The organism is Mesorhizobium sp. SEMIA396, assembly GCF_024518615.1.
GTDB lineage: Bacteria > Pseudomonadota > Alphaproteobacteria > Rhizobiales > Rhizobiaceae > Mesorhizobium.
The window spans coordinates 54523-163751 of sequence record NZ_JANIFC010000011.1 but is presented as its reverse complement, the minus strand read 5'-3'; the positions used below and the strand labels follow the sequence as shown (position 1 = coordinate 163751).

General features: G+C 62.8%; 118 protein-coding genes and 1 pseudogene (2 of these 119 only partly in view). 49 read left to right on the top strand and 70 right to left on the bottom strand.

The genetic code is table 11. The annotated features are described in order from the left end of the window. The 3 genes in view from NP503_RS24930 to NP503_RS24920 are tightly spaced (each overlapping or abutting the next) and all read right to left on the bottom strand, a layout consistent with a single transcriptional unit that may run on beyond the window. Positions 1–44, bottom strand: the start of a protein-coding gene (locus NP503_RS24930) for a DUF4159 domain-containing protein (protein ID WP_127271984.1). Its footprint begins 2779 nt before the window's first position; the window shows 44 of its 2823 coding nt (coding positions 1–44); its start codon is at positions 42–44; the stop codon falls past the left edge of the window. Beyond that, positions 41–1006: a DUF58 domain-containing protein gene (locus NP503_RS24925; protein ID WP_127271779.1), complete on the bottom strand. Its 966-nt coding sequence runs from the start codon at positions 1004–1006 to the stop codon at positions 41–43. Before NP503_RS24925 ends, NP503_RS24930 begins: the two co-directional genes overlap by 4 nt. Next, positions 1006–2010, bottom strand: a complete 1005-nt coding sequence (locus tag NP503_RS24920; RefSeq protein ID WP_127271985.1) for a MoxR family ATPase — start codon at positions 2008–2010, stop codon at positions 1006–1008. The genes NP503_RS24925 and NP503_RS24920 overlap by 1 nt, the downstream gene beginning before the upstream one ends. A gap of 154 nt (positions 2011–2164) precedes the next feature. Here NP503_RS24920 and NP503_RS24915 point away from each other — a divergent pair, with 154 nt between their 5' ends. From NP503_RS24915 to NP503_RS24905, 3 genes are read left to right on the top strand one after another with little or no spacing between them, the layout of a single operon-like run. Next, positions 2165–2794, top strand: coding sequence for a DUF1285 domain-containing protein (locus NP503_RS24915; protein ID WP_127271874.1), 630 nt, complete (start codon positions 2165–2167; stop codon positions 2792–2794). Next, positions 2794–3426, top strand: a complete 633-nt coding sequence (locus NP503_RS24910) for a CoA pyrophosphatase (RefSeq protein WP_127269430.1) — start codon at positions 2794–2796, stop codon at positions 3424–3426. Before NP503_RS24915 ends, NP503_RS24910 begins: the two co-directional genes overlap by 1 nt. Next, the gene (locus NP503_RS24905) at positions 3423–4688 is read left to right on the top strand and encodes a CCA tRNA nucleotidyltransferase (RefSeq protein WP_127269429.1); all 1266 of its coding nucleotides are present in this window, start codon (positions 3423–3425) and stop codon (positions 4686–4688) included. Before NP503_RS24910 ends, NP503_RS24905 begins: the two co-directional genes overlap by 4 nt. Before the next feature lies 1 nt (position 4689). On the opposite strand, the gene NP503_RS24900 is transcribed toward NP503_RS24905, so the two are convergent. The 3 genes from NP503_RS24900 to hemF all read right to left on the bottom strand — a co-directional run bounded on the left by NP503_RS24900 (position 4690) and on the right by hemF (position 6593). Then, on the bottom strand, positions 4690–4875 hold the full coding sequence (locus tag NP503_RS24900; RefSeq protein WP_127269428.1) for a DUF1059 domain-containing protein: 186 nt from the start codon (positions 4873–4875) through the stop codon (positions 4690–4692). 234 nt (positions 4876–5109) lie between these two features. Further along, a complete protein-coding gene (locus NP503_RS24895; RefSeq protein WP_127269427.1) occupies positions 5110–5370 on the bottom strand; it encodes a DUF1344 domain-containing protein in 261 nt (86 codons plus the stop codon). Between the two features lie 308 nt (positions 5371–5678). Continuing rightward, entirely contained in the window at positions 5679–6593 is a 915-nt protein-coding gene (gene hemF, locus NP503_RS24890; protein ID WP_127269426.1) for an oxygen-dependent coproporphyrinogen oxidase, read from the bottom strand. A 166-nt stretch (positions 6594–6759) separates the two neighbouring features. Between hemF and NP503_RS24885 the strand changes: the two genes are divergently transcribed. After that, entirely contained in the window at positions 6760–7017 is a 258-nt protein-coding gene (locus NP503_RS24885) for a hypothetical protein (RefSeq protein WP_127269425.1), read from the top strand. On the opposite strand, the gene soxR is transcribed toward NP503_RS24885, so the two are convergent. Next, positions 7014–7475 (bottom strand): redox-sensitive transcriptional activator SoxR, encoded by a 462-nt coding sequence (gene soxR / locus NP503_RS24880; protein ID WP_127269424.1) that lies wholly within the window; start codon positions 7473–7475, stop codon positions 7014–7016. The genes NP503_RS24885 and soxR overlap by 4 nt on opposite strands. 132 nt (positions 7476–7607) lie before the next feature. Then, positions 7608–8061 (bottom strand): annotated as a pseudogene (locus NP503_RS24875) (tRNA (cytidine(34)-2'-O)-methyltransferase). A gap of 443 nt (positions 8062–8504) precedes the next feature. On the opposite strand from NP503_RS24875, the gene NP503_RS24870 reads away from it, so the two are divergent. The 5 genes from NP503_RS24870 to NP503_RS24850 are packed head-to-tail and all read left to right on the top strand — an operon-like array spanning position 8505 to position 13507. Beyond that, positions 8505–8900 carry a hypothetical protein gene (locus NP503_RS24870; protein WP_127271716.1) on the top strand — a complete coding sequence of 132 codons (396 nt, stop codon included), beginning with the start codon at positions 8505–8507 and terminating at the stop codon, positions 8898–8900. 29 nt (positions 8901–8929) lie between these two features. Then, a complete protein-coding gene (locus tag NP503_RS24865; protein ID WP_127271989.1) occupies positions 8930–10816 on the top strand; it encodes an ABC transporter ATP-binding protein in 1887 nt (628 codons plus the stop codon). A 10-nt stretch (positions 10817–10826) separates the two neighbouring features. Then, positions 10827–12710: an ABC transporter ATP-binding protein gene (locus tag NP503_RS24860; RefSeq protein WP_127271991.1), complete on the top strand. Its 1884-nt coding sequence runs from the start codon at positions 10827–10829 to the stop codon at positions 12708–12710. A 4-nt stretch (positions 12711–12714) separates the two neighbouring features. Continuing rightward, positions 12715–13194 (top strand): GNAT family N-acetyltransferase, encoded by a 480-nt coding sequence (locus NP503_RS24855; protein ID WP_127270964.1) that lies wholly within the window; start codon positions 12715–12717, stop codon positions 13192–13194. Position 13195: 1 nt separating this feature from the next. Further along, positions 13196–13507: a DUF6665 family protein gene (locus NP503_RS24850; RefSeq protein ID WP_127270963.1), complete on the top strand. Its 312-nt coding sequence runs from the start codon at positions 13196–13198 to the stop codon at positions 13505–13507. Positions 13508–13510: 3 nt separating this feature from the next. Here the strand turns inward: NP503_RS24850 and NP503_RS24845 are convergent, their stop codons facing one another. Then, entirely contained in the window at positions 13511–13855 is a 345-nt protein-coding gene (locus tag NP503_RS24845) for a cupin domain-containing protein (protein ID WP_127270961.1), read from the bottom strand. A gap of 312 nt (positions 13856–14167) precedes the next feature. On the opposite strand from NP503_RS24845, the gene petA reads away from it, so the two are divergent. From petA to NP503_RS24815, 6 genes are all read left to right on the top strand, one after another. Continuing rightward, complete coding sequence (gene petA, locus NP503_RS24840; RefSeq protein ID WP_127270959.1) at positions 14168–14728, top strand: ubiquinol-cytochrome c reductase iron-sulfur subunit; 561 nt, start codon at positions 14168–14170, stop codon at positions 14726–14728. A gap of 16 nt (positions 14729–14744) precedes the next feature. Further along, positions 14745–16046, top strand: a complete 1302-nt coding sequence (locus tag NP503_RS24835; protein ID WP_013529985.1) for a cytochrome b N-terminal domain-containing protein — start codon at positions 14745–14747, stop codon at positions 16044–16046. A gap of 28 nt (positions 16047–16074) precedes the next feature. Continuing rightward, positions 16075–16947 (top strand): cytochrome c1, encoded by an 873-nt coding sequence (locus NP503_RS24830; RefSeq protein ID WP_127270560.1) that lies wholly within the window; start codon positions 16075–16077, stop codon positions 16945–16947. Positions 16948–17074: 127 nt separating this feature from the next. After that, complete coding sequence (locus NP503_RS24825; RefSeq protein ID WP_127269623.1) at positions 17075–17770, top strand: phosphatase PAP2 family protein; 696 nt, start codon at positions 17075–17077, stop codon at positions 17768–17770. Positions 17771–17945: 175 nt separating this feature from the next. Next, entirely contained in the window at positions 17946–19091 is a 1146-nt protein-coding gene (locus NP503_RS24820; protein WP_127269626.1) for an alpha-hydroxy acid oxidase, read from the top strand. Positions 19092–19100: 9 nt separating this feature from the next. Next, positions 19101–19646 (top strand): adenine phosphoribosyltransferase, encoded by a 546-nt coding sequence (locus NP503_RS24815; RefSeq protein WP_013529989.1) that lies wholly within the window; start codon positions 19101–19103, stop codon positions 19644–19646. A gap of 164 nt (positions 19647–19810) precedes the next feature. Here the strand turns inward: NP503_RS24815 and NP503_RS24810 are convergent, their stop codons facing one another. From NP503_RS24810 to NP503_RS24780, 7 genes are all read right to left on the bottom strand, one after another. Continuing rightward, complete coding sequence (locus NP503_RS24810; protein ID WP_127269624.1) at positions 19811–20281, bottom strand: MaoC family dehydratase; 471 nt, start codon at positions 20279–20281, stop codon at positions 19811–19813. Then, positions 20278–20754, bottom strand: coding sequence for a MaoC family dehydratase (locus NP503_RS24805; protein WP_127269625.1), 477 nt, complete (start codon positions 20752–20754; stop codon positions 20278–20280). Before NP503_RS24805 ends, NP503_RS24810 begins: the two co-directional genes overlap by 4 nt. A gap of 123 nt (positions 20755–20877) precedes the next feature. Next, entirely contained in the window at positions 20878–21852 is a 975-nt protein-coding gene (corA, locus tag NP503_RS24800; RefSeq protein WP_127270555.1) for a magnesium/cobalt transporter CorA, read from the bottom strand. Positions 21853–22071: 219 nt separating this feature from the next. Beyond that, positions 22072–23175 carry a redox-regulated ATPase YchF gene (gene ychF, locus NP503_RS24795; RefSeq protein WP_127270552.1) on the bottom strand — a complete coding sequence of 368 codons (1104 nt, stop codon included), beginning with the start codon at positions 23173–23175 and terminating at the stop codon, positions 22072–22074. Positions 23176–23266: 91 nt separating this feature from the next. Next, positions 23267–23992, bottom strand: coding sequence for an aminoacyl-tRNA hydrolase (gene pth, locus NP503_RS24790; RefSeq protein WP_127270550.1), 726 nt, complete (start codon positions 23990–23992; stop codon positions 23267–23269). 23 nt (positions 23993–24015) lie between these two features. Then, a complete protein-coding gene (locus NP503_RS24785; RefSeq protein WP_127270548.1) occupies positions 24016–24657 on the bottom strand; it encodes a 50S ribosomal protein L25/general stress protein Ctc in 642 nt (213 codons plus the stop codon). Between the two features lie 247 nt (positions 24658–24904). After that, positions 24905–25939, bottom strand: coding sequence for a class I SAM-dependent methyltransferase (locus NP503_RS24780; RefSeq protein WP_127267866.1), 1035 nt, complete (start codon positions 25937–25939; stop codon positions 24905–24907). A 293-nt stretch (positions 25940–26232) separates the two neighbouring features. On the opposite strand from NP503_RS24780, the gene NP503_RS24775 reads away from it, so the two are divergent. Then, entirely contained in the window at positions 26233–28239 is a 2007-nt protein-coding gene (locus NP503_RS24775; protein WP_127267870.1) for a bifunctional diguanylate cyclase/phosphodiesterase, read from the top strand. Between the two features lie 92 nt (positions 28240–28331). Here the strand turns inward: NP503_RS24775 and NP503_RS24770 are convergent, their stop codons facing one another. Continuing rightward, the gene (locus tag NP503_RS24770) at positions 28332–28760 is read right to left on the bottom strand and encodes a MarR family winged helix-turn-helix transcriptional regulator (protein WP_127267865.1); all 429 of its coding nucleotides are present in this window, start codon (positions 28758–28760) and stop codon (positions 28332–28334) included. Positions 28761–28911: 151 nt separating this feature from the next. Here NP503_RS24770 and NP503_RS24765 point away from each other — a divergent pair, with 151 nt between their 5' ends. Then, on the top strand, positions 28912–29769 hold the full coding sequence (locus NP503_RS24765) for an alpha/beta fold hydrolase (protein WP_127267864.1): 858 nt from the start codon (positions 28912–28914) through the stop codon (positions 29767–29769). Positions 29770–29840: 71 nt separating this feature from the next. On the opposite strand, the gene NP503_RS24760 is transcribed toward NP503_RS24765, so the two are convergent. Next, the gene (locus NP503_RS24760; RefSeq protein WP_128361821.1) at positions 29841–31082 is read right to left on the bottom strand and encodes an MFS transporter; all 1242 of its coding nucleotides are present in this window, start codon (positions 31080–31082) and stop codon (positions 29841–29843) included. Positions 31083–31255: 173 nt separating this feature from the next. On the opposite strand from NP503_RS24760, the gene NP503_RS24755 reads away from it, so the two are divergent. Beyond that, a complete protein-coding gene (locus NP503_RS24755) occupies positions 31256–32140 on the top strand; it encodes a helix-turn-helix domain-containing protein (protein ID WP_127270546.1) in 885 nt (294 codons plus the stop codon). A gap of 140 nt (positions 32141–32280) precedes the next feature. Here the strand turns inward: NP503_RS24755 and NP503_RS24750 are convergent, their stop codons facing one another. From NP503_RS24750 to lgt, 6 genes are all read right to left on the bottom strand, one after another. After that, positions 32281–33216, bottom strand: coding sequence for a ribose-phosphate pyrophosphokinase (locus tag NP503_RS24750; protein WP_013530002.1), 936 nt, complete (start codon positions 33214–33216; stop codon positions 32281–32283). 237 nt (positions 33217–33453) lie between these two features. Beyond that, positions 33454–34041 carry a hypothetical protein gene (locus tag NP503_RS24745; protein ID WP_127321245.1) on the bottom strand — a complete coding sequence of 196 codons (588 nt, stop codon included), beginning with the start codon at positions 34039–34041 and terminating at the stop codon, positions 33454–33456. A 43-nt stretch (positions 34042–34084) separates the two neighbouring features. Then, on the bottom strand, positions 34085–35236 hold the full coding sequence (locus NP503_RS24740) for a Xaa-Pro peptidase family protein (RefSeq protein WP_127270541.1): 1152 nt from the start codon (positions 35234–35236) through the stop codon (positions 34085–34087). Next, a complete protein-coding gene (gene pgeF / locus NP503_RS24735; protein ID WP_127270538.1) occupies positions 35236–36030 on the bottom strand; it encodes a peptidoglycan editing factor PgeF in 795 nt (264 codons plus the stop codon). The genes NP503_RS24740 and pgeF overlap by 1 nt, the downstream gene beginning before the upstream one ends. A 107-nt stretch (positions 36031–36137) precedes the next feature. Further along, positions 36138–37226, bottom strand: a complete 1089-nt coding sequence (locus NP503_RS24730) for a class I SAM-dependent methyltransferase (protein WP_127270536.1) — start codon at positions 37224–37226, stop codon at positions 36138–36140. After that, positions 37223–38077, bottom strand: coding sequence for a prolipoprotein diacylglyceryl transferase (lgt, locus tag NP503_RS24725; RefSeq protein ID WP_127270533.1), 855 nt, complete (start codon positions 38075–38077; stop codon positions 37223–37225). Before lgt ends, NP503_RS24730 begins: the two co-directional genes overlap by 4 nt. A 168-nt stretch (positions 38078–38245) precedes the next feature. Between lgt and NP503_RS24720 the strand changes: the two genes are divergently transcribed. The 3 genes from NP503_RS24720 to NP503_RS24710 all read left to right on the top strand — a co-directional run bounded on the left by NP503_RS24720 (position 38246) and on the right by NP503_RS24710 (position 39781). Further along, positions 38246–38554 (top strand): accessory factor UbiK family protein, encoded by a 309-nt coding sequence (locus NP503_RS24720; RefSeq protein ID WP_127270531.1) that lies wholly within the window; start codon positions 38246–38248, stop codon positions 38552–38554. Positions 38555–38893: 339 nt separating this feature from the next. Continuing rightward, on the top strand, positions 38894–39394 hold the full coding sequence (locus NP503_RS24715; RefSeq protein WP_013893499.1) for a YbjN domain-containing protein: 501 nt from the start codon (positions 38894–38896) through the stop codon (positions 39392–39394). A 27-nt stretch (positions 39395–39421) separates the two neighbouring features. Further along, positions 39422–39781 (top strand): tRNA-binding protein, encoded by a 360-nt coding sequence (locus tag NP503_RS24710; protein WP_127261686.1) that lies wholly within the window; start codon positions 39422–39424, stop codon positions 39779–39781. Here NP503_RS24710 and NP503_RS24705 read toward each other — a convergent pair. The 4 genes from NP503_RS24705 to NP503_RS24690 form a co-directional block, all read right to left on the bottom strand. Continuing rightward, entirely contained in the window at positions 39778–40800 is a 1023-nt protein-coding gene (locus tag NP503_RS24705) for a glycosyltransferase family 1 protein (protein ID WP_127270529.1), read from the bottom strand. The two genes, NP503_RS24710 and NP503_RS24705, sit on opposite strands and share 4 nt — an antisense overlap. A gap of 219 nt (positions 40801–41019) precedes the next feature. After that, the gene (locus NP503_RS24700; protein ID WP_127268417.1) at positions 41020–42435 is read right to left on the bottom strand and encodes an ATP-binding protein; all 1416 of its coding nucleotides are present in this window, start codon (positions 42433–42435) and stop codon (positions 41020–41022) included. Positions 42436–42484: 49 nt separating this feature from the next. Then, positions 42485–43204 carry a response regulator gene (locus NP503_RS24695; protein ID WP_013530014.1) on the bottom strand — a complete coding sequence of 240 codons (720 nt, stop codon included), beginning with the start codon at positions 43202–43204 and terminating at the stop codon, positions 42485–42487. Continuing rightward, complete coding sequence (locus NP503_RS24690) at positions 43191–43724, bottom strand: MarR family winged helix-turn-helix transcriptional regulator (RefSeq protein ID WP_027039379.1); 534 nt, start codon at positions 43722–43724, stop codon at positions 43191–43193. The genes NP503_RS24695 and NP503_RS24690 overlap by 14 nt, the downstream gene beginning before the upstream one ends. Positions 43725–43970: 246 nt before the next feature. Here NP503_RS24690 and NP503_RS24685 point away from each other — a divergent pair, with 246 nt between their 5' ends. From NP503_RS24685 to NP503_RS24675, 3 genes are all read left to right on the top strand, one after another. After that, complete coding sequence (locus tag NP503_RS24685; protein WP_127268418.1) at positions 43971–44864, top strand: branched-chain amino acid aminotransferase; 894 nt, start codon at positions 43971–43973, stop codon at positions 44862–44864. Between the two features lie 145 nt (positions 44865–45009). Next, positions 45010–45327, top strand: a complete 318-nt coding sequence (locus NP503_RS24680; protein WP_023809804.1) for a hypothetical protein — start codon at positions 45010–45012, stop codon at positions 45325–45327. Between the two features lie 137 nt (positions 45328–45464). Further along, positions 45465–46103, top strand: coding sequence for an MBL fold metallo-hydrolase (locus NP503_RS24675; RefSeq protein WP_127268419.1), 639 nt, complete (start codon positions 45465–45467; stop codon positions 46101–46103). A 226-nt stretch (positions 46104–46329) separates the two neighbouring features. Here the strand turns inward: NP503_RS24675 and NP503_RS24670 are convergent, their stop codons facing one another. The 3 genes from NP503_RS24670 to NP503_RS24660 all read right to left on the bottom strand — a co-directional run bounded on the left by NP503_RS24670 (position 46330) and on the right by NP503_RS24660 (position 47682). After that, positions 46330–46761, bottom strand: a complete 432-nt coding sequence (locus tag NP503_RS24670; RefSeq protein ID WP_127268420.1) for a BA14K family protein — start codon at positions 46759–46761, stop codon at positions 46330–46332. Positions 46762–46937: 176 nt separating this feature from the next. After that, on the bottom strand, positions 46938–47150 hold the full coding sequence (locus tag NP503_RS24665) for a cold-shock protein (protein WP_013530020.1): 213 nt from the start codon (positions 47148–47150) through the stop codon (positions 46938–46940). Between the two features lie 319 nt (positions 47151–47469). Then, positions 47470–47682 (bottom strand): cold-shock protein, encoded by a 213-nt coding sequence (locus NP503_RS24660; protein ID WP_006202520.1) that lies wholly within the window; start codon positions 47680–47682, stop codon positions 47470–47472. Between the two features lie 225 nt (positions 47683–47907). Here NP503_RS24660 and NP503_RS24655 point away from each other — a divergent pair, with 225 nt between their 5' ends. Both NP503_RS24655 and NP503_RS24650 read left to right on the top strand, forming a co-directional pair. Continuing rightward, positions 47908–48063: a hypothetical protein gene (locus NP503_RS24655; RefSeq protein WP_164748816.1), complete on the top strand. Its 156-nt coding sequence runs from the start codon at positions 47908–47910 to the stop codon at positions 48061–48063. 110 nt (positions 48064–48173) lie between these two features. Continuing rightward, on the top strand, positions 48174–48584 hold the full coding sequence (locus NP503_RS24650; protein WP_127270527.1) for a Kazal-type serine protease inhibitor domain-containing protein: 411 nt from the start codon (positions 48174–48176) through the stop codon (positions 48582–48584). A gap of 31 nt (positions 48585–48615) precedes the next feature. Here NP503_RS24650 and NP503_RS24645 read toward each other — a convergent pair whose 3' ends face one another. The 7 genes from NP503_RS24645 to NP503_RS24615 form a co-directional block, all read right to left on the bottom strand. Further along, positions 48616–50169 (bottom strand): EAL domain-containing protein, encoded by a 1554-nt coding sequence (locus NP503_RS24645; protein WP_127270524.1) that lies wholly within the window; start codon positions 50167–50169, stop codon positions 48616–48618. A 149-nt stretch (positions 50170–50318) separates the two neighbouring features. Beyond that, positions 50319–50537, bottom strand: a complete 219-nt coding sequence (locus tag NP503_RS24640) for a hypothetical protein (RefSeq protein WP_127270522.1) — start codon at positions 50535–50537, stop codon at positions 50319–50321. A 99-nt stretch (positions 50538–50636) separates the two neighbouring features. Further along, positions 50637–50774 carry a hypothetical protein gene (locus NP503_RS24635; RefSeq protein ID WP_164482279.1) on the bottom strand — a complete coding sequence of 46 codons (138 nt, stop codon included), beginning with the start codon at positions 50772–50774 and terminating at the stop codon, positions 50637–50639. A 39-nt stretch (positions 50775–50813) separates the two neighbouring features. Next, positions 50814–51095: a hypothetical protein gene (locus tag NP503_RS24630; protein ID WP_127270520.1), complete on the bottom strand. Its 282-nt coding sequence runs from the start codon at positions 51093–51095 to the stop codon at positions 50814–50816. Next, complete coding sequence (locus NP503_RS24625; RefSeq protein WP_023809798.1) at positions 51092–51361, bottom strand: hypothetical protein; 270 nt, start codon at positions 51359–51361, stop codon at positions 51092–51094. Before NP503_RS24625 ends, NP503_RS24630 begins: the two co-directional genes overlap by 4 nt. 144 nt (positions 51362–51505) lie before the next feature. Further along, positions 51506–51706, bottom strand: coding sequence for a cold-shock protein (locus NP503_RS24620; RefSeq protein WP_127270517.1), 201 nt, complete (start codon positions 51704–51706; stop codon positions 51506–51508). A 191-nt stretch (positions 51707–51897) separates the two neighbouring features. After that, positions 51898–52290, bottom strand: coding sequence for a hypothetical protein (locus tag NP503_RS24615; RefSeq protein ID WP_164748817.1), 393 nt, complete (start codon positions 52288–52290; stop codon positions 51898–51900). Positions 52291–52429: 139 nt separating this feature from the next. Here NP503_RS24615 and NP503_RS24610 point away from each other — a divergent pair, with 139 nt between their 5' ends. Beyond that, positions 52430–54052: a tetratricopeptide repeat-containing sulfotransferase family protein gene (locus NP503_RS24610; protein WP_236382892.1), complete on the top strand. Its 1623-nt coding sequence runs from the start codon at positions 52430–52432 to the stop codon at positions 54050–54052. Positions 54053–54193: 141 nt separating this feature from the next. Here NP503_RS24610 and NP503_RS24605 read toward each other — a convergent pair whose 3' ends face one another. Together NP503_RS24605 and NP503_RS24600 are read right to left on the bottom strand one after the other, a co-directional pair. Continuing rightward, on the bottom strand, positions 54194–54547 hold the full coding sequence (locus NP503_RS24605) for a DUF1428 domain-containing protein (RefSeq protein ID WP_127268660.1): 354 nt from the start codon (positions 54545–54547) through the stop codon (positions 54194–54196). Positions 54548–54622: 75 nt separating this feature from the next. Next, positions 54623–55051, bottom strand: coding sequence for a glyoxalase/bleomycin resistance/extradiol dioxygenase family protein (locus NP503_RS24600; RefSeq protein ID WP_127268665.1), 429 nt, complete (start codon positions 55049–55051; stop codon positions 54623–54625). A 238-nt stretch (positions 55052–55289) separates the two neighbouring features. Between NP503_RS24600 and NP503_RS24595 the strand changes: the two genes are divergently transcribed. Then, positions 55290–55904, top strand: coding sequence for a glutathione S-transferase family protein (locus tag NP503_RS24595; protein WP_127268661.1), 615 nt, complete (start codon positions 55290–55292; stop codon positions 55902–55904). 16 nt (positions 55905–55920) lie between these two features. On the opposite strand, the gene NP503_RS24590 is transcribed toward NP503_RS24595, so the two are convergent. The 7 genes from NP503_RS24590 to NP503_RS24560 all read right to left on the bottom strand — a co-directional run bounded on the left by NP503_RS24590 (position 55921) and on the right by NP503_RS24560 (position 65476). After that, a complete protein-coding gene (locus NP503_RS24590; protein ID WP_127268662.1) occupies positions 55921–56079 on the bottom strand; it encodes a hypothetical protein in 159 nt (52 codons plus the stop codon). 135 nt (positions 56080–56214) lie between these two features. Then, positions 56215–56523 carry a HigA family addiction module antitoxin gene (locus tag NP503_RS24585; protein ID WP_127268663.1) on the bottom strand — a complete coding sequence of 103 codons (309 nt, stop codon included), beginning with the start codon at positions 56521–56523 and terminating at the stop codon, positions 56215–56217. 27 nt (positions 56524–56550) lie between these two features. Then, complete coding sequence (locus NP503_RS24580; RefSeq protein WP_023809788.1) at positions 56551–56829, bottom strand: type II toxin-antitoxin system RelE/ParE family toxin; 279 nt, start codon at positions 56827–56829, stop codon at positions 56551–56553. A gap of 78 nt (positions 56830–56907) precedes the next feature. Next, entirely contained in the window at positions 56908–58434 is a 1527-nt protein-coding gene (locus NP503_RS24575) for an ABC-F family ATP-binding cassette domain-containing protein (RefSeq protein ID WP_127270511.1), read from the bottom strand. Positions 58435–58846: 412 nt separating this feature from the next. Further along, on the bottom strand, positions 58847–62023 hold the full coding sequence (uvrB, locus tag NP503_RS24570; protein ID WP_127328348.1) for an excinuclease ABC subunit UvrB: 3177 nt from the start codon (positions 62021–62023) through the stop codon (positions 58847–58849). A 128-nt stretch (positions 62024–62151) separates the two neighbouring features. Then, on the bottom strand, positions 62152–63774 hold the full coding sequence (locus NP503_RS24565; RefSeq protein ID WP_127269381.1) for a DUF2778 domain-containing protein: 1623 nt from the start codon (positions 63772–63774) through the stop codon (positions 62152–62154). 436 nt (positions 63775–64210) lie between these two features. Beyond that, positions 64211–65476: a hypothetical protein gene (locus NP503_RS24560; RefSeq protein ID WP_127269327.1), complete on the bottom strand. Its 1266-nt coding sequence runs from the start codon at positions 65474–65476 to the stop codon at positions 64211–64213. A gap of 107 nt (positions 65477–65583) precedes the next feature. Between NP503_RS24560 and NP503_RS24555 the strand changes: the two genes are divergently transcribed. The 6 genes from NP503_RS24555 to NP503_RS24530 all read left to right on the top strand — a co-directional run bounded on the left by NP503_RS24555 (position 65584) and on the right by NP503_RS24530 (position 71673). Continuing rightward, entirely contained in the window at positions 65584–66612 is a 1029-nt protein-coding gene (locus NP503_RS24555) for a CapA family protein (RefSeq protein ID WP_127269328.1), read from the top strand. 352 nt (positions 66613–66964) lie between these two features. Further along, the gene (locus NP503_RS24550) at positions 66965–67915 is read left to right on the top strand and encodes a hypothetical protein (protein ID WP_236382890.1); all 951 of its coding nucleotides are present in this window, start codon (positions 66965–66967) and stop codon (positions 67913–67915) included. 385 nt (positions 67916–68300) lie between these two features. Further along, the gene (locus NP503_RS24545) at positions 68301–68543 is read left to right on the top strand and encodes a DUF1344 domain-containing protein (protein ID WP_013530037.1); all 243 of its coding nucleotides are present in this window, start codon (positions 68301–68303) and stop codon (positions 68541–68543) included. A 232-nt stretch (positions 68544–68775) separates the two neighbouring features. Continuing rightward, positions 68776–70398: an FAD-binding protein gene (locus NP503_RS24540; RefSeq protein WP_127272514.1), complete on the top strand. Its 1623-nt coding sequence runs from the start codon at positions 68776–68778 to the stop codon at positions 70396–70398. A 15-nt stretch (positions 70399–70413) separates the two neighbouring features. After that, positions 70414–71046, top strand: coding sequence for a hypothetical protein (locus tag NP503_RS24535; protein WP_127268288.1), 633 nt, complete (start codon positions 70414–70416; stop codon positions 71044–71046). A 96-nt stretch (positions 71047–71142) separates the two neighbouring features. Then, positions 71143–71673, top strand: a complete 531-nt coding sequence (locus tag NP503_RS24530; protein ID WP_127268289.1) for a dihydrofolate reductase family protein — start codon at positions 71143–71145, stop codon at positions 71671–71673. Between the two features lie 27 nt (positions 71674–71700). On the opposite strand, the gene NP503_RS24525 is transcribed toward NP503_RS24530, so the two are convergent. From NP503_RS24525 to NP503_RS24515, 3 genes are all read right to left on the bottom strand, one after another. Next, positions 71701–72222 (bottom strand): hypothetical protein, encoded by a 522-nt coding sequence (locus NP503_RS24525; protein WP_127268290.1) that lies wholly within the window; start codon positions 72220–72222, stop codon positions 71701–71703. A 149-nt stretch (positions 72223–72371) separates the two neighbouring features. Further along, positions 72372–73502, bottom strand: coding sequence for a hypothetical protein (locus NP503_RS24520; RefSeq protein ID WP_127268291.1), 1131 nt, complete (start codon positions 73500–73502; stop codon positions 72372–72374). A 6-nt stretch (positions 73503–73508) separates the two neighbouring features. After that, a complete protein-coding gene (locus NP503_RS24515; RefSeq protein WP_127268292.1) occupies positions 73509–73943 on the bottom strand; it encodes a DUF4383 domain-containing protein in 435 nt (144 codons plus the stop codon). A 713-nt stretch (positions 73944–74656) separates the two neighbouring features. On the opposite strand from NP503_RS24515, the gene NP503_RS24510 reads away from it, so the two are divergent. Continuing rightward, positions 74657–75595: a diacylglycerol kinase family protein gene (locus NP503_RS24510; protein ID WP_127268294.1), complete on the top strand. Its 939-nt coding sequence runs from the start codon at positions 74657–74659 to the stop codon at positions 75593–75595. 79 nt (positions 75596–75674) lie between these two features. Here the strand turns inward: NP503_RS24510 and NP503_RS24505 are convergent, their stop codons facing one another. From NP503_RS24505 to NP503_RS24495, 3 genes are read right to left on the bottom strand one after another with little or no spacing between them, the layout of a single operon-like run. Next, positions 75675–76592 carry an NAD(P)-dependent oxidoreductase gene (locus tag NP503_RS24505; protein ID WP_127268293.1) on the bottom strand — a complete coding sequence of 306 codons (918 nt, stop codon included), beginning with the start codon at positions 76590–76592 and terminating at the stop codon, positions 75675–75677. Further along, complete coding sequence (locus tag NP503_RS24500; RefSeq protein ID WP_127272520.1) at positions 76589–77800, bottom strand: mandelate racemase/muconate lactonizing enzyme family protein; 1212 nt, start codon at positions 77798–77800, stop codon at positions 76589–76591. The genes NP503_RS24505 and NP503_RS24500 overlap by 4 nt, the downstream gene beginning before the upstream one ends. Continuing rightward, positions 77797–79413, bottom strand: a complete 1617-nt coding sequence (locus NP503_RS24495; protein WP_127272519.1) for a GMC family oxidoreductase — start codon at positions 79411–79413, stop codon at positions 77797–77799. Before NP503_RS24495 ends, NP503_RS24500 begins: the two co-directional genes overlap by 4 nt. A gap of 204 nt (positions 79414–79617) precedes the next feature. Between NP503_RS24495 and NP503_RS24490 the strand changes: the two genes are divergently transcribed. Further along, entirely contained in the window at positions 79618–80559 is a 942-nt protein-coding gene (locus NP503_RS24490) for a phosphoribosylaminoimidazolesuccinocarboxamide synthase (RefSeq protein ID WP_127271176.1), read from the top strand. 312 nt (positions 80560–80871) lie between these two features. Further along, positions 80872–81267, top strand: a complete 396-nt coding sequence (locus NP503_RS24485; protein WP_013530049.1) for an acyl-CoA thioesterase — start codon at positions 80872–80874, stop codon at positions 81265–81267. 14 nt (positions 81268–81281) lie between these two features. Here NP503_RS24485 and NP503_RS24480 read toward each other — a convergent pair whose 3' ends face one another. The 3 genes from NP503_RS24480 to NP503_RS24470 all read right to left on the bottom strand — a co-directional run bounded on the left by NP503_RS24480 (position 81282) and on the right by NP503_RS24470 (position 87965). Next, positions 81282–85304 (bottom strand): autotransporter domain-containing protein, encoded by a 4023-nt coding sequence (locus NP503_RS24480; RefSeq protein ID WP_256755000.1) that lies wholly within the window; start codon positions 85302–85304, stop codon positions 81282–81284. A gap of 118 nt (positions 85305–85422) precedes the next feature. Then, positions 85423–87213, bottom strand: coding sequence for a 7TM diverse intracellular signaling domain-containing protein (locus NP503_RS24475; protein WP_164748985.1), 1791 nt, complete (start codon positions 87211–87213; stop codon positions 85423–85425). 14 nt (positions 87214–87227) lie between these two features. Then, positions 87228–87965, bottom strand: a complete 738-nt coding sequence (locus NP503_RS24470) for a response regulator transcription factor (protein ID WP_127272777.1) — start codon at positions 87963–87965, stop codon at positions 87228–87230. Positions 87966–88472: 507 nt separating this feature from the next. Between NP503_RS24470 and NP503_RS24465 the strand changes: the two genes are divergently transcribed. Beyond that, positions 88473–88676, top strand: coding sequence for a hypothetical protein (locus tag NP503_RS24465; RefSeq protein ID WP_127271958.1), 204 nt, complete (start codon positions 88473–88475; stop codon positions 88674–88676). 150 nt (positions 88677–88826) lie between these two features. On the opposite strand, the gene NP503_RS24460 is transcribed toward NP503_RS24465, so the two are convergent. Continuing rightward, positions 88827–89195, bottom strand: a complete 369-nt coding sequence (locus tag NP503_RS24460) for a helix-turn-helix domain-containing protein (RefSeq protein ID WP_164748987.1) — start codon at positions 89193–89195, stop codon at positions 88827–88829. 89 nt (positions 89196–89284) lie between these two features. Between NP503_RS24460 and NP503_RS24455 the strand changes: the two genes are divergently transcribed. Continuing rightward, positions 89285–89890, top strand: coding sequence for an NADPH-dependent FMN reductase (locus tag NP503_RS24455; protein ID WP_127271924.1), 606 nt, complete (start codon positions 89285–89287; stop codon positions 89888–89890). Positions 89891–89950: 60 nt separating this feature from the next. On the opposite strand, the gene NP503_RS24450 is transcribed toward NP503_RS24455, so the two are convergent. Beyond that, on the bottom strand, positions 89951–90673 hold the full coding sequence (locus NP503_RS24450) for an MBL fold metallo-hydrolase (RefSeq protein WP_236382913.1): 723 nt from the start codon (positions 90671–90673) through the stop codon (positions 89951–89953). A 370-nt stretch (positions 90674–91043) separates the two neighbouring features. Here NP503_RS24450 and NP503_RS24445 point away from each other — a divergent pair, with 370 nt between their 5' ends. After that, the gene (locus tag NP503_RS24445) at positions 91044–91970 is read left to right on the top strand and encodes a DMT family transporter (RefSeq protein WP_127271654.1); all 927 of its coding nucleotides are present in this window, start codon (positions 91044–91046) and stop codon (positions 91968–91970) included. Positions 91971–91980: 10 nt separating this feature from the next. Here the strand turns inward: NP503_RS24445 and NP503_RS24440 are convergent, their stop codons facing one another. Next, complete coding sequence (locus tag NP503_RS24440) at positions 91981–92889, bottom strand: alpha/beta fold hydrolase (protein WP_127272166.1); 909 nt, start codon at positions 92887–92889, stop codon at positions 91981–91983. A 117-nt stretch (positions 92890–93006) separates the two neighbouring features. Between NP503_RS24440 and NP503_RS24435 the strand changes: the two genes are divergently transcribed. Continuing rightward, entirely contained in the window at positions 93007–93603 is a 597-nt protein-coding gene (locus NP503_RS24435) for a CGNR zinc finger domain-containing protein (RefSeq protein ID WP_127272169.1), read from the top strand. A gap of 54 nt (positions 93604–93657) precedes the next feature. Here the strand turns inward: NP503_RS24435 and NP503_RS24430 are convergent, their stop codons facing one another. Next, positions 93658–95166, bottom strand: a complete 1509-nt coding sequence (locus NP503_RS24430; RefSeq protein ID WP_127272172.1) for a winged helix-turn-helix domain-containing tetratricopeptide repeat protein — start codon at positions 95164–95166, stop codon at positions 93658–93660. A gap of 230 nt (positions 95167–95396) precedes the next feature. On the opposite strand from NP503_RS24430, the gene NP503_RS24425 reads away from it, so the two are divergent. Next, positions 95397–95651, top strand: a complete 255-nt coding sequence (locus tag NP503_RS24425) for a DUF1127 domain-containing protein (protein ID WP_127270483.1) — start codon at positions 95397–95399, stop codon at positions 95649–95651. Positions 95652–95733: 82 nt separating this feature from the next. On the opposite strand, the gene NP503_RS24420 is transcribed toward NP503_RS24425, so the two are convergent. Then, entirely contained in the window at positions 95734–96087 is a 354-nt protein-coding gene (locus NP503_RS24420) for a helix-turn-helix domain-containing protein (protein ID WP_127270482.1), read from the bottom strand. 129 nt (positions 96088–96216) lie between these two features. Here NP503_RS24420 and NP503_RS24415 point away from each other — a divergent pair, with 129 nt between their 5' ends. Together NP503_RS24415 and NP503_RS24410 are read left to right on the top strand one after the other, a co-directional pair. Then, positions 96217–97101 (top strand): NAD(P)-dependent oxidoreductase, encoded by an 885-nt coding sequence (locus NP503_RS24415; RefSeq protein WP_127270480.1) that lies wholly within the window; start codon positions 96217–96219, stop codon positions 97099–97101. Between the two features lies 1 nt (position 97102). Beyond that, on the top strand, positions 97103–97495 hold the full coding sequence (locus NP503_RS24410; RefSeq protein WP_164748986.1) for a nuclear transport factor 2 family protein: 393 nt from the start codon (positions 97103–97105) through the stop codon (positions 97493–97495). A 27-nt stretch (positions 97496–97522) separates the two neighbouring features. Here the strand turns inward: NP503_RS24410 and NP503_RS24405 are convergent, their stop codons facing one another. Beyond that, positions 97523–98833, bottom strand: coding sequence for a hemolysin family protein (locus NP503_RS24405; protein ID WP_127272177.1), 1311 nt, complete (start codon positions 98831–98833; stop codon positions 97523–97525). A 75-nt stretch (positions 98834–98908) separates the two neighbouring features. Then, positions 98909–99823: a LysR family transcriptional regulator gene (locus NP503_RS24400; RefSeq protein ID WP_127270041.1), complete on the bottom strand. Its 915-nt coding sequence runs from the start codon at positions 99821–99823 to the stop codon at positions 98909–98911. Positions 99824–99950: 127 nt separating this feature from the next. On the opposite strand from NP503_RS24400, the gene NP503_RS24395 reads away from it, so the two are divergent. Next, positions 99951–100973 (top strand): NAD(P)-dependent alcohol dehydrogenase, encoded by a 1023-nt coding sequence (locus NP503_RS24395; protein WP_127270043.1) that lies wholly within the window; start codon positions 99951–99953, stop codon positions 100971–100973. A 12-nt stretch (positions 100974–100985) separates the two neighbouring features. Here the strand turns inward: NP503_RS24395 and NP503_RS24390 are convergent, their stop codons facing one another. Further along, the gene (locus NP503_RS24390) at positions 100986–101693 is read right to left on the bottom strand and encodes an LssY C-terminal domain-containing protein (protein WP_127273164.1); all 708 of its coding nucleotides are present in this window, start codon (positions 101691–101693) and stop codon (positions 100986–100988) included. 109 nt (positions 101694–101802) lie between these two features. On the opposite strand from NP503_RS24390, the gene NP503_RS24385 reads away from it, so the two are divergent. Continuing rightward, on the top strand, positions 101803–102516 hold the full coding sequence (locus NP503_RS24385) for a gamma-glutamylcyclotransferase (RefSeq protein WP_127270448.1): 714 nt from the start codon (positions 101803–101805) through the stop codon (positions 102514–102516). A 12-nt stretch (positions 102517–102528) separates the two neighbouring features. On the opposite strand, the gene NP503_RS24380 is transcribed toward NP503_RS24385, so the two are convergent. Then, complete coding sequence (locus NP503_RS24380; protein WP_127270418.1) at positions 102529–103335, bottom strand: extensin family protein; 807 nt, start codon at positions 103333–103335, stop codon at positions 102529–102531. A gap of 172 nt (positions 103336–103507) precedes the next feature. Here NP503_RS24380 and NP503_RS24375 point away from each other — a divergent pair, with 172 nt between their 5' ends. Continuing rightward, positions 103508–103777, top strand: coding sequence for a hypothetical protein (locus tag NP503_RS24375; RefSeq protein ID WP_127270419.1), 270 nt, complete (start codon positions 103508–103510; stop codon positions 103775–103777). 30 nt (positions 103778–103807) lie between these two features. Here the strand turns inward: NP503_RS24375 and NP503_RS24370 are convergent, their stop codons facing one another. Together NP503_RS24370 and NP503_RS24365 are read right to left on the bottom strand one after the other, a co-directional pair. Then, positions 103808–104890 carry an extensin family protein gene (locus NP503_RS24370; RefSeq protein ID WP_164749430.1) on the bottom strand — a complete coding sequence of 361 codons (1083 nt, stop codon included), beginning with the start codon at positions 104888–104890 and terminating at the stop codon, positions 103808–103810. 186 nt (positions 104891–105076) lie between these two features. Further along, positions 105077–105502 carry a DUF3775 domain-containing protein gene (locus tag NP503_RS24365; protein ID WP_013530064.1) on the bottom strand — a complete coding sequence of 142 codons (426 nt, stop codon included), beginning with the start codon at positions 105500–105502 and terminating at the stop codon, positions 105077–105079. 141 nt (positions 105503–105643) lie between these two features. Between NP503_RS24365 and NP503_RS24360 the strand changes: the two genes are divergently transcribed. Together NP503_RS24360 and greA are read left to right on the top strand one after the other, a co-directional pair. Next, complete coding sequence (locus NP503_RS24360; RefSeq protein WP_127270421.1) at positions 105644–106183, top strand: tetratricopeptide repeat protein; 540 nt, start codon at positions 105644–105646, stop codon at positions 106181–106183. A 271-nt stretch (positions 106184–106454) separates the two neighbouring features. Next, the gene (gene greA, locus NP503_RS24355) at positions 106455–106928 is read left to right on the top strand and encodes a transcription elongation factor GreA (protein WP_013530066.1); all 474 of its coding nucleotides are present in this window, start codon (positions 106455–106457) and stop codon (positions 106926–106928) included. Positions 106929–107170: 242 nt separating this feature from the next. Here the strand turns inward: greA and waaC are convergent, their stop codons facing one another. The 3 genes in view from waaC to rfaD are tightly spaced (each overlapping or abutting the next) and all read right to left on the bottom strand, a layout consistent with a single transcriptional unit that may run on beyond the window. Further along, a complete protein-coding gene (gene waaC / locus NP503_RS24350) occupies positions 107171–108160 on the bottom strand; it encodes a lipopolysaccharide heptosyltransferase I (RefSeq protein ID WP_127270422.1) in 990 nt (329 codons plus the stop codon). Next, on the bottom strand, positions 108157–109164 hold the full coding sequence (gene waaF / locus NP503_RS24345) for a lipopolysaccharide heptosyltransferase II (RefSeq protein WP_127269896.1): 1008 nt from the start codon (positions 109162–109164) through the stop codon (positions 108157–108159). Before waaF ends, waaC begins: the two co-directional genes overlap by 4 nt. Continuing rightward, positions 109137–109229, bottom strand: the 3' portion of a protein-coding gene (gene rfaD, locus NP503_RS24340) for an ADP-glyceromanno-heptose 6-epimerase (RefSeq protein ID WP_127269898.1). The gene runs 876 nt beyond the window's last position; only the last 93 of its 969 coding nucleotides appear in the window; its start codon lies off the right edge, out of view — the gene reads right to left on this strand; it ends in the stop codon at positions 109137–109139. Before rfaD ends, waaF begins: the two co-directional genes overlap by 28 nt.

Genomic DNA, 109229 nt, shown 5'->3' with positions numbered 1-109229 from the left:
CACAGCACCATGGGGGCGCCAAAGGAAAGCGGCAGCCAACTCATGCGACAGCCTTTCCTGGCCGATCGCCGCCGGCGATCATGCCGGCACGACCGCCGGCGGTCGGCCTGGCCGAGGAGCCATCAGTGGTCATCGCCATGTGCAGCCGCACCAGCGCGTCGGAGGCGAGCCGATCGGTGTGGTTGACGGTAAAGCTCCAGCCAAGACGTTTGCACCAGGCCGCCAGTTCGTGGCGCCGGGCGGCGTAGAGCAGGCGATACTCATCGCCGAGCATTTCGGCGCGGCCGGCGGTCAGCTTGTCGCCGGTCTCGGGATCGGTGAATTCGGTGCGGCCGGCATAGGGGAAGGTCTCCTCGGCCGGGTCGGCGACCTCGATCAGGTGGGCACGCACGCCGTGGCGGGCCAGCACGTCGAGCCAGGCCATCGTCTCTTCGACCGGATCGAGGAAGTCGCTGACGATGACGATGTCGCAGAAGCGCCTGATGTCGGACAGGTCGGGTTTTGCCGGCAAATCGCCGGCATGCATCAACTGGGCGGCGATGCGTTCGGCGCCGTTGCGGGCGGTGAACGGGTCGGTGAGGCCCGGCCAGGCGATGCGCTCGCCGCTGCGCGACAACAGTTCGGCCATGGCCAGCGCCAGCACCAGCGCGCGCGATTGCTTGGAAACGCTGGCGCCGGTCGATTTGTAGAGCATCGACGGCGAGGGGTCGGCCCACAGCCAGACCGTATGGGCGGCTTCCCATTCGCGGTCGCGCACATAGGTGTGGTCGTCGCGGGCCGAGCGGCGCCAGTCGATGCGCGAGGAATCTCCCTCGACATAGGGCCGGAACTGCCAGAAATTTTCACCGATGCCGCGCTTGCGGCGGCCATGCCAGCCGGCGATCACGGTGTTGACGATGCGGCGCGCCTCGACCAGCAGGTCTGGCACAAGCGAGGCTCGCAACCGGCCACGGGCGAGCGCGTCGCGCGTCGCTGCCGGAGCCTGGACCTCGCCGATGCGCGGCATCAAATTCCTTTCACGAGTTTCGCCACCACGTCACGCACGCCGGTGCCTTCGGCGCGGGCGGCGAAGGTCAGCGCCATACGATGCTGCAGCACCGGCTCGGCCAGCGCACGGACGTCGTCAACCGAGGGCGCCAGCCGTCCGTCGTAAAGCGCGCGCGCCCTTGTGCACAGCATCAGCGCCTGGCTGGCGCGCGGGCCGGGACCCCAGGCGACGTTCTTGTCGGTCTCGGCATTGCCTTGGCCGGGACGCGCCGAGCGCACCAGCGTCAGGATCGCCTCGACGACGCTTTCAGGCACCGGCATGCGGCGGATCAGCGTCTGGATCTCCTTCAGCCGCACCGGCTGCAGCACGTTTTGCGCTTTCGCGTCCTCGATGCCGGTGGTTTCCAGAAGGATGCGGCGCTCTGCCTCGATCTCGGGATAGAGGATATCCACCTGCATCAGGAAGCGGTCAAGCTGGGCCTCGGGCAACGGATAGGTGCCTTCCTGCTCCAGCGGGTTTTGGGTTGCCAGCACGTGGAAGGGCGCCGGCAGGTCATGGCGGGCGCCGGCAATGGTGACGTGGTATTCCTGCATGGCCTGCAGCAGCGCCGACTGGGTACGCGGCGACGCGCGGTTGATCTCGTCGGCCATCAGCAACTGGGCGAAGATCGGCCCGGAGATGAAGCGGAAGGAGCGTTTGCCGGTTTCGTCCTGCTCCATCACTTCGGAGCCGAGGATATCGGACGGCATCAGGTCCGGCGTGAACTGGATGCGACGCGAATCGAGGCCGAGCACGATGCCAAGTGTTTCGACCAGCTTGGTCTTGGCGAGGCCCGGCACGCCGACCAAAAGCGCATGGCCACCGGCCAGCAGAGCCACCAGAGTACGCTCGACGACGCTTTCCTGTCCGAAGATGACCCGGCCGACCCCGTCGCGGATCCGGGAGATGTCGGCAAGCGCCTTTTCGGCCTCGGCGATCATGTCCTTTTCGCTGATCGGGCTTTCCTTGACCATCACGCTCATGCCGCATCGATCCTTGTGGTTGGAATACCATGGCTGGAACAACGGCTGCACCATACCATAAGTTGCCGCGATTCGGCCTCGCGTGGCGCCTATGTCGAAACTTAAATCACAGACTTAGGCTGACAAGCGCAACAACAGTGACTATTTCGTGACCATGACGGGACCCTTGGGACATCGTGAAGAAAGCCTGACGGATGCCACCGAGGCGCGTGGCCTCGAGGCGCTCATCTCGCGCGCCGCCCGTGCCGGCAAGGGGGCGGCACCCGTCGAACGCTGGAATCCCGACTTCTGCGGCGATCTGGACATGGAGATCAAGTCCGACGGCACCTGGTTCTATCTGGGCACGCCGATCGGGCGCATGCCGCTGGTGCAGCTTTTCTCCTCGGTGCTGCGCAAGGACGCCGATGGCAGGACCTATCTGGTGACACCGGTGGAAAAGGTCGGCATCCGCGTTGCCGATGCGCCGTTCATCGCGGTCGAAATGGACGTTTCGGGTAGCGGCGAAGCGCAGACCATCACCTTCCGCACCAATGTCGGCGATGTCGTCGAGGCCGGGCCGGAACGGCCGCTGCGCTTCGTCGACGAGAACGAGACCGGCGGATTGAAGCCCTATGTGCTGGTGCGGGGCCGTCTGGAGGCGCTGGTGGCGCGGCCGGTTATGTATGAGCTGGTCGGGCATGGCGAGGAGGTCGAGATCGGCGGCGAGACGATGTTCGCGGTGCGCTCCAAGGGCGCCGTGTTCCCGATCATGCCGGCGGACCAGTTGAAGCGGCTGAGCGCGTGATGGACCAGGTGACGCCGGCGCCGTTTTCATCCGCGGATTTTCGCGCGCGTTTTGCCGTGCAGCCGGATGCGCATGCCGGCGACGATTATGGCGATCATCGCTTCAACCCCGGCCATCCGCGCCTCAACCAGGGCAAGGCGCTGCGCAATGCCGCGGTGCTGATCCCGGTGGTCGATCATGAGGGCGATGCGACGGTTCTCCTGACCAAACGGGCCGAAAAGCTGCGCAGCCATTCGGGGCAGGTGGCATTTCCCGGCGGCACCATCGATCCGACCGATCCGAGCCCTGAGGCGGCGGCGCTGCGCGAGACTTTCGAGGAGATCGGGCTTGGCCGAGACCGCATCGAGATCATTGGCCGCATGCCCGACTATGTCGCCGGCAGCGGCTACCGCATCGCGCCGGTGCTGGGCATCGTGCGGCCCGGTTTCCAACTGACGCTCAACGCCGACGAGGTCGACGCCGCTTTCGAAGTGCCGCTGCGCTTCCTGATGGACCCGGCCAACCACAAGCGCGACAGCCGCATGTGGAACGATCTCGAATGGTTCTTCTACGACATGCCTTACGGCGAACGGCGCATCTGGGGCGTCACCGCCGGCATCATCCGTACCCTCTATGAAAGGCTTTATGCGTGAGTGTCTCGATCGCGGACAGGGCCGACTGGCTCGGCGACAAGCATCTGCAGCGCCTGCTGTTCGCACTGGCCGAAGGCGGTGAAGAGGCGCGAGTCGCCGGCGGCGCGGTGCGCAACACGCTGATGGGCCAGCCCGTCGCCGACATCGACATCGCCACCACCTGCCTGCCGCAGCAAACCCTCCGCCGCGCCGAAGCGGAAGGGTTCAAGGCGGTGCCAACCGGCATCGAACATGGGACAATCACCGTGGTTGCCGGCGGAAAACCTTATGAAATCACCACCTTGCGCGCCGATATCGAGACCGACGGGCGACGCGCGAAAGTGTCGTTCGGGCGCGACTGGAAGCTTGACGCCGAGCGGCGCGACTTCACCATCAATGCGCTCTATGCCGAGGCCGACGGCAGGGTTGTCGACCTGGTCGGCGGCATTGCCGACATCGAGGCACGCCGGCTGCGCTTCATCGGCGACCCGGAAGCGCGTATCCGCGAGGATTATCTGCGCATCCTGCGCTTCTTCCGCTTCTTCGCCTGGTACGGCGATGGACGGCCGGACGCCGAAGGGCTGAAAGCCTGCGCCCGGCTTAAGGAAGGGCTGGCCCAGCTTTCGGCCGAGCGCATCTGGTCGGAACTGAAGAAGCTCTTGTCGGCGCCCGATCCGTCACGGGCGCTGCTCTGGATGCGGCAGGCAGGCGTCTTGACCGCAGCGCTGCCGGAAAGCGAGAAATGGGGCATCGATGCCATCCATGGGTTGGCCAAGGCCGGGAAGGATCTGGGCTGGGCACCCGACCCGCTGCTCAGACTGGAAGCGATCGTGCCGCCCGATGCCGCTCGCATGAAGACGCTCGCCGAGCGGCTCAAACTCTCGACCGCCGAAGCGGATCGCCTGCGCCACTGGGCGCTTGCCACCGCCGTCGAGCCGAAGACGACCGAGGGCGAACTGGCGAAAAGGCTCTATCGCGGCGACCGGCAGGGGTTTGTCGACCGGCTGCGGCTGTCGCTTGCGGCAGCCAGAGTGCGCGCCGTCGAGGACAATGAGGCGCTGCTCGAAGCCGGTGGCTTTTCGCGCCAGCTTGCCTTCGCCACCAAATGGGAAAAGCCGTTGTTTCCGCTGAAAGGTGCCGATCTCACAGCGCTCGGCGCAACTCCAGGACCGAAACTCGGCGAAATCCTCAGGAATCTCGAGGCGGAATGGGTCGAAGCCGGGTTTACCCCTGATCGCGACGCGCTCCTCAAGCGCGCCGCCGAAGCTTTGAACGCCGGGTAGATCAGGCCGCGTCGCGGCTCTTTTCGATGCGCGAGCGGATCGCCTCGATCATCGTCTCGCGGATGACCGTCTCACCATGCGTCTCGCGCATGTGCTCGACGGCACGGCGCATGACCTCGGCCTCCTCGTCGGCACGCGTGTGCCAGTCACAGCCGGGCACGAGCGACCCGCAGTGAAATTCCTTCATGAGATTTCTCCTTTTCCTCCGTGAAGCCTGGTCGAGGCTCCGGTACTTTTTTTGGCTCATGGTCCGGTTCCAGGGTTTAATCCGCGGACCGCGAGCGGGTGAGAAGCATAACACAGATGGGGCGGCATTGGTTGCGGTCAACGGCAAACAGGCGGAGCAGCGCTGCTCCACCCTCTTAACACTATCCCGAAACAGGACCGGACATCGTCTCATCCTGCTCTGGCGGGCAAGCCATCATTTTGCGGCCTTGACGGCCTCGGCGACCTTGTTCTTGCCCTTCATATCCCATGAGACACGGACTTTTTCACCGACCTGCAGGCCAGGATCCTTGAAGGTCTTGGGAAGCGTAAAAGACGATCCATCGTCGAGGACCAGACTCATGGCCGTTGCGTCAAAGGTCTTGATCGTTCCGGTGGTGTGCTTGACGGCGGCGAATGCCACCGAACCGGAAGCGAGAAGGGCAGCGGCGGCCGCCGAAACAATGATCTTGCGCATTGCGAAGTACTCCTGGAAGTAGGGCATCCCTCTCAATGAGGTGCCCCGCGTCGTCTGGGCCGTCCGGTCGCGTCGGGTCGCGGCTCGCTTTGTCTGACGCAATTCCGGTCGGAAAGCCGTTTCGCACTTTCCTGGAATTGCGCGCAGGCGAACCGCCGGCGCTTCCCGACCCGGCCCCACAAATAGGCCAGTCTTTTCAACGGCCTATTAGACGAAAAAGAAATTTTGCGCCGCACCGTGTGCCACATTCCATGCCCATTTCGAGCGAATGGGACATCAATGCGACTCACGCCGCGCTCACCATTTTGTTACGGCCAGCGAACCTCGGGCGGCAGGCTGGAGAGAATGGACGCGACATTGCCGCCGGTCTTCAGTCCGAAGATGGTGCCGCGATCGTGAAGCAGATTGAATTCGACATAGCGGCCGCGGCGGATGAGCTGTTCGTCACGGTCGCCATCGGTCCAGTTCTCGTTGAAGTTGGCGCGCACGAGGTGACCGTAGACGACGAGAAAGGAGCGGCCGACATCCTGGACGAAGTTGAAATCGGCATTCCAGCCGCCTTTGTCCTCGCCCGAATGCAGCCAGTCGAAAAAGATGCCGCCGGTGCCGCGCGGCTCGTTGCGGTGCGACAGATAGAAGTACTCGTCGCACCAGGCCTTGAATTTCGGGTAATCGGCGACCGCGGCATTCTTCTCGCAAGCGAATTGCATGGCGCGATGGAAGGCGAGAGTATCAGGGTCGTCCTGGGTGCGGCGGCGATCGAGCACCGGTGTCAGATCGGCGCCGCCGCCGAACCATTGGCGCGATGTTACCACCATGCGCGTGTTCATGTGCACGGCCGGAACGTTGGGATTCCACGGGTGCGCGATCAGCGAAATGCCGGATGCCCAGAAGCGCGGGTCTTCCTCGGCGCCGGGCATCTGCTTCCTGAATTCGGGCGAGAACTCGCCATGGACGGTCGAAGTGTGGACGCCGACCTTTTCGAAGACGCGGCCGTGCATCATCGACATGGTACCGCCGCCGCCACGGCCCTCGTCGCGTTCCCACGGCGTCTTTTCGAAACGGCCCGGTGACCACGAGGCCAGCGGCCCGCCAAGGTCCTGCTCGATCTGCTCGAAAGTGGCGCAGATGCGTTCGCGCAGCGCCTCGAACCACAGCCGTGCCTTCATCTTCTTCTGTTCGATGTCGGCGGGCAGGCCTGTCGGTATTTCTGGTCGTTCCAAGTGCCGTCTCCGGTTGGGGCGGCGAGTCCCACAAATGACTCGTCTTTTGCCGGCGCGATCCCTAATCTCTTAAGGGCAAGGGTCAAGTCACTTTGGTTTTGCGCATGATCCTTTCCGAAACTCGATTCCGATTTCGGGTCATGCGCCAGGTGCAAGGAGCTGTTTCGTGCGCACCCCGGCAAGACCGCCGCTGGATGGCCTGAAGAGAAGGCTCGACCAAAGCCGTGCCGAGCGCGTGCGTATGCCGCGCGATGGTTTCCTGCGAGAGACCTTCGTGCTGCCGCGCTCCGATGCGCGGCTCAAGGCCAAGGAATGGTTCGAGCGCTTTCCCAAGCAGGCCTACTGGACCGAGATCGAAAGCTGGTTCGAGCGGCCGGGCGACCTGATCGAGTTCACCATCAGGCGGTTGCCAGCGGCTGACTAGGATGTCCTTGAGAGAGGCGGAGCAACCAGCCTTCTTGCCCCTGTCCCCTCGCGCGCCAGCCGGTCGCCCTTGTTGCGCAACGGGCATTTGTCGATGGACATGCAGCCGCAGCCGATGCAGTCGGTCAGCCCGTCGCGCAGTTTCTTCAACTGGGCGATCTTGTGGTCGAGCCCGTCGCGCCAGGCGGTCGACAAAAGGTTCCAGTCGTCGCGCGTCGGCGTGCGGCCTTCGGGCAGTGATTCAAGTGCGGCACCGATTTCGGCCAGCGAGATGCCGACCTCCTGTGCAACCTTGATGATCGCCACGCGCCGCAGCACATCGCGGCCGTAGCGGCGCTGGTTGCCCGACGTGCGATGGCTGCGGATCAGGCCGCGGGCCTCGTAGAAATGCAGCGCCGACACCGCCACCCCGCTGCGCATGGCCACCTGGCCGACCGTCAATTCCGTTATAGGCGCCATGTCTGATTTTCCGCCCCGATTTTTCCGCTTGACCTAAAGTTAAGTTGAGCTTGTAGCGAAGAAACCCTGGATGTGCAAACGAAGGAGAAGGCGATGTGCGCCTGGGTCAAGATGACGGGAGACGGACTGCCATTATCCGAGTTGCCGGACGGCTTCGCCCGCCACCATGGCGACGGAGAGCGCGACGTTGATGCTGCGCGCCGTACCCTGCATCGGGATGGTCAGCCGCGTATCAGCCGCCTGATGGACAGGATCCGGCACGCCTGCGGATTCCCGGCCAAACAGGAGTATGTCGCCTTCGGCGAAGATGAAGCTGGTGTAGGCCGTCGTGGCTTTGGTCGACAGCAGCACCAGCCGGCGCGAACCAGCCTTGCGCCATTCCTCGAAGGCATGCCAGTCGACATGCCGGGGCAGCCATTTCGAGGTAGTCCATGCCGGCTCGCTTGAGCGCTTTGTCGGAGAGCGGAAATCCGGCCGGTTCGATGATGTCGACGCCAAGTCCGAGGCACGCGGCGAAGCGCAGGATTGTCCCGGTGTTGCCGGCAATGTCAGGCTGGTAGAGCGCGATGCGGAGACGACAGTTCATTTCCGCGTCCTTCTAATAAGTGGCGGATCGGCCACAGCGGCTTGGCGGTTTTGGAAATTGCTGGACCTGCGGGTGGCCATTTTCTGCGAGGTCGGGTATACAGCCAGGATTGTCAACCCGAACCGATGGAGGGGTAATTCATGATGATCATGCACATCCAGCGCCCCTCTCGTGGGCTTACCTGCCTGCCGGCGGTTTCGGTACGACGATTCTCCTGACTCTCTAAGACTTGATCGCACCGATTCCCGCCGAAACGATTTTTCGGCTCTCGAAGGAATCCTGCGATGTTTTTCAAAAAGTCAAAAGGGCTGAACACCCCAGCTGAACCTGTCCGGACCGATGCTTGTCATGTCCAGACCGACGCAAAGCATGCCTCCGGCCGAATGCCGGCGGACGATATTGCTTCGCCTTTTTATCTCGATTTTCACACGGAGGACGGACCGATGTTCGATCCCTATAGAATACCTGGCTCGAGGAGCCTGCATATCCATCGACTGCCGACCTGGGCGCTGCTGATCGGCGACACCTATTCGTCGGCGGTGCACGCCGAGGTTCGCCGCCGGCCGCATCGCGGCATGCTGCCGGATGTCGATTTTTCGCGCGCGGTTCCCGATCTGAGCCGGCCTTCGCTGGTGCGCCGGATCATCCGGCTGATCCGGCCGGGCGCGAAAAACCGGGCTGGCGGCACCGTGTCGTCAGGATCGTCTGGCGCAGCTGTCGGCGAAAAGCCCGCGAGCCCCTATATTGCGCGAAGCAGGGCCGACGGTCCGGGTGATTCCAGACCGTCGGCCCTTGACGCCATGGGTTCCGCGGATTTCGTACGCTCACGTGCCGCGTAAGCGGCACACACATTTCACAGGCATAACCTATGTTGTTGTTTAGCTGGTTTGAAAAAAGGCTCGATCCGTTCCCCGCAGCGGAACCGGTCGAGCCGCCCAAGACGCTGGTTGCCTTCTGCCTGCATTATACGCGCGGCGCATGGCCATATATCCTTTTCGACGCGGTGCTGGTGACGGCCATCGCGATCGCGGAAGTATGGATGTTCGGCTTTCTCGGCCGCATCGTCGACTGGCTGTCGGGGCAGAATCGCGAAACCTTCCTGCAGACGGAAGCCTGGAAGCTCGCCGGCATGGCCTTCATCGTGCTGTTCGCGCTGCCGGGCACGGTATGGCTGCATTCGTTTCTCAACCAGCAGACGCTGATGGGCAATTATCCCATGCGCATCCGCTGGCAGGTGCACCGCTATCTGCTCAAGCAGTCGATGAGTTTCTACCAGGACGAGTTCGCCGGCCGCATCGCGACAAAGCTGATGCAGACGGCTCTCGCCGTGCGCGAATGCGTCATCAAGGTGATCGACGTCCTGAACTACGTTATCGTCTATTTCCTCGGCATGCTGCTCATCGTCGGCTCGGCCGACTGGCGGCTGGCCGCGCCGCTCGGCGTCTGGCTGGTCGGCTATATCCTTTTGCTGCGCTACTTCATCCCGCGGTTGGGCAAGGTCGGCGAGGAGCAGGCCAATGCGCGCTCGATCATGACCGGCCGGGTCGTCGATAGCTACTCCAACATCCAGACGGTCAAGCTGTTCAGCCATGCACGCCGCGAAGCGTCATTCGCCAAAGACGGCATGTCCGGCTTTCTCGAAACGGTCTACCGGTCGATGCGGCTGGTGACAGTGCTTTTTGGCTCGCTTTACATCCTGAATGCATTGCTCTTGTTCTCCGTCACCGCGATGGCGTTGTGGCTGTGGCTGGGGCAAGCAGTGACGATCGGCGCGGTCGCCGTGGTCATCGGCCTTGTGCTCAGGATGTGGGGCATGTCGCAATGGATCATGTGGGAAATGTCGGGCCTGTTCGAGAACATCGGCACGGTGCAGGACGGCATCGCCTCGATCTCGCTGCCGCGTCTTGTCGAGGACAGGCCGGACGCGAAGGAGATCAGCGTTTCCAGGGGTGAAATCCGCTTCGAGGACATCCGCTTCCACTACGGCAAGCAGAAGGGTGTGATCGAAGGCTTGTCGCTGGCGGTGAAGCCGGGCGAAAAGGTCGGCATCGTAGGCCGCTCCGGCGCCGGCAAGTCGACGCTGGTCAACCTGTTGCTGCGCTTCTACGACCTCGAAGCCGGGCAGATATTGATCGACGGCCAGGAGATCGCCGGTGTGAAGCAGGATTCGCTGCGTGCGCAGATCGGCATGGTCACGCAGGACACCTCGCTGCTGCATCGTTCGGTGCGCGAGAACATCCTCTATGGCCGGCCCGATGCCACCGACGAGATGCTTGTCGAGGCGGCGCGGCGCGCCGAGGCGCTGGACTTCATATCAGGGCTTTCGGATGCCGGTGGCCGGAAGGGCTTCGATGCCCATGTCGGCGACCGCGGCGTCAAATTGTCCGGCGGCCAGCGTCAACGCATCGCCATTGCTCGCGTTATGTTGAAGGATGCGCCAATACTTATCCTTGACGAAGCGACCTCGGCGCTTGATTCCGAAGCCGAGGCGGCGATCCAGGAGAACCTCTACAAGCTCATGCAAGGTAAGACCGTCATCGCCATCGCGCACCGACTGTCGACCATCGCGGCGATGGACAGGCTGGTGGTGATGGACAAAGGCCGTGTCATCGAGGAAGGTTCGCACGAGGAACTCGTCGCCCGCGGCGGGCTCTACGCGCAGCTCTGGCAGCGCCAGTCGGGCGGGTTCCTGCTTGAGGGCGGTCCCGCCGACCCCGCCAACGATGCACTTGCAAAGGGGCAAGCCGCAGAATGATGGCCGCCGCATGATGACAGCCGTCTATCGCTGGTTCGAGAACTGGGTCTATCCGTTCAGGGAGCCAGCGAATCTTCGGCCACCGACCAGCGTCGGCGGTTTCCTCTGGCACTATGTCGGCCAGGCGAAGTTCGCCTTCTTCGCCATGCTGGTCATCGGCGGCATCGCGCCGCTGGTCGAGGCCGGCCTGTTCTACTTCGTCGGGCGGCTCGTCGATATTCTCGACCAGCTTCCCGCCGAGCGCAGCTGGCACGCACTGTGGGCCGCCGCCGGTCCTGAACTGGTTTTCATGGTCGTGGTGGTGCTGGTCATCCGCACCGTCGTCGTCGGCCTGTCGGCGCTGGTCGATGAACAGACCATCACGCCGGGCTTCTACAATCTGGTGCGCTGGCAGGCACACCGGCATGTCTCGCGCCAGTCCTACGCCTTTTTCCAGAACGATTTCGCCGGCCGCATCGCGACAAAGGTCTGGCAGGCGGGGCAAGCCACCGGCGACCTGATGGAAAGCTTCATCGAGGTCGTCTGGTTCATGATCGTCTACACGGTGACGACGCTGGCGCTGGTCGCAGGCCTCGATCTCAGGCTGGCGGTGCTGGTGGTGATCTGGATTTCCGCTTTCGCTTGGCTGGCCAAGCTCTACTTGCCGGCAATCCGCAAGCATGCCGAGGAAACCGCCGAGGCCGGCTCGATGATCACCGGTCGCATCGTCGATTCCTATTCCAACGTGCAGACGCTGAAACTGTTCTCGGCCGACGGCGACGACCGCTACATCAGGAACGGTTTCGACATCTACCTCGACGCATTGCGCCCGTTCACCCGCCGGCTGACCGGCGTGCGCATGGCGTTGACGACGCTGTCGGGCATTATGATCACGGCGATCGGCTGCTTTGCCGTTTATCTCTGGGTCGAGGGCTCGATCACCGTCGGCGCGGTCGCCTTCACGCTGTCGCTGGTGCTGCGGCTCAACATGCTGCTCGGCCGGCTGATGATGCAGCTCAACAGCATCTTGCGAAACCTCGGCGTGCTGGAGAACTCCAAGGCGCTGATTTCGCAGCCCCTCGGCCTCATCGATGCGCCCGACGCCAAGGAACTCGTGGTGGCAGGCGGTCGTATCGAGGTGAACAACGTCGAGTTCCATTACGGCAAAGGTTTCGGCGTGCTGAACGGCATCGACCTTGTCGTCAAGCCGGGCGAGAAGGTCGGGCTGGTCGGACCGTCTGGCGCCGGCAAGACGACGCTCGCGAACCTGATCCTGCGCCTCTACGATCTGGAGAGCGGGTCGATCACCATCGATGGCCAGGATGTCGCCAAAGTCACGCAGAATTCGCTGCGCGCCAATATCGGCGTCGTCAGCCAGGACACGGCGCTGTTCCACCGTTCGCTGCGCGACAACATCAAGCTCGGCATGCCTGACGCGACCGATGCGGAGGTGATCGCGGCGGCGAAAAAGGCCGAGGCGCACGAGTTCATCCTGACCTTGCGCGACAACAGGGACCGCGCCGGCTACGAAGCCTTTGTCGGCGAGCGCGGCGTCAAACTGTCAGGCGGCCAGCGCCAGCGCGTGGCTATCGCCCGTGTCTTCCTCAAGGACGCGCCGATCCTGATCCTCGACGAAGCGACCTCGGCGCTCGATTCCGACATCGAGGCGGCGATCCAGGAGAATCTGACGCGGCTGATGGAAAACAAGACGGTCATCGCCATCGCCCACCGGCTGTCGACGATCGCGGCACTCGACCGGCTGGTGGTGCTCGACGGTGGCCGCATCGTCGAGCAAGGCACGCATGACGAGTTGGTAGCACTCGAGGGGCTCTATGCGCGGCTGTGGAAGCGGCAGTCCGGCGGTTTTCTCTATCACGAGGACAGCGTGCTCGAAGAGACACGCCCGGCGGAGTAGCTCCATGGGTGGATCAACAGGCGCCATCTCAGAGGTCGGCTACGTTCTCAAGCGGCTCCGGCCGACCATGCCGGCTTTCGACACGCTGAAGGAAGAGAGCCGGCAGGAAGGCTACTGGATGCTGGTGCGCCTGGCGGATGGCTGGGCAAGTGGCCGCAACAAGTTCCTGAAACGGGGCGAGGCGCTGTACGGAGCCTGGGATGGAAGGGAACTCGCCGGCGTGTGCGGGTTGAACATCGATCCCTATTTCGAGGCCAGGGACCACGGCCGGGTCCGGCACCTGTTCGTCAGTGCGCGTCACCGTCGCGCCGGCCTTGGCCGGATGCTGATCGAAACCGTTATCGACAGGGCACGTCACCATTTCGCCGCGCTGAACACCCGCGCGCCGCAAGAGGCTTTTGGTTTTTACGCACGGCTTGGATTTACGCACGTGGAAGGCGAAGAATTCGTCACTCACCGCATGGTTTTCGCGAAAGGAGACTGAAATGTCCTTGCGTCCGCCATCTCATCTTGCCGGCGGCTCGGCCGCCGAAGCCGCCTTCGACGCGCTCGGCCATGAAATATTGGCGGAAAAGGCGGCAGCACTCGGCCGCGCCGGCCAGCGGGTAGAGGAAACGCTGGCCAGGCTGCGCGACAATGCCGACGAGCAACTGCGCCCCCGGCTGCTCAAGGATGCCGCCGAGGCGGTGCATGGCTATTTCATCCAGCGCGAGCTGTGCGGCTTGCGCAAGCACGATGCCGTCATTCGTGAATACAACATCCCGAGAGCGGTGCTGGCCAGGCTCGGCGCGAAATAGGGGTCACTCCAGCCATTCGGTGATGAAGCTGCCGTTTTCATGGATGTCGGTCGTTTCCAGCGGGCCTGGGCCGAGATTGGTGAATTTGTGCGGCGTGTTGGGCGGCACGATCAGGATCTGGCCGGCGGATGCCTCGATCTCCTGGTCGCCGACAGTGAACAGGCCGGTGCCCTGGCGGATGATGAAGATCTCCGCGTAGGGATGCGTGTGCAGGCGGGGGCCGCCGCCGACGCCAGGCAAATAGTTGAAGATCAGGCAGGAGTTGGAGCCGTAGGCGCCACATTGCAATTCGCCCTTCCAATGGTCGGAGCGAACAGACCAGGTGTCGCGGTCTATGACGTGTGCCATGATACAAGGATAGACCCGGCTGGCGCCTTGTGTCGAGCCGAACAGGGGCGTCGGATTTGCGGTTGTTTCCCGGTTGTTTAGCGATGTTTGGCGGCTATCCGGCGTCGCGTTGAGCGGTGGCGGATTTTGTCCCCGCGACAATCTGCCCTTGTGCCTTCACCCGTCTGGACAAAAACGGGCTTCACGCATAAACCGAAGTCCAAATGCCGGAGGAATTCGCAAGCCTGTTCGCCATGCGCTGTCGGGTTGGCGTAATTGAGCGGGGAACAAGGCTCAGCCACCGGCACGGAAAGGCGAAAGGATCAGGCACCCGTGAGCGCAACCGACACCCAGGATCCCAACCGTCGTGATTTTCTCTACGTCGCCACCGGCATGGCCGCAGTGGTCGGCGCGGGTGCCTTCGCGTGGCCGTTCATCGACCAGATGCGCCCCGATGCCTCGACGCTGGCGCTCGCTTCCGTCGAAGTCGACGTCGCCTCGCTGACGCCGGGCATGTCGCTGATCGTCAAATGGCGCGGCAAGCCGGTCGTGGTCCGCAACCGCACCGAACAGGAAATGAAGGACGGCGAGGCCGTCAAGCTGGCCGATCTCAAGGACCCGATCGCCCGCAACGCCAATCTGCCGGCCGATGCACCGGCGACCGACGCCAATCGCACCACGCCCGGCAAGGAAGCCTGGATGGTGATGGTTCAGGTCTGTACCCATCTCGGCTGCATTCCGCTCGGCCAGGAAGGCGATTTCGGCGGCTGGTTCTGCCCTTGCCACGGCTCGGTCTACGACACGGCCGGACGCATCCGCCAAGGCCCGGCGCCTGAGAACATGGCGGTGCCGGTATTCAAGTTCATTTCCGATACCAAGATCCTTATCGGTTGAGGCAGGGGACATTTCGATGAGCGAGGGACACTCGACCTATACGCCCAAAACCGGTCTCGGACGCTGGTTTGACGCCCGCATGCCGCTGCCGCGGCTGGTCTATGACAGCTTCGTCGCCTATCCGGTGCCGCGCAACCTCAACTACGCTTGGACGTTTGGCGGCATCCTGTCGATCATGCTGGTGGCGCAGATCCTGACCGGCATCGTGCTGGCCATGCACTACACGGCCGACACCAATCTCGCCTTCGGCTCGGTCGAGAAGATCATGCGCGACGTGAATTCGGGCTGGCTGCTGCGCTACATGCATTCGAACGGCGCCTCGTTCTTCTTCGTCGCCGTCTACATCCACATCTTCCGTGGCCTATATTACGGCTCCTACAAGGCGCCGCGCGAGCTGCTGTGGATCCTCGGCTGCATCATCTATCTCCTGATGATGGCGACCGGCTTCATGGGCTACGTGCTGCCATGGGGCCAGATGAGCTTCTGGGGTGCCACCGTCATCACGGGTTTCTTCAGCGCCATTCCGCTGGTCGGCGACTGGATCCAGCAGCTGCTGCTCGGCGGCTTTGCCGTCGACAACCCGACGCTGAACCGCTTCTTTGCGCTGCACTATCTGTTGCCGTTCATGATTGCCGGCGTCGTCGTTTTGCACATCTGGGCGCTGCATGTCGTGGGCCAGTCGAACCCGACGGGTATCGAGGTCAAGTCGAAGACCGACACTGTCGCCTTCACCCCCTACGCGACCATCAAGGACGCGTTCGGCATGATCGTGTTCCTGTTCTTCTTCGCCTATTTCGTCTTCTACCTGCCGAACTATCTCGGCCATCCCGACAACTACATCGTCGCCAACCCGCTGAAGACGCCGGCCCACATCGTGCCCGAATGGTACTTCCTGCCGTTCTACGCGATCCTGCGCGCCATCACCTTCAATGTCGGGCCGATCAACTCCAAGCTCGGCGGCGTGCTGTGCATGTTCGGCGCCATCGTCATGTTGTTCCTGGTGCCGTGGCTCGACACTTCGAAGGTACGCTCGGCCGTTTACCGGCCCTGGTACAAGCTGTTCTTCTGGCTGTTCGTGGCCGATGCCATCCTGCTTGGCTGGCTGGGCTCGCAGCCGGCCGAAGGCAGCTATGTGTTCATGGCGCAGATGGCGACATTGTTCTACTTCGCCTTCTTCCTGATCGCGCTGCCGGTGCTCGGCCTGATCGAGACGCCGCGACGGCTGCCGAACTCGATCACCGAGGCGGTCCTCGAGAAGAACAAGGGCGGCAGCGGACATCCGGCGGGCGCTACGGCGGCGCCGGAAACCAAAGGCTGAGCGGGTAGAGAATCTAAGGGGATTTGGCATGAAAAAGATTCTCACCTCGCTGGCGCTGGTCGGCCTCGTGGCCGTCGGCATCGGGTCGGCAGGCACTTGGGCGATCGCCGCCGAAGAGGCGCACAACGCCGCCGCGCCGACGCATTTCCCGATCCACGAGCCGAAGGAAATGGACTGGAGCTTCACCGGCCCGTTTGGCACCTATGACAAGGCGCAGCTGCAGCGAGGCCTCAAGGTCTACAAGGAAGTCTGCGCGGCCTGCCATTCGATGAACATGGTGGCGTTCCGCACGCTGTCGGACCTCGGCTATTCCGATGCGCAGATCAAGACGCTGTCGGCCGAGTACACGATCCATGACGGTCCCAACGATGCCGGCGACATGTTCGACCGTCCCGGCAAGCCGTCCGACCACTTCCCGCCACCGTTCGCAAACGACGAAGCGGCCGCCGCTTCCAATGGTGGTGCTGCTCCGCCCGACATGTCGCTGCTGGCCAAGGCGCGCGGCGTCGAGCGCGGCTTTCCGCAATTCGTCTTCGACATCTTCACCCAGTATGACGCGGGCGGCCCCGACTATATCCACTCGTTGCTGACAGGCTACGACGAGACACCGCCTGCCGGCATGGTCATCCCGGAAGGCACCCACTACAACCCCTATTTCATGTCGGGCGTGTCGCTGAAGATGCCCAACCCGCTGTCCGACGGCCAGGTGACCTATGATGACGGCGCGCCGCAGACAGTCGACCAGTACTCCCGCGACGTTTCCGCCTTCCTGATGTGGGCGGCCGAGCCGCATATGGAAGACCGCAAGAAGACCGGTTTTCGCGTGCTAGTGTTCCTGCTTCTGTTCGGCGCTCTGGTCTATCTCACCAAGCGCAAGGTGTGGGAAGGCGTGGCGCATTGAGCCACACAATCAAGTGATCGCGAAGGGCGCCGAGAGGCGCCCTTTTGCATTTCCGGAGGCTGGTCATGTCACATGGCCGTCACCGCATCCGGCGATCCTGTGCTGCTCTCATCAAAGGATCGCATTCATGAAAAGATACGCATCGATCGCGGCAGGCCTGTTGCTGCTCATCATCGGCTCGGCCGCGCAAGCGGAAGACGCCCAGCCCTTCGTCACCAACAAGGATGTCGACTTGACGATGATCCTGCCGCCGCCGCCGGCAAACGATTCGGCACAGACCAAGGCCGAACTCGGCGAGGTGCTGACGCTGCAGGTGACGCGCACACCGGAGATGGTCGCCAGCGCGGTGGCCGATGCCGAGGAGAATGTCTGGCGCTTTGCCGACGTCATGGGGCCGAAATTCAACAAGGAAACGCTGCCGAAATTCAGCGCCTTCTTCGATCGCGTGGTGGCTACCGAAGGCGCTGTCGTCGATCCGGCCAAGGATGTCTGGAAGCGCCCGCGCCCGCATCAGCTCAGCGATCTCGTCAAGCCTGCGGTCAAGCTGTCGAACTCCGGTTCCTGGCCTTCCGGACACGCCACCGTCGGCACGATGATGGGCATCATTCTGTCCGACATGGTTCCGGAAAAGCGCGCCGAGATCATGGCACGTGCGAGCGAATACGCCCACAACCGCGTGGTTGGCGGCATCCATTTTGCGTCCGATGTCGAGATGGGCAGGATTTCCGGCAGCGTCATTGCCGCGGTCCTGCTCAACCGGGACGACTTCAAGGCTGAATATGAAGTGGCCAGAGCCGAGCTTCGTTCCGATCTCGGCATGTAATCTTTGTCGGCCGGATCAGACGGGAAGGGGCGCTTCAGGCGCTCCTTTTCCGTCTGCGCCAGTGCTGAGGCGGAAGTTCGGCAATTAGTCCGTTGGCATAGCAGCATCAGGTTGATATTCGACGCATCGAACGGTGGCGAGAAGCTCGTCCCGCCATGGCCTTTGGAACTCGATGATGCGGCTCAGCGACTGTCACAACTTTTCCGATTTCCGGCGGATGGCGCAGCGGCGACTGCCGGGGCCGATTTTCAATTACATCGACGGCGCGGCGGACGACGAGGTCACCTACCGCCGCAACACCGAAAGCTTTGAGACCTGCGATCTGGTTCCCAACGTGCTGCGCGGGGTGAGCGAGGTCGACATGTCGGTGACGGTCATGGGCCAGAAGCTGGCGATGCCGTTCTATTGCTCGCCGACCGCCTTGCAGCGCCTGTTCCACCATCAGGGCGAGCGCGCGGTCGCCAAGGCCGCGGCCAAGTATGGCACCATGTTCGGCGTCTCGTCGCTTGGCACCGTCAGCCTCGAGGAGGCGCGCAGCATCAGCAGCAGCCCGCAGGTCTACCAGTTCTATTTCCATCGGGATCGCGGTCTCAACCGGGCGATGATGCAGCGCGCCAAGGCGGTCGGCGTCGAGGTGATGATGCTGACCGTCGACAGCATCACCGGAGGAAATCGCGAGCGCGACAAACGCACCGGCTTTGCCATTCCCTTCAAGCTCAACCTTGCCGGAATGGCGCAGTTCGCGCTCAAGCCGGCCTGGGCGATCAATTATTTCACGCATGAGGGGTTCAAGCTGCCGCAGCTCGACGAGCATGTCGACATGGGCGGCGGCACGATGTCGATCAGCCGCTACTTCACCGAGATGCTAGACCCGTCGATGACGTGGGACGATGTCGCCGAGATGGTCAAGCTTTGGTCGGGTCCGTTCTGTCTCAAGGGCGTTATGTCGGTGGAGGACGCAAGACGCGCCGTCGACATCGGCTGCAGCGGCATCGTGCTGTCGAACCATGGCGGGCGGCAGCTGGATGGCTCGCGGGCGGCGTTCGACCAGCTTGCCGAGATCGTCGATGCCGTTGGCGACAGGATCGACGTCATCATGGATGGCGGCGTGCAGCGCGGCACGCATGTGCTGAAGGCGCTGTCGCTCGGTGCCAAGGCCGTCGGTGTCGGACGCTACTATCTGTTCCCGCTCGCGGCGGCGGGCCAGCCCGGCGTCGAACGGGCCCTTGAGCAGATGCGGGTCGAGATCGAACGTGGCATGAAGCTGATGGGCTGCAGTTCGATCGAACAATTGTCGCGCAAGAACCTCCGTTTCAGGTAATCTCGACCCATGAAATCCTCCCTCGAAGACACATTGCTCGCCGCGATCCGTACCATTCCGGACTATCCCAAGCCAGGCATCCTGTTTCGCGACATCACCACCCTGCTCGGCAATGCGCGCGCCTTCCGCCGCGCCATCGACGAACTGGTGCATCCCTATGCCGGCCAGAAGATCGACAAGATCGCCGGCATCGAGGCACGTGGATTCATCCTTGGCGGCGCCGTCGCCCATCAGCTCTCGGCCGGCTTCGTGCCGATCCGCAAGAAAGGCAAGCTGCCCTACGAGACGGTGCGCGTCGCCTATAGCCTGGAATATGGCCTGGACGAGATGGAGATGCACAAGGACGGCGTTGCTCCGGGCGAGAAGGTGATCCTTGTCGACGATCTGATCGCCACCGGCGGCACCGCGGAAGCGGCGGTCAAGCTGCTGCGCCAGATCGGCGCCGACATCCTCGCCGCCTGTTTCGTCATCGACCTGCCGGACCTCGGCGGCCGCGCCAAGCTGGAGGCGCTCGGCGTGCCGGTCAGAACGCTGATAGGGTTCGAAGGGCATTAGGTTTCTCCCTCGCCCCGTTTACGGGGAGAGGGAAGCGAAGCGAGCAACGCGAGCGGAGCAGGGTGAGGGTAAGTACGACCGTCGAGTTTAAGACACCAACGCTGGCGCCGCCCCTCATCCGCCCTTCGGGCACCTTCTCCCCGTAAACGGGGCGAAGGAAAAAGCTACTCCACCTTCACCAGAACGGCGCTTTCGAACTCGAGCACCTTGTCGCCGGTGGGATTGAAAGCTTCCGAACGCAGCGCGAGAAGCCGCCAGCCGGGGCGTGAGGCGATCGGGCGGTGCGACAGCGCGGTGCGCGTGAAGGTGATGGTTTGCCCGGCATAGACCGGCTTCAGCCATTTCAGGTTCTTGAAGCCGGGCGAGGGGCCGAATTCCGGCACCGGACCGGGACCGCTCCACGCAGCGATCTCGGCGTCCATGCGGTTTTCCAGATTGAGTTTCATCCAGGTCGCGGCCGTGTGCCAGCCAGACGCGCAGAGGCCGCCGAGCACGCTTTTTTTCGCGGCCTCCTCGTCGATATGGAAGATTTGCGGGTCGTACTTGCGGGCGAAGGCTTTGATCGCCTCGGGCTCGAATGTGTGCGAGCCGAGCGTGACGGTGGTGCCGATACGGAAGAACTCGTCCAGTGTCATGCTTGGCTCCCCGCGGCATCGCGGGTGAGGAACATGACCGAGTTCTCGAGCTCGAAGACGCTTTCGCCACGCTGGTTGAACAGCTCGCTGCGCATGGTGACGAAGCCGAGTTGCGGCTTCGATTTCGACAGGCGCTTGGCAACAACCATCAGGGTGCCGGTCAGTTGGTCGCCGGCCAGGACCGGTTTCTTCCATTTGACCTGATCGACGCCGGGCGCGCCCTGGCAGGTCGAGTCCAGCAGGAACGCGTCGCAGAGCATGCGCATGAACATGGCGCAGGTGTGCCAGCCCGACGCTGCCAGCCCGCCGAGGATGCTGGCCTTGCCGGCTTCCTCGTCGAGATGCATCGGCTGCGGGTCAAATTCTCCGGCAAATTCGACGATCTCGGCGGCACTCACGAGCTTCGAGCCGAGGTCGATCGATGCGCCCTCGATGAAGTCCTCATAGGCCCATGTTTTTATCTCTGCAGTCATGGTCTGGAATCCGGCTTGTCGACCCACGATCCCCAGGATCGGGGTTTCCGGATGCAGGCCGGCGTTCATTTGGTCAAGCGATTTCTACTGCGCCAGCCTGTGGCCGCCGATCGACAAGGCCACTCAGAGCCAGCCGCGGCGGCGGAAGTACCAGAAGGGCAGGATCGCCGACAGCACCATCATGGCGATGGCGAAGGGATAGCCAAGTTGCCATTTCAACTCGGGGATGATGTCGAAATTCATGCCGTAGATCGAGGCGACCAAAGTCGGCGGCAGGAAGATGACGGCGGCGACCGAGAAGATCTTGATGATGGCGTTCTGCTCGATCGAGATCATGCCGAGCGTGGCGTCTAGCAGGAAGGAGATCTTCTGCGACAGGAAGGTGGCGTGGTCGGCGAGCGACAGCACGTCGCGAGACAGCGTCTTGATGCGCGCCTTGGTGTCCTTGCTCATCTTGGTGCGGGTCGAGGCATGGGCGAAGAAGCCTGCCAGGCGCTGCAGCGAGATCAGGCTGTCGCGGATCGAGGAGGCAATGTCCTCCTTGCGGCCGATGGCTTTCAGCAACTCCTGGAAATCACGGTTGCGCTTGGAAACCTTGGTCGACCGCGCCTCGAAGATATCGCGCGAGATCGCCTCGATGTCGCGGCCGGCGCGTTCCAGAATGTCGGCGAGACGGTCGACGATCGCCTCCAGCAAGCCGATCAGGATGGTGTCGCCGCTGGTGCAGCCGGTCGCCACCTTTTCGGCGCGCTGCGGAAAGGTCTTGAAAGCTTTCGGTTCGTGGTAGCGCACCGTGATCAGCCTTGTGCCGGCGAGCACGAAGGTAACCGGCGACATCAAGGGATCGTCGATTTCGGTCTGGGCGGGCAGGGTGGCGGTCATGAAATAGGCGCCGTCCTCGACATAGAGGCGGCTCGAAATCTCGATCTCCTCCATCTCCTCGCGCGTCGGAATGGCAACGCCGAGCCAGCTCTCGATCGTCGCTTCCTCTTCCTTTGTCGGGTTGAACAGGTCCGCCCAGACGATGGTCTCGCTGTTTGCCAGGAGATCGTCGACGACGCGCAGGCGGTCATTGTCCACGACGAAGGCCTTGATCATCGCCTGATATCCCTTGCTGGGGGTGCGTTCGGATTGACGCGTCGTGTTGGATTGCACGGTTCTCGACGTCAGCGCCGACCGTGCGTCTGCCGCTTAGACCTGTGACGTGACAAAATCAAGACAAGCGGCTGTCGGGCGGATGGCCGCCGTCGCCTTGGAAGCATGTATCGAGGAACTTCGCCGACAGCTTGCCGGGATGTTCTCGACCGCTTCAGGGCATCAAGTGTTGAACTTGAACAACAGCACGTCGCCGTCCTGGACGACATATTCCTTGCCTTCGTCGCGCGCCTTGCCGGCTTCCTTGGCCGCGACTTCGCCGCCCAGTGTGACGAAGTCGTTGTAGGAAATGGTCTGGGCGCGGATGAAGCCGCGCTCGAAATCGGTGTGGATGACACCGGCGGCCTGAGGCGCCTTGTCGCCTTTATGGATCGTCCAGGCGCGCGTCTCCTTCGGCCCGGCGGTGAAATAGGTGATGAGGTGCAACAGGTCGTAGCCGGCGCGGATGACCTTGTTGAGGCCGGGCTCGTCGAGGCCGAGCGAGGACAGGAATTCCATCTCTTCCTCGTCCGAGAGTTGCGCGACTTCGGCTTCGATCGCCGCCGAGATCACCACGGTGCCGGCGCCTTGCGCGGTGGCCATCTTTTCCACGGCCCTGGTGTGTTCGTTGCCGGTGGCGGCATCGGCCTCCGCGACATTGCAGACATAGAGCACGGGATGCGAGGTCAGAAGGTTCAGGCCCTGCAGGATGCGCAAATCTTCGGCCGAAATACCCTTGAGCAGGATGCGGGTCGGCTTGCCGGCCTGCAGCAGTTCGAGCGCTGCCTCCATCAACGGCAGCACGGTCGTCGCTTCCTTGTCCTTGCTGCCGGCGCGCTTGCGGATCTGGACGATGCGGCGCTCGATGCTGTCGAGGTCGGCAAGCATCAGCTCGGTCTCGACCGTCTCGGCATCGGCGACGGGGTCGATGCGGCCCTCGACATGGGTGATGTCGTCATCCTCGAAGCAGCGCAGCACATGCACGATGGCGTCGACCTCACGGATGTTGGCGAGAAACTGGTTGCCCAGCCCTTCGCCCTTCGAGGCACCGCGCACCAGGCCGGCAATGTCGACGAAAGAGATGCGAGTTGGAATGATCTCCTTCGACTTGGCGATCGCGGCGATCTTCTGCAGGCGCGGATCTGGCACCGCCACCTCGCCGGTGTTCGGTTCGATGGTGCAGAATGGATAGTTGGCGGCTTGCGCCGCAGCCGTTCTGGTCAACGCGTTGAAAAGCGTCGACTTGCCGACGTTGGGCAAGCCAACGATGCCGCATTTGAAACCCATTTTTGTTCGGTCCTATCGGGAAAATAGAAATTTGATCAGGGCTATGGGCGATAGGGGTGATCAACGTCAAGCCCTTCGGTCCCCTTGATGCTCAGTCCTTGCCGCCGAACAGCTTCTTCAGCATGGCGGCCATTGGACCGCTTTCCGGCAGCTTGACCACCGGCTGTTGAGGCCGTGCTTGGCGGACATGACTTTGCTGCTTGTGCGCCGACTGCTTCTGCGCTGGCTTTTCGGGCTCCGGCCCGGCCTTGCCCTGGACGGCGAGACTGGCCTTATTCATGAAGCCGGATTCGTCGCCCTTGACGATCATGGCGGCATTATCGGCGATCGCGTCGAGCAGCGGGTCGAGCCATTCGCGGTCGGCTTTGGCGAAATTGCCGAGCACATGGTGCTGGACCATTTCCTTGACGCCGGGATGGCCGACGCCGATGCGCACGCGGCGATAGCCATTGCCGATATGACCGTCGATCGACCGGATGCCGTTGTGGCCGCCGGCGCCGCCACCGGTCTTGATGCGCAGCTTGCCTTCGGCAAGGTCGATCTCGTCATAGAAGACGGTGAGCGCGGAAAGCTCGAGCTTGTAGAAGCGCAGTGCTTCGCCGACCGACTGGCCGGACAGGTTCATGAAGGTCTGCGGCTTGATCAGGACGATTTTTTCGCCGCCGAGCGTGCCCTCGGAAATGAGGCCCTGGAATTTCTTCGACCAGGGCGAAAAGGAATGGCGGCGGGCGATTGCGTCCGCCGCCATGAAACCGACATTGTGGCGGTTGTCAGCGTATTTCGCGCCCGGATTGCCGAGACCTGCAAACAGCAGCATCGCCTGCTCCGGGCGTGAAAGAGTTACTTCTCGTCGGCGGCAGGAGCCGCTTCAGGTGCAGCTGCTTCAGCCGTCTCTTCCGTCTCCGGCTTCATCGCCGACGAACCGGCAATGGTCGCGATGGTGAAGTCGCGGTCGGAGATCACAGGCTTGACGCCAGCCGGCAGCTTGACCGCCGAGATGTGGATCGAGTCGCCGATGTTGGCGCCGGTGAGATCGACGGTGATGAACTCCGGGATCGCATTGGCCGGGCAGTGGAACTCGACTTCGTGACGCACGATGTTGAGCACGCCGCCGCGCTTGATGCCGGGCGACTTGTCCTCGTTGATGAAGTGGACAGGCACGTCGACATTGACTTCGGTGTCCTTGCCGATGCGCAGGAAGTCGACATGGACAGGGAAATCCTTGACCGGGTCGAGCTGGAAGTCCTTCGGCAGGACCTGGATCTTCTTGCCGTCGACATCGATCGTGGCGATCGTGGTCAGAAACCCACCGCCATGGATCTTGTAGTAGATATCCTTGTAGGTGAGCGCGATAGCCAGGGGAGGCTGCTTGTCACCATAGATTACTGCAGGCACTTTACCGTTGCGGCGAACTGCACGGGCGGACCCCTTACCGACCTGTTCGCGTGCTTCGGCCTTGAGCTCGTAAGTGTCGTGGCTCATGGCATTTCCTTTCGGTTTACTGGAGCGCTCACGGTTGGCAGAGTGCCTGGACCGTAAACGTCGAAAGCCGACATACCCATGCATGATCTGGTCCGAAAACCGGAATCCACTTTTCGGGATCATGCGGGAAGGCGGCCTTCCGCCGCGTTGCCTCCAAGGGTGTCTACGCGGGTGGCGGCTCTATAGCGGAAGGCGGCCGGAGGTGCAAGCCAAAGGCACGCCCAGGCTGGTGCAGTCCAGGCGGTCGCTATCCGCGCTTTTCGATGACGGCATAAAGCACGTTGCGGTTCTCGCCGAAGAACACCCGCGCCTCGACGGTGTTGCGGTCGACGCTGGCATTGACGATGTTCCACATATCGACCTCCGATCGCAGCAGCAACACCCAGTCCATGAATGTCTCCCGGTAGCCGGCGTCAGGCGTGCCCTCGGCGTAGTTCGCAAACAGGAACGTCCCGTTCGGCTTCAGCATCTGCAGGCAGGTCTTCGTGAGTTTCACCGCGACGTTGTGGGCGAGGTAGTCGTAAAGGCCGGAGGCATAGATGAAATCGAACTTGCCGAGCTTGTGACCCCGCGTGAGCACGGTTCGCACCGAGCCGTCGATGGCTTCGACCGCGGTGCCCTGGAAGTCGCGCGCGATCAGCCCAACGCTCTGGGGATCCTGATCGAGCGCAACCCAGCGCTTGAGACGGCCCTCCGTCAAGGCGACCGAGCGATTGGCCTCCCGCAAATGGCCGGCCGCGATCGCCAGGATCTCGGTTTGCGGTCCATTCTTGACCGCAATCTCGTCGACATATCGGGTCAGGAGGTCGCGTCGTTCCCGTGCCGCGACGCATGAGGGTACGTTCTGGGTATGGCTATAGAGCGCCTTGCCGATCTCCGAGGCGTTGGCCACGCTCTCTGCCACGTGCGGATCGCAATAGATGTAATCAAGCAACTGCGCGTCGCCGGAATAGCCCCTGGGCTTGGTGAAGGACCAGTGCGTCAGCGGATCCTCGAGAAAATACTTCAGGATCGGATGGTTCTGCGCCACCGGTATCAACGCATGCCAGACGTCGGGATGAACCTTGGAATGCAGGCCATTGAGGAAGGACAGCAAGCGACCGACGATCTCGGCGGGGTTCTTGTCCTGTTCGATCTGCTGCTGTGTCGCGTGGAGAATGAGCGCCAGCTCCGCGCGCGCGGTTTCGAACGCTTCGCCATGATGCTCGAGCTTTCCCCGAGGCAGCGTGCCGGCGAGCATCGCGGCAGTAATCAAGCTTTTGCCATCAAGAACGGTCTGCACGCCATCACTCCATAGTTAACAGTCGGTTAACTTATTGCGTAGAATGCTCCATTTGCCAATGTCGGGCTGACGGCATTTTATCGTTATGATTAATTTCCCGCCAACCATGTTCCTCTTTAGACGGCTTCCGGCCCGAATTCCGGGTTCGAGTTAACGGAAACTTGTCTTGCGCGATTGCATTTGTTTGCCCGGCGTCGCAATCGCCGTCGCGTCCAAAGGAGCCGGCCCGCGTGGGGGCAGAAGCTGGAAATGAGTTCGGAAAACAAAATCCCTTTCAAACGGGGTCTATTGTGATGAACGAACACCTGTCCTCCGTATTGGTCGATACGGTTGATGCGGAGCCGTACGAGCCGCGCTATGAACTGAGCGCCGACGAGCTCCGCACCCTTTACCGCACCGAAGCGCAGGCGACGCGAAGAGGAGAAGCCAGGCCAGGGCTCTGGATTGCGGTTGCGATCTATCTCTTGTTTTCGGCAACGGATCTGCTGCTGATCCCGGATGTTGCTGCCTACACGATCACGGCGCGCTTCGCAGTCGGCTTGAGCGCGCTTTTGATCCTCGAAGCACAGCTTCGCCGGGGGATTGGAACGGAATGGCTCGACGTGACCTGCGCCGGAGCCATCATCTTCGGCTATGTTGGTTGGTTGTGCCCAGCGGTTCTTGGCGCGGACAAGGAAAGCGTCTCTTACTACATGGTCTTTGGGACCATATTCATGATGAGCGCAAATCTTTTCTTTACGTTCAATTTCAAGCTTTCTATCGTAACCTCGGCAATAATATTGTGTATACTTTACATCGTAAATTACTTCGTTCCTTCAACCCTTACATACAAAATGGTATTCGGGGCTTTCTATATATCCTGTTTCACGTTCACCTCGTATGTGAACTGGAAACTGAATGAGGAACGCTACAACGTCTTTCTGAATGCCCTGGAAGCCAAGATCCAGCACAATGAGGCGACCGAACGCGGCAAGGCCCTGCTGAGGTTGTCGCGGACCGATCCGCTGACGGGTCTGGAGAACCGGCGCGCGATCGACGAGAAGCTGCGGGACTACTGGAGCGATTGGCAAAAGGTCGGTACCAGCTTCGGGGCGATCCTCATCGACGTGGACTTCTTCAAGAAATTCAACGACTGCTACGGCCATCAGGAAGGCGACCGCTGCCTGATCCATGTCGCCAATGCCCTTAGCGACATGATCAAGCAGTATAATGGCTCCATCGGCCGCTATGGCGGTGAAGAGTTCATCGTCCTGGCTCGCATGGAGAAAAAAGAGCAGATACTGGATATAGCGGAAGCCATTTGCAGCACGGTCGAGAACCTGGCGCTGACGCACGAACTGCGGCGCGACGGCGTCTCGATCGTAACGGTGAGCGTTGGCGCCGCATTCACCAGGACGCAGACCGGCGCCAAGCTGGAGAAGATCATCCACGAGGCCGATCGCGCTCTCTATCTGGCAAAAGCCGGCGGCCGAAATTGTGCCCGGCTGTTCGATCCAACCGATCCGCAAAGCAGCGACGAGAGCGAGAACATCGCGGCCTTGCTGAAGATCGCGATCGGCCAGAATCTCGTTTCACTGGTTTATCAGCCTATCCAGGATGTCAAATCGGACCGGGTTGAAGCGGTGGAGGCTCTGATGCGCCTCAAAATGCTGGACGGCACATCGGTTCCGCCGAGCCTGTTCATTCCCGTCGCCGAGCGAACCGGCGCGATCCTGGAACTCGGGCGCTGGGCGATAAGGACGGTGTGCGCCGAACTCCTGGCTGACGACCACGTCCGTGTCGTCAGCGTCAACGTCTCCCCGATCCAGCTTAAGACACCTGGCTTCGCAACGTCTGTCGCGACCATTCTGGGCGAAACCGGCGTCGCCGGCAGCAGGCTGGCCTTCGAGATCACCGAAGGGCTGGAGATGGAGATGCACTCGGACATTCTGCGCTGCATCAGCGACCTGAAGCTGCTCGGGATCAAGATATGGCTTGATGATTTCGGGACGGGCTTTGCGGGCCTTTCGTGGCTTCGCCTGATCGATTTCGACACGGTGAAGATCGACCGATCGTTTCTGCACGACTGCAGCTCCCTGAGCGGCAAGGCGATGCTGCAGGACATCATCACCCTGGTTCGAAATCGCGGCCACAAGATCCTGGTCGAAGGGGTGGAAACCGACGAACAGATGGCTTTGATGCGCGAATTCGGCATAGACAAGATCCAGGGCTTCCATGTCGGCCGCCCCGCTCCCGCCGCCAGTTTCCAGGCAAAGCGGGCCATGCGCAAACGGTCATTTGCCGTGCTTAAGTCCGCATGATGGTGGCCTCTTTCCGACGTTTGGCTTAGCCGCCCTCAAAAGCCGTACTGATTGCAATCAACCCATGACTGGGCCAAGCGGCTACCTAGGGGCTACCGGTCGCTGGTCAACGCGTTGCGTAGCGCCTGGATCTGCCGGTTCAAGGCATCGAGCTCGGCAAGCGTCATGCCCGAGCGTTCGACCAAGGTCTCGTTCAGACAGTTGCATTGGACCAGCAGCGCGCGTCCGGCTGATGTCAGGTCGACCTGCACCTGGCGTTCGTCGGTCTGGCTGCGCTGGCGGGTCACCAGCTCGGCTTGCTCCATTCGCTTCACCAGCGGCGTGACGGTGCTCGATTCCAAAGCCAACCGGTTGGCGATGGTGCCGACCGACATCCCATCGGCCTCTCCAAGTGCGTTCAGCACCAGGTACTGCGGATAGGTGATGCCCATCTCGTCCAGCATCGGCTTGTAGGTGCGGTTTATCGCCATGCTGGTGGCATAGAGCGTGAAACAGAGCTGATTGTCCAACGGGAGAGGCACGGCGCATTCCTTTTGCCAATATGGGCATCAATTCGATACCACGAAAAATGATATCGCGATACATATTTTTGTGGACAAGGGTTTTGTGCCGCGTTAGCTATATGGTTATCGCGATATTGTTTATCGCGGAAATAACCACAAGGAGATTGAGATGACCTCGCAAACCAAGCCCAGCTCCGGCAGCGGTACGATCACCACCAAGGACGGAACGCAGATTTACTACAAGGACTGGGGGACCGGGCAGCCTGTCGTCTTCCATCATGGCTGGCCGTTGAGCAGCGACGATTGGGACGCCCAGATGCTGTTCTTCCTGTCACAAGGCTACCGTGTCATTGCCCATGATCGGCGTGGCCATGGGCGCTCGACCCAGACGGATATCGGCAACGAAATGGACACCTATGCCGCCGATGTCGCGGAACTCGCCGCTTATCTCGACCTCAAGAATGCCATTCATGTCGGACATTCGACCGGCGGCGGCGAAGTGGCGCGCTATGTTGCCAACTATGGCGCCGGCGGCCGTGTCGCCAAGGCGGTGCTGATCGGCGCGGTGCCGCCAATCATGCTCAAGACTGCCGCCAATCCCGGCGGCCTGCCGATCGAAGTGTTCGACGGCTTCCGCTCCGCCCAGGCAGCCAATCGCGCCCAGTTCTTCCGCGACGTTCCATCAGGTCCGTTCTACGGGTTCAACCGTCCGGGCGCGGACATCTCGCAGGGCGTCATCGACAATTGGTGGCGCCAAGGCATGATGGGCGGCACCAAGGCGCATTATGATTGTATCAAGGCTTTCTCGGAAACCGACTTCACCGAGGATCTGAAGGCAATCGACGTGCCTGTCCTGGTCATGCACGGAGACGACGACCAGATCGTTCCGATCGCCGATTCGGCGCTGCTGACGATCAAGCTGCTCAAGAAGGGCGAGCTCAAGGTCTACAAGGGCTTCCCGCACGGCATGGCCACGACCCATGCAGACATCATCAATGCCGACCTGCTGGCCTTCTTCAAGGCTTAAGGCCATGGCCCACAAAAATGCACCCGTCATCAGGCGGGTGCATTTTTGTGACAGCGGCAGACCCGCCTGATCTAGGCGGCCGCCTGCGCTTTGCGCGCTTCCTTCATGTTTGGCAGGAACACGGTGAGCAATCCAAGAAACGGCAAATACGAGCAGATCTGGAAGACGAAATCGATGCCCTTCATATCGGCGACGATACCGAGCACGGCCGCCGCGATGCCGCCCATGCCGAAGGCGAAGCCGAAGAAGATGCCGGCGATCATGCCGACGCGGCCCGGCACGAGTTCCTGCGCAAAGACGACGATGTTCGAGAAGGCAGAGGACAGGATCAGGCCGATCAGCACCGTCAGCACCATCGTCCATTCCAGATTGGCGTAGGGCAAGGCGAGCGTGAAGGGCAGCACGCCGACGATGGAGAACCAGATCATCGCCTTCTGCCCGTAGCGGTCGCCGAACGGGCCGCCGAGCAGGATGCCCAGCGCCGAGGCTCCGAGGAACAGGAACAGCATGACTTGGCTCATCTGCACCGAAACGCCGAACTTATGCATGGAATAGAAGGTGTAGTAGCTGGCGAGGCTGGCGATGTAGGCATTCTTGCTCAGCACCAGCAGGGTCAGCACGATCAATGCGTTCATCACCTTGCGGCGCGGGAAGGGCGAAACGAAGCTCGCCGCCTTGCGGGTGCCCTGTGCGGCACGCAGCCGGCTGTACCAGCCGCCGACCTGCCACAAAACGATGATGCCGATCAGCGAGCCGACGGCGAACCAGGAAATGCTGGTCTGGCCGAACGGCACGACGATGAAGGCTGCCAGCAGCGGCCCCATGGACTGTCCGAAATTGCCGCCAACCTGGAACAGCGACTGCGCCAGGCCGAAGCGGCCGCCGGAGGCGAAGCGGGCGATGCGCGAGGATTCCGGATGGAAGATCGCCGAGCCGATGCCGATCAGCGAGGCGCCGATCAGGAGCAGCGAATAGTGCCCGGCATAGGCGAGCACAATCAGGCCGATCAGCGATGACGCCATGCCGTAGGGCAGCGAATAGGGCATCGGCCGTTTGTCGGTGATCATGCCGATCACAGGCTGCAGCAGCGACGCGGTCACCTGGAAGGTGAAGGTCAACAAGCCGATCTGCCAGAAATCGAGGCCATAATTCTCTTTCAGGAGCGGGTAAATGGCCGACAGCAGCGACTGCATGATGTCGTTGATGCAGTGGCAGAAGCTCACCGCCAGGATCACGGTGAAGGCCGTCGCCTGGGCTGAAGCGTGACTGGTGGTCGCCGGTGGGGCGACGCTGGCGGCTGTCGTATCGGTCAAGGTAGGCTCCGTGGTCTTTTTGGCGGGCAGGCCCGCAGGCAGTTGACGAACGCACCTGCGGCCGCCTTGTCGGACGCTCCTGTGGAGCGCTTGGGACCGGCGCCTTATAAGCTTCTTGCGGGATGACTTCTTTCGTGGTTTGGTCCAATAGTTTCGCAAGTGGGCCATATCGGATGCCGCACGGCAAAGAAGTCTTTCACGCTGGCAACGCCAATCTCGGCCAGTTGCACGAGAGCCGCTGGGAGTGGCTTGAACAAGTGGCCGGGCCGGCGGTGGCATTGCCGACCGAATATCCCGATGGCTACCGTGTGCCGCAGCACCGCCACAGCCGCAGCCAGCTCTTGCATGCGCTTGTCGGCGTGGTGCTGGTGACGACGCGCTACGGACGCTGGATGGTGCCGCCCGACCACGCGATGTGGATTCCAGCCGGCACCGAGCATTCCGTCGAGATGCTGGGCGATGTCTCGATGCGTTCGGTCTATGTCATGCCACAGGCGATCCCCGGGCTGCCCGAAGGCTTGCGCGTCGTCGGCGTCACCGACCTGATGCACAGCCTGATCGTGGAATCGGAAAAGCTGCCGCAAGGCGGCGTTCTGGAAGGACGTGGTGGGCTGATCATGAACCTTTTGCTGCACGAAATCCCGACCTTGCCGGAACGGCCGCTCGGCCTGCCATTCCCGTCCGATCCAAGGCTGTCGGCGCTCTGCCGGCGCTTCGTCGCGGCACCGTCGCCGCATGCGACGATCGATGAATGGGCGGATGCCGCCGGCATGAGCCGCCGCTCCTTCACCCGCGCCTTCCAGCGCCAGACTGGCTTGTCGCTGTCGACATGGCGCCAGCAGGCCTGCCTGTTCGCGGCGCTGCCCAGGCTGGCGGACGGCGAGCCGATCACCAGGGTGGCGCTCGATCTCGGCTATGACAGCGTGCCGGCCTTCATCACCATGTTCAAGCGCATGCTGGGGACCTCGCCGCGCGGCTATATGCGCGGCGCACGAGAAAGCGTCGAGGTCGCTCGTCGCCTGGTCGGCCCGGTTCGGTTGGAAAGCCCTGCGCCGTAACGGCAGGTGCTGTTCTAGAGCATTTTACCGTTTTACGGAAACGGCGAGCTGCTCTAACTCTTTGTTTTGACGTAATTCTCTAGGGAAAGCGCTACGCGCTTTTCCCGGGAAAACCGCTTCACACTTTTCCTGGAATTGCTCTAGTCGAACAGGCTCGACACCGATTCCTCGGTCGCGGTGCGCGAAATGGCTTCGCCCATGAGGTCGGCGATCGAGATGACGCGGATGTTGGGCGCGTCGAGCACGCCCTGGGTGGGCTGGATGGAATCGGTGATCACCAGTTCCTGCAGCTTCGAGCCGCTGATGCGGGCAACCGCACCGCCCGACAGCACACCGTGGGTGATATAGGCGGTGACACTGGTGGCGCCGTTGGCCAGCAGTGCATCGGCGGCGTTGCACAGCGTGCCGCCGGAATCGACGATGTCGTCGATCAGCAGGCAATCCTTGCCGGCGACCGCGCCGATGATGTTCATGACTTCCGATTCACCGGGCCGTTCGCGGCGCTTGTCGACGATGGCCAGTTGCGCATCGAAGCGCTTGGCCAGCGCACGGGCGCGGACCACGCCGCCAATGTCGGGCGAGACCACCACGACGTTGCCGAGTTGCTTGTATTTGGCCTTCACGTCGCGGGCCATCACCGGCACGGAAAACAGATTGTCGGTCGGAATATCGAAGAAGCCTTGGATCTGGCCGGCATGCAGGTCAAGCGTCAGAACGCGGTCGACACCGGCGCGGGTGATCATGTTGGCGACCAGCTTGGCCGAGATCGGCGTGCGGCCGGAGGCGCGGCGGTCCTGCCTGGCGTAGCCGAAATAGGGGATGACCGCCGTGATGCGCTTGGCCGAGGAACGCATGAAGGCATCGATCATGATGAGCAATTCCATCAAATGATCGTTGGTCGGGAACGAGGTCGATTGCAGGATGAAGACATCCTCGCCGCGCACGTTTTCCTGGATTTCGACGAAGATTTCCTGGTCGGCGAAGCGCCTGACCGTGGCTTTGCCCAGCGGGACGTTGAGGTACCGGGCGACCGCTTCGGCCAGCACCCTGTTGGAATTGCCCGCGAAGAGTTTCATGCACGGTTCCTGGTGGAGGATGATGAGACCTGACGGACTCGCTTGCGCCCTTTAACCGGGCTTTTAGCGGCCCGCGCCGGTATTGCAAGCGCCGAGATCGGGAATCCGCCGGCTAAACTCAAGAAAGCTCCGCGCCATCGCCGGGCTGCAACAGGGAGCAGCGGACTTGCGCTGCTCCTTCTTCTCGTTGGGCATCGGATTTTCCCAAAACCGTCTCCACTTTTGGGTCCGATGCCTCTAGCCCGCCTTGCCGCCGAGCCAGGCCGCGAATTGGTCGATGGTCTGGTCGGCGATCGTCTGCATGGTGGCCGGCGAGACCCCCTTCCAGCTGTCGCCGCCCGCGCTGGCGCCGGAATTGACCGACGGGGCCTTCTGCTGACCATTGATGCGGTGCAGCCGGTTGCCGGCGGGGTCATAGACATCCCAGACATAGATGACGGTGGTGTCGGCGCCTTCCGACATCGTCGAGAAATAGCCCTTCAGCACATGTGTCACGGTCTGGTCGGCGCTGCCGGCGAGCGTGATACCGCGCTGCCTGGCGCGGGTCTGCAACTCCGCCGTAAGAGGTGTCGCGGCTTCCACCGAAGCGCCGACGATCGGCGCGATCTGCAGGCGGGTCTTCGACAGGATGGCAGCGCTTTGGGCTGATGTGACCGGTGCGGCGGTGGTTGCGGGAGCGCCCGCCGTGCTGGTGGCGGGCAGCGTCTGGGTCGACGTCGCCGGCGGAGTGATCGCCGACGGTTCGAGCACGTCCTTTGCGTTGGTGCAGGCGGCAAGAGCCAATGCCACAAGCAATGACACGGTCGTCACATGCGATCGTCTCATTTGCCTTCTAACTCCTTGGCGAAGAACGCCTCCCATTGTGGATTCACTGTACGATCAAGTCGAGATCATGGCGGGACAGCGGCTTGGGCTGGGATTCGGTGGTCAGGTAGGTGCGGCCAAGCGTCATCGCCGTCTCGGTATCGGAGTCCATGATGATCATATGGGCGAACAGCGTCATGTTGGGCGCGATCGGTTCGGGATTGCCCTGGTAGAACATCGGCATGTCCATCCAGGACGGGGTGAAGCGGGCGCCGACCGAATAGCCGCAGGCGTTCAGCCGGTGCTTGGTCAGGCCGTGTGCCTCCATGGTGCGGGCATGCGCATCGAAGACGTCGCCGAAGCTGTTGCCCGGCGTCATCGCCTTTTCGACAGCCAGGAGTGCCGCGCGGGCGGCGTCGAACAATTCCTGATGGCGCTTCGACACCTTGCCGGTCAGCACCGTGCGCATCATCGGTGCGTGGTAGTGGTTGAAGACGCCGGCCCATTCGAGCGTCAGCTGGTCATTTTTGGTGAGCTTGCGGCGGCCGGCCTTGTAGCGGCACAGCAGCGCATCGACGCCGGAGCCGATGATGAATTCGTTGGCCGGATAGTCGCCGCCGCCGGCAAAGATCGCACCCTGCATGGCGGCCAGGATCAGGGCTTCGTCGCCACCTTGCTTGATCAGCGGCAGCGCCGCGTCGAGCGCGTCGTCGGAGAGATTGGCGGCCTTCTCGGCCTTGGCGATCTCGGCCGGACTCTTGAACAGGCGCAGCCGCCCGACAATTCCGGACGCATCGGCGATCTGGCCGAAGGTCTGCAACTGCTCGTCGAGGCGGCGGCCATTGAACGCGGTCAGGCCATGGGTGTCGTATTCGACACCGATGCGGGCGCCGAGCAGGTCGAGTTCGTTGAGCAGATTGCGCAGGTCGACCGCCGGATTGGCGCCATTACGGTCCGTCCACAAGACGATGTTGTCGATAATCGAGGTCTGACGCGCCTGGCGCAGGTCGGCCGAGCGGGTCAGCAGCACCATCGAACCGTCGGCCTTCACCACCAGGCACTGGAAGAAGCAGAAGCCGAACGTGTCGTAGCCGGTCAGCCAGTACATGCTTTCCTGCGCGAACAGCAGGATGGCATCAAGCTTTTTTTCGGCCATCTCGATGATCAGCCGGTCGCGCCGCGCGTCAAATTCAGATCGTTCAAAATGCAGCGCCATTATTCCCTCTCCAAGACGATTGCCGAAACCTGCCGGCCGTAATCGGGCTCCTTGCGATGCGTGGTGCGCCGGTAGGAGTAGAACAGGCCTTCCTCGGCGTAAGTGCAGCGGTCGAGGCCTTCAGCCGTCACGCCGGCCTCGGCCAGCCGGTCAACCGTGTAGCGGTTGAGGTCGAACATGGCATGGCCGGCATTGGCGGACGGCGCGAAATAGAGGATATTTTCGGCATCGGCTTCGACAAAGCGGGCGACGAATTCCGGGCCGACCTCGTAGTTATCAGGGCCGATGGAGGGGCCTAGCACGGCGATGATGTTTTGGCGCCGGGCGCCGAGGCTTTCCATCGCCAGGATGGTGTTTTCGAGCACGCCGGTGAACGCGCCTTTCCAGCCGGCATGCGCGGCGCCGATGATGCGCGCCTCAGCATCCGCGAACAGCACGGGACCGCAATCGGCGGTCGAAGCGCCGATGGCGATGCCCGGCCGGTCGGTGACGATGGCGTCTGCCTTGGGCCGCTCGCCGGCAAAGGGCTCCCTGGCGATGATGACGTCGGGCGAATGGATTTGCCAGGCGGTCAACAGATGGTTCGCCGGCACGCCCATCCAGGCGGCGACGCGGCCGCGGTTCTCTGCGACCAGCGCCTGGTCGTCATTCGATCCGGTGCCGATGTTGAGGCCCTGGTAGATGCCGCCGGAGACACCGCCGATGCGGGTGAAATAGCCGTGGCGGATGCCTTGTGCCTGCGCCTTGTCCAGCAGCGGCGACCGAACGGGATCCGGTTTGGTCTGATTCAGCATGCGGGCGTTGTTGTCCGTGTGGGCGGTTTCGTCAAGAAGAAGGTGCTTGGTCGAGAACAGGCGCTGCAAAGCGCGGACGGGAGATTGGGAGGGGCGGCGGTAAAAAGTCAATCCGCCCCGGCGAAGGGCCGAACCGCCACGCCGCGAGGCAGTACCGCAAGCACCTTGAACAGCTCGCCCATGGCTTGCGGCCCTGCGAGGCGTTCGACGTCGCCGGCGATCCTTTCGCGCGCCGCCTGGCCGGCATCGGCGCCAAGCCGGCCGGCGCGCTCGAGGATGCCCATGCCGAGCAGGAAGTCGCCCTGTGTCGTCAGATGGGCTTCGAGGCCATGTGCACGCACGATCGCGGCCAGGGCGGCGAAATCGACATGGGAGGTGAGGTCGGCCTCACCGGGATTGGCCAGCACATCTTCGTGATCGTGGCTTCGCAAGGCCTGCAGCGTGTCCCCGACACCCGGCTGGAGATGGCCATAGTCGATAAACAGGCCAGCGCCGCCATGCCTGGATATGCGCTCGGCGATCGTTGCCATGAGCGCGGTGCGGGCAGGCGCCACTTCGGCGATCGAACCTTGCGGCGCTTGGGTGGCATCGGCGGGCAGCAGCGTCGGGTCGACCGAGCCGGCGCCGGCGAAGAAGCAAAGGTCGTTGGTCTCGTCGAGGCCGACCACGCGCTCGCGCCAGCCGGCGCCGGCGCGGAGGAACTGGCGGATGGGCACGGCGTCGAACAGTTCGTTGCCGACGATGAACAGCGGTTGCTGCGGCAAGGTCTCGATGGTTTCATGCCAGCCAACCGCGAAGGGTGTGGCGCCAAGCGTCTGCTTTTGCACCTCGGTCAGGCGCGGGCTGGTCTCGATCATGGCGAAGGTGGCGCCGCTGGCCAGATCAGGATCGAGCCGCGACAGCGTACGCAGCATGTCCTTCATCAGCGTGCCGCGGCCGGGGCCGATCTCGGCGATGGTGGCCGGCAGCGGCCGGCCGCTCGCCTGCCACGCCTGGTACATCCACACGGCGACCAATTCGCCGAACATTTGGCTGATCTCCGGCGCGGTGATGAAGTCACCGGCCGCACCAAAAGGCTCGCGCGTCGTGTAGTAGCCGTCCGCCGGGTCGAACAGGCACATCGCCATGTATTCGTTGATCGGTATCGGCCCCAGGGCCTCGATCAGGTCGACGATGCGGGTCTTCAGCCGTGTCATGCCGGCTGCGGCTGCGTCACCGGCTTGGCGGTCAGCATCGCCCAGATGCCGGCCAGCACCATCGGCGTCGACAGGATCATGCCCATGGTCAGCCAGTTGGTGCCGAGGAGGTAGCCGAGCTGCTGGTCGGGCTCGCGGAAGAACTCGACAAAAATGCGCGACAGGCCGTAGCCGCAGATGAAGGCGCCGCCGACGAAGCGCGGCGTCTTCAGCTTGAGGCGCGAATGGGTGAGAATGCGCAGCACGAGGAACAGCACCACGCCTTCGAGAAGCGCCTCGTAGAGCTGGCTCGGGTGACGGGCAAACGGCCCGCCATTGGGGAATTCGAAAGCCCAGGGCACGTCGGTTGGGCGCCCCCACAGCTCGGAGTTGATGAAGTTGGCGACGCGCACCAGGCCAAGGCCGACCGGCACGCCGGCCGCCACGACGTCAAACAGCGACCAGGTGCGGATGCCGCGCTTGATGGAAAACAGCGTCATGGCGAGGATGACGCCAAGCAGGCCGCCATGGAACGACATACCGCCTTGCCAGACCGCCAAGATATCGAGCGGGTGGGCGATGTAGCGTGGCAGATCATAGAACAGCACATAGCCGGTGCGGCCGCCGAGCACGACGCCGATGGCCGCCCAGACGATGAAGTCGTCGAGATCCTCCGGCTTCATCGGCAGGACGCCGTTCGGCCACAGCCTGGCATTGGCGGCGAGCCGCTTGGCGTACCACCAGGCAAACAGGATGCCGACGATATAGCCGACGCCATACCAGTGCACCGCCAGCGGCCCGATCTGGATGAGGATCGGGTTGATGTCGGGGAAGGGCAAGGAGGCCAGCGGCAGCAGGAAATATTCGTTCAACGGGGAACTCTCATTGCGAAACGCGTTTGCGCGCGGACCATGCGGCAGGGTTTTGGCAGGGTCAAGGCAAGGTGGGCGCCCTCGACTTGATGCCGCAGCGCGGCGCAACATGCTTGCATTCGACGCGCAGCGCCACTACGTCAATTTGTGCAAGCGCGAGGATTTGCCATGTCGACCGGACCGAACCGCATTCTCGATGAATTCGCCAAGCTGATGACCGACGCCGCCGGCGCCGCCCAGGGCGTGCGCCGGGAGGTGGAGACGGCCTTCAAGGGGCAGGCCGAACGCATTCTCAACACCATGGACGTGGTGCAGCGCGAAGAGTTCGAAGCCGCGCGCGAGATGGCCGCCAAGGCGCGGGAAGAAAACACTCGCCTTGCCGCCCGCATCGAGGCGCTCGAGGCGAAGCTTGCCGAACTGGCCGGCGACGCCACACCAGCGACGGCGGCCAAGCCGCGCACAAAAAATAATCGTTAAACTTTTCCACATAGCCCGATCCTGAAAAGCGCTTTGCCGTGAATCGCTTAACGGCATTGCATGAATCTTTGTGACAGCGGCTTTCCACATGCGAATGACGCAGTGCGAAAAATTGGGCTGTTCACGCGACTCCCGATCAATAGACTGAATTTGTTGCATGATTCGGAGCAGGGTCATGCGACCGGGCGGTGGGGTCCGGTCTGGGGTCTTTGCGTCGAGAAGGTAGTCTTTTGCGCGAAGAAAGTCCTGGCCGTCCGAGTTCTAGACAAGATTGTTCGTTGTGTGTGCCCTCCCGCGGAGCGTGTGGCGGCGCTCGTACAGAACGACAGGAAGCATTCCATGGAACTTCTCGAACTCGAATTCTCCCGCGAAATCCATCCGGTGGATGTTATCGAGCAGGTGGCCCACAACAACGACTGGTCCTTTGAGCGGGCCGGCGACGACGAGATTTCGATCTCGGTTGCCGGAAGCTGGACCGACTATCACGTCTCCTTCTCGTGGATGGAGGATTTCGAGGCGCTGCACCTTGCCTGCGCCTTCGACATCAAGGTGCCGGAGACCCGCGCGCTGGAAGTGATGCGGCTCTTGTCGCTGATCAACGAGCAGATGCTGTTTGGCCATTTCGACCTCTGGGAGCAGGAGGGCGCGATCATGTTCCGCCAGTCGCTGCTGCTGGCCGGCGGGGTCGAGCCGTCGAGCCAGCAGGTCGAAGTGTTGCTGTCGTCGGCGCTGGAAGCCTGCGAATGCTATTTCCAGGCGTTCCAGTTCGTTGTCTGGTCGGGAACCTCGGCCAAGGACGCCCTGGCCGGCGTGCTGTTCGAGACCTACGGCAACGCCTGAGTCCCCGCAAGGCAGACAAGAACCAAGATGAGTTCGAACAGCGAGCGTAAGCCCGAGATCAGTTTTGCCGATTTCGATCGTGTCGACATCCGCGCCGGCACGATCGTCGAGGCCGAGCCGTTTCCCGAGGCGCGCAAGCCCGCATTCAAGCTGAAGATCGATTTCGGCGCCGGCATCGGCATCAAGAAATCGTCGGCGCAGATCACCAAATATTATACACCGGAGACGCTGATCGGCCGGCAGGTGTTCGCGGTGGTCAATTTCCCGCCGCGCCAGATCGGTCCATTCATGTCGGAAGTGCTGACGCTCGGCTTTCCCGACGAAGAGGGCGCGGTGGTGCTCGGCGCGATCGAGCGCAAGGTGCCGGATGGCGGCAGGTTGTTTTAGGCCGCCAGCTTGCGCGTCGTTCCCAGCGCTTCCTCGACCGTGTCGAGGAACATCTCTGCACAAGCCTTCCAGCTGTAGCGCATGGCGCGTTCGCGTGCTTCGGCACGGTCTACATTGAGCGCGGCAAGCGAGGCCTCGCGCAGATCGTTGGAGACCGCGCCGCCAAAGCCGTCGCCGACAATGTCGATCGGCCCGGTCACCGGATAGGCGGCAACCGGCGTGCCGCTGGCCAATGCCTCGATGATGACGTTGCCGAACGTGTCGGTGCGGCTCGGGAAGACGAAGACATCGGCCGAGGCATAGATCTCGGCCAGTTCGTCGTTGGGGCGATGGCCGAGGAAATGCGCTTGCGGATATTTTGCCTTCAGCCTGGCAAGCTCAGGGCCTTCGCCGACGATCACCTTGCTGCCCGGCAGGTCGAGGTCGAGGAAGGCGGAGAGGTTCTTTTCGATGGCGACCCGGCCGACGCAGAGGAAGACAGGGCCGGGAAAGCCGAGATTCTTCTTCTTGTCGGGCCGGAAATGGTTGGTGTCGACGCCGCGCGTCCACGGCCGCAGCTTGGTGAAGCCGCGCGCCGAGAGGTCGTCGGCAAGCGACTGGGTGGCGACCAGCGTGCCTTGGCCGGAATTGTGGAAATCGCGCAGCCAGCGATAGGCCCAGCTTTCCGGCACTGGCAGCCGTGCGCTGAGATATTCGGGGAAGCGTGTGTGATAGCTGGTGGTGAACGGCCGGCCGGCATTGCGGCAATAGCGCCGCGCCATGATGCCGAGCGGCCCTTCGGTGACGATGTGGATGTGGTCGGCCTTGCCTGCGTCGATCAGGCGCGCGACATGGCCGGGCGTGGTCAGCGCCAGCCTGATGTCGGGATAGGTCGGCAAGGGCAGGGTGCGAAAGATGTTCGGCGTCAGGAAATCCACGGCGACATCGAAGGATTTCAGCGTCTCGGTGAGCCGCTCCAGCGTGTGGACAACGCCGTTAACCTGCGGCCGCCAGGCATCGGTGACCATCAATATGCGCATGGCGGCCCTTTGCAGGAAAGGTCGACGGTTGCCTTGAGACGATGCCGGAACGGCGACCAGACCGCTGCTCTCGCTTCGCTCCAGCGCACCCGGACGGGCACGGGGTCGAAGTGAGGCGGCAAGGTCGAATCAATTGAGGTCGCGCGCTTCATGCGCGTTCTTGATCATGGTTTCATGACGGGCGGATGAAGCCTGTTTCCACTTTCGGTATCGTGCCGGTTATGCGGGAACCTTGATGATAGCGCGCAGTCCGCCGAGCGGGCTGTCTTCAAGGGTGATGTCGCCGCCATGGGAACGGGCGATGTCGCGGGCGATCGACAGGCCGAGCCCGGTGCCGCTGGCATCGAGGTTGCGGGCTTCGTCGAGCCGCACGAAGGGTTTGAAGACGTCTTCGCGCCGGTCGGCGGGAATGCCCGGACCATCGTCGTCGATGGTGACCAGCAGCGAGCCGCGGCCATGGGTGGCGTTGACTTCCACCGTCTTGGCATAGCGGAAGGCGTTGCCGATGACGTTGGACATCAATCGGGCAAAGGCGTTCGGCCGCACATGCACATCGGGGTCTCCGGCAAGCGTCGTCGACAGCTTGCGCTTGCGCAGCCTGGCTTCCTCGCCGAGCTTTTCGAAATAGGCCTCGAGATCGAACCGTCCGGCGTCTTCCGAAGCCTCGCCACGGGCAAAGGCGAGATAGCCTTCGAGCATCGACTGCATGTCGTCGATGTCCTGGTCGAGCGCGGCCTTGGTCTCGGCCTTGCCGCCGGAAAGCGCCAACTGCAGCTTGAAGCGGGTGAGGATGGTTCGCAGGTCATGACTGACGCCGGTCAGCATGGCGGTGCGCTGCTCGATCTGGCGCTCGATGCGTTCGCGCATCTGCATGAAGGCAAAGCCGGCGCGGCGAACCTCCTCGGCGCCGCGGGGCCGGAAGTCACGCGGCATCGGCCGGCCCTTGCCGAAACTTTCGGCGGCTTCGGCAAGCATCAGGATCGGCCGGATCTGGTTGCGCAGGAAGGGAATGGCGATCATCAGGAGCACCAGCGAGGTGCCGACCATCCAGATAAGGAAGATGTGGGTGTTGGAGGCATAGGCCTGGCTGCGGCGCACGAAGACGCGCAGCACCTTGCCCTCGAGCTGCACGCGCACCTCGACGATGTTGGAGTTGCCGACCGTGTCGATCCAGAACGGGCGGTTGATCTGGCGGGTGATCTCCGACGAGAGAACATCATCCAAAATCGAGAAAAACGGTTTTGGGCCAGGCGCGGGCAGCGGGTCGGGCGGCAAGAGGTCGACCTTCAACTGCATGCGGTCCTGGGCGATGCGTATGATGTTGGTGTAGTCGGCATCGCGCGGATAGGTTTCGATCAGGTCGATGATGGCGGCGATGTCGCGCACGGTGGCCTGCGACAGGCGCTGCGTCACGGTTGCCCAATGACGTTCCATGAAGACGAAGGCGACGACCGATTGCAGCAGGATCATCGGCGCGATGACGATGATCAGCGAGCGGGCATAGAGCCGCTTGGGCATATACAGCGAGACGAGGCGCCAGAAGCGGTTCCAGGCGCGCGGCACCGCCTTCAGCGTCCGCGCGGCGCGTACGCTCAAGCCGCCATTGCCCGGCTGTTCCAGTTCCGTGGTTGCCATTCGCTCATTTCGCTTGCCCGCAGCCGCTCAGCAGGCCGCAGGCGGCATTCTATTCCACGCTGAGCCGATACCCAATACCGCGCACGGTCTGCAGCCAGACCGGGTTGGACGGATCGCGCTCGATCTTGCGGCGCAGCCGGTTGATCTGGACGTCGATGGTGCGCTCGCCGACCTCCGAATCGTCACCGACAAGCTCGTGGCGGGGTATCGTCTCGCCGGCCCTTGCCGCGAAGATCGCCAGGATCTCCTGCTCGCGGTCGGTCAGCTTCAGCGCCTCGCCGCCACGCTTCAACTCGCGCCGGGCGATCTGGAAGGTGTAGGGGCCGAAGACCAACTGCTCGACCTTGGGCGTGGTCGCCGGGCCACCACGGCGAAGAATGTTGTTGATGCGCAGGATCAGCTCGCGCGGATCGAACGGCTTCGGCAGGTAGTCGTCGGCGCCGGCCTCAAGCCCTGAGATGCGGCTGTCGGTCTCCGACAGGGCCGTCAGCATCAGGATCGGTACGTTCTTTTCGGCTCGCAGCGACTTGGTCAGGTCGACGCCCGTTTCACCGGGCATCATGACGTCCAGCACCAGAAGGTCGAAGTCGAGGCCGGCAAGCTTGCGCCTGGCTTCGCCGGCATTGCCGGCGACGGTGACGCGAAAGCCGTTTTCGGTCAGATACTGCTTGAGAAGATTGCGGATGCGGGTGTCGTCGTCGACGACAAGCAGATGCGGCGCGTCGTCGTCCGGCGCGGCCGCGTGATCGACCCGTTCAGTGCTCTCCATGGCTTTTCCCTGACATTTTTGCGGACCCAACGTCGATCTGCGCCCTCAGTTCCGGATTGACCATCGCTTCGAGGAACCGTTCCACCAAGGTCCGTTCGGTTACTCCGGAATCCCCCAATGCAGCATGGATGCGGCGCGACTGTGGCCGCGCCAGCGCCAGCGCCAGCGCACGGCCCTTGGCGGTCGGATAAAGTTCGCGCTGTCGGCGGTCGCGCGGACCTTGCAACTGCACGACATGGTCGGTGTCGATCAACTGCTTGAGCACACGGGCCAGGCTCTGTTTGGTGATCTTCAGCACGTCGAGCAGTTCGGCGACCGTCAGGCCCGGCCTGCGGTTGACGAAATGCAGCACCCGGTGGTGGGCCCGGCCAAAGCCGTAGTCGGCCAGGATCTGGTCCGGATCGGAGGTGAAGTCACGATAGGCAAAGAAGAGCAGCTCGATAATGGCGAAGTCGATGCCGTCCTCGACCGACATCGCGGTCCTGATCGGTTTTCCGGCGGCTGGGCTTCGATCCGTCATTATTTCTCCGTGGGAAAGAGAGATTATGTCAGTACTATTGACGTAATTTCCCTGCAATGGTAATTTTTGACAAGCTTTTGGGCGGATTGCGAACGAAAAGGCAAGGGAAGCCGGTTTTTCCGGAATTTCCTGAGTTTGCCAGAGCGCAATTATCCGCTTACGCTCCACCATAAAAGCCGCTTTGGGCGGCCGACACGAAACACACAACGATACAAGTATCCGGGCTGCCGCCCGTGGGAGGTTACCATGGCATCCGTTCCCTTCGATCAACTCGATGGCTCCATCTGGATGAACGGCGAATTCGTCCAATGGGGTGACGCCAAGATCCATGTGCTGACGCACGGGCTGCATTACGCCAGCGCCGTTTTCGAGGGAGAACGCGCCTATGGCGGCGAGATCTTCAAGCTCAACGAACACACCGAGCGCCTGCATGAATCGGCACGCCTGCTCGGTTTCAATATCCCCTATACGGTGGCCGAGCTCAACGACGCCTCATCCACGCTTCTCAAGAAGCAGGGTTTCCAGGACGCCTATGTCCGGCCGATTGCCTGGCGCGGCAGTGAGCAGATGGGCGTCTCGGCGCAGAACAACCGCATCAACTGTGCCATCGCCATCTGGCAATGGCCGAGCTATTTCGATCCTGCGCAGAAGCTGAAAGGCATCCGTCTCGATGTGGCGGAATGGCGCCGGCCCGACCCGCGCACCGCGCCTTCCAGGTCGAAGGCAGCCGGCCTCTACATGATCTGCACCATGTCCAAGCACGCCGCCGAGGCCAAGGGCTATGCCGACGCCATGATGCTCGACTGGCGTGGCCAGGTCGCCGAAGCGACCGGAGCCAACATCTTCTTCGTCAAGGAGGGCAAGATCCACACACCCAAGCCTGACTGCTTCCTCGACGGCATCACCCGCCGCACGGTCATTGGGCTGGCCAAGGATCGCGGCCTGGAGGTGATTGAACGCGCCATCCTGCCGGAAGAGCTGGAAAGCTTCGAGCAGTGCTTCCTGACCGGGACGGCGGCGGAAGTGACGCCGGTTTCCGAGATCGGGCCTTACCGATTCGAGGTCGGCGAAATAGCCAAGAATCTTATGAATGACTATTCTGCGGCCGTTCAGCCCAAGCACGCGATCGCCGCAGAATAACGAAAGTCACAGCTTTTTTAGGAAGTAGGGGCGGTTTTCGGGCCGCCCCTTTTATTTCAGCGTTTCTGCATTTGACTTTCGTCCAATTCGGCGTCTCATGATGGTGTCGGCCCGGGAGGCTGACAGCTATGGAGGGACTAATCATATGGACATGAACACGCTTCTTCCGATCATCATACAGGTGATTACTGGCGTCATCGGTGGTCAGGCGGTCGGTGCGGCGCTCAAGACGGCGGCGATGGGTCAGCTTCCCAAAATCCTGGGCGGAGCCATTGGCGGCGTCGGCGGTGCGGCGATCCTCGGCAGCCTGCTGGGTGGCGGTGCGGTCGATCCGGCGGCTGCGGCAGCAGCAACGAGCGGTCTCGGCAGCGCGCTGAACCTGCAGAACATCGTCGGCGGCGCCGGCGGCGGCGCGATCCTGACCGCCATTCTCGGCGCGGTCATGGGCGCCATGAAGAAGTAGGCGGGCCGTTAAGGTCTTTTCAAATGGGCGGCTTCGGCCGCCCATTTCCGTTTTCGGAGCTACCGATGTTCGTCTTGCGAGGGTGGACGCCCTTTGTCCGCGCCTCTACATCACCCGTGAACATCGAAAGGACGATCATGGGTCAGCTCAATGCCGGCATCGTGCCGGTCACACCGTTCCAGCAGAATTGCACCATCCTGTTCGACATGGATGACAAGCATGGCGTCGTCGTCGATCCTGGCGGCGATATCGACAAGGTGCTGGCGGTGCTGAAGGACAATGCGATCTCAGCCGGGGCGATCTGGATAACGCATGGCCACATCGACCATGCCGGCGGCGCAATGGAGTTGAAGGAGGCGCTCGGCGTCGAGATCATCGGTCCGCATGAGGCCGACAAGTCGCTGCTCGACAATCTGGAAAACCAAGGCAAGCGCTACGGCATCGCCGGAGCGCGCAACTGCGTGCCCGACCGGTTCCTGTCCGAAGGCGAGACCGTGTCGTTCGGCGGCCATGTGTTCGAGGTGCTGCACTGCCCCGGCCATGCACCAGGTCACGTCGTATATTACAACCGCGCGGCCAAGTTCGCCCATGTCGGCGACGTGCTGTTCCGCGGCTCGGTCGGCCGCACCGACCTGCCGGGTGGCGACCATGCGGCACTGATCGCTTCGATCAAGGACAAGCTCCTGCCGCTCGGCGACGACATCGGCTTCATCTGCGGCCACGGTCCCGGCGGACGTTTTGGCGAGGAGAGGCGGACCAATCCTTTTCTCGTTTAGAGCAATTCACCATTTCACGGAAACGGCGGGGCCGCTCTAACCCTTTGTTCTGACTCAATTCCCAAGGGAAAACGCTTCGCGCTTTTCCCGGGAAACCGTTTCACACTTTTCCTGGAATTGCTGTAGGGCGTGCCGATATTCGCCTGCCCCAATCCTGTGATGCTCCAAACAGAAAAGCGCTGGCCTTGCGGTCAGCGCTTTTCTGTTGGGGCAGGGAGGCCCTGGTTTAGTTCGCCGTGCAGAAATGCTGTTCGCCGTCATTACCGGTGAACGTGCCGGTGCGGGAATTGAAGGTGCGGTAGCGGTCCGAGCAGTATTCGTACCAATCACGCGTCCACGGCTCGGCATAACGATCAGCGTAGACCACCCGCGGCTCCGCATAGTAGCGGCGGACCGGGGCCGGGCGCACCACCACGTCACGATCGTAGTAACCGTCATCGTAGTAGCGGTCAGCGTCGGGCGGCGGGCGGTCATTGGCCAATGCGCCGCCGATCAGCGCACCGGCCGCGAGGCCGAGCACGCCGGCGGCAATGGCATCGCCGTTGCCATGATGGCCATGATGGCGGCGCCAATCACGTGCGTTGGCGGCGGGCAAGGCCGAAAGCGTGGTGGCGACCACGGCAGCGGCCAGGACGGCGGTCTTGAAAATTCGGTTCATCTCGGTCTCCTTCGTGCCGGCCCGTGTAGTTTCGGGGATGCGGTCCGGCTTTACCAAAGACTAATATGCAACCGTGGCTGAACGGGGGCTGAACGGATTTCGACGAATTTATTCACAACAGGCGTCAAAGGTCACACGCCTCCAGGGAGCGAAAACCATCGCCGGTCCAAGCCGGCTCAGCCGACCGACAGATTGACGGCCTTGGGTCCCTTGCCGCGCTTGTCCGGCTCGGTGTCGAACGACACTTTCTGGCCATCCTCCAGGCCGGGAAGGCCGGACGCCTGCACGGCTGAAATATGGACGAAAACATCCTTCGCGCCATCATCGGGCGTGATGAAGCCGAAGCCCTTGGCATGGTTGAAGAATTTGACGGTGCCGGTCTGCGGCATGGGAAGCTCCTTTGTCCCATAAACTCCAGTCTCGGGCCGGCAAATGCCCGAGTGGAAATTTGTCCTTTATTTTAGCGTCATCGGCAAGAGAAAGTTTTGCGGGCGTCTAAAGCACGTTGCGGCACGCTTTGGGTCTTTGTTTTATGCAAGTCGTAGCCCAGAACCTGGCGGCTTGGGCGACATCACCGGCCCGCGCCTTCGATAAGGAAAAGGCGCGACGAAGATCGCCGCGCCTTTCAAAATTCAGATCCCTCTCCAGGCCAGGTGCAGGCATGGAGCCTCCGTCGCACGTCCGAGTGACATGCGGCGCGCCGATGGCTCAGGCTGCGCGGAGGTTGACGGCCTTGGGGCCCTTGCCCATGCGGTCCGGCTCGACGTCGAAGGTGACCTTCTGGCCGTCAACGAGCGTGCGCAAGCCGGAGGCTTCGATCGCGGAGATATGGACGAACACATCCTTGGCGCCACCATCGGGCGTGATGAAACCGAAGCCTTTGGTCGCGTTGAAGAATTTAACGGTGCCGGTCTGGGCCATTGGGGAAACTCCTTCACCCGTTCAGTCTTTGGTGGTCCCGCCCGCCGCCTGGCGCAAAGGGCAGTTCCCGGTGGTTGCTTCGGCAGTCATGCATTGGCGCATGGTCAAACCCCCCGCCGAAAACGGGGCCGTCAGAGATTCACAGTATCGGGGAAAGGTCGTCCAAAACGTTCCGCTCTCCGGGTCGCAAATGCCCGAACACGGAATTTATCGCACGGAAACGTGATGGTTGCAAGATACCGCCGCGGGCCGCCGTACTGGCGCATCCCGACGCATCAATCGACTGACCTGAGCATCGATGGGCTCGGCATAGGCTTGCTTGCCGGCCGGGTCATCGGCCAGAGCCGGGCCACGAATGGGCCAGACATCGCGGCGCGCTGACCTCCCTTTCGGTCCAGGCGCCGTTGTCGGTTGCCGAGCTCAAACGGGGGTTGCATTTGGCAAGGGAATGGCGAGGATCGGTAACCGGGGACCGATCGTGGGAGATCATCATGAAATTTCTGGCGGCAATCTTTTCGCGGCAGGGTTTTGTCATCCTGTTGCTGTCGGCAGTTCTTGCCGCCTGCACTGTTGTCGTCGATGAGGGACCAGGGCCACGCCCGCGTCCGCCACGGCCCGAGCCGCAATATTGCAGCAAGCAGTACGAGCCGGTCTGTGCCCGGCGCGGCGGCGACCGCCAGACCTTCGCCAATGCCTGTCTTGCCGACCGGGCTGGCTACCGCATCGTGCGCGACGGTCCGTGCCGCGATAGCGGCGGTGGCGGTGGCGGTGGCGAGCAGACGTTCTGCACCCGCGAATATGCTCCGGTCTGCGGCCGCCGGCATGGCGAGATGCGTACCTTCCCCAATTCCTGCGAAGCCCGCGCCGCGGACTATCGCGTCGTTGGCGACGGGCCGTGCTGAGAACGCTGCGCCTTGTTGAGGACGACAGGCGTCAAGCCGTCGGCTCCACCTGGCGACAGTAGGCGATGAACTCGGACGCAGGCATGGGTCTGGCGAAAAGCCAGCCCTGGCCGTAGTCGACGTCGCGCTCGGCGAGATAGTCGGCCTGCGCCTGCGTTTCCACGCCCTCGGCAACGATCTTCAGCTTCAGTGTCTTGGCCATGTCGATGATATGCGGGGTGACGGAACTGGTGGCGGAATTCGTGCTGATCGTATCGATGAACGATTTGTCGATCTTGAGCGCATCGAGCGGCAGCCCCTCGAGATAGGACAGGCTGGAATAGCCGGTGCCGAAGTCGTCGATTGCCACTGCGTGCCCCAGTTCGCGGGCACGAATGAGCGTCGAACGCGCCGAGTTGATATCGACGAAACCTCGCTCCGTGGCCTCGAGCCAGATTTGCTGGGGCCGGATTCCGGTGTGCTGCAACGCCTTTTCGATAATAGGCAGGACCCGCGCGGTGCCGACATCGGTTGCGCTGAGATTGATGGCGATGTGAAGCGAGCGATCGGCGACCAGGAGCTTGTTCAGGTCGAACACAACCATCGCAATGACCTGATCGGTGATCGCCGTGATCAGGCCGCTCTCTTCCGCCAGCGGAATGAAAAGATCGGGCCGGACCAGGGAGCCATTCGGCCGCTTCCAGCGCACCAGCGCTTCCGCGCCGATGCAATTGCCGGTCCTGAGCTCGACGATCGGCTGATAGTGGACGATGAATTCGTGCTTGCGCACGGCGATCTGCAATTCTCCCAAGGGCGAAAGCCGCCTTCGTGACAGCCACACAACCACGCCGATGATGAAGGCAGCCATGAAGGCGCCGAGCGGAAGCAGCATGAATTGCTGCTTGCGAACGCTGCCCAGGATCTGGCTTGTCGGTTCGGTGGCGACAGCAATCCAGTCCGTCCCGCGCGCCGTGGCAAACAGGAGATCGTCATCGATGCCTTCGCCGGGACCGGCGATGATCTTCTCGATACGAGCAGGATTCGGGCCGTTCAACGCGCCAAGCAGGATGCCCGTTTGCGTCGTCAAGGCGAGCTGGACACTGGGATCGACGATGACGTCGACAAAGCGTACCGGATCGACAAGGACGTTGTGATCCCTGTATCGCAGCGCCATCAGAAAATGGTCCTCGCTCATCACCGGCTGCATGCGGGCGGTGACGGCAATGCCGTCCCTGGTGGTGAAGTCAGGGGTGGATTGCGCAACGCGCCCTTCGGTCGGTCCCCAGGAAGAGCATTTGAGCAGGCCGTTTTCGAAATAGCCCATTTCTTCGATCGGGCGCGTGTTGATGGTGAGTTGCCGCATACGGGCTATATGGTCCGCCGAACAGCGGATGCCGGTGAACTGGTCGATCTGCCGCAAGGCGGCGGTGGCATCGTTGAGCGAGATGTCGGCCCTGGCGATGGCGCGGCTGGCGAACAGCTGCAGCCGCTCATGTTCCTTTTGGACGGCCTGAATCCAAGCGAGATGAAACATAGCTGCGATTGGCAAGATGGCGCCCAGCATGGCCAACACCACCGCCGTCACGATGATGCGCGACCTGTCCATGCGCCTCCTGCCTTCGGGTATGAGCGGCGATCGTGGGTGGTCGCCCGCAACGTCTCGGCCACCAATCGCGGCAGCGGCCCGGTTCAGGCGGATATTAGGGCCTCGATCTTACGTGAACTTTAATGGAGTCGTGGGGCAGCACCGCTGCTCTAAACCGGATAGGCGCCGTCGGCCGGGCCGGCATAGAGCTCGCTGCCACTGTCGTCGCAGATGCGCAGGCGATCGGGGATTTGCGGCATCGCCAGCGTGTGGAACAGCGCGGTGGCGTCCTGCAGCGCGGCGCGCAGGTTCGGCGCCTCCAGCGACACCTTGTCGAGAGTGGCTTCGTCGGCGTCGCGCAACCGGTAGAACTCGATGACGAAATTCAAGCGCGCCTCCGTGGCAGAGCATTGCGCAGGCCTGTCCAGTCAATTCGCCACCTCACAGAGGACGACGGAAAGGGCGCACGAGGCGCGCCCTCCAGTTTGTCAGCCTTTCGACTTCGGCTTCAAGCTGCTCTCCGCCTGCTTGACCGACGAACCGAACGGGGAGGCGGGCTTTGCCACGACCTTGTCCTTCTTCGGCTTGCGTGTCTCGCGGTTGCTACGCTGTTGACCTTTGGACATGTCGTGCTCCTGCTTCAGTGTTGGCTTGGCGGTGGGGTCTCAGACGAGCGGGTTGCTGGCAACAACGGGGTTGTCGGCAACAACCGGATCTGCCGGTTCGAGATTGTCTTCGGTGGTGACCCGCTCATAGGTCTCCTGCTCGCTGCGGATGCGGTATTGCGGCGAACCATCCTTGACCGGCAGCCTGCTCTTGATCTGGAACAGTTCGGCGGTCTTCTGAACGAGGCCGGTGCGGCTCTTCATGCGCACGGTCTGACCGATCGAAAACTGGTGCGCGGGTGTGTCGGTGCGCGGGCGCGCATTCTGCTGGAAACGGATCATGCTGCATTCTCCCTGTCGCGCTTCAGCGCTGTTTCGAGTTCGAGGTAATCGATGGCGACAAGCTGGCTGGTGGGCGGGTTTTTCGCTGCCCTTGCCGGCAGATGGATGAAAGTGGCGACGCGGCGCCAGGCAAGCCGCGACATGCCCTCGATCAGCTCTTCGTCGTGGTCGATGTCGTAGTCGCCGGCCGGCAGCTGCCCTTCCAGTCCGCCGAGCACGAAAGGTGCGGTGAAGTGCGCGATGGAGTGGGTGGTGCGGTCCGGCATTGTCTTACCTATGCAAAGCAGCGGTCCTGAAAACAAAAAAGCGGGGACGAGCCCCGCTTTCCTATTTCCGGCAGTCGCTGGAAATAAGCCTCTTTCGAGAGCTGCCAGTACATCCGTGGTCAGCGTTCATCGAATTCGGCCGGATCAGATCATTTGCAAATTGGCGGCCGACTCGCGGCCCTTGGTGTCACGCTCCAACTCGAACTGCAGCTTCTGGCCTTCGGCGAGGCCGGGGAAGCCGGCGCGCTCCAGTGCGCTGACATGGACAAAGACGTCCTTGCCGCCATCGGTCGGCTGAATGAAGCCGGTCCGGCCATTGTAGAACTTCACGGTTCCGGTGTTCATGTCGGTCTTTCGAAGAATGAGAATGGCCGCGCGGAGCGAACATGCCGCGCGCCCGGTATCGATGATTTGGAATGAGATTGGCGGGTCGAGAACCTCTGACGCCGCGAGATGCCAATTCTGGCCCAAAGCGATCCTGTACAGATAGGCCTTTGTTGTAATTTAATCAAGGCGTTTTAAAATAAAATTGTGCTTCATTCAAAAAATTGCGCGCTGTAACTATCAGAAAAATGATGATACAAATTCATACAATTCAAAAACTGTTTGAAGCTTAGCGGGAATAATTCTCCCGGTATTTCATTTTTCTTGTGAGTTGAAGAAGGAGACCTCGAGATGTCCGTAAAGACGCCAACAGGCACCCCCGTAACGATCACGCCGGTCGCAAAGCCGGTAATGGCAAAGCCGATGGTTGTCCTGTCGCCGCGGCTGACTGTCAGAAGTGACGAGGCGGCAAAGCGAAGGATCGCCGACACCGATGGAACGGTTCGGCGTGCCAGGCAGGTTGCCGAGACCAATCGCCTGATTTGATCTTTCCGCACCGACGAAAGGACGAGACAGCAAGCGAAGCCTTGAACCTGGCGCGCCAATGGCCTAGATCGCCACAGGCGGATAAAACACGGCAGGTTTCCCATCAACAGAGATCAAAGACGAGCGGCGGGTGCGGGAGCCAGGTCTGGCGCAGGCGGACAGCCGCCGCTGGGCCTCGACCAGTATGTGCAGCAGGCGTTGCAACTGCATCAGGCGGGGCGCCGGCAAGAGGCTGAGACGATCTACCGGCAGGTGCTGGCGCGTCAGCCCAAGCATGCGGCCGCGGCGCATTTCCTGGGACTGCTGCTGCACCAGACCGGGCGCAGCGAAGAAGGGCTGGATCTCATCGAACGGTCGGTGAGCCTGCAGCCGACGAATCCCGATTTCCTCAACAATTTCGGTACGGTGATGCGCGACCTCGGCCGCCCTGCTGCGGCCATCGATTTCTTCCGCGGTGCGGTGGATCTGCGGCCGGACCAGCTCGCGGCGCGCGACAATCTCGGCTCATCGCTGAAGCAGGTCGGCCAGTTCGAAGAGGCCGAAGAGATTTATCGCGGCACGGTTGCACGCAACCCATTTCACGTGCGCGCCCGCATCGGGCTTGCCGAAACCCTGCAGGAAGCCGGGCGGCTGGATGAGGCGCTCGCCGTCTTCCGCGAAGCGCTGGCGATACGCCCCAAGGATGCCGACCTGCTGCACGGGCTCGGCGTCGGGCTGATGGAAAAGGGCAAGCTCGACGAGGCGGTCGACCTGTTCCGGCAGGCGTTGGCGATCAACCCCGCCATGGCCACAGCTTGGCTGATGCTGACGCAGGTCAAGCGCCAGAAGGATCGCGACAGCGAGCTTGGGGGCATGGAAGCCCAGCATGCCAAAGCGCCGCAGGACAGCCTGGCACGCATGCAGCTGTCCTTCGGACTCGGCAAGGCGAATGACGATCTCAGGGATTATGGCCGGGCCTTCGACTATTTCGCCGAAGGCAATGCGATCCGCCGCAAAGGCATCAACTACGACCAGGCCAGGACGCGGGCCGAATTCGAGGCGATGAAGGCCACCTTCGATGCCGGCTTCTTCGAGAAGCACAGGCCCAGCTCAATCAGCGACGACACGCCGATCTTCATCGTCGGCATGCCGCGTTCGGGCACGACGCTGGTCGAGCAGATCATTGCCAGCCATCCGCAGGTCTACGGCGCAGGCGAGCTCAGCATCTTGAAGAAGGCGGTCGGCAAGCAGTTCCCGGCGACCATGCCGGGTGGCTTCCCATGGGGCGTATCGGATATGGGCGATGCGGATTTTGCCGAAGCAGGCCAAGCCTATCTCGACATGCTGCATGCCCGCTATCCGAACATGCGCCACGTCACCGACAAAATGCCGGGCAACTTCCTGCTTGTCGGCTTCATCCACATGATGATGCCGAAGGCCAGGATCATCCACTGCGCGCGCGATGCGGCGGCCACCTGCCTGTCGATCTACAAGGTGCATTTCCGCGGCGACAGCCATCGCTATGGCTACGATCTCGGTGAGCTCGCCGACTTCCACAATCTCTACACCGACATCATGAAGCATTGGCACACGGTGCTGCCGGGCGTCGTGCATGATGTACGCTACGAGGATTTTGTCGCCGACCAGGAAGGACAGACGCGGGCATTGATCGCTCATCTCGGTCTGCCCTGGGACGACGCGGCTCTATCGTTCCACGAGACCGACCGACCGGTTCGCACGGCTTCAGCCGCACAGGTGCGCCAGCCGATGTATCAAGGGTCGGTCGATCTGTGGAAGCGCTATGGAGACCGGCTGAAGCCGCTGCTCGACAAGCTGGATTAGCGCAACGCTATCTAGCTGATCGTGGCCTTAGAGATTGGCCTAAGCACCCGCGTCGTCATCCTAGGGTCTTCGCGACGGAGCTTCGCGCTTCGCCCTAGGATGACGAAGCTGAGAGGCTTCTTCTAATCTGCAACCGGCTGCTCAAAGCTCAATGAATGGCTTGAAGCCACCGAAGATCATGCGCTTGCCGTCGAACGGCATGTCCGCCCAATCGGCCTTCAAGCGCGGATCTGCCATCACCTTGGCCATGACGGCATCGCGGCTCACCCGCGACTCATAGACGGCCCAGGCGAAGACGACGATCTCGTCGTCCTTGGCCTGCACGGCACGCGGGAAGGACGTGACCTCGCCATAGGGCACGTCGTCGCCGATGCATTCGACATAGGCGAGCGCGCCATGTTCCCTCCAGATAGGCCCTGCGAGGTTGGCCAGCTTCTTGTAGTCATCGAGTTTTGCCCTGGATACGGCAAGTACGAAACCATCGACATAGGACATTTTGGATCTCCTCCTGGAAGTTCACAGGGCCTCACCGGCGCCGGCCGGTGAGGGGCTCGGGCCATCGGCGGCAGATCAGGCTTTCTTCACCGGCGCGTTCATCGCCCATTCGACGCCGAACGGGTCGCGCATATTGCCCCACTGATCGCCCCAGAACATGACCTGGAGCGGCACGGCGACTTCGCAGCCGGCATCGACGGCGCGCTTCCACCAGGCTTCGATGTCGTCGCTGCCGAGGTGAAGCTGCATGGTGTAACCCTGCGGCTTGACGGCGGGCATTCCGTTTTCCGGATAGAAATCGGAGAGCATGAGGGTCGAGCCATTGATGTGGAGGTGAATGTGCATGGTGCGGCCTTTTTCGTCCGCCGGGTAGGCAAAGACCTGCTCCGCGCCGAAGGCCTTCTTGTAGAATTCGGCAGCCTTGAAGGCGCCATCCAGCTGCAGATAGGGGGTCAATCCGCCGAGCACTTTGGCCGCGGGCTGAACGGGGGTCTGATCAGTCATTTGTTGTTCCTCTTTGCGTTTGGCCTTGCGAGCCATAGGACGGATCGGACGGCGGCGATCCTACATGGCGGCGAAATTTTTTTGGCGGTCGGCCCTTGATAATCCCGGACAGCCGCGGGCTCGAGCGAGAGGCGTGAAACGAACTTGCGTCGGCGGCGCCCAATCAGAGCGCAATTCTCTCGGCTCGCAGGCTAGAACAGATGGATCACGCGAACGCCTCTTCAACCCCGGGACGACAATGATCCTCTACTATCAAACCCACTCACCCTTCGCGCGCAAGGCGCTTGTCTTCGCCCATGAGGTTGGCATTGCCGATCGGCTGGAGGTCATCCATCATGAGACCAGTCCGACCTTGCGCAACGCCGATGTCTACGCCGAAAATCCGCTTGGCAAGGTGCCGGTGCTGTTGCGGCCAAATGCGTCGCCGATCTTCGATTCCGATGTCATCTGCGCCTATCTCGACACACTGCATGACGGCCGCAAGCTGCTGCCGCAGGACGGCGAGGCGCGCTGGCAGGCGTTGCGGCTTCAGTCGGTCGCCCAGGGCCTCGCGCAGACAGGCATCGCTTTGCGCTGGGAGACAGAAAGGAGACCCGAAAAGCTGCGCTATGGTGCTCTCGCCGACGGATACCGGGAAAAGATCGAGGCGAGCTACGACTGGATCGAAAGCGCGCTGGACGACGAGGCACCGCTCCATGTCGGCCACATCGCCTTGGCCACCACGCTGTCCTGGATGGCGTTCCGCCACCTGCCGCCTTTTCGCTCGCGGGCGCGGCTGACGCACTGGTTCGAGGCTTTCGAAAAACGCGTATCGATGCAGGCGACACCGCTTTCAGGTGATACGCATGACTGACTGGCGCCTCGCGAGGTCAGGGGCGGCGGCCGTTCTGCGCGTCGAAGACGTCCGGAAAGCCGATATCCTTGCGCAGCGAGGCCGGCAGCGAAAGCAGGATGCGCTCGCTGCGGTGACGAGCGCGCGCTGCCGCATACCGGGTTGCGACGCGACCGATGGATGAAAGAACCGACATGATAATTCTCCCTGGGTTGGCGCCGGCATCATCGTGTCGGCATCCCAAGGACGCGATGGGCTGAGGCTATCCGACAGACCGTCGAGATTTTTTATCGCGGCGTCTGATGGTCTGTCCGAATGCTGCCGTGCGGACCTACGCAACCCTGAGCGTAGGGATCGCTGAAACATCAACTTCACGCTCTGCGTGCCAAGCATCGAAAGCCGCTTGCATTCGAAGCCAGATCGCGGCGCCGTCGCCGAACAGCTTCCCGAGGCGAGCGGCCACAGCCGGCGAAACCGGCTTCTTTTCGCGGATGATGTCATAGAGCTGCTGCCGGGAGATCCCGAGCAGATTTGCAATTTCCACCTTGGTCTTTCCAGTTGCCGGGATAATGTCCTCAAGCAGCGCTCCCGGGTGGGAGGGACAACGCTCAATAGGACGCGTCGGCTCGTGCACGGTCATAAGTCGAACTTCTCCAGTCTGGCCGCCTCAGTGATATTGCTCGAAATCGACGCGGGCAGCGTCCTTGCCGTCGAACTCGAATGTGATGCACCACGGACCGTTGACGTGGACCGTGTAGCGGATTGGATCGAAGCCTTTCAGCGGGTGGAAATCGAAGCCGGGAAGGTTCATCTCCTCCGGCTTCTCCGAAGCTTCCAGGCGGTCAAGCCGGACAAGAATGCGCTTGTGCATCTTGGCGTCGATCTTGCCGGTCTTTCCAGTTTGAAAGAGGTCCGACAGCGCCTTGTTCTTGAAGGACTTGATCATCGATATATGTAAACAGATTGCTTACAAAAACAAGGTCTGTAAGCAAATAATTTACATGCCAGTCGACCTCCGTTGGCCTCATCCTGCCGTTTCGGCCACTGAGCGGAAGAACTCCTCGGGGTCCTCGACTTCGGTCAGCTTTCGTTTGTCGATCAGCCAGAAGCGGTTGCCGATGGCGCGGATGAAGGAGCGGTCGTGCGAGGCGAGCACGCAGCTGGCCTGATGCGCCAGCAGTTCCGCTTCCAGCGCTTCCTGGCCGTCGATGTCGAGGTGGTTGGTCGGCTCGTCCAGCAGATAGAAGTTGGGATTGGCGAGCCTCAGCGCCAGCATCATCAGCCGCGCCTTCTGGCCGCCGGACAGCACGCCGATCTTTTTCTCCTGCATCTCGATGACCACGCCAGCACCGGCCAGCAACGACCGTGCGCGCTGCTCGCCGACATCGTAGCGGCGCGAGACCATCGCCAGCGGCGTGTCGTCGCCGCTGATGCCCGACAGCGCCTGATCGCTGTAGCCGAGCACCGTCGACGGCGTCACCTTCACATTCCGCACCGTGTCCGGTTCGATGATGGCATTGCGGATCAGGGTGACGAAGCGCGACTTGCCGACGCCGTTGCGGCCGAGCAGCACGATGCGGTCGCCCTGGCAGATGTGGCGCTTGCCGGCCCGAAACAGCAGCGTGCCATCGGGTGTTTCGACAGCCGCGTCGTCGAGCGTGATCAGCACTTTGGCGTGAGTGCCGCGATTGGCCAGTTTTATGGCACCCGCCGACTTCTCGCGATGCGCCGGGTTCGCCGCTTCCTCCAGTTTTTCGGCCCGCTGGCTGAGTTGCCTGGTCTTGACCGTCAGCAGGTCGCTGCCTGAATTGATGCCGATATTGTTGAGCTTGGCCGCCTGCCGGCGCAATTGCTGCGCCACCTTCATGTCGCGCTGGAACTTGCGCTCGGTCGAGGCGTCGACCTGGTCGAGCGCCCGCCTGGCGCGGGAATAGGGCAAGGCAAACACGGGCGACTGTTCCGGGCGCAGGAACAGCGTCCGGTTGGTGGCGGCGTCGAGAAAGGCGCGGTCGTGGCTGGCAATGACGACCGGCACCTCACGCGGCAATGCGTTGAGCCAGGTTTCCAACTGGCTGATGCGAGCAAGGTCGAGATGGTTGGTCGGCTCGTCGAGCAGCAGCACGTCCGGATCTGTCACCCAGACGCGGGCGATCAGCGCCAGTCTCTGCCAACCGCCGCTCAGCGCCTGCATTGGCCGCTCGCGCATCGGCTCCGGCACATCGAGTGAATCGAGAACCACGTCGACGCGCCACAGCTCGCTTTCAGCCTGCTCGGGCGGCAAGGCGTCGGCCACCACCTGATGGAAGCTGCGGGTGAGAAGGGCCGGGGCAATGGATTGCTCGACATGACCGACGCGCAGGCCGCGCGTGCGGGTGATGTCACCGGAGGTCGGCTCCATCTCGCCGGTCAGGCATTTCAGCAAGGTCGACTTGCCGCGGCCATTGGCGGCGACAATGCCGAGCCGGTCGCCGGAGCCGATGGTGAGATCGAGATTGGTAAACAGCGGCGCACTCATGGTGACGCCGAGGGATTTGAGGCTGATCAGGGCCATTTTGATTTCTCTGGTCTTGCCGGAGGAAAGTCCGGCTCAATGCACTTTGACGGTGCGCAGGCTGGCCATCAGGCTCGGCGTTGCAACACCACGAAGGGCAGACCAAAAAATCGAGGCGGGAAAAACCCGGACCGTCCCTGGTCAGCCCTGCAAGCAAGCTCGCAGGGCAGAAATCGGGCCACGCTGACGATGGTGACGATGGTGACGATGGTGACGATGAAACGTAAACACGTGAGCCCTCCTTTCAAGACGTTCGAGTGTGTGGAGCGATTACACCAAAGGCGGGGGTGGGGGCAAGGGGGCGCTCCAGGAGGGGCGATGCGCTGCAGCTGCCAATCTCCCCCCACGTGGGGGGAGATGTCCGGCAGGACAGAGGGGGGCGCTGTCCCGCCGGCATTTCGAATAATTGAACCTACTTCCCCGGCCGTCCCGTCTTCCCCGGCCGGCGTTTGTCGCGGCGTGCGTCGCCTGGATCCTCGTATGAGCCGATGCCGGCGCGCTGGCGAACGATTGGCTTAGCGGAATCGTCGCGTTCCTTCGCGTCCCCCTCTGCCCTGCCGGGCATCTCCCCCACTTGGGGGGAGATTGGCTGCGGCTTGGCCGGCACTTTTCCTTCGACCGGCTTTTCCGTCCGCCGCACGGTCATTTCATCGAGCGAGTTCTTCTTGAACAGCGGCTTGACCGGCTCGCCGGGTATGCCGAAATCGGAGCCATGCGCCTCTTCAGCCGACTGTTTCTTGAACAGCGAGCGTGACACCGCGCCGGCCGGCGTCGGCATGTCGGTGCCCGGGCCCATATCGTCGATCGAGGGTTTCGAAAACAGCGGTTTTTTCACCGGTACGGCGCCGTCGGCGCCCATCTCGTCGAGATCAGGCTTGCGGAAGAGGTTGGGCCGGGCAGCCCTGGCGGCCTCTTCGGCGGCGCGCGCTTCGTCGAACTTGCGGAAACGCTCCTGTTCTTCTGCTGTCCGATGTTTGGCCACGCCCTTGTTGTGCTTGCCCTTTTCGCGGCCGGAGGCCGGGCTTTCCATGTCGGCGTATTTGGCCAGCGGGTCTTCGGAGATGGACAGTTCCATCTCACGCAGGCGCTTGATCTCGTCGCGGATGCGGGCCGCCTTCTCGAAGTCGAGATTGGCTGCGGCATCGCGCATCTGCTTTTCCATCGCGTCGAGATGGGCCTTGAGGTTGTTGCCCATCATGGCGCCGGCACTGTCGGTGAACTGCGAGATGTCGGCGCGGACGTGGTCCTTCTCGTAGACCGAATCCAGAATATCGGAGATGCGCGACTTGACCGATTCCGGGGTGATGCCGTTGGCCTCGTTCCACTCCACCTGCTTTTCGCGGCGGCGGTTGGTTTCGGCCATCGCCCGTTCCATCGAGCCGGTCACCTGGTCGGCATAGAGGATGACCTTGCCGTCGACGTTTCTGGCGGCGCGGCCGATGGTCTGGATCAGCGAGGTTTCCGAGCGCAGGAAACCTTCCTTGTCGGCGTCGAGAATGGCGACGAAGCCGCATTCGGGAATGTCGAGGCCTTCGCGCAGCAGGTTGATGCCGACCAGCACGTCGAAGGCGCCGAGGCGCAGATCGCGCAGGATCTCGATGCGCTCCAGCGTGTCGATGTCGGAGTGCATGTAGCGCACGCGGATGCCTTGTTCATGCAGATATTCGGTCAAATCCTCGGCCATGCGCTTGGTCAGCACCGTCACCAGCGTGCGGTAGCCGGCCTTGGTGGTGTCACGGATTTCGCCGACGACATCGTCGACCTGGGTCTTGGCCGGGCGGACCTCGACCGGCGGATCGATCAGGCCGGTCGGGCGGATGACCTGCTCGGCGAAGACGCCGCCGGCCTGCTCCATTTCCCAGCCGCCGGGGGTCGCCGAGACGGCGACCGAAAGCGGACGCATGGCATCCCATTCCTCGAAGCGCAGCGGCCGGTTGTCCATGCAGGACGGCAGACGGAAGCCGTATTCGGCCAGTGTCGCCTTGCGGCGAAAGTCGCCGCGATACATGCCGCCGATCTGCGGCACGGTGACATGGCTTTCATCGATGAAGACCAGCGCGTTGTCGGGAATGTACTCGAACAGCGTCGGCGGCGGATCACCCGGCTGGCGGCCGGTGAGATAGCGCGAATAGTTCTCGATGCCGGCGCAGGAGCCGGTGGCTTCCAGCATCTCGAGGTCGAAGCGGCAGCGCTGTTCCAGCCGCTGCGCCTCAAGCAGGCGGCCGGCCCGCTCGAGTTCGACCAGCCGGTGCTTGAGCTCTTCCTTGATCGACTTGATCGCCTGGTTCAGCGTCGGGCGCGGCGTCACATAGTGCGAATTGGCGTAGATCTTGACGCTTTTCAGCTCGCCGGTCTTCTGGCCGGTGAGCGGGTCGAACTCGGTGATCTGCTCGATCTCGTCGCCGAACATCGAGATGCGCCAGGCGCGGTCTTCCAGGTGGGCCGGGAAGATCTCGATCGTGTCGCCGCGCACGCGGAACGAGCCGCGAACGAAATTGATGTCCTGGCGCTTGTACTGCTGGGCGACGAGATCGGCGAGCAGCGCGCGCTGGTCGAGCCGATCGCCGATCTGCATCTGGAAGGTCATCGCCGTATAGGTTTCGACCGAGCCGATACCGTAGATGCAGGACACCGAGGCGACGATGATGACGTCGTCGCGCTCGAGCAGCGAACGCGTCGCCGAATGGCGCATGCGGTCGATCTGCTCGTTGATCGAAGATTCCTTCTCGATGAAGGTGTCGGTGCGCGGGACGTAGGCTTCCGGCTGGTAATAGTCGTAGTAGGAGACGAAATACTCGACGGCGTTTTCCGGGAAGAATTTCTTGAACTCGGAATAGAGCTGCGCCGCCAGCGTCTTGTTCGGCGCCAGGATCAAGGCAGGGCGCTGCGTCTCCTCGATCACCTTGGCCATGGTGAAGGTTTTTCCGGAGCCGGTGACGCCGAGCAGCACCTGGGTCCGGTCGTTGTTGTCGACGCCTTCGACCAGATCCTTGATCGCGGTCGGCTGATCGCCGGCCGGCTCGAAATCCGAAACCATCTTGATGGCAATGCCACCTTCGGATTTTTCCGGGCGGGCGGGGCGATGCGGCGTCCACAGCACACCGTCCTTGTGCAGCGGATTGCCGGATTCGATCAACGCCGAAAGGGCGGCTACCGTCGCGGTGACGCTGCCCGAAGCCATGGTCTCGGCGTCTTCCAGCGAAATGTCGAGACCCGCGACCGGGTTGAGGCCCGCTGCCGTGCGCTCCCTCGCCGTCGCCGCCCCACCCATCGAGGTGCCGCGCGAACTGCGTCCCGGCGAGCTTGAACGCTCGGGTATCTTCTTCGACGGCTTCGGCGATTTGCCGCCGTCGCCCTTGCCGGCAAGACGCCCTTCCTTCTCGGCCTCCTGCTCGATCTGCTCGGCCCAGTCCGCGATCGAACCGGTCAGCGGCGTGCCAGAGAGCTCCGGCTGCGGCATCTCGGCGAAGCCGCCTCTGTGCAGCGGCTCCGAAGCGTCGAGGAAATCGGTCAGCGGACTGCGCCGCTTCGGCGCGGCGCGGTCGTCATTCGCCGTCGGCGGCGTTTTTTTGTCGGGAGATTTGGCCATGTCCCGAATATGGGATTTCCTGGCCAAAATGGAAAGAGCGCGGTGGGGAGAGGCGTGCCGGACAGCGCTGCTCCTGACAGCAGGCTGTCAGGAGCAGGCGGGAAGGTACGCCCGAAAGCCTCTTGTCGCTACACGCCCCTGGCGGCTGATGCGACCTGCGTAGCCGACCCGTTCAGGCGCGGCACCACGACGAGGCGTTTGATCTTGCCCTTCTTGAAGGCGGCGAGGAAACGCGCATAATCCTTGAAGGCGACGCAGCCGCTCGACTGGGCGTAGCGGCCCCGAAGCAGATACGTATGGGCCAGAAACCCGTCGCGATTGTACTTGTTGCGGCCATCGACCGGCGTCAGGCGCAAGGCCTCCACACCATGAAAGCGCGACTCGCGCAGCGACAGATTGTAGGTGTTGGGCGGTGTCGGTCCGCGGTTCTTCTGGTCGGCATAGCGCGGCTGGTCCGTCATCGCGCCGATGCCAGAATGCGCCTCGAGCCTTGAGCCGTCAGGCATGTAGACGGTGGCGGCGCTGATATCGTAGACGGCGACGCCATTGCCGGCGCCGCTTCTGGATCCCGGCGAGTTGAACAGGTTCCTGAACGCCTTGCCAAGGCCGCCCGAAGGCGTGTCCGGCTTGGCGTAGGCCAGCACATCGCCGCCATCGGCCGGCCGGCCTTGCCGCGCCGGTTTTGCCGGCTGGGCCTGCTGGACCGTCTCACGCGCCGGCTTCGATTGCTGGGCGGGCTTGGGCTGCTGAACAGATTTGGGCTGCTGGACCGGCTTAGGCTGCTGCTGCACGATTTTGGGCTGCGGCGGGTCGAATTGCGGGCGGCGGGTCGGCAACGGCACGTCGTCGGTCAGCGCGTCCGGCAGCGAGGCGGCATCGCCGGGTTGATCCTGCTGGGTTTCGACGGGCGAAACCGCGATATCGGCTGACGATTCCTCGATCGGCAGCGGTGAGGCAAACGCCTCGGCGTCGACCGGCAGCGACCGCACGAGGGCAAGGGCCAACTGCGAATTGTCTGGCGTATCGGATTGGGCAAAGCCCATCGGCTGCGGTGCGATCTGCACGACCACCGAACCGGTATCCAGCCGGGCGAAACGTTCGGCTGCCGGAACTGGCATGTTATCGGACAGGCTGGCCGTGACCTGGACGGACGGCACTAGCGACGCCTCGGCAATTCGCGGTGCGACGGTGGAGATCACCGGGCGCGTGTTGGCAGTGGCGGCAGGTTTTCCGGCGTCGGCAAAGGCAGCGGCCAGCTTCATCGGCGAAAGCGACGCTTCCATGCGTTCGAAGCGCTCCTGCGCCTTCGACTTCGCAAGGGCAGGCATCGGCTTTGCCTGCGCTACAAGGCGTTCGGATTTTTCCGCCTGCGAGCTTACCCTGGCCAGCTTGAAACAGCTGGCGCCGCACTGCACCGAATGATCATGCAGAGCCTGAGTGCCGCCATTGGCATTGGCCAGCACGAAGGGTGCTTTCAAGAAGTGCTGTTTCAGCGGATCGGTAAGTGCGAGCGATCCCGGCATGGACAGCGTCTGGGGCAGGCCAACCGAAGTCGCCGACAGCGAGGCGCCGACGGAACTGAGGCCGGCCATGGTGCCGATCAACCAAAGGCCGATGGCGGTGCTGACGCAAGGCAGCGCGACCCAGCGGGCCACCCGGCCAGCGTTGAAGGAAGAGGAACGCGGAGCATCGACGAACTCGCCGCCCTCACGCTGTCCCCGGTTTTTTTTGTGTGTACTCAACAACGCCATGCAACCAATCTCGCTTCAACCGGTTTCCCCGTACGCGGCCTTGAGAGCCGCGACGACCATTCTGTGAGTGATCCCAGGTGGTCCCCGACGCGTTTGCCGCGTCTGTAGTTGGTTGCCGATTGCTTCAAAATATGGACAAAGTTGGTTAATCAATTCCTCTCAAAACCAACGACGAGATGTGGATTTGGGCCAAATTTGGCTTCGTCCACGGCCAGGAAAGTGGTGTTGTCGCCCTTCCGACCTGGTTTTGCTGCCTGTTTTTGGCGGCCGAGTCAAGCAAAACAGCCGCTGCTAATTTTTGCGAAGCGCGTTGGCGCGGCATCTGCAGTGAGGTGACTGCCAGCAGACATCGCCTGGGAAAGGCGCCTGCTTCCAGTAAAAATGTTGCCGGTCTTGCCAAGATTTCCCCTGCGGAAGGGCCTGAAGCAGCCCGTCCTCAGTTGAACCAGAGCGCAAACGTCAAAAACCCGCCGCCGCCGAACTGGCGCTGGATCTGGTCGAAATCGTCGCTGGTCACGAGTTCGCCGCTTTCGAGGTAGGGCGCGATGGCCGGGCCGGTGATCGACAGCACCAGATCGAAGTTTTTCGGGTCATCGAAGAAGCGCTTCATGTTGATTCCTAGGCCTGTGCCGGCGGTGACGCGGAAATGCGGCAGCAGCTTGCGGCCTTCCAGGAGATCCTCGGCCATGGTCAGGGCGGCGAGCCAGGCCTGAACCTGCTCCTCGCCGACTTCGAGGCCGGTGAGCGGGTTCTCGCCCTTCTGCTGCGGGCCAGGCAGCCATTCGCGGTCATTGTCGGTCTCGGCGCGGATCGCCTTCCAGTCCTCGCGCGACAGCCGGATCATTTCCAGCAAATGGCGGCGCGCTGCTTGACGGCGCTCCGGCTCGATCACCGGCCAGTTGATGAGATGCACCATCGAGATGAAATCGGCGATGCGCCATTCCGAGGAGAAGATGCTCGAGCCCATGTCGCCGGCCGGCGGCACCAGAATATCCTGCAACGGCAGCTTGGCGCGCGGGAACAGCATGTGGAACGAGCCGTCGAAGGTGCTCCTGAAATCATGCGCAAGCCAGAAATCGGCCTGCGCCATCAGGAACTCGGCATAGCCCTGCAGCCAGTATCCGTCGGCGCGGTCGAAACGGAAGGTGAGCGTGGGAACGGCATCGTCCGATGTAATGCCGCCGCGTGACAACCCGGCAATGATCGCCGCCATGCTCTCGTCCGGCGCGATGGTGCCGTCCTCGTTGAGGTCGATGCCCGCGCGGGTGAGATCGATGACCATGCCGATATCGGCATCGGGCGGCACCGACGCAAACGTGGCGGCGGATTTCTCCAGCCGGTCGCGGAACCCGACCAGGATGGCGCGGAACTGCTCGTAAGTCAGCGGCTCGGGATTGGGATTATCGGGCACCGGCAACCGCATCAGCGGCAGCATGAAGGATTGCGGGCTTTCGAAACCATGACGGTGCAGGCCGGTGGCCAGGATCTCCAGTGCGGTGAAGAACTCGCCCGCCCCGGCCGCATAGGCGGATGCCGGGTCTTTTGGCGCGGCGGCCTCAAGTACCGACAGGGCAGTGTCGCGCGCGGCCACGCTCTTCGCCTCGAACAGTCGGGTAGCCGCTTCGGGCATTGCCGCCGACGCGGAAGACAGCGGCAGGAGCAAAATGAAAGCGGATGTCAGCAGGCCTGCCAGTCGTGTCATCTTTTCCCCCCAATATTTGTCGCGCCGCGCAGATATACACCATTTGCAACGCTGCGCTTCAACCCGCCGCGAGGACGGTTTACACAGGGCAAACAATTGGGCATCGCGTGTCGAACTATCCGCTTTCCTACAAGCTGTCCTGGCTGCCGCGTTTCCTCAAGCCATCGCTGGCCGGCGACGCGCAAGACTTTTCGCCCATGGCGGAAACGCTGATCGATTCAGCGCCAAGGCAGACAATGCGGCTGGCGTTCGTCGGCGACATCTCGGCGGTGGCCAATCGCGGTGCGCCGGACTGCGATCCGGCGATCAAGGCACTGCTTGGCGGCGCCGATCTGGTGATCGGCAATTGCGAAAGCCCTGTGGTGGATAGACCAAGCGCGGCGCTGGGCACAAGGCTCGGCACGCATCATGCGATGAGCGAGTTGTTTCTGGCCGAGGCGCTGGCGGCGGTTGGTATTGCGCGAGAAAGGCTCGTGCTGTCGCTGGCCAACAACCATGTGCTCGATCAGGGCGTCGCCGGTTTCGACGAGACGGTCGCGGCGTTGCTGCGGCTCGGCATCCGCACGATCGGCCTGGCCGCCGACGGTCCGGTTGTGCCGGTGCAGGTTGGATCGCTCAATGTAGGCTTTGCCGCCTTCACGCTGTGGCGCAACGCCGATGAAAAACTGTTTGCGGGGCGCGTTTCGATGGACAGCGATTCGGCGGGCTGGCCGCGCGCTGGCTTGGATCTTCTCTGCGCCGTGCCGCATTGGGACTGGGAGTTCCGGCATTTTCCGCGTGCCGAGACGCGAGTTCTGGCCAGGCGGCTGGCCGGGCAGGGCGTCGGACTGATCGCCGGCCATCACGCCCATGTCGTGCAGCCGGTGGAAAGGATCCACAAGACGGTGGTCGCTTATGGGCTCGGCGATTTCCTCGGCACCGCCTTCGCCCGCCAGCCATGGCCCGGTCGCATCGGTTCTATCCTCATTGTCGAAGTCAGTGCCGATGCCGGTACGTGCGGCACGATCGCATCTTACCAAATGCATCCCTTCATGCGCCTGCGCGCCGGCGACCGTGAGCGGCTGGTGGTGGTGGAGGCATTGGAGGGCCGAGTGCGTGACAAGGTCGAGGGGCGACTGAAAGCGGTCTTTCCTTAGTGCTGCAAGCGACGAGACGTTGCCTATGGGTCCAGGCTGGCGCATGCATTGTCTTTTGCGGCGCTGGTCGACCCCCACTCCGTCTCGGCTTCGCCGATCCACCTCTCCCCCGATCGACGGGGTAGAGGAAAGGCGCCAAGCTTTTGCCGTCAGCGCTCGTCCAGCAACGCTCCTTTCCTTTCCCTCCGGAGGGGGAAAGGTGGCGCTGCGAAGCAGCGACGGATTGGGGGAACCACGTGGTAATCAGGCGTGGACATTTGTTGAAGAGGCACTGCAGTCGATACATCGAACAAAACCAGCTATCATGAATTTGTCGAGGCTTGCGGGGGTAGCGGTGGAAACAGCGGATTTCATGCCGAGCGAAACGGTCATCGCCGGCATCCGGAAAGACATAGAGGCCTATGAAGCGGCGAGGGCCTCGGCGGTCCGGCAAGTGCGCTGGCGGGTGCCGGTGTTCGTGGGGCTGGTGCTGGTGGCCGTGGTGCTGGTCGCGTGGCTGTTCAACAAGGTCGCCGACCCCAACGAGCAATGGGTCTCGACGCCACATGTATTTCTCTATGTGATCGGCTTCGCGGCTTCGATCCTGCTCTATTTCCAGGCCAGGAAACCGGCGATGCGGCTGCAGCAATCGTTCCGCGAGACGCTGCTGCCGATCATCTTCGGCTTCATCGCCGACATGCGCTACCAGCATGGCGTGACGCCGAATTCATTCGACCGATTGCCGCGCACGGCGGTTGGTCCGTTCAACCGGCAGGCGTTCGACGACATCGTCGCGGGCCGCTACGAAGGGTTTCCGTTCGAACTCTACGAGGCGCATCTGCGGGAAGGGTCGGGCAAGGGCTCGTCGACCGCCTTCCAGGGCGTCATCGTCGCCTTCGAGACCATCGCGCCGTTCCCCGGCATATTGGTGGCGACGCGGCGGACCAATGCCGTCATCAGCTTCTTTCGCGGCATGTTCGCCAGCAAGCTGCAGGAACTGTCCAGTGGCGACGTGGCGCTTGATGCCGCCTACGAGTTCCGCACCGACAATCTCGGAGCGGCACAGCCGCTGGTGAGCGGCCGGCTGGCGCAGGCGCTGAAATGGCTTGGCGAAACCTGGCCGGACGATCCGGCCCGTGTCGCGCTCAATGGCAGCGATGGGTTCCTGCTGCTGCCGCAGACGAAGAACTTCTTCGAACTGCCGGATATTTCGGTGCCGCTCGATTACAGCACGCATGTCGCGCCGATGATATCAGACATGGGCGCGATGCTGGCGACGGCGGCACTTGTGCGCAAGATCGGCGCGAAGGACGAGGCGGGCTGAGCCGTCAGCCGTCGAAGCCGTATTTGTCACGCCTATAGTCCGCCTCTGACCATGAAACAAAATTTGTGTCGATGGTCGGTGAGCAGGCTGTTTCGTGATGCTGCTCGAGGTCGATTGCAGCGACCGCGTGGCGATCCAAAGCCGCCGTCACAATCGGCTAAGCGACTCTTTTCGCGGATAGAAGTGGGCATTGGAGGAGTCGAAGCGGTCTGAAATGATGTCGGCAACAAGCAATATGTCGGAATTAAGCCTATGATATTGTTTGCGAAAATTCACCCAACGTGATTTGCGGAGGGAGCGCTTTCCGTTCCAGTTTCAAGCCGTCCGGTGCTGTCGTTTCCCAAGGCGGCGGTCCGGAAAGTGAAACAGCACGGAGTGCTTACCAATGAAGAAGACCCTCGCAACCACCGCCGCTCTGCTCGCCTTCCTCGGCACCGCCTATGCCGCGACCGTTCAGGGCACCATCCAGGCCGTCGACCCGACGACCAAGTCGATCACCCTCGACGACGGCAAGATCTACCAGCTGTCGCCGGAGGCGACGATCGGGAAACTGAAGGTCGGCGCCAAGGTGGCTGTGACTGTCGATGACAAGACCGGCATCGTGACGTCGATCAAGAAGGCCTCGTAAGGCGAGAACATCGTGCGTCGGCAGACCTGCTGACCGGATTTTACAAGCCCTGTTCCACTCATGGCCGGTCCCTCCGGGGATCGGCCATTTTCATCCGTCGGCTCTCGATGCCGGGCGACCTGGATAAGGTCTTCCGGCTGGACCCCAGGGCCGGCCGGCGGAATGCTGTCCGGCGGCATCGCTATGGTTTTTGCCAAAAAGCCGCGCTATCCCTTGGCCAACGGGGGATATCATGGCCGACGAACAAAAAGGGTTTCGCCTGTCGCGGCGGTTGCTGCTGGGTGCGGCTGTCGTCGGCGGCGCGGTGCTGTGGGGCGGCAACACGGTGGCGCGGCTGGCGCGCGCGCCTTCGGGGCCGAAGAACGCAGGACGGATAGCCGATATAGACGGCTTCGCGCTGCCTCTGAAGCCGCTGGACAATGCGCCGGCCTTCGACGCGTCGCTGCCCTGGTCGGCAAAAGGCGGCGACATCAACGATGCCAGCGGCCTGTCGATGACGCCGGTTTACGGCGTCGTCGAGATCAGCGAGGACGAGCACATCGGCAATGCGCTGGCCTTCGCGCGTGCCAATGGCCTGAAAGTCTCACTGGCCGCCATCCGCCATTCGATGGGCGGGCATACCTTCGACGACAACGCGCTGGTGCTCGACCTCAGAAAGTTCAACAAAGTCACCGTCGATGCGGCGGCCAAGACCATGACCTTGCAGCCGGGCGCGCGCTGGCACGACATCCAGAACCTTCTGCATCCGCGCTTAGCGGTGAAGGCGATGCAGTCGACCGACATCTTCTCGGTCGGCGGCTCACTGTCGGTCAATGCGCACGGCATGGACCACCAGGCAGGCTCGGTGGCGGGCTCGATCCGCTCGATGCGAGTGATGCTGGCTGACGGCTCGGTGACCACCTGCTCGCCGACCGAGAACACCGATCTGTTCCGGCACGTCGTGGGCGGCTACGGCCTGTTCGGCGTGGTGCTGGAGGCGACGCTCGATGTCGTCGACAACGCCGTCTACCGGACCTCGCGCGAAATCATCAGATCGGACGATTTTCCGAAATTCTTCGCCGAGGTGCTGGAGCCGAACAAGGACATCGGCCTGTTCTACGGCCATCTGTCGACGGCGCCCGGCAATTTCCTCGAGGACATGATCGTCTACCGTTACGACAAGGTGGCGGAGCAGCCGCCGGCGGATCAGCCTGAGATCGGCGAGCCGGGTTCGGTTGGGTTGAAGCGGGTGATCATCAACCTGGCGAAATGGGGCAGCCTGTTCCAGGAACTGAAGTGGTTCACCGAAAAGACCCTGGAGCCGAAATTCGAAAGCTGCACGGTGGCGCGCACCTCAGCCATGGCCGAGGGCGAGGCTTGTCTCGTCACCCGCAACAACCCGATGCACGATTCGGTGCCCTATCTCTTCAACGATCAGATGGAAGAAACCGACATCCTGCACGAATATTTTATTCCACGTGCCGCCTATGTCGAATTCATCGCGGAAGCGCGCGAGATCCTGCGCAACCAGACGCTGCCGGTGCTCAATGCTTCGGTGCGCATCGTCCACAAGGAGGATGTGGCGCTGACCTACGCGCCGGAGCCGGCCTATTCGCTGGTGCTCTACATCAACCAGCCGACCGATGCCGACGGCAATGCCAGGATGCGGGCGCTGACGCGGGCGCTGATCGACGTGACGATCAAGCATGGCGGGCGCTTCTTCCTGCCTTACCAGCTGCATTATACGGCCAGGGAATTGCTGGCCTCCTATCCCGAACTGCCGGCCTTCCTGGCGGCGAAGCGGCAGTATGACCCGACGGAACTGTTTTCCTCGACCTTCTACCGTGCCATCAAGGCGCTGAGCGGGGTGGCGTAGACGTTAGGAGACTTCATGCGCAAGGTATCAGCCGCGGCACTCATCCTCATCGCGCTGTGCGCTGGCCCTGCCGGAGCCGAGGATCTCAAGGCCTTCAAGCTGACCATCGACGGTGTGACGGTCGATATCGATCCCGGCGAGAGCGCAGACGTGACCCTGCCTGGCGGCAAGCAGAGCAAGGTGACGCTCGAACGCAACGACTTCGCCACCTTTTCCGGCAGCGTTTTCTCCTTCGTTCACCCCAGCAACATTTCGGTGACCAAGACCGACCTCGGCGATGATATCACGCAGTATCTGATGGCGTCGGCTCTCGGCACGATCGTCGTGGTGCAGGAATATGGCGCGATGAATCCGGTGTCGCTTAACCAGCTGATGCTGCAGGAGATGACCAAGGAATCGGTGCTGGCCGGCGCCACGCTGACGCAGGAGCCGACGACGCGCAAACTCGCCGACGGCAAGGAATTGACCGGGATCCGCGCCGAGGTGACGACACGCACCGACACCGCCGATTTCGAGATCGTCGGCTTCGGCCTGGCCGATCGGGGGCTGCTGTTCATCACCCGCATTGCCGGCGAGGATGCAGCGACCGAAAAGCCGCTGATCGACAAGTTCTGGAAGAGCCTGAAAGTCAAGTTGCAGCGGGACTAGGGTCGTGTCCCGGTTTGAATTTCGGTTGGGATCCACACTTTTGCGTAACGGCGGCTCAAGTTATTCTGACGATCCGGAGGTTGGAGATCCTGCAGCATGGCGAAGCTCATTTTCAGAATGAACCAGTCCCTCGACGGTTACGTCGACCACCAGAAAATGCCGTCAGGCCCGACAATCTTTCGTCACTGGATGGAGCAAGTGCGCAATTTGAGTGGCAGTGTGTACGGTCGCGGCATGTACGAGGTCATGCGCTATTGGGACGAAGACAGTCCTGAGTGGAACGCGGAGGCGCACGAATTCGCGGCGGCGTGGCGGAGCCAACCGAAATGGGTTGTGTCGCGCTCGCTGAAGTCGGTCGGCCCCAATGCCACACTTGTCGCGGACGACGTCGAGGCGGTGATAGGTGGGCTTAAGGCTGAGCTCGTCGGGGAGATTTCAGTTTCCGGACCAGACCTGGCACGAAGCCTGACCGACCTTGGTCTTATCGATGAATATCAACTCTACCTCCATCCGTTCGTGCTCGGTCAGGGCAAGCCATTCTTCGCCGGCCCCCGGCCGCCGCTTCGCTTTGTGGCCAGCGATTTGATTGGCGACGACGTGATCAGGTTGACCTATGTGCCTGCCTGACCACGCGGTCGTCAAACGCCAGGGGGCTTACAGCCCCTTTGGCATCAGTCCGGCCAGCCAGTTCACGGAGCGTTTCGCGGCGTCGGCGGTTGCCGAGGCGGCGCGGCCGAGATCGGTCTTGACCACGGCGTAGCCGTTCTTGGTGCGATAGAGCACACCGGTTCCGCCATCGACCACCTGTTCATAGGCGACGGGCCGGGCGGCATCGGCTTCCATGGCCGTCGTCGGCGAACCGACCGAGACGCTTGGCCGGTGGCTCAATTCAGGCGGCAATGGGCTTTCGGTTCTGACGACCCGGCTGGCGGGCTTCAGTTTCGGGCGCGATGCGGTCGCGGCCAGTTGCGAGGAGGACGACGAACCCTTCGTGCGGCAGATGCCGGAGACGAGCGGATAATTGAAATTGCGCTCGTGCAGCATCTGGCTCTTCATCGCCGCTTCGCACTCGGCGACGGTCGACCACTTGGCCGGCGTCTCGCCGATATATTCGCAAAGCTTGGCGTCGCAGTCGCAGCCGACTATGGTCATGGCGATAAGGGCGGTCTTGATCACGGTCTTGTCCCTTCGAGATGCCCCCGGCAGCCCATTCATTTCTTCCCAGTCCTTCGCGCGCGAACAAGGCGGGATTTGGCCGCGATTGTGGAATGGGCGTGGCGGAGGCCAGGAAATGCATGATCCTGGCCGGGCGTGGCCGAAAGGCCTCAGTAGTCGTAGACGTGTTCAAGCTTGGCGCCGGCCTTGATCAGCGCCGGCAGCACGAGATGCAGCTTGCGCACGGCGACGATCATGCCGGTGCGGCGCATCGCCGGGTCGGCCGGCAGCGGATAGCTGAACAGGATGCGCATGCCTTCGGGGATGACGATCGTATCGGTGGAGAGCACGGTGACCATGATCTCGTCATTGCCGCCGATCTCGACGAAGGAGACGCCCTTGTCGATCAGGCGCGGGATCACTTCGGTGAACACCTGATAGCGCCTGGTGACGAAGATGGTGCCGTCAGCGCCCATGTCGCGTTCGAGCAAGGTGTCGGGCTCGTTGCGGGTGGCTTCGCCGACGGGTCCCTTGGCCCAGACATGGATGTCGAGCAAGGCGGGGTCCATCGTGGCAGCGAGCGCCTTGGTGATCAGGTCGGCATAGCCCTGCTTGATGGTGTCGGCGAGGCCGAAGGCGAGCTTGCGTTCGCTGGTGCGGATGGAACTGTCGCCCGGCGCCGACTGCACCGCAAACAGGCCGGCGCGCTTGTCGGCATAGGGGAACTGATACCAGGGCACCTGGTCGAGAAACCCTGCATAGTCCGCCGCCATCTTGGCCTGATAGATGTCGGCGGCGGTGCGCTTGGCCGTCGTCGCCTCGGTGATGCGGCCGACCGTGTTCTCATAGGCCCACTGCAATATATGCTCGATCGAGTGGCTGGTGCCGATGATGACCAGCATCTGGTGGTTGGCGTAGTTGAACTTATAGGGAGAACTGGCGCGGATGACCATGGCGTAGTCCTGCCAGAAGCGGCCGACATAGGACCAGTAGGGGAAGCCGCTCGGCTGGTCCTTGTCGACGAAGCCGGCATATTCGCGCGCGGCGTAGACGATCGCCCATTCCGGATAGGTGAGGAAGGTCGATTCCTCCGGCCGCTGGTAGCCTGGGATCTCGGCGCGAACCTTGTCGGCCAGCGCCTTGGGCGGCGCGCCGTCAGCAATGCCGGGCAGCGGCGTCTTGTCGAGCGACGACGTCGTCAGAAAGCCGTAGCTCAGCCCGGCGATCGGGATGAGGATGACGATGACGATCACCCAGAGGATCGTCTTGATGATGCGCTTCAGCCAGCGGAACAGGAACATGGCCAGTCAGGCCGTGGCGAAGTGTTCGTGTATGCGCCTGGCCAGCCGGAAGCCGACATAGACGGCGAAGCCACCAATGACGAGGTGCGGCAGGTTGGCGAAGAAGCGAGCCGGGAATTCGATATCGTTGAGGGAGCGGAAGCCGTTGATGAAGATACCGGCATCGAGGCAGCCGGAACCGGTGATCAGCCCGAGCACGCCGTCGAACAGGTAGACCGAACCGAACAGCTTGAAATAGAACACCGCCTGGCGGTGCGAGATGAAGGCGGCGGCCAGAGCCCAGACGCCGGAGAAGGCGTGCAGCAGGTCGTCATACCATTGCAGCGAGAACAGGCCGAACAGATTGCCGTCGGCGTCGTTGAACGCCGGTATGTAGCCGATGGCGACGACGCCGAAGAACAGGAAGGCATAGGCGACGGCAAGCTTCTGGATGAGCGTCATGAAGTGTCCCCTCGAAGAGTCCGCCTGAAAACAGACTCTGACGCTGGGATACTAGCTGATTTTGGCGCGCGGTGAAGCGGCGCCCGCGAGATCGCCGGCGAAGGATATCGAGGGGCAAAAAGGCAGTCGGCGCCGGGATTTCTCCCAGCGCCTCCCTGTCAGATCAGGACACGGTCGCGGCAGCAACTTCCGTAAAGTCGTCGCGCCTTGCCGGCCTTGATTTTGACGGTCCTGCCAGTCCGCCGCCCGAGAGCAGCGTCCGTTCGGGACCACGCCGGTTTTCACCCTTGCGGGCTTTGCCCTGCGCACCATCGAAGGTTTTTGCCGTCCTTCATGGCAGCATCGGTCCGCCGTAGGCGTTGGCACGCTTTCCGCGGCCCCGTAGGTCTCGGCTCCGTCCCTCAAAACAGGCAAGCCTGCTCTCGCTTCGGGCCGTACGGGCCTCAGGAAATCCGCCTTTCACTTCGCCTTTCGGCTTGATGATCGGTAGCCGCCTGAGATGGGTTTAACGTACGCCGGGTAAGGGTCCTGGGGAATGGCCGGAGGCCTGTGGATAACGGGATTATCGGGGATCAAGCTGGGATAACGAAATTTTCCTGTCCGCCACGATGGGCCTCATCGGCGGACATTCGGCCTTGCCCTGCCGCCCGGTGCGGTCTTCAATGCCGGCAAAGGATCGGACCTGCATGTCCGGCGCCGGGGAGGGCGGGTATTTGAAAGTTGGAGTGGTTCTCAACCCGATTGCCGGTGGGGGCCGGCTGAAACGGCATTGGCCTGATGTCGCCGTGTCGCTGAAAAAGCATTTCGGCGAATTCGAACTGCGCGAGACGCAAGCGGAAGGCGACGCCGAAAGGCTGGCAATCGATCTCGCGATGATTGGCTTCGACCTGGTGATCGCGGCCGGCGGCGACGGCACCGCCAGCGAAGTGGCCGACGGGCTGCTGCAAGCGGCCAGGGAAAGCGGCCGGACCACCGAGCTTGGGCTCTTGCCATGCGGCACCGGCATCGATTTCGCGCGTGGGCTAGGGCTGCCGAAAAAGGTCGATGCCGTGCTGAAGCGGATCGCCGAAGCCACGCCCCGCAAGGTCGATGCCGGACGCATCTGCTACGTCGACGATCACGGCGCGCTGGCCAGCCGGCATTTCATCAACATCGCCAGCCTGGGGCTTTCCGGCGCCACTGACCGCGCCGTCAATGCCGACAAGCGCAAGGGCAGGATGTCGGCCAAGGCGCTGTTCCTGTGGCGCACCGTGGTCGAGTTCATCCGCTACCGCTTCCAGGAGGTCAGCATCACGGTCGACGACGGCGTCCCCGTCGAAGCGCGCATGGCGCTGGTGGCGGTGGCAAACGGAAAGTTCTTCGGCGGCGGCATGATGATCGCGCCGGATGCGGAACTGACCGACGGGCAGTTCGACATCGTCATCCTGCGCGCGGCCGGCAAGCTGAAGCTGATCTGGGACATCCGGCTGCTCTATGGCGGCCGGCATCGCAATCATCCTGCGATCACCATCCTGCGCGGCAGGAAAGTGGTGGTCGAACCGCTCGGCGATGCGTCAGAGAATGGCGCGCTGGTCGACATAGACGGCGAGTCGCCGGGACGCATACCCGCGACCTTCGAGATCCTGCCCGGTGCATTGACGCTCAGATATTGAATCAAGCCGTTGACAGATTGATTCAGATGGATCCGCCGATCCAGCCAACGCCCTGAAATCGTTTGATATCCAGCCGGCGTCAGAGTTCGAGCTTGGCCGGGAAACCAGGTGCGCGCAGGTCGGTGCCGACGGCATCTTCCAACAGTTTGACGATCTGGGTCGACCAGGCGCCGCCGCCATAGGCGGCCTTGCCTTGCTGAAAAATGGCGTTGACGCGCGATGCCAGCTCAAGCGGCACGCCGGACTGCTCGCCGATGGCGAGCGCGAAGCCGAGGTCCTTCAGCGCCAGGTCCATGGTGAAGCCGATGTCGTAGGAGCCGTTGAGGATGAGCTGGCTTTCGGTCTCGTGGACGAAGCTGTTGCCGGAGGAGGCTGATATGGCGTGGTAGGATTGGGCGAGGTCGAGCCCGCCTCGTTTGGCCAGCATCAGCGCTTCGCCGGCGGCAACGAGATGGATGAAGGCGAGCATGTTGGTGATCACCTTGATCACCGCCGCCGAGCCGACCGGGCCCATCAGAAACGATTTTGCGCACATCGCCTCGATGGCGGGGCGATGACGTTCATAGAGTGCGGCGTCGCCACCGACCAGCGCGGTGATCTTCCCAGCCGCCGCCAGGTGCACGCCACCGGTGACCGGGCATTCCAGCGTCTCGACGCCCCTGGCCGAGGCGAGGGCGGCGAGGCGGGTAATTTCGTCGCGGCCGTTGGTCGACATCTCGATCCAGGTGCCGCCTGCGGGCAGGCCCTCCAGCAGACCATCGGCGCCCGCCAGCACGGCTTCGCTCACCTTCGGAGAGGGCAGGCAGGAGATTGCGTTGCCGGCCCGTGCGGCGGCCTCGGCGGGGCTGCTTGCCGCTGTGGCCCCGAGCGCCACCAGGCGCTCGACGGCGGCGGGATCACGGTCGAAGACCGTGACGGCAAAGCCGTTGCGGATCAGGCTGGCGGCAAGGTTGCCGCCGAGGTGGCCAAGGCCGATGAAGGCGTAGCTTTCGCTCACGGCGTCAGCGGCGTCTGCATCATCTGCAGATGCAGGTCCTTGCCCGTGTAAGGGTGTGCTTCGCAGACCGCCTCGTTGAGCTCGACGCCGAGGCCGGGCTCCTTTGAGGGGATGATTTTGCCGTCCTGCCACTCGATCTTTTTCTTCAGCAGCGTGGCGTGGAAACCGTCCCACTGCTTCAGCGATTCGAGGATGAGGAAATTGGGCAGCGTCACCGCCAGTTGGATGTTGGCCGCACCGACGATCGGTCCGCAATAGCAATGCGGTGCGATCTGGATGTGGTAGGCCTCGGCCATGGCGGCGATCTTCTTGGTTTCGAGAATGCCGCCGGAGCGGCCGAGGTCCGGCTGCAGGATGGTCGCGGCGCGGTTCTCGATGACGCGGGCGAATTCAAACTTGGTCGTTAGCCGCTCGCCGGTGGCGATCGGGATCGAGGTCGCGCGGGCCACTTGGGCCATGACCTCAGGCATATCAGGCGGCACCGGCTCCTCGAACCACAAGGGATCGTAGGGCTCGATGGCGCGCGCCATGCGCAGCGCGCCGGACGCTGTGAACTGGCCGTGCGTGCCGAACAGGATGTCGGCGCGGGTGCCGACCGCCTCGCGGATCGCCTTGATCATGCGGGTGGACAGGTCGATATCGACGAGGCGCGGCTGATGGCCGTCGAAGGCTGTGTAGGGGCCGGCGGGGTCGAGCTTGACGGCATTGAAACCCTGCTCGACATATTCGAGCGCACAGGCAGCGGCGAGATCTGGATCGTTGTAGACGTTCTTGCCGTGCGCATCCTCGGAATGGACGCTGCCGCTGTGCGGATAGAGATAGGTGTAGGAACGCAGCGTTTCGTGCACCTGGCCGCCGAGCAGTTTATAGACCGGCTTGTCGGCTTCCTTGCCGATGATGTCCCAGCAGGCCATTTCCAGCGCCGAGAAGCAGCCCATGCCGGACACATCGGGGCGCTGGGTGAAGCCGGAGGAATAGGCGCGGCGGAAGAAATTCTCGATGTCGTGCGGGTCGCGGCCGATGAGATAGCGCTCGGCCATGTCCTCGACCATGCGGGCGGTAACATGGGCCGAGAAGGTGGCGTTGTAAGCCTCGCCATAGCCGACGACGCCGCCGTCGGTGGTCAGCTTGACGAAGATGAAATACTTGCCGCCGATGCCGGGCGGCGGATTGCCGACAACCCAGGTCTTGACGTCGGTGATCTTCATTCTTGGTCCTCCAGAACCAGTTCGGCGCCTTTCCAACCGGTCATGATCGAGGCGGCGTTGGTGTTGCCGGTGATGTTGTCGGGAAAGATCGAGGCATCGATGACGCGCAAACCTTCCAGACCATGCACCTTGAGGCGCGGGTCGACGACGGCGCGCGCGGGATCCGGCCCCATGCGGCAGGTCGAGACCGGATGATAGACGGTGCCCGAGCGCTTCCGGAAATCCTGGACCAGATCGGCATCGGAGGTGATCGAGGGACCGGGCAGGACCTCTTCCTCGATGATCTCGGCCATGGCAGGCATCGAGGCGATCTTGCGCACGAATTTCACCGCCGCCAGCATCTCCTCGACATCGGCATTGGTGGAGTAGGCATTGGCCGTTATCCTGGGGTAGTCGCGCGGATTGGCCGAGCGGATCATGATCTCGCCACGGCTCGACGGGCGGCAATTGGACAGGCCGATGGAAAAGCCCGGCCATGGGTCCGGCGTCAGGATCGGGCGCTCGCCGCTCTTGGGAATGACGGTCGAGAAGGCCTGGAAATAGAGCTGCATGTTGGGCCGCGTCGCCGCAGGGTCGGTGCGGAAGAAGCCGCCGGCATTGTTCATCGACAGCGACAGCGGGCCGGAGCGGGTCAGGATGTATTGCATGCCGACCAGTAGCTTGCCCCACCAGGGACGCAGCGTCTGGTTGAGCGTCGGCAGCCTGCCCTTGAAGGTGTAGTTGATGCCGACATGGTCCTGCAGATGCGCGCCGACATTCTCGTTGGCATGGACGATTGGGATGCCCAGGCCGCTAAGCAGAGCGGAGGGGCCGACACCGGACAGCTGCAGCAGCTGCGGCGAGTTGACCGAACCGCCCGACAGGATGATTTCGCGGCCGGCACGCGCTGTCTTCGTTTCGCCGTTCTGCAGATATTCGACGCCGACGGCACGCTTGCCCTCGAACAAGATTTTTGTCGCCAGCGCCTTCATCTCGACGCGGACATTCCCGCGCTTCATCGCCGGGCGCAGGAAAGCGCACGCCGCCGACATGCGGCGGCCATTGCGGGTCGAGATCTGGTAGATGCCGACGCCCTCCTGGGCGGCGCCGTTGAAATCCGGATTGAGCGGCAGGCCGGCCTGCTGGCCGGCGGCGAGATAGCGTTTGGTCAGCGGGTGGACTGCGTCCGAACAGTCGGTGACATGCAGCGGGCCGCCCGTGCCGCGCCATGTGTCGGCACCGGCCTGGTTGTTCTCGAGCGCCTTGAAGGTGGGCAGCAGATCGTCATAGCCCCAGCCGGGATTGCCGGCGGCTGCCCAGGCATCGAAATCCTCGCGCGCGCCCCTGATCCAGACCATGGCGTTGATCGAGCTCGAACCGCCGAGCAGCTTGCCGCGCGGCCAGTGATCGGAATTGCCGGCGAGGCCCGGGTCCGGCTCGGCCTTGTAGTTCCAGTTGACGTCGGGATCGAAGAAGGTCTTGCCGTAGCCGAGCGGCATCTGGACGTAGAAGCGGCGGTCGGTGCCGCCGGCCTCCAGCACCAGCACCGAGAAGCGTCCCGAGGCCGAGAGTTTTTCGGCCAGGACCGAGCCGGCCGAGCCGGAGCCGACGATGATGAAATCATAGGTCTGCATGATGATGCGGGCGGCTCCGGAAAATTGGCTGCAGCCTAGACGCGGCGGCGCTCCCAAGTCGCCGCGCCTTCCGGCATCAGTTGTGAAAAAAGCGACCGCCGAACTGGTCGAGTTTGCGGGGATACCCGACAATCGCGCTTGATATGCACCGGGGCGACAGCTTATGCGATGGGATCGGCCACTCTGCGGAAGGCAGGAAATCATATGCGGACCCTTCCTGACGCGTTCATCCCCGAACTGCCGGGCCACTACAGCGGCAAGGTCCGCGAGAACTATGACCTTGCGGACGGCCGGCGCATCATCATCGCCACCGACCGCCTCAGTGCCTTCGACACCATCCTGACGTCGATCCCCTGCAAGGGCGAGATCCTGACCCAGACGGCGCGGTACTGGTTCGAGGAAACCGCCGACATCTGCCCGAACCATGTTCTCGAATACCCCGACCCGAACGTCGTCGTCGGCACAAGGCTCGACATCCTGCCGGTCGAGATCGTCGTGCGCGGCTATCTGGCGGGAACCACCAGCACCTCGATCCTGACGCGCTACAAGCGCGGTGACCGCGACATGTACGGCATCCGCCTGCCGGATGGCCTGCGCGACAATGAAAGACTGGCGGAGCCGATCATCACGCCGACCAGCAAGGCCGCGCATGGCGGCCATGACGAACCGCTGTCCAAAGCCGAGATTCTCGAGCAGGGTCTTCTCACGCAGGCGCAGTGGGATACCGTATCGGACTACGCCTTGCGGCTGTTCGCCCGCGGCCAGCAGCGCGCCACTGAGCGCGGCCTGATCCTGGCCGACACGAAATACGAATTCGGCACCGACAAGGACGGGACCATCATTCTTGCCGACGAAATCCACACGCCTGACAGCAGCCGGTACTGGATCGCATCGAGTTACGAACAGGCGCTCGCCAGCGGCAGCCGGCCGGAGAGTTTTGACAAGGATTTCATCCGCTCATGGGTCTCGGCGCGCTGCGATCCCTACAGCGACCCGATCCCCAAAATACCCGACGAGATCGTCGAACAGGCTTCCGGGGTCTACGCGCAGGCCTATGAGGCGATCACGGGTAAGGAATTCTCGCCGGACCTTTCCGGGGACAGCGTGCTGGATCGCATCAGAGCTAACCTTGCAGGTTATTTTTGAGAGGTGCCCCTCTCAGCTAACGCCTGGTCTTAAGCCGCGCAGTCGACCCCCACTCCGTCGAGCTTCGCTCGCCACCTCTCCCCCGATCGACGGGGTAGAGGAAGGGCGCGAGCTTGGGGTGGCGCTGCGAAGCAGCGACGGAGTGGGGGAAGCCCCCTCCAAAACCCGAAGCCGCTGGAAATCAGGCACAACCGCGCGAATGCCAGGGTTAGCCTATGCCATGGAGGCCAGGAAACAGCAGCTGCGGCGCGTTGACCTGGTCCTGCAGCGGCGATACGGATCGATGATCATCACCTCACAAGGATTTCTCGCATGGTGCACTACGCTGAAGGACGGCCGCTTGGCGATCTGACGCTGCGCACCCTGGCCATGCCTTCGGACGCCAATGCGGCCGGCGACATTTTCGGCGGCTGGGTGATGGCGCAGATGGACCTGGCCTGCGGTATCCGTGCGGCCGAGCGCGCCAAGGGCCGCGTGGTGACGGCGGCGGTGAAAGAGATGTCGTTCGCCAAGCCGATGAAGATCGGCGACACGCTGTGCATCTACACCCATGTCGAGCGCGTCGGCCGCACCTCGATGACGCTCAAGGTCGAAGCCTGGGCGCAGCGCTACCTCTCCGACCTGATGGAAAAGGTCACCCATGCCGATTTCGTCATGGTGGCGCTGGATGGCGAAGGCAAGCCGAAAGCGGTTCCCGCCGAAGGCTGACGAAAGCCGAAAAATCAGAACCGCACTTGCATCGTGGCGCGGACGCCCTGATCGGCCGCCTTCTTCCCGAACTGGCCGGAGTAGCTGATCCCCAGCGTGGTTCTGTCGGCGATCCGGAAATCGAGCCCGGCCCCGACGATGGCTGTATCCCTAGCGATCGGCACGCCGGCAATGGTGAACAGGTCGCCGCCGGCGAAGGCCATGTCCGCGGTCGGCGTGGTGTCGCCGAAGGCATGACGCCAGCCGAGCGTACCCTGCGCGGTTGCCTGCACCCCGCCGAGGTCGAAGCCGGCCGAGGCACGCAAGCCGAGCGTGGTGAAGGTGGTCTCGGTGGTCGAGGCGGCGGAGGTGAGCGCCGCGGCGCCACCCTGTTCCGTGAAGCCGTCGGTGTGAAGGTTGACATAGGCGAGACTGGCGAAGGGCTCGAAGGCAGCCATGCGCGTCTCGACGCGATAGCCGGCCTCGCCGAAGACCTGCGCGGTTCCGGCATCGTATTTAGCCGTCAGCGCATCGGCGAAGCCTGGAACGACGACGTTGCGGCTGGTGTCGATCCGGTTCCAGCTGTAGGCGACGCCGCCGCGCAGGCCCAGGCCGTCCCACTGTCCACCGCCATAAAGGCCGATGTGATAGGTGTCGCTGGAGCCGGAAGAGGCACGATCGTCGACGTCGAAACTGGTGTGGCTGTAGCCGGTCAGCAGGCCAACCCGCCAGGCGTCGCCGATGGCGGTGTCGCCGCCGGCGAGGAAGCCGCCGGTGGAGCGGTCGAGGCCGGCGGCATTGCCGTCGCCGCTCGCCGTGCCCCAGGAGCCGAAAGCTTGCCCCCACACGACGAAACGGCTGGTGTTAGCCTCGACCAGCTCCGGGCCGCCCTCGCCATAAGCCATCACTGGCATGGCGGGAGCGGTGACGTCGCCCATGGCCGCCCGGACTCGGGCGGTAGCGGCATCGGCGACGAAGCGGCTGTCCTCGATCAGCATCCCCTTGGCCGAGGCATGAACCTCGCCCGACGCGGCATCGAGCGCCAGGCGCGCGGCATCCTCGTCGGTCATCAGCAGCATGGCCCATGCAAGCGCATTGCCTTGGCCGAGCCGATCGAGGGCTCCGGCGGTCGCGATCTGGTTGCGGGTGATGGCGACGTTGGCGACCGCAACGTCGTTGCGCGCCAGGGTGAGGCTGATGTCGTTGCCGTCGCCGCCCTGGTAGTTGATGAGATGGTCGAGGAAGAGAAGGTCGTTGAGGTTGCCGACGGAGGCGAAGGTGCCGGCGACATCGGCCGCGCCATTGTTCTGGATGATCGTGTACGGCCCGTTGAGCAGGTTCCAGCTCTCGGCCGTCGCCGGTGTCAGGACCAGGTTGAGCGTCGCGCCTGATATGTCGACCGTGCCGCCGACGATCAATTTGTCGGCCCCGGACGGGGTCGCCTCGACCTCCAGGACGCCATGATTGACATAGTTGCCGCCGACCGTCTGCACGCCGATGGAATTGCCGACGCCATGCGTGCCGAGGATGGTGACATTGCCGCCTATGGTTCCGATGCCGCCAAGGCGCGCGCCGGAATCGACCGTGACATCGCCGGCGAGGCTGGCGTCGCCATGGCTGGCGTCGCCCACCACCAGCGTTCCCATGTCGACGGTGGTCAGGCCCGCATAGCTGTTCTGTCCGTTGAGCGTCAGCTTGCCCGTGCCGGTCTTGGTCAGGGAGCCGTTTCCGGAAATGGTGCCGCCGATGACGTCGTCATGGCCGAGCGAGCCGAGCGAAAGCTGTGGCGCCAGCTGTGAATCGTCGATTTGTATGGCCCCGTCGCCCGACAGCGAGCCGACATCGAGCACGGAGTCCTGATCCCGGAAGCGCACCAGCACGCTGCCGCCGGCGCCGTTGAGGATGGTTGCGTTCGCCGCCTGCGAGGCCTGCTGGAAATCGAGCGTGCCGCCGGCCTCGTTGACCAGCGTTGCCGTTCCTCCGTCCGAATGTCCGTAAAAAGTGGTCGAGCCGCCATTCCGGTTGGTTATCGTGGCTTCTCCGGCGGAGGAAAATTCATTGCTCGAATAATCGTCGTCGAAGGTCGTCCTGCTGAAATAATACGGTACGCCCAGGCCGTCATTGACGATGGTCGCGTTGGCGGCGCTTGCCCCCGTGAAGGCGACGAAGCCGCCGCCCTGGTTGGTGATGCTGGCCGTGCCGGCATCGGTTCCGGTGCCGAAATTGAGCCCGCCATAGCCGTCCTGCGCCAGGACGATGGTGGCCGCGCCGGCGGTCGCATTGCCCTGGAAGTTGAGGTCGCCCCGGCCGACGGTGATCGAGAGGTCCTGGGCGCTGACTGGATAGGCGGCGTCGTTGCCCGAGAAATAGAGCCTGGCCCATCCCCCGCTTCCGTTGGAGTTTATGGTGACCGGCCCGTCGCCGAGCGCACCTGTCGCCGCCGCGACAAGGCTGCCGCCGCGTACCGCCGTGCCGCCCGAATAGCTGTTGGCGCCGGTCAGCGTCAGCGTGCCGGAACTGGTCTTGGCGAGTTGTCCGTCACCCGAAACCACGCCGTCGAGGATGAGGTTCTTGCCGGCGCCGACATCGAAGGTGCCGCCGTTGGCGCCGAGGATTATCTGGCGTTCCAGCGTGAAGCTGACGGGATTGCCCGTCACCTGCAGCGCGCCGCCGTTCAAGGTCAGGGCGCCCGAGACATCGCCCAGCGCCCAGTCGCCGCCGATCCTCAATGTGCCGCCGTTGACGAAGGTGCCGCCCGAATAGGTGTTGGTGCCGGTGAGGACGACCGTGCCGGTGCCGGATTTGACCAGGGAGCCGGTCCCGCCGAGGAGCGCCGACACGGTGCCGTTGCTCAAGGCGAAGCTGCCGGCGGTGCTCAGAGTGCCGTTGCGCAATTCCCCGCCCGTCAGCGTGAAGCCGGTGGCGGTCTGCGTCGTGGCGCCGAGATCGAGGATGCCTTGCGTAACGGACCAGGCCATGACCGTGCCCGGTGTGCCGGAAATAGTCCAGGTGCCGGTGCCGGACTTTTCCAGGATGCCGAAGCCCTGATACTGGGCGGAAGAGCCCGCCGCGCCCAATTGTGAAAGATCGAAGGAACCGCCGACCGAACCGCCGAGGCCGAATGTGTCGGCCGCGCTGAAGGCCTCCACAGTGCCGCTGACCACCGAGCCGGCGTGCAGTTCCAGCGTATTGACGCCACCGGTGAACTGGATCGCATGAGCCTGGGGACCGTTGCCGTCGATCGAGAATCCACCGGCGATGGTGCCGCTGTTGGTCACGGTGAGGCCTGCCCCGGCAATGCCGATCCCGCCAGATCCGGCGCGGTAGCGTGGATCGCCATAGCCGCTGGCGCCCCCCGTGCCGCCCTGCACGGTGCCGCTGTTGTCGATCGTGCCGCCACCCAGCATGACGATGCCGCCGCCGCCACCACCGCCGCCGCCACCACCGCCGCCGCCGCCGCCAATCACAATGCCGCCGCCGCCACCGCCGCCACCCGCAATGGTGCCGCTGTTGATCAAGACAATATGGGCTCCAGAGAACGTGGCGCCGCTGCCGCCGTCGCCGCCGTCTTCGAATTCGCTCTTGCCGCTGCCGCCGCCGCCGCCGCCAACGATACGACCGCTGTTGGCGAGAGAAGCATTGTCTACCGATGAGGCGACGCCATCGCCGCCGTTGCCGCCGCTGCGGCCGTTGCTATGGAAGCCGCCGCCGCCGCCACCGCCGCCGCCCGTGATCGAGCCGCCATCGTTGATCAGGGTGGCCGCGGAACTGCCGACGCCACCGTCGGCACCGCTGATGAGTCCGCCTGTTCCGCCGGAGCCGGCCACACTGCCATCGCTGCCGTTGCTGCCGCTCTCGCCAGAGAATTCCCCTCCGTTGCCGCCGTTTCCGGATGTGCCTGCGCCGCTCCCGCCGCCGCCATTCCCCCCGCCGCCGCCGCCATTTCCGCCGGCGCCGTCGGCCATGGCGGGGCTCCAGGCCAGGCTGGCCAGGAGGCAGCCCGCGAGGGCGGTCGAACGCAGCAGGCCGCGCTTCGAGACGATGGCAATTCCTGTCAAGGCCAGGCTCCCCAGATCAGCACCGACGCAGTCGTGCATGTTCCCGGGGGCATAGCACCCGAGACCAAGGGCGGGTATCGTTGAAACTAGCTATGCCCGCCGCGCCGGGATACGCCGCTCAGGCCGCGGGCACTTGCAGGGCCAGCACGGTTTCGCCGTGCCGCGACCGCGTGTCGAGCGTGCCGCCCAGCCGCCCGGCCCGCGCCCGCATCGAGCGCAGGCCGGTGCCCGGGACGGGCGCCTCCGAGACGGTATCGAAGCCGACGCCGTTGTCCTGGATGGCCAGGCTCAGCGTCTCGCCGCGCCGGTGCAGGTCGATGACGACGCGGCTTGCCTGGCTGTGCTTGAGCACGTTGGTCAGGCCTTCCTGCAGGATGCGGACGAGATCGAGGCTTCGCGCCGCCGGCAGGTGGCAGTCCTCCAGCCCGGTCAGGTTCCACACGCAATCGATGTCGCGGCTTTCGCATGCCAGCGTTTGGCGGCGGCGCAGCGGCGCGATCCACTCGGCCAGCGACTGGCCGCCCGTCGGGTCGTCGGCAGCGGTGTCGATGATCACCCGCAACTCGTCGCGCAGTTCCTTCAGCACGGACAGGAAGCGATCGGCCGGCAGGTTCTGCGGCGCATGCTCCAGCATGGCGATCGAATTGACCAGGGTGCCGCCCATGCCGTCGTGCAGATTGTGGGAAAGGGATACGCGTTCGGCCAGCCTGGTGTTGGCCAGAATGACCTCATGCTGCTGATGCAGCGTGAGGGCGAGTTCCTCCCTGGCGGTTTCGATCTTGGCCGTGAGTTCATCGTTGAACCCTTCGATGCGGCGCATGTTGGCGACGAAGTTCCAGGCCAGCACCAGCGCCATGCCGACCATCTGCAAGTGGGATGTCAGCGTGACGTAGTAGACATTGCCAAGAAGGATGCCGAAATAGGTCATCAGGTCATGCAGGATGGCCACGATGGTGAGCGCGTTGACGATATGAAGGACGATGTGGTCCAGGCGAGCGCTTCGCCAGGTCAGGCCGATCGCCAGGAAACAGGCGCCGATGTAAAGCAGCGACCAGGACAAGGCCAGGAGGTTGAGCATCGGGGCGAGTTGGGAATGCGGCGTGGCAAACAGGGCGGCGGCGCCGATCGCCAGCGCGGCCCACAGCACGGCTTCCCCCCGGGGAAAGCGGCGCTCGGCGAAGCGGATGACAAACAGCACGAAGGCGGCGGCCATGACCATGAAGGAGAGCATGATAAAACGCTGCCATGTGTCGGTCGTCCCGAACGGCCAGGGGCTCGTGACCACGAAATTGAGCGAATAGCAACACCACGCAATCGTCATCAGGGCGAACCAGCCATAGGCCTTCAGGCTTCGGCGCAGCAGCCAGACGACGAAGAAGAAGGTGCCAAGCGCCGCGGTGACGCCGAGATAGAAGACCGGCAGCTCGCGGCGAATCCAGAATTGCTGGACAAAATGGGCACGCGTCGCCGAAGGCGGGCCGATCAGCACCGGACCAAGACCCGGCTGGTATGGCGCCAGGCCCGAGACCCTGATCAGCAGCGTGTTGGTGCCGGCATGCAGGACCGGGGCTGAGAGCTGCCAGTAGCGGGGCACGTTCCATGAGCGCGTCAACGGCTCGACGAGGAATTCGTCGCGTCCGAGTTCCGCGCCGTTGACGGAGATCGATCCGGCCAGTGTCCAGTAGTTCAGCGCGAGGCCCAGCGGTTCGGTTGCGTCGGCCCTGTCGAAGGTGAGGCGGTACCAGACCACGCCGTCGAAACCGGGCCAGCGCGTCGTCCAGTCGTCGGGCAAGGTCACGCTGGTCCAGCCGGTGGCCGGCGGCGTGGCGGCGTCCCAGCCGGATCGCACGGCCTCGATCGTCTTGAACGGCACGGCCCCGCCGGCGGCAAAGGCGATGCCGCCCGGCACGAGGAGCAGGAATATCAGGGCAAGAAGCCTTGCGACCGCGCCTCGAAGATCGCTTCCGTCCGGGATTTGACCGACAGCTTCTTGTAGATGTTGCGAATGTGGCATTCGACCGTGAACCTGGAGAGGGAAAGGACTCCCGAAATCTCTCGATTGGTAAGCCCCTTGGCAACGAGGTTCAGGATCTCGACCTCGCGCGGCGTCAGGAGAGGCGGCGCTGCAAGCGCGGGCTTGCCGCGCCCCGGCCTGTCGGTGGAAGGACGGGCGCGCCCGGACGGTGCCGGCGCCGACACCAGTTCCAGGATGCGCCGGGCGATGAAGGGATCGATCGGCGCGCCGCCGCGGATGGTGCTGCGGATCGAAAGCGACAGCTCGACGTCGTCGCGCTCCTTCAAGAGATAGCCGGTCGCCCCGGCGCGCAGGGCTTCGAGGATGGTGTTTTCGTTGCTCCAGGCCGAGATGACGAGGATCGGCAGCGCCGCGTCGTGCTCGTGCAGGGAGCCGATGAGGTCGATGCCGTTGCCGTCGGGCAGGCCGACATCGACCAGCGTCATGGCAAAGGGCTGGTCGACGAGCAGGGTCTTGGCCTGCGCGATCGACCCGGCGAAAAACAGCTCCTCCTGAGCATAGCCAAGGCCCCTCAGGATCGAGCGCAACCGCACCTGCATCATCGGCTCGTCCTCGACGACAAGCAGCGGGCTCGGCAGCAGTGCTTCCGATGGCAGGTCGATGACGGGATGTTCCTTGTACGACATGAACCTCGACGCGAATGGCGGCTTTCACCGATAGCAGCCGGGGCAGAAAACACCCAGGCGATCGTAACCAGTCTGCCATGGATCGCTTGCCGCCGACATAGCTGGGATCAGGTAGACAGGGCTACGAACTCGGGGTTAACGGGTGGGTTGGTCCGGAGCCCTCGCCGGCGCGTTGGCTGACGGAGCATCAGACGAAAAACCCGCCTGTGCGGCGGGTCTCTGGCGCAAATCAGCACCATGGACGGAAATGTACCTTAGCTGAGGGCACCGAGTCAAGAAAAAATTCCTATCGTGAAAAGCCACCGGCATAAAAGCCACGGCACAACAGCCGCCGGCAGCGCCGAACTGGCTGTCGTCAGGTCTTTTGTAAAACTGGGTTCGGAGCCCTGATCAGGTAGAGCGAGCCGGGCATGGGTCCGTTTGTAACAGGGGCCGTGTGGGAAACCCGCTTCGCGGCATCCAATGGTTGCCTTCGCGCCCGATGCTGCGGACGTTGGAGGAGAGACAATGCGTCAACATCTGCTGAACGGTTGGCTCGTGGCAGCCCTGGTCGCGACGACCTGCCTGCTCGGCGTGACCGCTTATGCGGAGGTGAAGGAAGACATCTCGCGCAGTGCCTGCACGCATGGGGAACAGGCTCCCGGCAAGCAGGGCGCACGGTGTGATAGCTGTGGCGCCGCGCGATGCGATGTCCGCGCATCAGGAGCCTGAGCGGCAGCCGTCAGGGGACGGCATGAGCGGCAATCCGCCAGCCAAAACGGCGCGTGCATTCGGGCAACGATCCGCGCAGCCGAGATAGAATTTCCGATCGGGCAAGCCGGATGTTGCGTGCGCGTCTGAATCCCTTGCAGCGCAAGGATTTCAGACGCGGGCGTCGTCGAATTTTTCGCGCGCCGCCTTGACGCGCATGGTGTTCGCACGCGCCCATTCGCTCAGTGCGCTGACGGGGATCAGCAGCTCGTGGCCGAGCTCGGTCAGCTCATAATCGACGCGCGGTGGAATGGTTGGAAACACGGTGCGGGTGACGAAGCCGTCACGCTCCAGCCCGCGCAAGGTGGTGGTCAGCATTTTCTGCGAGATGCCGCCGACGGCAGCGCGCAATTCGTTGAAACGCAGCGGTCCGTCGCCCAGCTTGCCGACGACCAGAACGGTCCATTTGTCGCCGACGCGCTGCAGGATTTCCGAGATGGCGCGGCAGTCTTCGGAGCGATGTGGGTGCCTCGGTAACAAAAAAGTGCCTTCTTGTGCATCGCGTTTCCAGTATCTCATATAGCGCAGGTATCCAAATGATACCAGTACTTCGTGCAAGGAGAGCCCTTATGTCCAAACCCAAAATTGCCATCGTCGTCGGATCGACGCGCGCCGCTCGTTTCGCCGATGTGCCAACCCAGTGGATCGCCAAGATCGCCAAGTCGCATGCCGACATCGATGTCGAGGTCGTCGATCTGCGCGACTTCCCGCTGCCGTTCTTCGACGAGGTCGCATCCTCCGCCTGGGCGCCGTCGCAGAACGAAGTGGCACAGCGCTGGCAGAAGAAGGTCGCCGAATTCGACGGCTTCATCTTCACCGCCGCCGAATACAATCATGGCCCGACGGCCGTGCTGAAGAACGCCATCGACTACGCCGCCAATGAATGGAACAAGAAGTCGGCCGGCTTCGTCGGTTATGGCAGCGTCGGCGGCTCGCGTGCCGTCGAACAGCTTAGACTGTATGCCGTCGAATTGCAGATGGCGCCGGTCAAGTCGGCCGTCCATATCGCCTGGGGCGATTTCCTCGCCGTCCGCCAGGGCGAGAAGAAGCTGGAAGACCTCGAGCATCTGAACCAGGCCGCCACCGCGCTGGTCAACGATGTTGCGTGGTGGGCCAAGGTGCTCAAGGCAGCGCGTCAGGCCGACGCCGTTGCCGAGGAAGTCAAGGCGGCCTGACCGCCAATTCGAGTTATCCTCCCAAGGATCCGGGGCGGCGCTTGCGTCGCCCTTTTTCAATTATAGCGGCTCGAATTGAAAGCTGGCGCCGGATCGGACGACGCGGCCGATGCCGGGCGAATCCAGATGCGCGCCGGCAACGAAACAATGTTCGTCGGCTGCAAGCGCCAGCAACCGCAACCGGCTTTCGCGCGCCTGGTCCTGATCGGCGTCGAATTCCCACGTCACCTCAGGTCGATCGAACTGAAGCGATGGGACGTGAACGGTGTCGCCCCAAATCAGAACGCGTTCGCCGCCGCTCGAAACGCGAAAGCAGCTATGTCCCGCTTCATGGCCACGAGCGTCGACAATGTCGACATGTGTCCCGATACGGTCTCCGGCTTCGAAGGGTTCCGCCATGCCGTGAAATCGTTCGAGCCGCGCTTCGGCGCGAAAAAAGCCGAGTTCTTCCCCGGGAACGAGCAAGCGCGCCAGGCGCGGGAAAGCGTCGCGGCCGTCGGCAAGCACAAGACCATGGATGTGGTCGAGATGCGTGTGGGTGAAGCAGATGGTACGGACTCGTCCGGCATCGATGCCGGCTTCGTCCAGCGCCTCGGGAAGTCGGCCCATGGTGGGATGCCAGGCGTTCGAGGCGCCGGTATCGATCAAGATGATCCCATTTCCATCGTCAATCGCGAAGGCATTGACGGAAAGCCTGAGTTGACCAGCAATCAACGCGACTTGTTGCGGCAATTCATCGCCAAATGGCTTGTCGCCGCGTTGCCGAAGCCGTCCGATCGGCATGTCGACATAGCCATCGCGCAAGGAGGTGATGCGCAAGTCACCAAGATCGTAGGTCTGATAAAGGTCGCCTGAGGCTATGCGGCGCATTTTTTCGATCCTCTGTAAACAATCGACAACATGCGACGGGCCAGCCGCGTCGGCAACCCGCCCCGTCAATTCGATCTATGCCATGTGTGCGTGCGTCGCCTGCCGTGACCGGATGATGCAGTCGGCGAGGCGGTCCGCCTCGTCCAACTCGTCGGTATGATGCTGATATCCGGATGTCGCGATAGCCGCGAACACGACGCCAATCGGGGTTGGACTGCTACATCGACGGGACTGCCATCTGGTCGCGCCCTTTGCCCTGATATATCCGGCTGCATTCCGTTACATGAGTGAAACCGTGAAGACATCCAGCCTGACCGGCGCCGTTTCCCCGATGATCCCGGTGCTCGTATGCGCGCTTGCGATCTTCCTGCTGTCCGGGATGGATGCGGCGATGAAGATCCTGGTCATCGCGGTCGGCGTCTACAACACTTTGCTGTGGCGCAGCATGGTCGCGACCGTGGTCGCGGGCGCGGCCTGGCTGGCGGGACCGCGCCTAAAGCCAACCGTTCCGGTGCTGAGGCTGCATGCGTTGCGTGCCGCGGTTGTCGGCGTCGTCCTGATATCCTTCTTCTGGGGCTTGGCCAGGCTGCCGCTTGCGGAGGCGATCGGGCTCAGCTTCGTGGCGCCTTTGTTTGCCCTGTTTCTCGCCGCGTTGCTGCTCGGCGAACGGATCCGGCGAGAGGCTGTCTGGGCATCGCTGGCCGGCATCGCCGGCGTCGCGATTATCATGGCCGGCCAGTTCGGGCAGGCAGACTATTCGCAAGATGCCATGCTCGGCACGGCGGCGGTGCTCGTGTCGACGGTGTTCTACGGCTACAATCTGATCCTAGCCCGGCAACAGGCGCAGTTGGCCAAGCCGATCGAGATCATGCTGTTCCAGAACCTTTGCGTTGCCATCCTGCTCGGCCTCGCAGCACCCTGGCTCGCCGTCGCCCTGCCGAGCAATCTTTGGCTTCCTTTGGCCGGGGTGACGGTGCTGTCGCTCGCCGGGCAATTCCTGATGAGCTGGTCCTACGCCCGCGCCGAAGCGCAATATCTGATCCCGACGGAATACTCGGCCTTCATCTGGGCGGTCGCGCTCGGCTGGTTCTTCTTCGGCGAGGAGGCGACCTGGACCACCTTGGCCGGAGCATGCCTGATCGTCGCCGGCTGCCTGATCGCCGCGCGGGCCAATCCAAGGCTTGCCGAGCCCATCGAAATGGCGGTTTGAGCGTCGACGTTCAGCGCCCTGCAGGTTCGCGAAAGACCCCAGTCTCCACCTCGTGGATGAAGTGAGCGATGAGAGCCGCGCATTGGCGATGATGCGTTTCGAGAAGCATGTGTCCGCTCTCAAAGACATGGATTTCGACTGCGTCGAGGTCGCGGCTGTAGGCCATGATCTCGTCCAGCGCGAAGAAGGCGTCGTGCCGTCCCCACAGCACGAGGCATGCTGGCTGGTGGTCGCGGAGATAGGCCTGGATGGCCGGGAAGCGGGCGATGTGCGAGCCATAATCGGTGAAGAGTTCGAACTGAATGTCGGTGTTGCCGGGCCTCGCCAGGCGCTCCGTATCGAGATACCAACCCTCGGGCGGAAACAACACCTTCAGACGCTCGGGGAGACCGCCGATATATTGGTTTCGGGTCCCCTCGAAATTCATCCAGTCCGGCAGTTTGGCGCGGTTTTCTTCAGTCGGTTCGGCGAAGAATGCCTTCGGCGCGTCCCATTCCGGTCCCAGCCCCTCGTCATGAGCATTGCTGTCCTGCGCGATCAGGCCGAGGATGCGATCCGGCTGCCGTGTGGCGAGATGGTAGCCGACAGGCGTGCCGAAGTCAGTGATGTAGAGGAAGAATCGCTGGATGCCGAGGGCCTCGACGAAGGCTTCGATCGTGTTGGCCAGGTTCTCGAACGTGTAGTCATAGGCATCGATGGAAGGGGCGGACGAAAAGCCGAAACCGGGCAGGTCCGGCGCCACCACATAGGCTGTGTCCGCCAGCGGTTCGATGACATTGCGATAGACGTGCGACGAAGTCGGATATCCGTGCAGCAGCAGGATTGCCGGTCTGCCCGGGTCGCCGGCGTGTCGGTAGAAGATGTCGAGGCCGTCGACATTGATGGTCTCGTGGCGGGTCTTGTAACGATTGCTGCACATCCTCTCTCTCCCAGTGGTCCGCGCCGACCTGGCGGTGCTATGGGTTTGACACCACATATCCCTGTGATAGTGGTTACATCATGTAACCGTATAATGCGGTTGATGAGGTTATGTTCCATGGGCGATGCATACACCGAATGGGTGCCGGATCACTTCATCGGCGGGCATCCCGCTTTGGACCTGTCGAATGCCGTGTTCGACCGGCGGGCGCCGGCAGCAGACAATGAACTCTTCAAATCCGTCCAGGATGTTGCGAACTGGTTCAGCGCCTCAGGGCTTGCCGACGATCGCCAGGCGCAGGCCGTTGCCGAGATAGCGGATGGGCGGTTCGTGGAAGGGGTCCGCGAAATGCGGGAGGCGTCATTTCAGGTTTTCGAGCCAATCGCCGCGGGTAAACCGTCTGCGGCCGAACCGCTTGGCGTGTTGTTCTCGCGCACGGCAAGCTCGCTTGCCGCCGGCTCTATCGAACTGGATGGCACCAGACCGAAGCTTGCCCTTGCCCGGTGGCGGGACCCGGACGCCGTCACCGCCTTGCTGGCCATGCTGTCCATCGACGCGTTCTTCACCCTGCCGCGCGACAGGCTGCATTCCTGCCCTCGCTGTGGCTGGCTTTTCCTCGATACGTCGCGAGGCGGCAAGCGGCGCTGGTGCAGCATGCGCACCTGCGGCAACCGCGAGAAGGTGTCGCGCCACCGAGATCATACCGACGTCTAGACCCGGGTTAGCGCACCACGTCGCCTCTGCTGCGGGCAGCCGGATGCCGGCGCGTCACTCCGGAAGACCGGCCTTGCGAAAACCATCGACGAAATGCTCGAGCGTAGCGGCGTCGCGGAATGGCTCGGTCGTCGCCCAGTGATGGGTTGTGAAATGCGGGTTGCCGACGAGGAACAGTTCAGCCTCAGCGCGCGCCTCGTCGAGCCGGCCGAGTTGCGCCAGGCTGGCGGCCAGGAAACGGCGTGAGCTTGTGCGATAGGTCTCGTCACGGCGCAACGTCTCGATAGCGGCTTGGTAGTCGCGCGCCGCATATTGCGCCTGGCCGAGCGTCAGATAGTACCAGCTCGCTGGAAACGGGTTCAGCCGGAACGCCTTGCCGATGTGCTCGAGGCCCTCTTCGACCCGGCCGGCCAGGACGGCGATGTCGGACAATGCCGCCCAGGTGTCGGCCTCGTTCGGGTCGAGCTCGATCGCCTTGGCGAATTCCGCATCCGCTTCAGTGAAGCTGCGCTCATAGGCAAGCAGGTAGGCCAGGATCCAGCGACAGCCGGCATCGTTGGGATCGATCGCCACGGCCTTGCGCGCCAGCTCCAAGGCAACGCTGCGGGCAGCTTCGGTTGGTCCGCCCCAATGCACCCGTCCCATCCAGTGGTTCATGGCAAGCCAGCGATAGGGCTCGGCGTAATCAGGATCGAGCGACACCGCGCGCGTCAGCATCAGATGCGCTTCCTGCGCCATCTGCGGCGAGTCGTCGATCAGCTTGCGCGCCCGCACGCAGAGATCGTAAGCCTCGAGATTGCTGGGTCGGTTGCGCGGCGGCGGCGCGCGCAGACGGCCAAGCAACGCCTCCACAATCTTGGCCGTAACCTCGTCCTGAACGGCAAAGATATCGTCCAGGCCGCGATCGAAGCGTTCCGCCCACAGATGGTCGCCGCTCACCGCGTCGACCAGCTGTGCGTTGATGCGCACGCGCCCCGCGGCGCGTCTTGCGCTGCCTTCCAGCAGGTAGCGCACGCCAAGATCCCCGGCGATCTCGCGCACGTCCATCGCTTTTCCCTTATAGGCAAAGGTCGAATTGCGGGCGATGACGAACAGGCCGGAGATCCTGGACAGGTCGGTGATGAGGTCTTCGGTCAACCCGTCCACGAAGGAATCCTGCTCGGGATCGTTGCTGAAATTGACGAAGGGCAGCACGGCTATCGATGGTTTGTCGGGCAGCGGCAAGGATTTTCGCTTGGCCTCGCCGAGCTGTTCGACGGCCCCTGTGAAACGGTAGCCGACGCGCGGAACGGTGGATATCCATTCGCCGTTCTCGCCGACAGGACCAAGCAGCTTGCGCAACTGCGCGATCTGGACGGTGAGGTTGCCTTCCTCGACGGCCGTGCCCGGCCATGCAGCGTCCATCAACTCGGCCTTCCCCAATATTTCACCGGGCCGCCCGACGAGTGCTGCAAGCAGGCTCAGCCCGCGATAGCCAACGGCAACGGGGACGTCGTTCCGAAGCAGCGTTCCCGCACCCGGATCAAGCACGAACGGACCAAAGGCAAAACGCGATCCCTGCATAGGCGCATCTATAGAGCAATTCCAGGAAAAGTGTGAAGCGGTTTTCTGTTCGGAATTGCGTCAAAACAAAGGGTTAGAGTAGTTTGCCGGTTCCGTGAGCCGGTGAACTGCTCTAGCTCGTTTGGAAGTTTTGAGAACTATTTGGGAGGGCTTAATTACGGCGCCGTCCGTATCGCGCAGAATTCAACCTCATCGAGAGCCCCAGGCCCTCAAACCATATGGAGGTTGCCATGACCAATACACTTGCATCAGCCCAGCGTTGTGCAGCGCGAGCGGGAACGCCCGTGCGGCCGGCATCGCGCCGGCTCCTGAAGACCCTGCGAAGCATCATAGCGAGTTGGCACGATCGGACCTGGCGCGAACGGATACGCTTTCGCTGGCAACTCAGGCAGATGTCGAAGGACAATCCGCATCTGATCGACGATATCGGCCTGACGATACAGCAGGTCGAGGGAGAGATCGCCAAGCCCTTCTGGGAACGATAGAGCGAATGCCGCAATTGCGTCGGGCGTCAGCGCACCGCCTCGCGATGGGCGCCCAAACCGAGGTCGCTTTGGGCGACATGCATCAGAGCGCATCCATATGTACGCCATTGGTAATCTGAGTGCAGCCGGGCAGGCCGAATTGCTCGGCCCACAGACATAGTGAACCTGCTGCTGCGTTGAGCGCCGCGCCGCGTTCTGTCAGCGAATAGACTACCTTCGCTGGAACCACGGAAAAGACCTTGCGGTCGACAAGGCCGTCCGCCTCCAGTTCTCGCAATTGTTGAGCCAGCATCTTTTCACTGATGCCAGAGAGCGCCTGTTTCAATCGACCAAATCTGCGCGACGCCGTTCCGAGCTCGCAAAGGATATCTACTTTCCACTTTCCTTCGACCATCCTGACGGCCGCTGCAAAGCCATTGTCCGCGGAATTGTTCATCGCGCGTTCCTTACCTTCTGGTGACCACTTACGCCCGGGTGCGTATCGCGCGCCGCTCGTTTTGACATACCTCTCAAGACGATCACAGCAAAACGCGGTCTGACGCCGCCAATTGATATGGAGTGTGGAATGAAGCTTTCAATCACGGTTGTTGGAACGGGCCGTATGGGCTCGGCGCTCGCCGGCAGCCTGCTTCAGTCGGGATATCCGACGACTGTCTGGAACAGAACCAGACAGAAGACCGATCCACTCGCCAGGCTGGGCGCAATCGTCGCGTCCTCCGTGGAGGAAGCCGTGAACGCAGGCGAGATCATCATTGTGAATGTCAGCGACTATGAGGCGACAAAAGCGCTTCTCCACAGTGACGCCATCGCCTCAGCCATTCGCGGCAAGCTGATCGTGGAGTTGACTTCCGGGACGCCAAATGGCGCACGGGAAGCCGCTGATTGGTATAGGGAGCACGGCGCAAGCTACCTTGATGGCGCGATCATGGCGACGCCGGATTATATCGGCACGGACGCCGGAACCATCCTGCTTGCCGGGCCAAGGGCGGCTTTCGACACGAACCGCGATGTGTTTCGCGCTTTGGGTGGCAATGTTCAGCATGTTGGCGAAGAACCAGGGCGTGCGAACGGGCTCGATAGCGCACTACTGGCTATCATGTGGGGCGCTCTGTTCGGGGCGCTCCATGCGATCGCCGTGTCGCAGGCCGAAGAGATCGAACTCGGTGAACTGGCGCGTCAGTGGTCCGCGACGGCGCCGGTCATTGACGGCTTGGTGACCGACCTCATCAAGCGGACGAGCGCTGGCCGATTTGCCAGCGATAACGAAACGCTCTCGTCGATCTCGGCGCACCACGGCGCAATGCAGCATCTATTGGAGTTGATGCAGTTCCGCGAAATCGACCGTTCAATAGTCGATGGTTATGATGCGATATTCAAACGGGCCATAGCGGCGGGCCACCTGCACGATGATTTCGCCGCGCTCTCGCAATTTCTGGCGACAGGGAAGTAGCATGCCTTTGACGCATCTCATCGATAAGTATTGTGCATCGTGGTCCACCGAAAACGCCGAGAAGCGGCGGGCGTCGCTGTTATCGATCTTGAGCGATGGCGCGACGTATACCGATCCAACCGTTCACGCCGTTGGTGCCGAAGAACTTCTAGCCCACATTGCAGGAATTCAGAGCAAGCATCCTGGTGCCTGCATTCTGCGGACCAGCAACGTGGACGTTCATCACGGCGTCGCGCGCTTCGCGTGGAAGTTTGTGACGCCTGACGGTTCGTCTTTACCCGAGGGCCTGGACATCGCTTTTCTGGATGAGGAGCAGAAACGGATAACGCGTATCATTGGCTTCTTCGGTTTGTTGAAACCAGCTCGATCTCTGGCAGAGGGCGGCGTCAGCTAACCGGTCAAGAGCTGACATTCGAACATGTCAGCGCACCGCCTCGCGTTGGGCGCCGGGCAGGCGGGTGGCGATCAGCTTGTCGATGCGGCGGCCGTCGAGATCGACCACCTCGAAGCGCCAGCCCTGCGCGTCGACGCATTCGCCAGTCGCCGGCAGATGATGCATGTGCGACAGCACATAACCGGCGACGGTTTCGTAATCGCGGTTTTCCGGCAGGTCGATGCCGAGAATGTCGGCCATCTCGTCGGCCTGCATGTAGCCGGCGAGCAGCCACGAGCCGTCCTCGCGCTTGACCGCGTTTTCCTCATCGCCGGCGTCGGTGTCGGCGCGGAACACGCCGGTGATGGCTTCCAGAATGTCGGCCGGGGTGACGATGCCTTCGAAATGGCCGTATTCGTCATGCACCAGCGCCATCGGCACGTCGGATTCCTTCAGCTTCTGCAGCACATCCAGCGCGTCGGCCTGGTCGTAGACGATGGGGGCTGCGCGCACATGCCTGCGCGGGTCGAGCACGCGGCCGGCAAGCAGTGCGGCCAGCACGTCACGCGTCTGGACGACGCCGACCATGACGTCGACGCCGCCGTCGCCTGCCGGCAGGCGCGAATGCTGGGTTTCCATGAGCAGCTTGCGGATGGCCGCCTCGTCGGATTGCAGATTGATCCAGTCGACTTCGGTGCGCGGCGTCATCACCGCGCGCACGGCGCGGTCGCCAAGCCGCATGACGCCTGCGATCATGCGCCGCTCGTCGGATTCGATGGTGCCGTGATGCTCGGCCTCGGCGACCAGCATCTTGATCTCCTCATCGGTGACCTTCTCCTCGCTTTCGCCGCGCTGGCCGAGCAGCCACAGGATGGTGCGGCCGGAGAAATCGAGCAGGAAGACCAGCGGCGCCGAAACGGTGGCGAGGATGGTCATTGCCGGAGCGACCCTGGCGGCGACCCGCTCTGGGTCGCGCAAGGCGATCTGCTTGGGCACCAGTTCGCCGACGATCAGCGAGAAATAGGTGATGATGGCGACGACGATGCCGACGCCGAGCGGATCGGCGACGGTCTCGCGGATGCCGGTCGAGGCCAGGAACTGCGCCAGCCGTTCGCCGAGCGTGGCGCCGGAAAAGGCGCCGGAGAGGACGCCGACCAGGGTGATGCCGATCTGCACCGAGGACAGGAACTTGCCGGGATTGGAACCCAACTCGAGCGCGCGGCCGGCGCCATTGATGCCTCGGTCGATCATCGCTTTCAGGCGGGCCGGTCGCGACGAGACGATGGCAAGTTCGGACATCGACAGAAGGCCGTTCACACAGATGAGGACGACCACGATAGCGATTTCTACGTATAACATGAGCGGTCAATAGCATTGCGGCGCGGTCTTCGAAAATAGTCCGACGTGATTTTTGAGAAATGACCGGCATTTCGGTCACGCGGCATCCCAGGGCGGCGCCGAAAAATGTTCGACGAGGGCGTCGACGACAACCCGTACCTTTGGCGTGAGCGCGCGCGTTACCGGCCAGACGGCATGCACGACGATGTTCTCGACCAGGCAGTCCGACAGCACCATTTCGAGATCGCAGCTTTTGAGGCTGTCGGCGGCCAGCCATGTCGGCAGGAAGGCGATGCCGCAGCCGGCGAGCGCTGCATCCAGCATCGGTTCGCCATGGCCGAGAACGAGTCGCGCCTTGGGCATGAAGGTTGCGAGATGGCCGTCGGAATGCCTGATCACCCAGGGCCGGACGATGCCCTCGCGACCGTAGCCAATGACGCTGTGATCGGCGAGATCCTCGACCGATTGCGGCCGGCCATGCCTGTCGAGATAGTCGGGAGCCGCGCATATGGCCGAGCGCTGGGCGTAGAGGCGCCTGGCCGCAAGCGACAGGCTGTCGTCGAGTTCGCCCATGCGGATCGCCAGGTCGATGCCCTCCTCGATCAGGTCGACGCGGCGGTCATTGAAGGAGACTTCCACCGTCAGGTCCGGAAATTTCTTCGAAATCTCGAACAGCACGGGGGCGACGCAGCGTCGGCCGAAGGCCAGCGGCACGTCGATCCGAAGCCGGCCAGACGGGACCTGACGGCGCGAGGCAAGCAGCGACTGTGCGGCTTCGATCTCGGCAAGGGCCCGGACGCAGGCTTCATAATAGCTGACGCCTTCGCTGGTCGGGCTGAGGCTGCGGGTGGTGCGGTTCAGCAAGCGGACGCCGAGTCTCTGCTCCAGCTGCGCGATCGATTTGCCGATCGCCGACTTCGTCACATGCAGCCGCTCGCCGGCGCTGGTGAAGCTGCCGGCCTCCACCGCCTGAACAAACGCGACGATGCCTTGCAGGTCGGCCGTTTCCATGGCGATTTCCTATTGTCGACTTTTAATCCGCAATCAGTGTCAAATTATACCGCACGGAAGCACTATTTTCTATAGTCGAAAGGCATAAATGTCTCGCCTGGCATCAACGCACGGAGCGCGACACGACATGAGCACCCCAATCAACAGATCCTGGCAGATGAGCGGTTTTGGCCTGTCGAGGCTAAGCCAGGTGGAAGGCAAGGTGCCCGAGCCAGGGCCGCACGATTTGCTGGTGCGGACCAAGGCCGTGTCGCTCAACTACAAGGACAAGATGATCGTAGACGGCGTGCTGATCCCAGACCTTGCCTTTCCCTTCGTGCCGACATCCGACGCGGTGGGTGAAGTGGTGGCCGTCGGCAGTGCGGTCAGCCGCTTTCAGGTCGGCCAGCGCGTGCTCGGCCAGGTGATCGCCGATTGGCCGGATGGCGACGCACCGCCGGTGCTGCATAAGCACACGCTGGGGTCGTCGCTGTCGGGCATGCTTTCCGACCATGTCATTCTCGGCGAGGACGCCGCGGTGCTGGCGCCGCCATCGCTCGGCGATTTCGAGGCCGCGACATTGCCGATCGCGGCGCTGACGGCCTGGTTCGCCATGGCCGAAGCGACCAGACCGGTGCCGGGCCAGACCATTCTGATCCAGGGCACCGGCGGCGTGTCGCTGTTTGCGCTGCAGTTCGCCACCGCGTTCGGCCTGCGCGCCATCGTCACCTCAAGCAGCGATGAAAAGCTTGAGCGGGCGAGAAAGCTCGGCGCCTGGCAAGGGATCAACTACCGCACGCAACCGGCCTGGGATGAGGCCGTGCGTGAGCTGACGAATGGGCTGGGCGTCAACCACGTGCTGGAAATGGTCGGCGGCGACAATGCACGGCGATCGCTGAATGCGCTCGCCGCCGACGGTCGGCTGTCGATCATCGGCCTGTTGGGCGCGATGGAGCTCAGCTTCCCTATCATGCCCTTCATGCGCAACCGCATCACCGTGCAGGGCCTGTCGGTTGGCCATCGCCGCGCCTTCGAACGTATGAATCAGGCGATCGAGGCGCTGGCGATCAAGCCGGTCATCGACAAGCTCTTTGGCTTCGACGAGGTGCCGCAAGCCTTGCAGCATCTGGAGAAAGGGCCGTTCGGCAAGATCGTGATCACCACGAACTGACTTTTGCGATGGTCAGGGCAACTGCTTCAACACGCCGACAATTGCCTCGCCATCCGTGAAATAGGGATCGCCGCCGCCATTGCGTCCCGTACTGGTGGCGCCGACGCCCGATATATCGCTGGTCGAGATCAGCGTGCCGGCGGTGGCCAGGTCGCGCATCAGGAAATCGCGCTCGGCGTCGATGTCGGGGCCGATATGGTGGGTGACGGCGCCGGTGTCGTGGCTGAGGCCGACGCCGCGATCGAAGCTGGCCGAGCCCAGCCACAGCGGCCGGCCATCGTCGCCGCTTGCATCGGTCTGCCAGAAGCGGACATGATGCCGGCGGTCGGCGCTGAGGCCCTCCGGCTTTTCGAAGGCGAGATCCTGGGCGCGGCCATCGAACAGCAGCCTGCTGACCGGCGCATCGGGGTAGGGGTGGTCGAACAGCACGCTTTCACCGATCTCGATCGCGGTCTTCAGGGTCACGGCGTCGGCGGTGTCCCAGCCGGCGACGGCGAAGGCGTGCACTACTTCCTTTCGCGTACCGACAAGACCGACATTGATGGGATCGCCCGGAATGCCTTGTGGCGTGTGCGTCACCATCTCGAAGCTGTGCTTGCGAAAGCCGCGATCGTGAAACGTCCAGAATTCCGGTGCGGCGAAATAGGCGAGCGCCAGATAGGCGGCCAGCAAGGTCGCCACCCAGATTGCAACGCGTCGCCGAAAACTTCGCTGGCTCATGAACGCCGCCCGATCCGTGCGGTATCTGTTGCCTGACGGACCCTGGAAATCAATGGCCAGCAGCGCGCCGCCGGTCTATCGTGGGCATCGTTTCCTCGCGGGGGCAGCAATGGAGCGGAAGCCGGCAGGCCGCAAGCCAATGGCGTTGACCGCCGAGCTTGTCGCGCAAGTTGAGCGTGTCGAGCCTGATCCCGGGCCAGAGCCCGGAACCAGCGAGCACACCGATGTGGAGTTCGATGGCCTGGTCGAAAAGCTGCTTTTGCAGCATCGTCCCGAGACGCTTTGGGTCTTTGCCTACGGGTCGTTGATCTGGAACCCCGAATTCGCCTATGTCGAGCAGCGCCCGGCCACGGCGCCGGGATGGCACCGCTCGTTCTGCCTGAAGCTGACCCGCTGGCGCGGAACCCGCGATTTGCCGGCCCTGATGCTGGCGCTCGATCGAGGCGGCAGCTGCAGCGGCATCGTCTATCGGCTGCCCGCGGAAGATCATTTCGGGCAACTCGGCCAGTTGATGCGCCGCGAGATCGATGCCAACCCGCCAACCAACGTGCCATGCTGGATCAAGGTCAAGACCAGGGACGGGCCGCTGCGTGCCTTGGCTTTCGTCGCCGCGCCGGACGGCAGCGCCTATGCCGGCCGGTTGCCGTTGGAGCAGGTTGCCGACACGCTGGCGCGGGCTGCCGGTCATTGGGGCTCTTCGGCGCAGTATTTGTTCAGGACCGTGAGCAAGCTTGAAGAGAGCGGCATCCGCGACCGGAATCTCTGGCGCATCCAGGACTTGGTTGCACGGCAGATCGCCGCTTCAACCGGTGGCGCCGATTAGGCTGATCTCTTCCTAACGGCAGGCGCGATAACCGTTTTTGCGGTTCTTGATGTCGAAATGGAAATGGTTGCGGTGGTCGTAATTGTAGCCGGGGCCGAGCACGGTGGTGAAGTACTGGCAGCCGTCGGCGCGCACATTGTTGAGGAAGCCGCGGGTGCGGAAAGCGAACAGGCCGGGCTTACGCACGTCAATGTCGTCGCCATTGTTGAGTTCGATGCTCATGACGTCGAGCGCATTTCCCTTGCCATGCTCGGACAGGACACCTTCGCCGGCAATCCTGCGGCAGGAATAGCTGGAGCCCTGGTGGATGGTCTTGACGCCGGAGAAATAGCGCCAGCGGGCGGAGGGGACGAGCTCGTTCTTCGTCCAGCCGGCAAAGGTGGCGGCCATGTCGCAGGTCAGGGTTGCCGCGGGTTTCATCTGGATGTTGCCGATGGCCGAAACCTTGACCGGATAATCGATGCCGCACTGGCCTTCATGGATCGGCGCCAGGTCGGTGTAGGCGACATCGAGACGCTTCAATTGCTGCCGGCAGTCGGTTTCGCTGGCCGGCATCTGCTCGACGGGCGACATCGGCTCGTCCATGCGCGGATAAGCGGCCTGCGTCATGTATGGATTGGAAGGGACAAGCTTCTGCATGCCGGCATATTGCGGCACGGCAGCCGTCTGCGCGCCGACGTCGACGGCCGGCTGCAGCGACAGCACACTGCCGGTGTTGCAGGCGGAAAGCGCCGCCAGCGCCAGGCCGGCGGTCAGCATTGCTGCATATTTTGTCTGGCGCGCGGTGGCGAAAAACACGGCCCGAAATTTGCCGGCCATTGGCGGAATCCCGTTGATGGATATCCGGCATTTTAACGATCAAGGGTAAAGGAAAACTCAGCGCCCGCGTTCATGCCTGCGGCCGAATTGCGGCACGCGGATCATCGGCGAGGGCAATTCATCTTCGACAAGGCGCCTACTAGTTTTATAATAATTGCGGTTGGAGGGGTAAATGTCGATCTGGCGTACGATAAAACGGTTCTTCACCGCCCGGGATCTGCGTGAAGTGTATGTAACTTTACGCAGGAGTCCCTATTCGTTTGCCTTTCTTCTGAAGCTGGACAGGGATCAGCAGAAGTATGTTGTGGTTCAATTCCGGCATAAAAGTTTCGTCCAAGAGACTTGCAGCATGAGTATCGAAGATTTTGATGATTTTACACGTGGTGTTTTGATCATGAGGGCCGAGATCGACAAGCCGCTCCCGCCGAGCGCTCTGCAATAGATTTAGCCCAATTCCTGAGTGCGCTTTCGGCTATTGGCAGAACGTCCCGCCATGCCGTCTCGGTTCGAGATCGAGATGGAAATGCAGGGAGTGATCGGCATCGGCGCCCGGACCGAGCACCGTCTTGAAGGGTCCACAGGCGGCCTTGCGCACGGCATTGAGGAATTTGGCGTCCTTCTCCGGCGGCGCCGGGCCGACCTCGATCTTCTTGCCGTCCGACAGCGTGAAGCTGGCGATGTCGAGCGCGTTGCCGAACGCGTGTTCCGACAGTTTTCGGGTGCCGTTGCGTGGCCGGCAGACAAAGGCCGATGCCTGGCCGATCGATTTCAGGTCCTCACCGAATTCGGCTTTCGCCGCCGGCTGGATGACATCGGCGGCAAAACGCGCCGTCGCCTCGGCCATCTTGCAATTGAGCTCGGTGCCGGGGCCGATGGCGACGGACTTTCCAAGGTTCTTCAGCACGATGGGGTATGGGATCGAACAGCCGATTTCGGGCTGGCTTTCCGCCTTGTGTTCTTCGAATTCGACGCCGAGCGTCTTCAGTCGTTCGCGGCAGGCGACTTCCTCGGCTGGCATTTTCTCGTCGGGCAGATCGGCCGAGCGCGGATCGGGCAGCATCTTCTTCTCGTCCGCGTCCGCCGGCTTTTGCGACGGCTGCGGGCCAACGTTGGGCGGCTGAGCCTCGGGCTCCGCGATGTCGGGTTTTGGTGTCGGCGTTGGCGCGACCGCGGGCGGCTCCGGTTCGCTTTCGGTATCGGTTGAGGGTTCGGGAACTGACGACTCGGGGAGTGCCTGCTTTTCCTGGCGGGATTTTTCTTCGTTGGAACCTTCGGGCGCGCCGGTGGTCTTCGGAGCTTCCGTCTTCTGCTCCTGCGGCTTTGCAGTGTCAGCCTTCCGAGCGTCCGCCGGGCGCGGTTCCGGCACCGGAATGCCGGGCGCTGGTGCCGGAACAGATGGTCCAGGCACCGGAGCATCGGCAGGCAAGGGCAGCGGAGACTGCGTTTTCTGCTGTGTCTGCTTCGGCGTAACCGACCGATGTCTTCGTGGTTTCAGGCGCTTTCCGCCTCGCGGTTTAAGAGGCTGTTCGGCTCTTGGTGTCAACGGCTGCTCTATCCTCGGCGTCAACGGCTGGTGATGCCGATGGCGAAGTCTCGCCTCGGCCGGCATCACCAGTAAGGCCGTGACGGCCATGACGAACAAGATCCTGAACGTTCGGGAAAAGACAATCGACCCCATCGCCGTCAACGGCGCCGACGCAAGGTGGTTGCCTCGGCCGCATCACGAACGGTAACCGCTCCGTTACGCACCGATCGCTTCCAGCCCTTCCTCCAGCCAGTCGGCGAGCAGCGGCATGCCAAGCAGGTATTTCGCGGTGCGCTTGTTGGCGCGTTCGCGCGCGGCCGCCAGCGCGTCCGCCCATTCGGTGGCGTCGTAGTCGCCGCGACCGACCCAGGCCAGCGCGATCAGTTCGGCTGCTTCATCGACATTGAGGTCGTTGATCAGCTCACGCAGCTCTTCCTCGGTCAGATTCTCGGAGCTTTCCTCGGCAAGGCCGTCATGGTGATGGTTGACGTGGGACTCGCCATCGAGTTCGACCTCGTGCTCGGCGCCATCGGCATAGTCTTCATTGACGGCCGCACTCAGCGCCTTGGCCTTGAGGATGAACAGGCGCACAGTGTCGGGGCCGATCGAAAGCTCCCAGTCCTTTTCAAGCCGCCGCTGCAAGGGCCGTCTCCCTCAGGTCGTTTGCCGGATGATAGCGGATTTGCGGCATCCGTCACCTGATGTTCTCCGCACGCAATTTTCCGGGATGAAACGCAAGCCGACCGGCGTTAGTGTTGCATTCTCACCCTCCAGGAGGCTTCGATGCATAAAAGAGTGCTGATCCAGGTGGCGACTGCCCTTGTCGCGCTGCAGTTCCTTGCCGTTCCAGTGTTCGCCGCCGGCGGTGACAGTGGCGGCAGCGATCAGACGGTCACCCAATGCAAGAAGGGCGAAGTCTGGGACAAGAAGAAGAAAAAGTGCGTCGCACCCCAGGAGGGCATGCTCGACGACGACAGCATCTATGATGCTGGCCACGCGTTGGCGATGGCCGGGCGCTATGACGAGGCGATCGCCGTGCTCAGCCTTGCCGCCAACAAGCAGGATCCGCGCATCCTCAACTATCTCGGCTATTCGCACCGCCATTCCGGCCGCGTCACCGTCGGCCTCGGCTATTACGAGGAAGCGCTGCGCATCGATCCGAACTACACGCTGGTGCGCGAATATCTCGGCGAAGCGCATCTGCAGATCGGCGATCTGGCCGGCGCCCGGCAACAGCTGATGGAAATCGAGAAGCGGACCGGCAAGGGTTCGCGCGAATATGGCATGCTGGCCGAGCAGATCGACCATTTCATGAGAAGCTGAAAAGATCCCAGGGCTCTTCCAAGCGGCCGCGAGCGATCGCGGCCGCTTTTTGCTGCCCCCAGCCTCATTCACCGCCCTGGCTGATGAAAACGGGGATGATTTTAGCAAAACCGATTTTTGGGCGTGAAAAACCCGCTGACATTGCTATATTCAGGGAAATTGCGGTGAAACGGTTCCGTTAGCCCGAGGCTGCCGGACCCGTTTTCTTTTTGTACCCATCGACAAGGCTTTCCCCGAAACGCGGGGGTGGCAGCAGGAAAGGTCAGGCATCATGAACAAGGTCCCGATGACAGGCGAGGGGTTCGCGTCATTGAAGGAAGAACTGCGCTGGCGCCAGCAGGAAGAGCGGCCGCGCATCATCGAGGCGATCTCCGAAGCGCGCTCGCATGGCGACCTGTCCGAAAATGCCGAATATCATGCCGCCAAAGAGGCGCAGAGCCTCAACGAGGGCCGCGTCAACGAGCTTGAAGATTATATCGCGCGGGCCGAAGTGATCGACGTCAGCAAGCTCAGCGGCGACAAGATCAAGTTCGGCGCCACCGTGGTGCTGGTCGACGAGGACACCGAGGAAAAGAAGACTTACCGGATCGTCGGCGACCAGGAGGCGGACGTGAAGTCCGGCCGCATCTCGATCTCCTCGCCGATCGCGCGTGCGCTCATCGGCAAGGAAGTCGGCGACGCCATCGAAGTCAATGCGCCTGGCGGTGCCAGGGGATATGAGATCGTCCAGGTGCAGTTCATCTAGGGGATTTGAGGGGGGCGCGGCTGCGATTTTTAAGCTGAGGTTTGCGTCGCCCCTCATCGCCCTGCCGGGCATTTCTCCCCGTATAGTGACGGGGAGAAAGATGCTCCCGTCGACGATTTCGCCGATTTTCAACGTAGCAGAATAGACGCTGGCCTTGCGTTCAGCTCTCTTCTCCCCGTCGTTATACGGGGAGAGGGTGACGGCAGGCGGATGGGGGGCGGCGCTGGCCTTTCCGATTGACCTCAGTTCTTGCCAGCGTTGGCCTTGCCAAGGACCTGGAGTCCCGCCAGCCTCTCTGCCTCCGCCACCACCTCCGCCGGCATCACACGCTTCCCGGGCACTGCCAAAAGCGTCGACGCATATTGCCCGCGCGGACCCGTCAACCCGGGCTCGGTCGCCAGGAACACCGCAACCGTTGGCAGGCCGAAGGCGCTGGCGAGATGGGTCAGCCCGGTGTCGGCGCCGATGACCAGTTCCGAGCGGCCGATGAACTCAGCGATGTCGGCCAGCGGTGACTTTGGCACCACAACTGTCGATGGCACTGCCTTGGCAATGGCTTCGGCCACGGCCTTCTCGCGCTCGTTCGACCAGGTCGTGACCGGCGTTATCCCCCGCTCAATCAGGAGGCGCGCGGTTTCAATCCAGTCTTCGGCCGGCCATTTCTTGTCTTCGCGGCTGGTGCCGTGCAGCAGGAAGGCGGTTTTTCCGGCAATGCCCGCCAGAGTGCCGACGGGCGGCACGATGCCGGAGTCCAGGGTCGAAAGATCGGGCTGATAGCCGAGCGCCAGCCCGAACAGCCGCCGTGTCCGTTCGATGGCGTGCAGGTCGCGCGGCACGGGATAAGTGGCATCGTAGAACAGCGTCGCAGAAGGTTCGCGCGCGCTCGAACGGTCGAAGCCGGCAATGGGGGCGCCGGCCTGCCTTGCCACCAGAGCCGATTTCAGGAGGCCTTGCGCATCGATGACGAGGTCGTAACGGCAATCGCGCAAGGTGCGGCGCAGGGCGGCCGCCTCGTGCCACGTGGCGCCGTCGAGCAGCGCCTTGCGCCAGCGTCGGATCGCCACCGTGTGAATTCTTTCGATCGCCGGGTGAAGCGCGGCGATACCGGCAAATGCCTCTTCGACGCACCAGTCGAAGGTCAGGTCCGGGCGGTGGAAACGGGCATCCTCGACGGCCGGAAAGGTGTGAATGACATCGCCCATCGACGACGTCTTGACGATCAGCACCTTCATGCCGCTGCCGGGATGTCCAGCAGCCGGTCCGCCGCTGCCGCGACTTGGCCGACTTCCAGCGTCTTCAGGCAGTTGAGGTGGCCGAGCGGGCAGACCTTCTGGTGGCATGGCGAGCACGACAGGCCAAGCCAGACCAACTCGCGGCGTTCCCCCAGCGGCGGCGTGTTCTCGGGCGAGGTCGAGCCATAGACGGCGACGATCGGCGTGCCGACGGCGGCCGCGACATGCATCAGCCCGCTGTCGTTGGACACGGCCAGCCTTGCGGCTGATATCAGATCGATGGCGTCCTCCAGCCGCGTCTGTCCGGCGAGATCGACGACGCCGGGGGCCAGGGCCGCGATCTCCGCCGTCACGTCGCGGTCGTTCTTCGAGCCAAACAGAGCAACCTTCAAGCCTTTGCCCATGAAATCGCGGGCAAGCCCGGCATAGCTTTCGCTGGGCCAGCGCTTGGCCGGGCCGAATTCGGCGCCGGGCATCAGGGCCACGAATTTCTGCGGCGCCAAGCCGAAACGGCCGAGCAGGTCGACCTGGTTTTTCGTGTCCACGGTCAGTCGCGGCGCCCGGAAAGTGCCGCCCTGGGCGAGACCGAAATAGGCCTGCGCTGTGCGTCGTTTGATGCTGTCGGGCAATGGCACGATGTCGGTCAACAGGCCATAGCGCATCTCGCGCAAATTGCCGACACGGCGCGGAATACGGGCAAAGAACGGGATCAGCGCCGACTTCCAGCTGCCCGGCAGGATATAGGCCATGTCGTAGCGGCCGCGCAGCAGGCGGCCGAAGCGGCGGCGATGGGTGAATTCGAGCGCGCCGGGTTTGAGCGGAAAGTCGATCTGCTGGCGGATCTCGGGCATGCGCTTGACCAGCGGCGCGGCCCAGGCCGGCGCCAGCACATCGATAGCGGCGTTGGGACGCAACTCCTTCAGCGCCGAAAACAGGCACTGCGCCATCACCATGTCGCCCACCCAGCGTGGGCCGATCACGAGGATCGTTGGGCTTTCAGCCATTCGACATAGTCTCTGACACCGGTTTCCACTGTCCGGAATTGGCCGTTATAACCGGCCGCGCGCAA

What these genes read in the sequence shown, in the direction of transcription:
- NP503_RS24645 (WP_127270524.1), bottom strand. Translation starts at nt 50,169, where the DNA reads ATGGACAGGTCGCGCATCATCGTGACGGCGGTGGTGTTGGCCATGCTG.
- NP503_RS24435 (WP_127272169.1), top strand. Translation starts at nt 93,007, where the DNA reads ATGGGCGATGCATACACCGAATGGGTGCCGGATCACTTCATCGGCGGG.
- NP503_RS24385 (WP_127270448.1), top strand. Translation starts at nt 101,803, where the DNA reads ATGGAGCGGAAGCCGGCAGGCCGCAAGCCAATGGCGTTGACCGCCGAG.
- NP503_RS24690 (WP_027039379.1), bottom strand. Translation starts at nt 43,724, where the DNA reads ATGACGGATCGAAGCCCAGCCGCCGGAAAACCGATCAGGACCGCGATG.
- ychF (WP_127270552.1), bottom strand. Translation starts at nt 23,175, where the DNA reads ATGGGTTTCAAATGCGGCATCGTTGGCTTGCCCAACGTCGGCAAGTCG.
- NP503_RS24490 (WP_127271176.1), top strand. Translation starts at nt 79,618, where the DNA reads ATGCGGACCCTTCCTGACGCGTTCATCCCCGAACTGCCGGGCCACTAC.
- NP503_RS24775 (WP_127267870.1), top strand. Translation starts at nt 26,233, where the DNA reads ATGAACGAACACCTGTCCTCCGTATTGGTCGATACGGTTGATGCGGAG.
- NP503_RS24360 (WP_127270421.1), top strand. Translation starts at nt 105,644, where the DNA reads ATGCATAAAAGAGTGCTGATCCAGGTGGCGACTGCCCTTGTCGCGCTG.
- NP503_RS24545 (WP_013530037.1), top strand. Translation starts at nt 68,301, where the DNA reads ATGAAGAAGACCCTCGCAACCACCGCCGCTCTGCTCGCCTTCCTCGGC.
- NP503_RS24390 (WP_127273164.1), bottom strand. Translation starts at nt 101,693, where the DNA reads ATGAGCCAGCGAAGTTTTCGGCGACGCGTTGCAATCTGGGTGGCGACC.
- NP503_RS24920 (WP_127271985.1), bottom strand. Translation starts at nt 2,010, where the DNA reads ATGAGCGTGATGGTCAAGGAAAGCCCGATCAGCGAAAAGGACATGATC.
- NP503_RS24590 (WP_127268662.1), bottom strand. Translation starts at nt 56,079, where the DNA reads ATGTCGGTTCTTTCATCCATCGGTCGCGTCGCAACCCGGTATGCGGCA.
- NP503_RS24550 (WP_236382890.1), top strand. Translation starts at nt 66,965, where the DNA reads ATGCCGAGCGAAACGGTCATCGCCGGCATCCGGAAAGACATAGAGGCC.
- NP503_RS24830 (WP_127270560.1), top strand. Translation starts at nt 16,075, where the DNA reads ATGAAAAAGATTCTCACCTCGCTGGCGCTGGTCGGCCTCGTGGCCGTC.
- NP503_RS24655 (WP_164748816.1), top strand. Translation starts at nt 47,908, where the DNA reads ATGGTTGCAAGATACCGCCGCGGGCCGCCGTACTGGCGCATCCCGACG.
- greA (WP_013530066.1), top strand. Translation starts at nt 106,455, where the DNA reads ATGAACAAGGTCCCGATGACAGGCGAGGGGTTCGCGTCATTGAAGGAA.
- NP503_RS24730 (WP_127270536.1), bottom strand. Translation starts at nt 37,226, where the DNA reads ATGACACGGCTGAAGACCCGCATCGTCGACCTGATCGAGGCCCTGGGG.
- NP503_RS24835 (WP_013529985.1), top strand. Translation starts at nt 14,745, where the DNA reads ATGAGCGAGGGACACTCGACCTATACGCCCAAAACCGGTCTCGGACGC.
- pth (WP_127270550.1), bottom strand. Translation starts at nt 23,992, where the DNA reads ATGCTGCTGTTTGCAGGTCTCGGCAATCCGGGCGCGAAATACGCTGAC.
- corA (WP_127270555.1), bottom strand. Translation starts at nt 21,852, where the DNA reads ATGATCAAGGCCTTCGTCGTGGACAATGACCGCCTGCGCGTCGTCGAC.
- waaC (WP_127270422.1), bottom strand. Translation starts at nt 108,160, where the DNA reads ATGAAGGTGCTGATCGTCAAGACGTCGTCGATGGGCGATGTCATTCAC.
- NP503_RS24895 (WP_127269427.1), bottom strand. Translation starts at nt 5,370, where the DNA reads ATGCGCAAGATCATTGTTTCGGCGGCCGCCGCTGCCCTTCTCGCTTCC.
- NP503_RS24870 (WP_127271716.1), top strand. Translation starts at nt 8,505, where the DNA reads ATGTTCGATCCCTATAGAATACCTGGCTCGAGGAGCCTGCATATCCAT.
- NP503_RS24680 (WP_023809804.1), top strand. Translation starts at nt 45,010, where the DNA reads ATGGACATGAACACGCTTCTTCCGATCATCATACAGGTGATTACTGGC.
- NP503_RS24605 (WP_127268660.1), bottom strand. Translation starts at nt 54,547, where the DNA reads ATGTCCTATGTCGATGGTTTCGTACTTGCCGTATCCAGGGCAAAACTC.
- NP503_RS24910 (WP_127269430.1), top strand. Translation starts at nt 2,794, where the DNA reads ATGGACCAGGTGACGCCGGCGCCGTTTTCATCCGCGGATTTTCGCGCG.
- NP503_RS24660 (WP_006202520.1), bottom strand. Translation starts at nt 47,682, where the DNA reads ATGGCCCAGACCGGCACCGTTAAATTCTTCAACGCGACCAAAGGCTTC.
- NP503_RS24495 (WP_127272519.1), bottom strand. Translation starts at nt 79,413, where the DNA reads ATGCAGACCTATGATTTCATCATCGTCGGCTCCGGCTCGGCCGGCTCG.
- NP503_RS24430 (WP_127272172.1), bottom strand. Translation starts at nt 95,166, where the DNA reads ATGCAGGGATCGCGTTTTGCCTTTGGTCCGTTCGTGCTTGATCCGGGT.
- NP503_RS24380 (WP_127270418.1), bottom strand. Translation starts at nt 103,335, where the DNA reads ATGGCCGGCAAATTTCGGGCCGTGTTTTTCGCCACCGCGCGCCAGACA.
- NP503_RS24625 (WP_023809798.1), bottom strand. Translation starts at nt 51,361, where the DNA reads ATGCCGGACCGCACCACCCACTCCATCGCGCACTTCACCGCACCTTTC.
- NP503_RS24415 (WP_127270480.1), top strand. Translation starts at nt 96,217, where the DNA reads ATGAAGCTTTCAATCACGGTTGTTGGAACGGGCCGTATGGGCTCGGCG.
- NP503_RS24600 (WP_127268665.1), bottom strand. Translation starts at nt 55,051, where the DNA reads ATGACTGATCAGACCCCCGTTCAGCCCGCGGCCAAAGTGCTCGGCGGA.
- NP503_RS24845 (WP_127270961.1), bottom strand. Translation starts at nt 13,855, where the DNA reads ATGGCACACGTCATAGACCGCGACACCTGGTCTGTTCGCTCCGACCAT.
- NP503_RS24420 (WP_127270482.1), bottom strand. Translation starts at nt 96,087, where the DNA reads ATGAACAATTCCGCGGACAATGGCTTTGCAGCGGCCGTCAGGATGGTC.
- NP503_RS24740 (WP_127270541.1), bottom strand. Translation starts at nt 35,236, where the DNA reads ATGGCGCTGCATTTTGAACGATCTGAATTTGACGCGCGGCGCGACCGG.
- uvrB (WP_127328348.1), bottom strand. Translation starts at nt 62,023, where the DNA reads ATGGCCAAATCTCCCGACAAAAAAACGCCGCCGACGGCGAATGACGAC.
- NP503_RS24540 (WP_127272514.1), top strand. Translation starts at nt 68,776, where the DNA reads ATGGCCGACGAACAAAAAGGGTTTCGCCTGTCGCGGCGGTTGCTGCTG.
- NP503_RS24515 (WP_127268292.1), bottom strand. Translation starts at nt 73,943, where the DNA reads ATGACGCTCATCCAGAAGCTTGCCGTCGCCTATGCCTTCCTGTTCTTC.
- NP503_RS24650 (WP_127270527.1), top strand. Translation starts at nt 48,174, where the DNA reads ATGAAATTTCTGGCGGCAATCTTTTCGCGGCAGGGTTTTGTCATCCTG.
- NP503_RS24820 (WP_127269626.1), top strand. Translation starts at nt 17,946, where the DNA reads ATGCGGCTCAGCGACTGTCACAACTTTTCCGATTTCCGGCGGATGGCG.
- NP503_RS24450 (WP_236382913.1), bottom strand. Translation starts at nt 90,673, where the DNA reads ATGCCGATCGGACGGCTTCGGCAACGCGGCGACAAGCCATTTGGCGAT.
- NP503_RS24860 (WP_127271991.1), top strand. Translation starts at nt 10,827, where the DNA reads ATGATGACAGCCGTCTATCGCTGGTTCGAGAACTGGGTCTATCCGTTC.
- NP503_RS24455 (WP_127271924.1), top strand. Translation starts at nt 89,285, where the DNA reads ATGTCCAAACCCAAAATTGCCATCGTCGTCGGATCGACGCGCGCCGCT.
- NP503_RS24825 (WP_127269623.1), top strand. Translation starts at nt 17,075, where the DNA reads ATGAAAAGATACGCATCGATCGCGGCAGGCCTGTTGCTGCTCATCATC.
- NP503_RS24700 (WP_127268417.1), bottom strand. Translation starts at nt 42,435, where the DNA reads ATGGCAACCACGGAACTGGAACAGCCGGGCAATGGCGGCTTGAGCGTA.
- NP503_RS24485 (WP_013530049.1), top strand. Translation starts at nt 80,872, where the DNA reads ATGGTGCACTACGCTGAAGGACGGCCGCTTGGCGATCTGACGCTGCGC.
- NP503_RS24675 (WP_127268419.1), top strand. Translation starts at nt 45,465, where the DNA reads ATGGGTCAGCTCAATGCCGGCATCGTGCCGGTCACACCGTTCCAGCAG.
- NP503_RS24585 (WP_127268663.1), bottom strand. Translation starts at nt 56,523, where the DNA reads ATGACCGTGCACGAGCCGACGCGTCCTATTGAGCGTTGTCCCTCCCAC.
- NP503_RS24395 (WP_127270043.1), top strand. Translation starts at nt 99,951, where the DNA reads ATGAGCACCCCAATCAACAGATCCTGGCAGATGAGCGGTTTTGGCCTG.
- NP503_RS24440 (WP_127272166.1), bottom strand. Translation starts at nt 92,889, where the DNA reads ATGTGCAGCAATCGTTACAAGACCCGCCACGAGACCATCAATGTCGAC.
- NP503_RS24765 (WP_127267864.1), top strand. Translation starts at nt 28,912, where the DNA reads ATGACCTCGCAAACCAAGCCCAGCTCCGGCAGCGGTACGATCACCACC.
- NP503_RS24405 (WP_127272177.1), bottom strand. Translation starts at nt 98,833, where the DNA reads ATGTTATACGTAGAAATCGCTATCGTGGTCGTCCTCATCTGTGTGAAC.
- NP503_RS24410 (WP_164748986.1), top strand. Translation starts at nt 97,103, where the DNA reads ATGCCTTTGACGCATCTCATCGATAAGTATTGTGCATCGTGGTCCACC.
- NP503_RS24635 (WP_164482279.1), bottom strand. Translation starts at nt 50,774, where the DNA reads ATGTCCAAAGGTCAACAGCGTAGCAACCGCGAGACACGCAAGCCGAAG.
- NP503_RS24915 (WP_127271874.1), top strand. Translation starts at nt 2,165, where the DNA reads ATGACGGGACCCTTGGGACATCGTGAAGAAAGCCTGACGGATGCCACC.
- NP503_RS24580 (WP_023809788.1), bottom strand. Translation starts at nt 56,829, where the DNA reads ATGATCAAGTCCTTCAAGAACAAGGCGCTGTCGGACCTCTTTCAAACT.
- pgeF (WP_127270538.1), bottom strand. Translation starts at nt 36,030, where the DNA reads ATGCTGAATCAGACCAAACCGGATCCCGTTCGGTCGCCGCTGCTGGAC.
- NP503_RS24595 (WP_127268661.1), top strand. Translation starts at nt 55,290, where the DNA reads ATGATCCTCTACTATCAAACCCACTCACCCTTCGCGCGCAAGGCGCTT.
- NP503_RS24815 (WP_013529989.1), top strand. Translation starts at nt 19,101, where the DNA reads ATGAAATCCTCCCTCGAAGACACATTGCTCGCCGCGATCCGTACCATT.
- NP503_RS24425 (WP_127270483.1), top strand. Translation starts at nt 95,397, where the DNA reads ATGACCAATACACTTGCATCAGCCCAGCGTTGTGCAGCGCGAGCGGGA.
- NP503_RS24400 (WP_127270041.1), bottom strand. Translation starts at nt 99,823, where the DNA reads ATGGAAACGGCCGACCTGCAAGGCATCGTCGCGTTTGTTCAGGCGGTG.
- NP503_RS24745 (WP_127321245.1), bottom strand. Translation starts at nt 34,041, where the DNA reads ATGAGACGATCGCATGTGACGACCGTGTCATTGCTTGTGGCATTGGCT.
- NP503_RS24620 (WP_127270517.1), bottom strand. Translation starts at nt 51,706, where the DNA reads ATGAACACCGGAACCGTGAAGTTCTACAATGGCCGGACCGGCTTCATT.
- NP503_RS24565 (WP_127269381.1), bottom strand. Translation starts at nt 63,774, where the DNA reads ATGGCGTTGTTGAGTACACACAAAAAAAACCGGGGACAGCGTGAGGGC.
- NP503_RS24665 (WP_013530020.1), bottom strand. Translation starts at nt 47,150, where the DNA reads ATGCCGCAGACCGGCACCGTCAAATTCTTCAACCATGCCAAGGGCTTC.
- NP503_RS24470 (WP_127272777.1), bottom strand. Translation starts at nt 87,965, where the DNA reads ATGTCGTACAAGGAACATCCCGTCATCGACCTGCCATCGGAAGCACTG.
- soxR (WP_127269424.1), bottom strand. Translation starts at nt 7,475, where the DNA reads ATGGCGCCTATAACGGAATTGACGGTCGGCCAGGTGGCCATGCGCAGC.
- NP503_RS24805 (WP_127269625.1), bottom strand. Translation starts at nt 20,754, where the DNA reads ATGACTGCAGAGATAAAAACATGGGCCTATGAGGACTTCATCGAGGGC.
- NP503_RS24500 (WP_127272520.1), bottom strand. Translation starts at nt 77,800, where the DNA reads ATGAAGATCACCGACGTCAAGACCTGGGTTGTCGGCAATCCGCCGCCC.
- NP503_RS24865 (WP_127271989.1), top strand. Translation starts at nt 8,930, where the DNA reads ATGTTGTTGTTTAGCTGGTTTGAAAAAAGGCTCGATCCGTTCCCCGCA.
- NP503_RS24520 (WP_127268291.1), bottom strand. Translation starts at nt 73,502, where the DNA reads ATGTTCCTGTTCCGCTGGCTGAAGCGCATCATCAAGACGATCCTCTGG.
- NP503_RS24465 (WP_127271958.1), top strand. Translation starts at nt 88,473, where the DNA reads ATGCGTCAACATCTGCTGAACGGTTGGCTCGTGGCAGCCCTGGTCGCG.
- NP503_RS24900 (WP_127269428.1), bottom strand. Translation starts at nt 4,875, where the DNA reads ATGAAGGAATTTCACTGCGGGTCGCTCGTGCCCGGCTGTGACTGGCAC.
- NP503_RS24785 (WP_127270548.1), bottom strand. Translation starts at nt 24,657, where the DNA reads ATGAGCCACGACACTTACGAGCTCAAGGCCGAAGCACGCGAACAGGTC.
- NP503_RS24445 (WP_127271654.1), top strand. Translation starts at nt 91,044, where the DNA reads ATGAGTGAAACCGTGAAGACATCCAGCCTGACCGGCGCCGTTTCCCCG.
- NP503_RS24630 (WP_127270520.1), bottom strand. Translation starts at nt 51,095, where the DNA reads ATGATCCGTTTCCAGCAGAATGCGCGCCCGCGCACCGACACACCCGCG.
- NP503_RS24560 (WP_127269327.1), bottom strand. Translation starts at nt 65,476, where the DNA reads ATGACACGACTGGCAGGCCTGCTGACATCCGCTTTCATTTTGCTCCTG.
- NP503_RS24850 (WP_127270963.1), top strand. Translation starts at nt 13,196, where the DNA reads ATGTCCTTGCGTCCGCCATCTCATCTTGCCGGCGGCTCGGCCGCCGAA.
- NP503_RS24925 (WP_127271779.1), bottom strand. Translation starts at nt 1,006, where the DNA reads ATGCCGCGCATCGGCGAGGTCCAGGCTCCGGCAGCGACGCGCGACGCG.
- NP503_RS24810 (WP_127269624.1), bottom strand. Translation starts at nt 20,281, where the DNA reads ATGACACTGGACGAGTTCTTCCGTATCGGCACCACCGTCACGCTCGGC.
- NP503_RS24715 (WP_013893499.1), top strand. Translation starts at nt 38,894, where the DNA reads ATGGAACTTCTCGAACTCGAATTCTCCCGCGAAATCCATCCGGTGGAT.
- NP503_RS24375 (WP_127270419.1), top strand. Translation starts at nt 103,508, where the DNA reads ATGTCGATCTGGCGTACGATAAAACGGTTCTTCACCGCCCGGGATCTG.
- NP503_RS24575 (WP_127270511.1), bottom strand. Translation starts at nt 58,434, where the DNA reads ATGGCCCTGATCAGCCTCAAATCCCTCGGCGTCACCATGAGTGCGCCG.
- NP503_RS24530 (WP_127268289.1), top strand. Translation starts at nt 71,143, where the DNA reads ATGGCGAAGCTCATTTTCAGAATGAACCAGTCCCTCGACGGTTACGTC.
- NP503_RS24695 (WP_013530014.1), bottom strand. Translation starts at nt 43,204, where the DNA reads ATGGAGAGCACTGAACGGGTCGATCACGCGGCCGCGCCGGACGACGAC.
- NP503_RS24710 (WP_127261686.1), top strand. Translation starts at nt 39,422, where the DNA reads ATGAGTTCGAACAGCGAGCGTAAGCCCGAGATCAGTTTTGCCGATTTC.
- NP503_RS24685 (WP_127268418.1), top strand. Translation starts at nt 43,971, where the DNA reads ATGGCATCCGTTCCCTTCGATCAACTCGATGGCTCCATCTGGATGAAC.
- waaF (WP_127269896.1), bottom strand. Translation starts at nt 109,164, where the DNA reads ATGGCTGAAAGCCCAACGATCCTCGTGATCGGCCCACGCTGGGTGGGC.
- NP503_RS24720 (WP_127270531.1), top strand. Translation starts at nt 38,246, where the DNA reads ATGTCGACCGGACCGAACCGCATTCTCGATGAATTCGCCAAGCTGATG.
- NP503_RS24535 (WP_127268288.1), top strand. Translation starts at nt 70,414, where the DNA reads ATGCGCAAGGTATCAGCCGCGGCACTCATCCTCATCGCGCTGTGCGCT.
- NP503_RS24670 (WP_127268420.1), bottom strand. Translation starts at nt 46,761, where the DNA reads ATGAACCGAATTTTCAAGACCGCCGTCCTGGCCGCTGCCGTGGTCGCC.
- NP503_RS24705 (WP_127270529.1), bottom strand. Translation starts at nt 40,800, where the DNA reads ATGCGCATATTGATGGTCACCGATGCCTGGCGGCCGCAGGTTAACGGC.
- NP503_RS24855 (WP_127270964.1), top strand. Translation starts at nt 12,715, where the DNA reads ATGGGTGGATCAACAGGCGCCATCTCAGAGGTCGGCTACGTTCTCAAG.
- NP503_RS24755 (WP_127270546.1), top strand. Translation starts at nt 31,256, where the DNA reads ATGCCGCACGGCAAAGAAGTCTTTCACGCTGGCAACGCCAATCTCGGC.
- NP503_RS24750 (WP_013530002.1), bottom strand. Translation starts at nt 33,216, where the DNA reads ATGAAACTCTTCGCGGGCAATTCCAACAGGGTGCTGGCCGAAGCGGTC.